This window comes from Pseudomonas sp. FEMGT703P (genome assembly GCF_002786345.1).
In the GTDB taxonomy this organism is placed as follows: domain Bacteria; phylum Pseudomonadota; class Gammaproteobacteria; order Pseudomonadales; family Pseudomonadaceae; genus Aquipseudomonas; species Aquipseudomonas peli.
This window is the reverse complement of the sequence record NZ_PGCM01000010.1, coordinates 451,042-566,384: the sequence shown is the minus strand read 5'-3', so window position 1 is coordinate 566,384 and position 115,343 is coordinate 451,042. Positions and strand designations below refer to the sequence as shown.

The following is a 115,343-nucleotide window of genomic DNA, read 5'->3' as shown; positions in this document are numbered from 1 at the left end:
TAGACGCTTCTTGTCGCCGGGCTGTGGGCCTTCTCGATACCAAGGGCTAACCAGGCCATTACTGAGGCCGTAGAGCACGCAGTCATGCTCTTCAAGCGCGGCTTCAGTGGTCGGCATGCCACGCCTGGACAGGTATTCGGGGGCGGCGCAGTAGATCAACCGCTCAGCACCCAGGTAGCGGTGGCCCAAGGTCGTCGGCCACACGTCTGAACCGCCGATGCGCACCAGCAGGTCGATGCCCTGATCAGCCGGTTCAACAAAGCTGTCGGTAAAGGAAATATGCGGCGTCAACAGTGGATATTGCTTCACGAAGTGCAGGATGACCGGCAGCACGTGCAAGCGTCCATAGGATGCCGGCAGATCGATGCGGATACTTCCGCGCGGTTCGAGGAACTCGGCATGCAGAGCCAGCTCCGATTCTTCAAGGTCTGAGAGCACGCGGGTGCAGGTTCTGTAGAAGGCTGTACCTGCGTCAGTCAGTGCCAATCGGCGCGTGGTGCGCTCAAACAGGCGTATATCGAGGCGACTTTCCAGCCGTGCAATGCCTTTACTCACCGCCGAGCTGGTCAGGCTCAGGCGCTCTGCCGCCGCAGTAAAGCTGCCCAGTTCGGCGACGCAGACGAAAACATCGATGCCTTTCAAACGCTCAGAGGAGAACACGTGGCGGCCTTATATCGCAGTTGAATGCTGAGCAGGTTAACTCAGCTGATCAGTGAAGACTGCTGGCAGCTTTCTGACATGACCTGTCAGCTTGCTCCGCCAAGCCATCGTCGTTGCTCTCTCTGCGCCGGGCATCCGAGCCGCGCACAGAGCCTACGGTAGTCATCCGTCCGCTGTTGGCGAGTCAAGCTGCAGTGCTAGCTTCAGGCGTTTGGGTAGTTTTCCGACCACCAGCTGATGGGAGCGCGTTAGCAGGGCTTGCAGTTCGCTATCGCTTAGCGGGTAGGGTGTGGCCATGCTTATCCAGCGGGCGCGGGCCAGATAAGGAGCAGGGCGGATGCCGGGGCGGTCGCAATAGCCAAGGAAGAGATCGTCATCCACCTTAAAGGCTAGGCCGTCATGGCTGCCCAAGTGAAACAGGGCGAACATCTTGCTCTCCGCCACTGAGAATACCCGCACGCCGCCCCATTTAATGTCCTCACGGACACCCGGCAGGTTCAGGCAAAAAGCAGCAACGTGTTCGGGCGTCATAGCAGATCACTCGCGGTAGAAAACCTGCACCAGATGGTAGCCAAACTGGCTTTTCACCGGACCGTGCACTTCACGTACCGGCTTTTTGAAAATGACTTGATCAATAGCGCGCACCATCTGCCCAGGGCGCACTTCACCCAGATCGCCGCCTTTCTTGCCGGAGGGGCAGGTTGAGTACTTGCGTGCCAGCACATCGAAGGCTTCACCAGCGGCGATGCGTTTTTTCAGCGCAGCGGCTTCTGCTTCGGTTTTCACCAGAATGTGGCGGGCCATTGCCTTAGCCATGACGGGCTCCTCGGAATTCAATCAACCTATTGTGCCAGTATTCTCAACCGCTTAGCGCCTGAACCAGGCACGCTCCGATTTTCTCAGGAGCGATGCGAAAACTTGGCCTAACGTAATACATCCAACTCACGGGATAGCTCGTTATGGACCTCAACGCCATGCTCAAAATCCTGTCCAGCCAGGACGGGTCCGACCTTTATCTTTCCACCGGGGCGCCGCCCTGCGCCAAGTTTAATGGCGTGCTCAAGGCACTCAGTGCTGAACCGCTAAAGGCCGGCGAGGTGGCGGCGATTGCCGATTCGGTGATGGATAGCGCGCAGCGTGAGGAGTTCGAGCGTGAGCTGGAAATGAACCTGGCGATCTCAATTGCCAGTGTTGGGCGCTTTCGCATCAATATTTTCAAACAGCGCAACGAAGTGTCGATCGTGGCGCGCAATATCAAGATGGATATCCCCAAGTTTGAAGACCTCAAACTGCCGGAAGTGCTGCTCAAGACGGTGATGGAAAAACGCGGGCTGGTGTTGTTCGTCGGTGGCACTGGATCGGGTAAGTCGACCTCGCTGGCGGCGCTGATCGACTACCGCAACCGCAACAGCGGCGGCCATATCATCACCATCGAAGACCCGGTGGAGTATGTGCACAAACACAAGAAGTCGATCATCAACCAGCGCGAAGTGGGCGTGGATACGCGCAGCTTTCATGCTGCGCTGAAGAACACCCTGCGTCAGGCCCCGGACGTTATTCTGATCGGCGAAATTCGCGACCGCGAGACCATGGAACATGCTCTGGCCTTTGCCGACACCGGCCATCTGGCAATCTCCACGCTGCACGCGAACAACGCCAACCAGGCGCTGGACCGTATCATCAACTTTTTCCCGGAAGACCGACGTCCGCAGCTACTCAATGACCTGGGTAACAACCTCAAGGCATTTGTTTCCCAGCGGCTGGTCAAGACCATCGACGGTAAGCGCCGGGCGGCGGTGGAAGTGCTGCTCGGCACGCCGACCATTCGTGACCTGATCAAACGCAACGAGTTTTCCGAGATCAAGGAGATCATGGAAAAGTCGAAAAACCTCGGCATGCAAACCTTCGATCAGGCGCTGATCGACCTGGTCAACGATGGCTCGATTGATGAAGAAGAAGCGGTGAAAAACGCCGATTCGGCGAATAACGTGCGCCTCAAGCTCAAACTCTATCGTGATAACCCCGGAGCCTCGGCGCCTGCCGCAGCCCCCGTTGCAGTGGCCGCCGCAGCAACACCCGTAGCGCCTTCGACACCCGCTGCCTCGGCGGGCGAGTGGGGGCTGGAGTTGAAGCTGGAGGATATCGAAGAGGAGCAGCTGCCTGAGGACCCCGGACGCAAAGGCATTTAAACACCCCTGGCGACACGGATGTTTGCTGTTAGCGCGCGGGTTGGTAGGCGTCCTGAATACGTTGGATCATGCCTTCGGCGCGTAGCGCGTCGACCGCCTTGCGCAGATTTTCCTGCAAGTCTGCGTCGCACGCTTTGGAGCAGGCCAGGTACAGATCGGTACTGGCCATCACGGGGCTCATCTGCAGCCGATTGTCGCTTTTCGGCCACAGGTACAACCCTTCCGGCACCCCGGTAAACCAGGCATCGACGCGACCGAGTTCGAGCATGCGTGCGGGGTTATCGCCAAGCTTGAGGCTGACAATCTGCTTATCGGTAAACCCTTCGCGCTTGAGTATTTCCATCTGTGCGGTGCCCAGACCGACGGCGATACGCTTGTAACGCTGGCGCGCTTCGGCAAAGTTGGCCACTGGAGTGTCGAGGCTGAAGAAGGCGCGCTCAAGCGGTGAGATCGGGGCGATCCAGGTGTACAGCGCTTCCCGTTCCGGCGTGCGCGAGAGCGGGATAATCAGCAGGTTGTTGCCACGGCTGACCCGCTGCTGGGCCCGAGCCCAGGGGGTTACATGGATATGGCTGAGATACCCCGCGCGGGCAATGGCGGCCAATGCCACATCGCCGACCATGCCGTAACCCCCCTGAAAGCTGACAAAGGTCAGCGGCGGCGCGTCCGGCATATGCAGCTCCAGCGGTTCCTGTGCTGTTGCGCTTAGGCTCAGCGAGGTTAGCAGTACAGCGAGACAGATCCAGCGCACAGCCACGGCAGCACTCCAACAACGACTGACTTGGAGTATAAGCACCGTGCGCTTGGCTCGGTTGGAGTTTTTGGTACTTTAGTCCCGTAGTTCTGCCAGGTCGCGGTACAACTCGAGCGCCTGCGGGTTGGCCAGGGCGTCGGTATTTTTCACCGGTTTGCCGTGCACCACATTGCGCACCGCCAGTTCGACGATTTTGCCGCTGATGGTGCGCGGGATATCCGCCACCGCAATGATCTTCGCTGGCACATGGCGCGGTGTAGTGTTGGCGCGGATTACCTGGCGGATCTGCGCTTGCAGCGCCTCGGTCAGTTCGATGCCCTCGCGCAGACGGACAAACAGCACCACACGCACGTCATCATCCCACTCCTGGCCGATGGCGATGGATTCCAGCACGGCTTCGACCTTTTCCACCTGGCGGTAGATCTCCGCGGTGCCGATCCGCACGCCGCCGGGATTGAGTACTGCATCACTGCGGCCGTGAATCACCAGGCCGCCATGGGCGGTGACTTCCGCGTAATCGCCGTGGGCCCAGATACCGGGGAAGGTCTCGAAGTAGGCTGCCTGAAACTTGCTACCGTCGTCATCTTTCCAGAAGCCCACCGGCATGCTGGGGAAATGCTGCGCGCAGACCAATTCGCCTTTTTCGCCTGTAACCGCTTGGCCAGCGTCGTTCCACACCTGCACGTCCATGCCCAAGCCCTTGCATTGCAGCTCGCCGCGCCACACCGGCAGCACCGGGTTGCCGAGAGCGAAGCAGGAGACGATATCGGTGCCGCCGGAGATCGACGATAAGCAGATATCGGCTTTGATCTCGCGGTAGACGTACTCGAAGCTCTCGTGAGACAGCGGCGAGCCGGTCGACAAAATCGCCTTAAGCCGTTGCAGTTTGTGCGTGCTGCCGGGCTTGGCCCCGGCTTTTTCCAGGGCAGCGAGAAACTTGGCGCTGGTGCCGAAGATGCTGATGTTCTCCGCATCGATCAGGTCGATCAGCCGCTCGGCACCGGGGTGGAAGGGCGAGCCGTCAAACAGCACCAGAGTCGCGCCCAGGGCCAGGCCGGAAACCAGCCAGTTCCACATCATCCAGCCGCAGGTGGTGTAGTAGAACAGCGTGTCGTCGGCATGCAGATCGGTGTGCAGGCCGAGTTCCTTGACGTGCTGCAACAGAGTGCCGCCAGTGCCGTGCACGATGCACTTGGGTACGCCCGTGGTGCCGCTGGAGTAGAGGATATACAGCGGGTGATCGAACGGTACCTGGGTGAATTCGGGCTCGCCGCCGGCCTGGTAGAAGTCCTGCCACAACGCAACTTTGGCCTCCGAATGGAAGTCGTCGGCTTTGGTCTGGGTGTTGGAGTAGGGCACCACAATCAACTGCTCAAGCGAGGGCAGGCGCTCGAGGATTTCGTTGAGCTTGGCGGTCAGATCCAGATTCTTGCCGGCGTAGCGATAGCCGGCGGCGGCGATCAGCACCTTGGGCTCGATCTGGCCGAAGCGGTCGATCACGCCCTGGGTGCCAAAGTCCGGCGAGCAGCTCGACCAGGTGGCGCCCAGGCTGCTGGCGGCAAGCATGCCGACCAGGGTTTGCCAGGTGTTGGGCATAAAAGCGGCAACGCGGTCGCCGATACCCACGCCGGCAGCGCGCAGGCTGCGTTGCAAACCAGCGACATGGGCGGCCAGTTCGGCATAGCTCAGTTGCTCGCGGGAACCGTCTTCACCGATAGCCACCAGGGCAGGGTGGTTATCGCGGCGGCGCAGCAGGTGTTCGGCAAAGTTCAGCGTTGCACCGGGAAACCAGTGAGCGCTGGGCATGGCGCTGCTTTCTTGCAGCACTGCCTCGGGCTGGGCGCTAAAGCGTATTTCAAAGAACTCGACAATCGCATGCCAGAATGCCTCGCGCTGCGCCACGCTCCAGGCGTGCAGGGCCGGATAGTCGGCCAGTTGCAGGCTGTGGTACTGATTGACGAAGCGGCGGAAGCTGTCCATCCGTGTAGCCGCAATACGTTCGGCAGAAGGCGTCCACAGGGGCTGTTGCATCGTGCTTCCTCATCATTCTTGTTATGCCGGCGCGGTTAGCCGGCTTATTGCTGCAAGCCTACTGGCTGGCGGAGGGCTTGCGTCGAGTTGTTGAGCGCTCGCGCTGATCGCTAGCAGCAGCTGCTGTAGTCGCTTTGCACCGCCATCAGGCAGCGGGCAGTAAGCCTGACGGCGCTGCTTTACAGTGCGTAAATAAAACCTTACGCACTACCTACAACTACGCGCTGGCCAGCTTGGCCCGCGCCACACGCGAGCCATTGGGCTTATCCAGTACCGCGCAAATACGCTGGCCGGCGGTGATCAGCCGGCCCATATCGATACCGGTTTCAATGCCCAGGCCCTCAAGCAGGTACAGCACATCTTCGGTCGCAACATTGCCGGTGGCGCCTTTGGCGTAAGGGCAGCCGCCCAGACCCGCAACCGAGCTGTCGAATACGCTGATGCCTTCGAGCAGACTGGCGTAGATATTGGCCAAAGCCTGGCCATAAGTGTCGTGGAAGTGTCCGGCCAACAAATTACGTGGCACCTCGCGGCCGACCACGTTGAACAGGTGACGGGTAGCTCCGGCAGTGCCGGCCCCTATGGTGTCGCCCAGGGAAACCTCATAGCAGCCCATGGCATACAGCTCACGGGCCACGCTGGCCACCTGTTCGGGTGGCACGCTGCCGTCGTAGGGGCAGCCCAGTACGCAGGACACATAGCCGCGCACGCGAATTCCATGCTGCTTGGCGGCGTCCATTACTGGGACAAAGCGCTCAAGGCTCTCGCTGATCGAGCAGTTGATATTCTTCTGCGAGAAGGCTTCCGAAGCCGCGGCAAACACCGCAACTTCCCTAACGCCCGCTTCCAGTGCGCCTTCAAAGCCTTTCAGATTGGGAGACAGCGCCGCGTAGGTAATACCTGGTAGTTGCTGGATCTGCGCAAACACCTCGGCGCTGCCAGCCATCTGCGGCACCCACTTGGGCGAGACAAAGCTGCCCACCTCGATATAGCCGAGGCCTGCGGCAGACAGGTCATCGACCAGGCGCACCTTGTCGGCCACGCTGATCGGCTGTTTCTCATTCTGCAAACCGTCGCGCGGGCCGACTTCGACCAGGCGGACTTGTTTGGGTAGGTTCATCGTTGCCTCGTTGTTCGTCTCGATGAGTATCGCGCTCAACGTCGTAGGAGGCGCTTTAGCGGCGAGCTTGGCTAAAGGCACTCCTACAAAAGGTTATGCGCTGATTTCTTCCAGCTCCACCAGTACCGCGCCTTCGCTAACCATCTCGCCTTCGCTGCAATACAGCGCCTTTACGGTTCCGGTATGCGGCGCGCGGATGCTGTGTTCCATCTTCATCGCTTCCAGCACCACCAGCGCAGCACCGGCTTCGACCTGCTGGCCGGCTTCCACCAGCACCCGCACGATACTGCCGTTCATCGGTGCCGTCAGGCCGCCGTGATGCTGATGGCCGGCTTCAACTTCAGCAATCGGGTCGACGCGTTGAATGCTGCGCAGTTCGCCGGCGTAGTGCAGATACAGGCTGTCGCCGCGGCGAATCGCCAGATGCTGCTGACGCAGGCCGTCGCGCTCCACCTGCAGGACTTCGCCTTGCAGCTGTACGGTGTAAACCGAAGCATGTCGCAGGCGAATTACCTGGCGTTCGCTCTGGCAGTTCAGATGTAGATCGGTTTCCGCTGGCAGGCCCAGGCGTAGGCCGTTATTACGTGACCAGGGAGAGTGGTAGTCGTCGGGCCGCTGCAGCGGCGCTTCGCTTTGCACAAAGGCTTCGGCAGCCAGTTGCCAGAACTCGACCGGTAACTCGGTTACCGGAGGCAGCAGCTGTGCTTCGTGACGTGGAATAAAGCCGGTATCCAACTCCGCATTGGCAAAGGCCGGGTGGGCCAGTACGCGGGTAAGGAAGGCCAGATTGGTTCTAACCCCGCCGACGCAGGTTTCCTTAAGCATGGCCAGCAGGCGCAGGCGCGCCTCCTCGCGGTTTTCGCCCCAGGCGATCAGTTTGCCGAGCATCGGGTCATAGAAGGGCGAGACTTCATCGCCTTCGCTAACGCCGCTGTCTACCCGGCGACCTGGGCCGGCATTGGCTTCGCGGTACAGCGCCAGGGTGCCGGTGGCAGGCAAAAAGTCGTTGTCCGGATCTTCCGCATACAGCCGCACTTCAATGGCGTGGCCAATCAGCGGCACTTGCTCCTGGGTGATCGGCAGCGCTTCACCACGGGCGACGCGGATCTGCCAGGCCACCAGATCCAGGCCGGTGATCAGCTCGGTAACCGGGTGCTCGACCTGCAGGCGGGTGTTCATTTCCATAAAAAAGAAGTCGCCGCGCTCATCCAGCAGAAATTCCACGGTGCCGGCGCCGACATAGCCGATGGCTTGCGCCGCCTTGACCGCAGCCTCGCCCATGGCGCGACGCAGTTCGGCTGACAGACCCGGGGCCGGTGCTTCTTCGACGACCTTCTGGTGGCGACGCTGGATCGAGCAGTCGCGCTCATTCAGGTACAGGCAATTGCCGTGCTGGTCGGCAAATACCTGGATTTCCACATGGCGCGGCTTGAGTACGTATTTTTCCACCAGCATGCGTGAGTCGCCGAACGACGATTGCGCCTCGCGCTGGGCGCTGGCCAGAGCCTCGGCCAGTTCGCTCTCAACCTCGACCACTTTCATACCCTTGCCGCCGCCACCGGCAGCAGCCTTGAGCAGTACCGGGTAGCCGATTGCGTTCGAGGCAGTGCGGAAGGTTTCCACATCCTGTGCTTCGCCGTGATAACCGGGCACCAACGGTACGCCGGCGGCTTCCATCAGCGCCTTGGCGGCCGATTTACTGCCCATGGCGTCGATAGCCGAGGAGGGCGGGCCGAGAAAGATCAAACCGGCGGTTTCGATGGCGCGGGCAAAGTCGGCGTTTTCCGAAAGAAAGCCATAACCGGGGTGAATCGCCTGGGCACCGCTGGCTTTGGCCGCAGCGATCAGCGCGTCGATACGCAGGTAACTGTCCGCCGGCTTGGCACCGCCGAGATTCACCGCCAGATCGGCTTCGCGCACATGGCGGGCGCTGGTGTCGATGGCGCTGTGTACCGCCACGGTCTGGATGCCCATGGCCTTGGCCGTACGCATCACCCGGCAAGCGATCTCGCCACGGTTGGCCACCAGTAGGGTGTCGATAGGCTTGAGACTCATGCTTGTGGCTCCTGCCAGGCGGGTTTGCGTTTATCCAGGAAGGCCCGCAGACCTTCCTGACCTTCGGGGCTGACGCGGATGCGGGCAATGGCGTTTTCTGTGTAACGGCGCAGCGCTGGGGTTAGCACGCCGCTGCCGACTTCACGCAGCAGATCCTTGCTCGCCAGCATGGCCTGCGGGCTATTAAGCAGCAGCGTGTTGATCCACTCGGCCACGGCCTGCTCCAGGGCATCGGCGGCATAGCATTCGGCAAATAACCCCAGTTCCTGGGCGCGTTGGCCGCTGAAACGCTCGGCAGTCAGGGCATAACGGCGAGCGGCGCGTTCGCCGATGGCCTGCACGACAAAGGGGCTGATCACCGCCGGCGCCAGGCCGATGCGTACCTCGGACAGGCACAGCTGGGCGTCAACGGTGCCAATGGCCATATCGCAGCAGCTGATCAAACCCAGCGCCCCGCCAAAGGCCGCGCCTTGCACCACGGCCAAGGTCGGGATCTTCAGCTGATACAGGTTGTGCATCAGCTCGGCCAGCTCACGCGAATCAGCCAGGTTGGCGTTATAGTCCAGGGTCGCGGCGTGCTGCATCCAGGCCAGGTCGGCACCGGCGGAGAAGTGTTTGCCGCGGCCGCGCAGCAGCAGGAAACGCAGGGTTTTGTCGGCCATCACCGCGTCGAGGGCAAGAATCAGCTCGCGGATCATCTCGGCGTTAAAGGCGTTGTTTTTGTCCGCACGATTAAGCCAGAGGGTGGCAAAGCCGCGTGGGTCTGTTTGCAGTTCGAGGGTGTTGAAGTCGGTCATGGTCTGTCGCTCTAGAATCCGGGGCAGGGCGCTGCCTTACATGCGGAACACGCCAAATGTGGTCGGCTCGATCGGCGCGTTAAGGCTGGCAGACAGCGCCAGGCCCAATATGTCGCGGGTTTGCGCCGGGTCGATAACCCCGTCATCCCACAAGCGCGCGCTGGAGTAGTACGGGTGGCCCTGGCGTTCGTACTGTTCGAGGATCGGCTGTTTGAGCTTGGCCTCATCCTCGGCGGAGAAGCTCTGCCCAGCACGGGCGGCTTGTTCGTGTTTGACCTGCCCCAGTACACCGGCGGCCTGCTCGGCACCCATCACGCCGATGCGCGCATTCGGCCACATCCACAGAAAACGTGGATCGTAGGCGCGGCCGCACATGCCGTAGTTACCGGCGCCGAAGCTGCCGCCGATGATCACGGTGAATTTCGGCACCTTGGCGCAGGCCACAGCGTTTACCAGCTTGGCGCCGTGTTTGGCGATGCCGCCGGCTTCGTACTTCTGCCCGACCATAAAGCCGGTGATGTTCTGCAGGAACAGCAGCGGAATGCCGCGCTGGCAGGCCAGCTCGATAAAGTGCGCGCCTTTTTGCGCCGATTCGGCAAACAGGATGCCGTTATTGGCGAGGATCGCCACTGGATAACCGTGGATATGCGCAAAACCACAAACCAAGGTTGCGCCAAACAGCGCCTTGAATTCATCAAATACACTGCCATCGACGGTGCGAGCGATCACTTCACGCACATCGAAGGGTTGCTTGGCGTCCGCCGGAATCACCCCGTACAGCTCTTCGCTGCTGTACAGCGGGTTGATCGGCTCGCGGTTATTCAGCACACCGAGCTTGCGCCAGTTCAGATTAGAAATGCTGCGCCGCGCCAGAGCCAGGGCGTGCTCATCGTTGTCTGCGTAATGGTCGGCCACGCCGCTGGTTTTGCAGTGCACATCGGCACCGCCGAGGTCTTCGGCGCTGACCACCTCACCGGTTGCGGCTTTTACCAGCGGCGGGCCGGCGAGAAAGATGGTGGCCTGGTTGCGCACCATGATCGCTTCATCGGCCATGGCAGGCACATAGGCGCCACCGGCGGTGCAGGAACCCATGACCACGGCGATCTGCGGGATGCCCATGGCCGACATATTGGCTTGGTTAAAGAAGATTCGGCCGAAGTGCTCGCGATCCGGGAACACCTCATCCTGACGCGGCAGGTTGGCGCCGCCGGAATCCACCAGGTAGATGCACGGCAGGCGATTCTGTTGGGCGATGGTCTGCGCGCGCAGGTGCTTTTTCACGGTCAGCGGGTAGTAGCTGCCGCCTTTTACCGTGGCGTCGTTGGCCACGATCATGCATTCGACACCTTCGACCCGACCGATACCGGCCACTACGCCAGCCGCCGGCACCTCTTCGCCATACACCTCATAGGCGGCCAGCTGGCCGATCTCAAGAAACGGTGAGCCGATATCCAGCAGGCGGTTGATTCGTTCACGTGGCAGCAACTTGCCGCGCGAGGTGTGACGCTCCTGAGCCTTGGCACCGCCGCCTTCATGGATGCGGGCGAGCAGGGCGCGCAGGTCGTTGACCTGGGTGAGCATCGCCGCACTGTTGGCGGCGAACTCCGGCGAACGGGTGTTGATCTGGGTGTGCAGAATGGCCATCTGGCGCGCTCCGTCAGGCTATTTGGTTTCGTTGAACAGTTCGCGGCCGATCAGCATCCGGCGGATTTCGCTGGTGCCGGCGCCAATCTCGTAGAGCTTGGCGTCACGCAGCAGGCGGCCGGCTGGATATTCGTTGGTGTAGCCGTTGCCACCGAGCAGCTGGATGGTGTCCAAGGCCATCTTGGTGGCCATCTCGGCGGTGTAGAGGATCACAGCGGCGGCGTCCTTGCGCGACTCCTCGCCGCGGTCACAGGCCTTAGCGACGTTGTAGAGGTAGGACTTGGAAGCGTTCATGCCGGCGTACATATCGGCCAGCTTGCCCTGCACCAGCTGGAATTCGCCGATGGACTGCTTGAACTGCTGGCGTTCGTGTACGTAGGGCAGCACCACGTCCATGCAAGCCGTCATGATCCCGGTCGGGCCGCCGGAGAGCACGGTGCGCTCGTAGTCCAGGCCGCTCATCAGCACGCGTACGCCGCCGCCTTCTGCGCCGAGGATGTTCTCTTCCGGTACTTCGCAGTCCTCGAACACCAGTTCGCAGGTGTTTGAGCCGCGCATGCCCAGCTTGTCCAGCTTCTGGTGGCGGGAGAAGCCCTTGTAGTCGCGCTCGACGATAAACGCGGTCATGCCGCGCGAGCCGGCGTTGAGGTCGGTCTTGGCGTAGATCACATAGGTGTGGGCGTCGGGGCCGTTGGTGATCCACATCTTGTTGCCGTTGAGCACATAGCGGTCACCGCGTTTCTCGGCGCGCAGCTTCATCGATACCACGTCAGAGCCTGCGTTTGGTTCGCTCATGGCCAGGGCGCCGACATGCTCACCGGAGCAAAGCTTGGGCAGGTACTTGGCCTTCTGCTCGTGGGTGCCGTTCTTACGAATCTGGTTCAGGCACAGGTTTGAGTGGGCGCCGTAGGACAGGCCGACCGAGGCCGAGGCGCGGCTGATCTCTTCCATGGCCACCACATGCGCCAGGTAGCCCATGTTGGTGCCGCCGTATTCCTCTTCCACGGTCATGCCGAGCAGGCCCATGTCGCCGAACTTGCGCCACATGTCCATGGGGAACTCGTTGTCGCGGTCGATCTGCGCGGCACGCGGGGCCAGTTCGGCTTGTGAGAACTGATACACCGAGTCGCGCAGCATATCGATGGTCTCGCCGAGACCGAAGTTGAGGGATGGGTAGCTCATGGTTCCACCTGTAATTGTTCGAATTAAGTTCAGGAGATAACGGTTTGTTTTTTATCAGTTTCAGCCAAGGCAGCTAGACAGCGCTCTTCGGCCGTATCCAGCTCAAGTTGCATCTGTTCGATGTCCAGCAGTTGCTGCTGCAGCTGGGCGCGGCGCTCGGCGATCTTGGCCATAAAGGTGTGCAGCTGCTTGTGATTGCCGTGCACCGGGTCGTATAGCTCGATCAGTTCCTTGCACTCGGCCAGCGAAAAGCCGATGCGTTTGCCGCGCAGGATCAGCTTGAGGGTGACCTTGTCCTTGGCCGTGTATATGCGCTCCTGGCCGCGACGTTCGGGGCTGAGCATCTGCTGTTCTTCATAGAAACGAATGGCGCGGGTGGTGATATCCAGCTCGCGGGCCAGTTCGGAAATGGAGTAGGTGGTGGCGGACATGCGGCAGCGCTCTTGTTTACCTTTACGTTAACGTAAGCCTGTGGGCGTCTGTAGTCAACCAGAGCGCGTGCTGCGTGATCGGGTTGATTAAACCTGATGCGGATTTATGAGCTGAAAACTTTTATCCGATAAAGGCTTACAGCGCTTATCTAGAAAGGTAGGGAGGTACGCGCTGTTGCAGGACATGCACCAGCGCGGGCTCCATATACGCGTAATCGTCGGGGATATTGAGGCTGTAGATGGGCTTGTTACCAAGCTGGTGGCGAAACTTTTCAGCCAGTTTGCGCCGATGGCGGCTTTCCATCACCAGGATCAACTCGGCCCACTCGAGCAGTTCGGGGCTGACGGGGTTGTCAGCATCGCGGTTAACCCCAGCCGAGGCGGTTTCTACCCCAGGCCAATTGGCGAAAACCTGTTCGGCGGTGGGGCTGCGCAGGCGGTTCTTGGCGCAGATAAACAGCACCCGCAGTGGCGTACGCGTGCTGGCCAATGGCATCAGGCCTGAGCCTTCTCGGCTTTTTTCTCCAAGGCAATGGCCTGCTGGGCAATTTCGATGATCTGCTCGCGCATCCAGCGATTGGCTGGGTCCTGGTCGGTGCTTTCGTGCCAGTACAGGTGGGTTTCCAGGGGCGTCATGTCCTTGATCGGCAACTCGACAAAATGCAGGTCATTGCGACGGGCAAAGCGCTCCGGCACGGTCATGGCCATGTCTGTGCTCTGCAGCACCGTGGTGGCCATCAGGTAATGCTGCGAGCGCAGGGCAATCTTGCGCTGGATGCCCATGCGGCCCAGAGCCAGGTCAACGTGCCCCAAGCCACTGCGCCGGCTGGAAATATGGATATGGGTCAGGCCCATGTATTCGTCGAGGCTGATCTTGTCTTTGGCCAGCGGATGGCCACGGCGTAGGGCACAGACGTAACGGTCTTCCATCAGCTTGACGTGGCGCACCTGCGGGTCCGTATTGAGCGGTGCGTCCACCGCAAAATCCAGGCGGCCAGCAGCCAGCTCCTTGGTGGTTTCGCGGCGCCGCGCGAGCATGCTTTCAATGTTTACGTTAGGTGCCATGCGGCGCAGGCGCTGGAACAGCGGCGGCAGGATAATGGCCTCGGTGAGGTCAGTCATGCTGATGCGGAAGGTTTTATTGGCCTGCGCTGGGTTGAAAATGCGGCTTTCCTGCACGGAGATACGCAACTGCTGCAGCGCGTTGCGCACCGGGCCGATGATGTTTTGCGCCATTGGCGTGGGCACCATACCCTGGGCGGTGCGTACAAACAGCGGGTCATTGAAGGTTTCCCGCAGGCGTGCCAGGGCGTTGGATACGGCGGGTTGGGTAATACCGACGATCTGTCCGGCGCGGGTTAGATTGGCCTCGGTGTAGATGGCATCGAAGACGACAAAGAGGTTGAGGTCGACCTTGTTCAGATTCATTACACGCTCGCTCCGCAGGATGTCGGTATCAGTGGATCATATATCGGTGATGAATGTTTATACACGGTGAGAATAGATTAGATAAATCCTAAGCCCTGTTCTAGCATCATTTCCACTTCACCGAATTCCCCAAAAATCAGCGTCAGAAGGTAGCCATCATGGATTTCGCCTACTCCCCCAAGGTTCAGCAGCTGCGTGAGCGCGTCACCGCGTTTATGGAGACCCATGTCTATCCAGCCGAAGCCGTGTTCGAGCAGCAGGTCAATGAAGGCGATCGCTGGCAGCCCACTGCGATCATGGAAGAGTTGAAAGCCAAGGCTAAAGCCGAAGGCCTGTGGAACCTGTTTCTGCCGGAGTCCGAGCTGGGTGCCGGCCTGACCAACACTGAATACGCGCCGCTGGCGGAAATCATGGGCAGCTCGTTGATCGGTGCCGAGCCGTTCAACTGCGCTGCGCCGGATACCGGCAACATGGAAGTGTTGGTGCGCTATGCCAACGAAGCGCAGAAAGAGCAGTGGCTCAAGCCGCTGCTGGACGGCACCATCCGTTCCGCGTTCGCCATGACCGAGCCCGGTGTAGCGTCCTCCGATGCCACCAATATGCAGGCCAGCGCAGTGCGCCAGGGTGATGAGTGGGTGATCAACGGCCGCAAATGGTGGACATCGGGTGCGTGCGACCCGCGCTGCAAAATCATGATCTTCATGGGCCTGACCAATCCGGATGGCCCGCGCCATGCACAGCACTCGATGATTCTGGTGCCGATGGACGCCCCGGGTGTGAAAGTGCTGCGTCCGCTGCCGGTGTTCGGTTACGACGATGCGCCGCACGGCCATGCCGAAGTACTGTTCGAAAATGTCCGTGTACCTTACGAAAACGTGCTGCTGGGTGAGGGCCGTGGCTTCGAAATTGCTCAGGGTCGCCTTGGCCCAGGCCGTATTCACCACTGCATGCGCTCCATCGGCATGGCCGAGCGCGCACTGAAGTTGATGTGCGAGCGCTCCATCAGCCGCACCGCCTTCGGCAAACCGCTGGCGCGTCTGGGCGGCAACATTGATCACATTGCCGACTCGCGCATGGAAATCAACATGGCACGTCTGCTGACGCTGAACGCGGCGTACATGATGGACACCGTGGGTAACAAGATCGCCGCCAGTGAGATCGCCCAGATCAAGGTGGTCGCACCGAACGTGGCGCTGAAAGTGATTGACCGCGCCATCCAGATTCACGGCGGCGCCGGGGTTAGCAACGACTTCCCGCTGGCCTACTGGTACGCCATGCAGCGCACCCTGCGTCTGGCTGACGGCCCGGACGAAGTGCATCGCGCGGCGATTGGCAAGTTCGAGATCGGCAAGTACGTGTCCAAGGATGTGATGAAAGCCAGCCGCTAAGGCGCTGGGCACGTCACTGAAAACGCACAAGGCCCGCAATTGCGGGCCTTGTGCGTTGTGGATAGTGCTGTTTTAGGCATGCTCTATCGTTGTTTGCCAGGCTATGTGGGAAGGCCTTTAGCCGCGATTGATCGTGAACGTGTCGCGGCTAAAGCCCTTAGCAAAGAAAGCACAGGCTATTCGTATGATTTGCCCGGCGGGGCAAACTCATCATCCGGGTTGGCATGCTCTTGCAGCCAGAGCAAACGCATATGCAGTTGCGCAGCGAAGGCACGGGCGGCCTGCTCATCATGGAAGATCAGGCTACGTCGACCCATGCGCACTTGCCAACGCAGCTTGCCGCGCTGCGCCAGCGGCTCGATAACGATGCTCGGTGAGCTCAAACGATCAATGCTCCTGAAAGGGCTGTGTATATCGGCAATCACCAACACAGACATGGCCTAAGCATTAGGCTCTCGCAGCAAACTTGGCAAGCACCTGAGCGGGCGATTTAGTTGCTGTATTGGTAGATGATTGGGGCAAAAATGCCCGTGTCATGGCCATTCTTCAGGCACTGATTGAACTGCTCGAGGAACCAGCCCATCTTCAGCGTTTTGGCGATGCCCATGTGCTTGCTGTCGCTCTTGAACGGCACCGGCAACGTTGTGAAGGCATCGGCCTGCAAGCCAGGCCAGCTCTGGGCGAGCCGGCTGATATCAACGCTGGAGCCGACCAGGATCGCATCAATGCGCCCGCGCTGCAGCATGCCCAGACCGCTGCGAGTGTCATTGAAGCCGACGATGGTCAGGGTGCCGTTAGCCACGGCTTCGTCATAGGCAGTGCCATAGCTGGTGCCGATAGTGGCGCCGATCAGCTTGTCTTTCAGGTCAGTGATGTTCTGGTAGGCAAACTCGTGGCCTTTCTGCACCACCAGCACGATATGTTCGGTGAAAATCGCTTCGGAAAAATCGAACAGGGCCAGGCGCTCATCACTGATCGACAAACCAATTACGCCGCCTTCGCTGCGTTCGGCCATGGTATAGGCGCGTTTCCATGGCAGCAGCTGGATCTGGTAGGGCACCTGCATCTGGTTCAGGCAGTGTTTACTGATGTCCACGACAATGCCCTTGGCCTCACCATCCTCCTGAAAGTATTTGGGGAAGCCATCGTGTGCGCCAAACACGCGGAACACCTCGGCCTGGACGGTTTGTACGACCAGCAGTGCCAGTAGCAGGATCAACCGCAGAGGTGTAGCGAGCATGGCAGAACCTCAAGTAGAGGCGAGAAAGTTTGTTCAGCTTAGCCACTCGGCGTTGTTAATCACTGCCTAATGCAGCAATACCTGCAAACAACGCCGGGGCTGAGCCAGGCTCAATAAACCCAGACTTCTACCCGGCGGTTCTTGATCCGCCCGTCATCACCGCTGTTGGCGGCGACTGGCAGCTCATCACCCAGGCCGATGATATCGCGGAAGATCACGCCACCTTTGTTCAATTCACGGCGCACTGCCATGGCGCGCAGTTTCGACAGCAGTTCAGCGCGGGCGGTGTCAGCCTTGGTATCGCCAAACCCAACCAGCACCACTTTATCGCGCAGCTTGTTCTGCTCGTTTAGGTAGGTCATCAGCCGGTTGAGATCACGCAGGGCTTTATTGTCGAGAGTGGCGCTGCCTTCCTGAAAACGAAAGTTTACCGACAGACGTTGCGCATGCTCGGCCAGCTCTTGGTAATTCGACGGCATCTGCGGGTTTACGGGGATTTTTACCGCTTGAACGGTCTGCGCAATAAATCCGCTCTGTTCAACGATCGCCTGTCCGCGCGGACTATGAGCAAACTGCACCAGAGCGCGTCCCCAAGGGTTGCTCAACTCTGGCTGGTTGTAGAAGAACAACCGTCGCGACAGCGGGTAATCCTCGGTGGCGATTAGGGTCAGGCTTGGCAGCATGGGTTGCGAATCACCCGCGGCAATCGCCAGCGCTTTGGCCTGGCGGATATACGGCAGGCCAATAAAGCCGATGCCATTAGGGTCCTGGCTGACCGCGTCGGAGAGTTTTTCACTCGACTCAAAGCGTTTGGCGCTGGCCGCCAAGGCTTTGCCATTGGCGCTCAGCACCAGCTCCTTGAACGTGTCGAAGGTACCGGACTTGTCATCCCGGGCGTACAGGGTGATGGCGCCAGCCGGGGCGCCGAGTTGCGACCAGTTGCTGATCTCGCCAGCGAATATCTGTGCCAGTTGTGCCGTGTTCAGCGCGCCCAGCGGGTTATTCGGGTGCAGGATAATAGCCAGGCCATCGAGGGCGATGATCTGCTCGGCGCTGGCGCTTTTCAGGTCGCCCAAGTTCAGCAGGCTAGTGGCTTCGCTGTCCTTGATCGGTCGGGACGAGGCCGCCAGTTCAGCACTGCCGTCGGCCAGTGAGGTAAACCCAGTGCCCGAACCATGGGCCGCTACCTCGATGCTCACACTGCGGCCATCGGTGGTTTTGCCGATGATTGTCTGCTCGTTTTCTGCATTGCCTGCTTCGATGCGGATTGCGCTCAGGCCTTGTTCCTCAAGCAGGCCTTTGACCAATGCCGGGCCCAGCCGCGCGCCAATGGTGTTGGAGCCCTGAATGCGCAGCACGCTGCTGTTGTCGCTTGGGACTGGCAGGGCGGCAAATACTGACCAGGGCAGGGCGTAGCAGATGGAGCCGAGCAGCAAAAAGCTGACGGTGCGAATCCAGGTGTCACGTTCGAAGGCAGAGGAGGCGCGCAGCATGCGGCAAACACCTTATATGGGTGAGTGAAAGTGCCGCGACGATAAGACAAAAAAGTGACTGCAATATGACAGTCACTTATCTATATGAAGGCTCTATTGCAGGCTTACTGAGCCAATTCAAGCCAGATGGGGGCATGGTCCGATGGCTTTTCCATGCCGCGCAGGTCGTAGTCGACGCCGGCGTCCTTGATCCGCGCCTGCAAAGCCTGAGAGGCGAGAATCACGTCGATGCGCAGGCCGCGCTTGGGTTCGTCTTCGAAGCCGCGGCTGCGGTAATCGAACCAGCTGAAACGGTCATTCACTGTGGGGTTGAGATGACGGAAGCTGTCAACCAGGCCCCAGTTCTTTAGGGTGGCCAGCCACTCGCGCTCTTCTGGCAGAAAGCTGCATTTACCGGTTTTCAGCCAGCGCAGACGATTGGGTTCACCAATGCCGATGTCGCAATCTTCCGGCGAAATATTGATATCACCCATCACCACCAGCGCCTGCTCGGGGCTGAACTGGCTCAGCAGCAGCTGTTGCAGATCGGCATAGAAACGCTGTTTTGCCGGGAACTTGGTCGGATGGTCGCGGCTTTCGCCTTGCGGAAAGTAGCCGTTCATCACCGTCACCGGGTTGCCTTGGGCATCGGCGAAGGTGCCGTAGATAAAACGTCGCTGCGCGTCTTCGGCGTCGCCGGGAAAGCCCTTGTGCAGGCTCAGTGGTTCCTGGCGCGAGAGTAGGGCGACACCGTAATGGCCTTTCTGGCCATGGTAGTGCACGTGATAGCCGAGCTCACGGATATCCGCCTCGGGGAACTGCTCGTCGGCAACTTTGGTTTCCTGCAGGCCGATCACATCCGGCTGGTGTTTCTCGATCAATGCTGCCAGTTGATGCGGGCGTGCACGCAGGCCATTGATATTGAAGGAGACGATCTTCATGGGCGGCAGTCCTGGCTGTGGCTCTGGAAAGCCCGCGATGCTAGCCGATTAGCGGCCCTGCCGGCCAGCCTGTGGCGGCGCAGGGTGCGCGGTGCTAACGTGGCTGCAGGCCCAGTAAATCAAGAACAACAGAGGTCAATTCGATGCCCAACAGTCTCGCCGAAGTACGTATGCTCGATAGTGGCTATGCCCGCGAAGCACGCTCGCTGCTGTATCACGCCTATCGTCACGACCCCACCTTTGCCTACCTGTTTGAAGCCGAGCGGCCAGGCTATGACCAGCGCGTACGCGCCACGGTACGTGAGCTGGTGCAGCAGCACTTTGCCGAAGACCTGCCGGCGATTGGCTTGCTGATCGACGATCGACTGATCGGCATGGCGTTGATCGCTCCGCCACAGCGGCGCATGGACATCACCGAAAGCTGGGGCTGGCGCATGCGCATGCTGCTGACCACCGGCTTCCGTTGCACCAAGCGCTATCTGGAATACCACGATGCAGTGATCGCCTGCCTGCCGCCGGGGCCCTACCACGTGTTGCCGCTGCTGGGCATTCATCCGGAATACCAGGGCAAAAACCTTGGCGAGCAACTGCTTGAAGCACTGCACAACTGGTGCGCCGAAGACGCCAGTTCCCAGGGCGTGGTGCTTGATACCGGAAATTCGCATTACCTGGATTTCTATAAGCGCCAGGGGTACGAAGAGATTGGGGAAGTGGCCATCGGCCCGATTATCGAGCACGTTTTCTTCCATCCAAGTCCGCAACTGGCAATCAAGGCCAGTGCTTGATAACGGCCTGCTCGGTGTGACTACAGACACATCGAGTCGCAACTATTTGCCCGCACTGGTGCTCTAAGTCGGCCCTGAGCTCGTGCTAGCATCGCCCTCATGCCTGTTTCTCTCCACCTTTTCACCGCGCTGTTTCTTCTGCTGCTGAGTGCTACGGCCCTGGCCGAAGCACAGTTGCGTGTGCGGGTTGAGCCTGCCAACAGCGCGCTGAAAAGCAATATCGAGGGCTACATCGGCAGCTTGGGTGAGCGTGACGCTGAAGCCTTGCAGCGCTTTCGTCGAGTCGCCGAAAACCAGGCAGAGAAAGCCGCCCAGGCGCTGGGCTTCTACCAGGCGCAGATCACGACTGAAGTCAGCGAGGGCGCAACACCGCGCCTGACCGTACGCATTCAGCCGGGTGAACCGGTGCGTTTGCGTGATGTGGTGGTGCGCGTCGAAGGCCCGGCGGCGCAACTGCGCGCCTTTCGTACGCCCAATGACCCGCAATTGCGTAGCGGGGCACAACTTAACCACGGTCAGTACGACGCAGCGAAGCGCGAAATTCAGAATCAGGCCTCGCGTTATGGCTTCTTCGCCGGGCGCTTTAGTCGTCAAAAACTCACAATCGACCCCGAAGCCGGGGTTGCCGATATCGAACTGATCTATCTCAGCGGCCCGCGCTATCAACTGGGCGCGGTGAGTTTTGTCGGCGATGCGCCCTTCGATGAGCAATTGCTGCAGCGCATGGTGCCGTTCCCGACCGATACGCCCTATGACTCGGCACTGATTGCCGAGCTGTATCAGGCGCTGCGCTCCAGTGGTTATTTCGAGTCGGTGCAGGTGGATGCCAACCCCAGTACTGCCAGTGGTGAACAGATCCCTGTGCAGGTTCAATTGCAGGCGCGCAAGCCACGCAGCATGGGCCTGGGCTTGGGTTTTTCCACCGACGTGGGGCCGCGTGGCCGGGCCAACTGGACACGGCACTGGGCCAATCCGCAAGGGCATAGCTATGGCGCAGAGTTCGAACTGTCGGCGCCGCGGCAGAATGTTGGCCTGTGGTATGACGTGCCGCTCGATCCGCCGCTGACCGATAAATTGCGTGTGGCCGGCGGCTATCAGGCCGAAGACCTGGCCAATACCGACAGCAGCAGCCGTCTGCTGACCTTTGGCCCGGAATGGCACAGCAAACTCGACAGCGGCTGGCAGCGCGTGTTGTCGCTGAAATGGCAGCACGAACAGTACGACCTGGGCGATGACGCGGGGACCAGCACGCTGCTGATGCCAGGCCTGAGTTATTCCTACCTGCAGAGTGATAACCAGATCGACCCCAACCACGGCTACCGCCTGCAGTTTGATCTGTCCGGTGCGGCCAAGGGGCTGTTGTCCGATGCCAATGTGCTGCACGGCAATATCCAACTCAAAGGTCTGACCACCGTATTCAAGCGCCATCGACTGCTGGGGCGGGTGCAGGTGGGCGGCACTGAATCCGATGGGTTTGCCAAGGTGCCGCCGTCCCTGCGCTTCTTCGCGGGTGGTGACCAGAGCGTGCGCGGTTATGACTACCAGAGCCTGTCGCCGGAAAACCGCGCCGGCGACAAGATCGGTGGGCGCTACCTCTTTACCAGCAGCCTGGAATACCAATACAGCCTGACTGAGCGCTGGCGCTTGGCGAGCTTCTTCGATCAGGGCAATACCTTTGACTCGCTGCAGCTTCCGTCGCTGAAAAGTGCCGTGGGTCTGGGCGTGCGTTGGGTATCACCACTCGGACCGTTGCGCCTGGATCTGGCGCATCCATTGGATGACCAGGGCGGCGTGCGCCTGCATTTTTCCATGGGGCCGGAACTGTGAAGCGCTGGTTACGTTGTGGGCTGTTCAGTCTGCTGAGCCTGCTGCTGGTGCTGGCCATCAGCCTGAGCTTGCTACTGGGCACCCAGGGCGGCAGCCGCTGGTTATTGGCGCAGGTGCCGGGCTTGCAGGTGGACGACTTCGATGGCCGCCTAGGCGGTAGCTGGAGCGCACAGCAGCTGCGCTGGCAGCAGGGCGAGAATAGCGTGCAGGTTATGGCACCTCGCCTGAATTGGTCGCCGGCCTGTCTGCTGCGTCTGACCCTATGTATCGAGCAACTGCACAGCGGGCCAATCAGCCTGGTTTTCCCTGGCGATGAGCAGCCAAGCAGCGAGCCGTTCAGTCTGCCGGACCTGAGCCTGCCGCTGGCGTTGCAACTGGGGCAGGTGCAGATCGACATCATGCTGCTTAATGGCGTCGAACAGTTGCAAGGCTTGCAGTTGGCTGCGCGCTGGACTGCAAAGGGTATTCAGATTGACAGCCTCAGCCTGGCTACCGCCGATCTTCAGGTGGCGTTGCAGGGCCAGGTGCAAACCTCCGGCAACTGGCCGCTGCAACTGAACGGACAGCTACGACTGCCTGCGCCCGAGCAGCAGGCCTGGCCGGTGGCACTGCAGCTCAACGGTGAGCTGCGCGAGCGGGTGCAACTGACAGCCAGCAGCAGCGGCTATCTGACCGGCGAACTGAGCGGTTGGGTAAAGCCTTTGGCTGAACACCTGCCGGCGCAACTGCGCTTTCAGGTCGCCAGCTTCAAAGCCAGCGCTGAGCTGCCCGACACCCTTAACCTTGAGCAGGTTGAGCTCAATGCCCAGGGCGATTTGCAGGCTGGCTATCAGATCATCGGCAGTGCCAGCCTGCCAGCAACTGAAGGGCCTATTGCTATGGCGCTGGCGGGGCTGCTCAAGGCTGACGGCGCGGCCATCAGCAACCTGAGCTTGACCGCCGAACCGGAGCAGCAGGTACAGCTCAGCGGCGAGCTGAACTGGCAGCAAGGTCTGAGCCTGGACAGCCGCTTCAACTGGCAGAGCTTCCCCTGGCAGCGCCTTTATCCGCTGGAGGAGCCAGCGCCTGTGGCGTTGCGGGTGCTTAATGGCGAGCTGGCTTATCAGGATGGCAACTACCTCGGGCATTTCGCTGCCGAGCTGGATGGCCCGGCCGGCGCCTTTAGCCTGCAAAGCCCGCTGAGTGGCGATCTACAGAAGCTGTATCTGCCAGAGCTGCGTATGCAGGCCGGCCAAGGCCGCGCCGAAGGCCAGGTCAGCTTGGGTTTTGCCGAGCAGCTGAGTTGGGATGTGCGTTTGCAGTTGAGTCAGCTTGATCCGGCTTACTGGTTGGCCGAGTTACCCGGCACGCTTGCTGGGCCGTTGAACAGCTCTGGCAGCTTGATCAATCAGCAGCTTAACCTTAACGCCGACATCGACCTCACCGGCCGCCTGCGTGGTCAGCCGGCCAAGCTGCTGGCGAAGTTTGCCGGTGGCCTGGAGCAGGGCGAGCTGAGTGCCCTGGATATCCGCCTGGGTGATAACCGCATCAGCGGTCAGGCCGCCTTGCAGCAACAGCTGAGCGGCCGTTTATTACTAGCGATGCCGCGATTGGGGCAGCTTTGGCCAGGCTTGCAGGGTCACCTTAATGGTCAGCTGGATCTGGCCGGCAACCTACAAGCCCCCCAGGGCCAGTTGCAGCTGCAAGGTCAGCGCCTGGCCTATGACGATCAACGTCTGCAACAGCTCAAGCTCGACGCCAGCCTGAACAGTGCCCAGCGTGGCCGAATCACCCTGGAGGCATTGGGTATTCAGCTGGGTGAAACCGAGTTGGGGCGTCTGGATGTCACTGCCGCCGGTGATCAGCAGCAACAAGGTCTTGAGCTGCACCTGCAAGGTCCCTCGTTGCAAAGCCAGCTGGCCCTGGCCGGCAAGCTGGACAAGGGTAACTGGCGCGGCAGCCTGAGTAGTGGCGAGGTGCAAAGCGGTGGCCAGGATTGGCGCCTGCAACAGCCGGCCACGCTGGTGCGGCTGGCCAATGGGCAGCTCAGCCTGGGCGCGCATTGCTGGCGTTCTGGCGAGGCCAGTCTGTGCGGCACGGAGCAGCGCCTGCTGCCGCAGCTCAAGCTCAACTACCAGCTGAGCAACTTCCCCATGGAGAGCTTGGCGGCGCTGTGGCCGAAGGATTTCAGCTGGCAGGGTGAGCTCAATGGTCGGCTGCAGCTCGATATGCCGGCCAGCGGTCCGAATGGCAGCCTGGAACTGGATGCCGGCAGCGGCATCTGGCGCATTCGTGATCAGCAGCAGTGGCTGGAGTTTGCCTACGACAGCCTGCGCCTGAGTACACAGTTGCGCCCGCAGCGCATCGATAGCCTGCTGGAGCTGCGTGGCCCAACCATTGGCGAGCTGTCGCTGCAGGCTCAACTGGATCCGCGTCCGGCGAGCAAGCCGTTGTCTGGCAGCTTCCGCCTCAATGGTCTGGACCTGGCCCTGGCGCGTCCATTTGTGCCGATGGTCGATCGTATCGCCGGGCAGCTGAATGGCGCGGGCACATTGTCGGGCGGGCTGTTGGCACCGCAGATCAACGGCAACCTGCGGGTGCTGAATGGCGAAATAAGCGGCGCTGAACTGCCGATGAACATCGAGCAGCTGCAACTGCAGGCGCAGATCGCAGGCGAGCGGTTGCTGCTGGAGGGCGATTGGCGCAGTGGCGAGCAAGGGCTGGGCAGCCTGAATGGCGAGCTGAATTGGGCGGCTGGATTGGTGGCGAATATGCAGCTGCAAGGCTGTCGTCTGCCGGTCACTGTCGAGCCCTATGCTTCGTTGGAGGTCGAACCGGATCTGCGTTTAAGCCTGCGTGATGAGCAGTTGTCGCTGGCCGGCAAGGTCCTGATCCCCAGCGGCAAGATTGAGGTGCGCGAGTTGCCGCCCTCAACGGTACAGGTGTCCAGTGACGCCCAGGTGGTAGGGCGCGACAGCCCGCAGCAGCAGGCGACGGCCATCGCCATGGATGTTGACGTTGAAGTGGGTCAACAGCGCCTCACCTTCAGCGGCTTTGGACTGGATGCCGAGCTGCTCGGCCGCGTACACATTGGCAATGACCTGGATACACGCGGTGAGCTGAGCCTGAACAAGGGCCGTTTCCGCGCCTACGGCCAGCGCCTGAATGTACGCCGCGCACGCCTGCTGTTCGCCGGGCCGATTGATCAGCCATTTCTTGATATCGAGGCTGTGCGCCAGGTCGATGGCGTGACGGCTGGTTTACGCCTCAGTGGTAATGCCGCGCAACCGACCAGTACGGTGTTTTCCGAACCGGCCATGAGTCAGGAACAGGCGTTGTCTTACCTGGTTATGGGGCGGCCACTGGGGCAGGGCGGTGGTGACAATACGATGCTGGCACAAGCTGCGCTGGCCCTGGGGATGGCCGGCAGTGCACCGTTGGTCAATAACCTGGCGCAGGGCTTGGGTATCAGTGACTTTCAGCTCGATACCCAGGGTTCTGGGGTAACCACCAGCGTGGTCGCCAGCGGCAATCTCTCGGAGCGGTTGAGCCTGCGCTACGGCGTGGGGGTGTTCGAACCGGCGAATACCATTGCGTTGCGCTATGAACTGAGCCGACGGCTCTACCTAGAGGCTGCCAGCGGGTTGGCGAGCTCTCTGGATTTGTTCTATCGGCGCGATTTCTAGGCCATGTTTCTGCGGGAGGACGCTGGATTAAGCCTGTTAATTCGCGTTTAAATTGCGCCCCTCGCTCAAAACGTCTGAGCGTTGAAATCTAAACAGTGAAAACCACTATCACAGTCTTCATATACTGACCGCCGCTGATACCTGGCAGTCGTTGTGCTGGCTGGTATAGCCCGATCCGCTGTTTGCAGGCGCGCCAACCCGGTTCGCGTTCTGTTCATCAGTTTGGCCTACCCGGCAATCGGACAAGCGAAGGCTACCCACCTCGCGTTCACTACAAGAATAAGGAAATGAGCATGGAATTCGTCAACACCCTGGTCAATCAACTCAATGGCGTGGTCTGGGGCCCGCCCATGCTGGTGCTGATTCTCGGCACCGGTCTGTTCCTCATGTTGCGTCTGAAATTCATGCCGCTGAGCAAGATTGGCGCGGGCTTCAAACTGATGTGGCAAGGCCGTCAGAAAGGCGATGCCGAGAGCGGTGAAATCAGCCCGTTCCAAGCCCTGATGACCTGCCTGGCCGCCACTGTCGGTACCGGCAATATCGCTGGTGTGGCCACCGCGATCTTCCTCGGCGGCCCCGGTGCGTTGTTCTGGATGTGGTGTACTGCACTGGTCGGTATGGCCACCAAGTACTGCGAAGTGGTGTTGGCGGTGCATTACCGCGAGAAGGATGAGCGCGGCGAGCACGTCGGCGGTCCGATGTATGCCATAAAGAATGGCCTGGGCAAGAAATGGCTGTGGTTGGGCACTGCGTTCGCCATCTTCGGCGGCTTTGCCGGTTTTGGCATCGGCAATATGGTGCAAGTCAACAGCATGGCCTCGGCCCTGCAAGCCAGCTTCAACATCCCGCTGTGGGTCACCGGTGTGGTAACCATGGTGATCACCGGTCTGGTGATTCTTGGCGGGATCAAGCGTATCGGTAAGGTGGCGGCGTCGCTGGTGCCGTTTATGTGCGTGGCTTACATCATTGCCTCGATCGTTGTGCTGGTGGTGCATGCTGACGCGATTCCCGGCGCATTCGAGCTGATCTTCACCCATGCCTTCAGCCCGGCAGCGGCCACTGGCGGTTTTGCTGGCGCGGCAGTTATGGCGGCGATTCGTTTCGGTGTAGCGCGCGGCATCTTCTCCAACGAGGCGGGCCTGGGTACTGCCGGTATCGCCCAGGCGGCCGGCACCACCAATAGCCCGGTGCGCTCGGGCATGATCGGCATGATCGGCACCTTTATTGACACCATTATCATCTGCTCGATGACGGGTCTGGCGATCATCTGCTCAGGCGTATGGACCAGCGGTGCCAGCGGGGCGGCGTTGTCGGCAGCGGCCTTCGAGTCGGCCATGCCTGGCGTCGGCGGTTATATCCTTACCATCGCCCTGGTGATCTTTGCCTATACCACCATCCTTGGCTGGAGCTATTACGGCGAGCGCTGCTGGGAATACCTGGTGGGCACCAAGGCAATTCTGCCGTTCCGTGTGCTCTGGGTGCTGGCCGTGCCGTTTGGTGCGATTGCCCAGCTGGACTTCGCCTGGCTGGTGGCCGATACCCTCAACGGTTTGATGGCGATTCCTAACCTGTTGTCGCTGCTGTTGCTCAGTCCGATCGTGGTCAAGCTGACCAAGGATCACTTCGCAAAAAATTGATGTGTCGCCTGGGCGCGCAGGGTAGTCTGACTCAACGGTCAGCTCTGCTTGCCCTCTTTGCAGGGGCGCGTGCTTGCCATTTGGCCGGTTCGCGCCCTTACTTGTTCACCGCCCCTCAAATCCACTGATAAGGATCGTTTCCAATGGCACAAGTCACCCTCAAAGGTTCCCCGGTTGAAGTTACCGGTCAACTGCCGCAGGTTGGTCAGCAAGCCCCGGCGTTTAGCCTGGTTGCCGGCGACCTGAGCGACGTGAGCCTGGCCAGCCTGGCCGGCAAGCGCAAAGTCCTGAACATTTTCCCAAGTGTTGATACCCCAACCTGCGCCACCTCCGTGCGTACGTTCAACGCCGGTGCCAGCAAACTGGCCAACACCGTGGTGCTGTGCATTTCCACTGACCTGCCATTTGCCCAGGCGCGTTTCTGCGGTGCTGAAGGCCTGGAAAACGTGATCAACCTTTCGACCATGCGTGGTGCTGACTTCCTGCAGAACTACGGTGTGGCCATCGCCAGCGGTCCGCTGGTGGGTGTAGCTGCCCGCGCAGTGGTGGTGCTGGATGAAAACGACAAGGTGCTGCACAGCGAGCTGGTTGGCGAAATTGCTGACGAGCCGAACTACGCCGCTGCGATGGCTGCGCTTCAGTAACAGCTGTTTACGTTGTGCCAACGGCCTGCTTTGCAGGCCGTTTTTATTTCTGCCTGCCATCACTTACGGGCCATCGCCGCGTAGCGTTTACTACTGTTCCGGCAATTTTCTATTCGGATCAGACATTTAGTTACGTAAGGAAAAGGTAAATAGGCGGTAAAGAGGCTTTGCAGGGTGGCTGATAGTGAATATCGTTCACGCTCCCCAAGGAAGTGATTGTCGCCATGCCTGATACACAGCTCACCACCCGTCCTCGTAACCTGTCGCGCCAATGGCTGGTCGGCTCGCTTGCGCTGGTAGTTCTGGCCTTACTGTTGTGGTGGTTCTGGCCCAGCCCGCCGGAGGCGCCCGCACGCGGTGGGCCGTGGCGCGATGGTGGGCCGGTGCCCGTGCGTGTTGCCAACGTGACGCAAGGTGATTTCCCGGTTGAGCTCAAGGCCCTGGGTACCGTCACCGCCTATAACACGGTGAATGTGCGCGGCCGGGTCGAAGGTGAGCTAGTCAAGCTGCTATTCAAGGACGGCCAACAGGTCAAAGCTGGCGACTTGCTGGCGGTTATCGACCCACGTCCCTATGAAATCGCCTTGCAACAGGCCCAGGGCGCCTTGCAGGAAAGCCAAGCGCAACTGCGCAATGCCGAGTTGGACCTGGCGCGTTACCGCGGTCTGTATGCCGAAGATTCGATTGCCAAACAGACCCTCGACACTCAGGAAGCCCTGGTCAACCAGTACCGGGGCGGGATCAAGAGCCTGCAAGCGGATGTCGCCACTGCGCGGCTTAACCTGGAGTTCACCCAGATTCGTGCACCGATTACCGGTCGCCTGGGTATCCGTCAGGCCGACGTGGGTAACTTGGTCAGTAGTGGCGATGCACTGCCGCTGGTGGTGATTACCCAGACGCTGCCAATCTCCGTGATGTTTACCCTGCCCGAAGCCGAATTACCGGCGGTAGTGCAGCAGCTGCGCGCAGGCGAAACTCTCGCGGTTGAGGCCTGGGACCGCAGTGAAAAACTCAAACTGGCCGAAGGCGAGCTGGAGAGCGTCGATAACCTGATCGATACCGCCACTGGCACGGTCAAGCTCAAGGCGCGTTTCGCCAATGCCGAAGAAATGCTCTTCCCCAACCAGTTCGTTAACGTGCGCCTGCGGGTGAAAACCCTGCAAAACGTCACCCTGATGCCGGCCGCCGCGCTGCAGTTCGGCGCCAGCGGCACCTTCGCCTATGTGGTGGACGCTGAAGACAAGGTGCAGCTGACGCCGATCAGCGTGGGCGCCAGTGACGGCCAGCTCAGCGTGGTCGAGCAGGGTCTCAAGGCCGGAGATCGCCTGGTGCTGGAAGGCACTGACCGTTTGCGCTCCGGCAATAAGGTCGAGGTGATTGGCGACACACCTGTCGCCGCCCAGAGCGCGCCGGCCACGCCTGAAGGCAAACGAGCACCGCGCGCCCAATGAACACCTCTCGCCTGTTTATCCTGCGCCCGGTCGCCACCACGCTGATCATGCTGGCGATCTTCCTGAGCGGCCTGATTGCCTACCGATTGCTGCCCGTCTCGGCGCTGCCGGAAGTGGATTACCCGACCATCCGGGTGATGACCCTCTATCCCGGCGCCAGCCCGGACGTGATGACCAGTGCAGTCACAGCGCCGCTGGAGCGTCAGTTCGGTCAGATGGCCGGACTGAAACAGATGTCCTCGACCAGCTCCGGCGGCGCCTCGGTGATTACCCTGCGTTTTAACCTGGAAGTGAAGCTGGATGTCGCCGAACAGGAAGTGCAGGCCGCGATCAATGGCGCAAGCAACCTGCTGCCCGACGATTTACCCGCGCCGCCGGTGTACAACAAGGTCAACCCGGCCGACACACCGATACTGACCCTGGCCATCCGCTCGAACACCTTGCCGCTGCCGCAGGTGTTTGACCTGGTCGATACCCGCCTGGCGCAAAAGCTCGCGCAAACCAGCGGTGTTGGCTTGGTCAGCTTGGCCGGTGGGCAACGCCCGGCCGTGCGATTGCGGGTTAACCCGGAAGCGCTGGCATCCTATGGCTTGAACCTCAGCGATGTGCGTACGCTGATCACCGCCAGCAACGTCAATCAGCCCAAGGGCAACTTCGACGGCCCGACCCGCGTGTCGCAACTGGATGCCAACGACCAGCTGAAATCCGTCGACGAATACCGCGAGTTGATCCTCGGGTACAAGGACGGCGCCACGCTGCGCCTTAAAGATGTCGCCGAGATTATCGACGGCGCGGAAAACCTGCGCCTGGCCGCCTGGGCCAACCGTAATGAGGCGGTGCTGGTCAACGTGCAACGCCAGCCCGGAGCCAACGTGATTGATGTGGTCGACCGCATCCAGATGCTTTTGCCCCATCTGACCCAGGGCCTGCCGGCCAGCGTGGAAGTCAGCGTACTGACCGACCGTACCGAAACCATCCGGGCAGCGGTCAAGGGTGTGCAGCATGAATTGCTGCTGGCCATTGCCCTGGTGGTGCTGGTGACCTTCCTGTTTTTGCGCAAGGTGTCGGCGACCATCATCCCGTCCATCGTCGTGCCACTTTCGTTGATCGGCACCTTTGGTGTGATGTACCTGGCCGGTTTCACCATCAACAACCTGACGCTAATGGCGCTGACCATCGCCACCGGCTTTGTGGTGGACGATGCCATCGTCATGCTGGAGAACATCGCCCGCCACCTGGAAGAGGGTGAAACGCCGCTAAATGCGGCGCTTAAAGGCGCCAGGCAGATCGGCTTTACCCTGGTGTCGCTGACCATTTCCTTGATTGCCGTGCTGATTCCGCTGCTGTTTATGGCCGATGTGGTGGGGCGCTTGTTCCGCGAATTTGCCATCACCCTGGCGGTGGCCATTCTGATTTCCCTGGTGGTGTCGCTGACCCTAACGCCGATGATGTGCGCGCGCCTGCTCAAGGCGGAAAAGCCCGCAGAAGAAGGGCGTTTCTACCGCGCCGCTGGAGCGGTTATCGACGGCATGATCGCCCGTTACGGCGTATGGCTGACTTGGGTGCTCAAGCATCAGCCGCTGACTCTGCTGGTAGCCATCGGCACGATGGCGCTGACCGTAGTGCTCTACCTCGTCGTGCCCAAGGGCTTTTTCCCGGTCCAGGACACCGGGGTGATCCAGGGCATTTCTGAGGCGCCGCAGTCGATTTCCTTCCGCGCCATGAGCGAGCGTCAGCAACGCCTGGCCGAAGTGATATTGCAGGACCCGGCCGTGGCCAGCCTGTCGTCCTACATCGGTGTGGACGGTGACAACCCGACACTCAATAGCGGCCGCCTGCTGATCAACCTGACGCCACGGGCCGAGCGCGATGTCAGCGCTAGCCAGATTATCGAGCGGTTGCGCCCGGAACTGGCGCGGATTCCTGGCATTGAGCTGTATCTGCAGCCGGTGCAGGACCTGTCCATTGAGGATCGGGTCAGCCGCACGCAGTTCCAGTTCAGCATGGAGTCGCCGGATATCAGCCTGCTGGAAGAGTGGGTGCCCAAGCTGGTCAGTGCGCTGCGCGAGCAACCGGAATTGACGGACGTGGCCAGCGACCTGCAGAACCGTGGGCTGCAGGTGTTTCTGCAGATTGACCGCGACATGGCCGGGCGGTTGGGCGTGAGCATTGCCGATATCGACAACGCACTCTACGACGCCTTCGGTCAGAGGCAGATCTCCACTATTTACACCCAGTCCAGCCAGTACCGCGTGGTGCTGGAGAGTGAGAACGCCGGCAGCATCGGCCCGGCGGCGTTGCGGCAGATTCACGTCAAGGCCGCCGACGGCCAGCAGGTCGCGCTGTCGACCTTAGCCCAAGTCGAGGAACTTGCCGCCAGCCTGTTGATCAACCATATCGGCCAATTCCCGGCCGCGACCCTGTCATTCAACCTGGCCAGCGGTGTATCGCTGGGCGAGGCGGTGGCAGTGATCGAGCGGGTCGAGCAGGAGATCGGCATTCCTCCGGCGGTGCAGACGCGCTTCCAGGGCGCGGCTGAAGCCTTCCGTGCGTCCTTGTCGAGCACCTTGCTGCTGATTCTCGCGGCCATCGTCACCATGTACATCGTGCTCGGCGTGCTTTACGAGAGCTACATCCACCCGATCACCATCCTCTCCACCTTGCCCTCGGCGGGGGTTGGCGCGCTGCTGGCGTTGCTGATCAGCGGCAACGAGCTGGGCCTGATTGCGATCATCGGCATTATTCTGCTGATCGGCATCGTCAAGAAGAACGCGATCATGATGATCGACTTCGCCCTCGACGCCGAACGCAACCAGGACATGCAGCCGGAAGCGGCGATCTACCAGGCAGCGCTGCTGCGCTTTCGCCCGATTCTGATGACCACCTTGGCCGCGCTGTTTGGCGCGATTCCACTGATGTTGGCCACCGGCTCCGGCGCTGAACTGCGTCAACCGCTGGGCCTGGTGATGGTAGGCGGTTTGCTGCTCAGCCAGATCCTCACGCTGTTCACCACACCGGTGATTTACCTGTACTTCGATCGCCTGTCGCGGCGCATTAGCGGCCGAAGCGCAGCCGGGCTAGTGGTCAGCCGATGAACCTCTCTGCGCCCTTTATCCGCCGGCCGGTGGCGACCTTGCTGCTGAGCCTGGCGATTCTGCTGCTCGGCGGCGTCAGCTTTGGTTTGCTGCCGGTCGCGCCGCTGCCGCAGATGGATTTCCCCACGATCACCGTGCAGGCGAGCCTGCCGGGGGCCAGCCCGCAGATCATGGCGTCGAGTGTGGCCACACCTTTGGAACGCTCACTCGGCACCATTGCTGGCATTAGCCAGATGAACAGCCGCAGCAGCCAGGGCAGCACGCGGATCATGATCCAGTTTGATTTGGATCGGGACATCAACGCCGCCGCCCGCGAAGTGCAAGCGGCCATCAATGCTTCACGCGAGTTGCTGCCCAGCGGCATGCGTAGCATGCCGACCTACGCCAAGATCAACCCGTCGCAAGCGCCGATCATGGTGCTGTCGCTGACCAGCGACGTACTCAACAAGGGCCAGCTGTACGACGTAGCCTCAACCATCCTCGCGCAGAAGCTTGCCCAGGTTACCGGTGTGGGTGAAGTGCAGATCGGCGGCAGTTCCTTGCCCGCCGTGCGCGTGGCGTTGGAACCACGCTTGCTCGATCAGTACGGCATCGCCCTGGATGACGTGCGTCAGAGCATCAGCGCGGCCAACGCCAAGCGGCCGAAAGGTGCGGTGGAAGATGCCGAGCGGCACTGGCAAGTACAGGCCAGCGATCAGCTGGAGAAAGCCGCCGATTACCTGCCGCTGATCATTCGCTACCAGGACGGCGCAGCCGTGCGACTGGGCGATGTCGCGAGCGTCACCGATGGCGTTGAGGACCGCTACAACAGCGGTTTCTTCAACGATGAGCAGGCAGTGCTGCTGGTCATCAACCGCCAGACCGGGGCCAATATCATTGAAACCATTGCTGGCATTCGCGAGCAGTTGCCGGCCTTGCGCGCGGTGATCCCCGCCAGTATCGAGTTGGAAGTGGCGATGGACCGTTCGCCGGTGATTCGCGCCACCCTGCATGAGGCCGAGCAAACCCTGCTGATCGCCGTGGTGTTGGTCATACTGGTGGTGTTCGCCTTCCTTGGCCGTTGGCGCGCAGCGCTGATTCCGGCCCTGGCCGTGCCGGTGTCGCTGGTCGGCACCTTTGCGGTGATGTACCTGTTGGATTTCTCCCTGAACAACCTGTCACTAATGGCGCTGATTATCGCCACCGGCCTGGTGGTGGACGACGCCATCGTCGTTTTGGAAAACATTTCGCGGCATATCGAGGCCGGCGAAACGCCGATGGCGGCGGCGTTCAAGGGCGCGCGCGAGGTGGGCTTCACCTTGCTGGCGATGAATCTGTCGCTGGTCGCGGTGTTTATCTCGATCCTGTTCATGGGCGGTATCGTCGAGCGGTTGTTCCGCGAGTTTTCCATCACCCTGGCCGTGGCCATCGTGATCTCGCTGCTGGTGTCGCTGACGCTGACGCCGATGCTCTGTGCGCGCTGGCTCAAGGCCGACACCGTTGAACGCCCGCCCAGCATCATGCAACGCTGGGGCGCGGCCGTGCAGACACGTGTGCTGGCGTTTTATGCACGGGGGCTGGACTGGGCTCTCAAGCATTCGCTGCTGATGTTGTTCAGCCTGCTGGCCACTATCGCGCTGAATATCTTCCTGTTTGTCAGCGTGCCGAAAACCTTTATGCCGCAGCAGGACACCGGCCAATTGATAGGCTTTATTCGCGGCGATGACGGTCTGTCATTCCAGGTCATGCAGCCGAAAATGGAGATTTATCGCCGTGCCGTGCTGGCCGATCCAGCAGTAGAAAGCGTGGCCGGGTTTATTGGCGGCAGTGGCGGCATCAACAACGCCTTTATGATCGTGCGCTTGAAGCCAGTTACTGAGCGCAAGGTCGACGCCCAGGCGGTAATCAACCGCCTGCGCCAGTCAGTGCCGAAAGTGCCGGGCGGGCGGATGTTCCTGATGCCGGATCAGGACCTGCAGATCGGCGGGCGAGAAGGGCGCAGCTCGGAAAACGAGTACATGCTGCTGTCAGGCGACCTCGATGCCCTGCGCACTTGGTTGCCCCCCGTACGTGAAGCGTTGCGAGCCTTGCCAGAGCTGACCGATATCGATGCCAAAGAGGCCGAAGGCACTCAGCAGATTCGTCTGGTGGTTGACCGCGATGTGGCCAAACGCCTGGGCGTGGACATGAACATGATTACCGCTGTGCTGAATAACGCCTTTAGCCAGCGCCAGGTGTCGACCATTTACGACAGCCTCAATCAATACAGCGTGGTCATGGAGATCAATCCAAAGTTCGCTGAGTACCCGGAAACCCTCGACCAGATTCAGCTGATTACCAGCGAGGGCGCGCGGGTGCCCTTGTCCAGCTTTGCCCGCTGGGAGCGCAGCCTGGAAGAAGACCGGGTAAGCCACCAAGGGCAGTTTGCCGTGGAAAATATCGGTTTTTCCCTGGCCGAAGGGGTCAGCTTGGATCAAGCCAGCCAGGCCATTGATCGGGCCATTGCGCGCATTGCGTTACCCACGGAAGTTCAAGGCATGCTGGGTGGTACCGGTGGTGCCTTCCAGCAGACGCAACAGAATCAGCCATGGATGATCCTGATGGCCCTGGTCGTGGTGTATATCGTCCTCGGCGTTCTCTATGAGAGCTATATCCACCCGCTGACCATTCTCTCCACCTTGCCCTCAGCCGGCGTCGGCGCATTGCTTGCGTTGGAGCTGATGAGCATCGAGTTCAGCCTTATTTCATTGTTGGGGCTGTTCCTGCTGATCGGCATCGTCAAAAAGAACGCGATTCTGATGATCGACCTGGCCCTGCAGCTTGAACGTCAGCAGCATATGAGCCCGCATGAGTCGATCCGCCAGGCATGCCTGCTGCGTTTCCGACCGATCATGATGACCACCCTGGCGGCGATTCTCGGCGCATTGCCGCTGATGCTGAGCAGCGCCGAAGGCTCGGAAATGCGCCAGCCGCTGGGCATCACCATTGTCGGTGGGCTGGTATTGAGCCAGTTGCTGACCCTCTACACCACACCGGTGATCTACCTGTATTTCGACCGCCTGCGCCACCGGGTCAACCGCTGGCGCGGAGTGCGCACTGACGCTGCCCTGGAAACCCCGCTATGAAAGCCCTCGCTGCCTATCGTTTACCCACCTTGCTGGCGTTGAGTCTGGCCCTGGGCGCCTGTGCCATCGGCCCGGATTATCAACGTCCGCCGCTGCAAACCCCGGCGCAGTTCAAACAAATTGAAGGCTGGACCCAGGCCAAGCCCGGCGATGCGCTGGAGCGTGGCAGCTGGTGGCAGTTGTATGGCGACAGCGAGCTGAATGCCCTGGTCGAGCGGCTGAATATCTCCAACCAGAATCTGACCGCCAGCGAGGCGCAATATCGCCAGGCCCGCGCCCTAGTGCGCGGCGCGCGCGCGGCGTTCTACCCGAGCCTGTCGAGCAGCGCCGGTGCTACCCGTAGCAGCCAGGGCAACGGTTCCAATACCAGTAGCGTCAGCACCACAAGCAGCGCGGGGGGAATCAGCAAGAGTTATGAACTTGGCCTGAATGCCGCCTGGGAGCTGGATATCTGGGGCAAGTTGCGCCGCTCGCTGGAGTCCAGCCGCGCCAGCTATGAGGCCAGCGCTGCCGACCTAGCGGCACTGAAGCTCAGCTTGCAGGCCGAGCTGGTGCAGAACTACCTGCAACTGCGCGTGCTGGATGATCAACAACGCCTACTTGATGCCACTGTGGCGGCCTATGAACGCTCGCTGAAGCTCACAGAAAACCAGTACAACGCCGGCATCGTGCCGAAATCCGATGTCAGCCAGGCGCTGACCCAGTTGAAAAGCACTCAGGCTCAGGCCATCGACCTGAAATGGCAGCGTGCGCAGCTGGAGCATGCGATTGCCGTACTGATCGGCGTGCCGCCTAGCGAGCTGAGCATTGCCGTACGCGAGCAATTGCCCGCGTTGCCAGCAATCCCCGTGGCTTTGCCGTCGCAACTGCTGGAACGCCGCCCGGATGTGGCTGCTGCGGAGCGCCGAGTGATCGCCGCCAACGCCGAAATCGGCGTCGCTGAAGCCGCCTGGTATCCAGATCTGACCATTTCCGCCAGCGGTGGCTACCGTGGCAGCAGCTTTGCCGACTGGATCGATCTGCCCAACCGTTTCTGGTCGCTCGGCCCGCAGTTGGCGCTGACCCTGTTCGATGGCGGCGCGCGCAGCGCCGAGCTGGAACGCAGCGAAGCGGCCTACGACCAGACCGTGGCGCAATACCGCCAATCGGTGCTCGACAGCTTCCGCGAGGTGGAGGATTACCTGGTGCAACTGCGTGTGCTGCAGCAGGAAGCCGTGATCCAGCAGGAAGCGCTAGACGCCGCCCGCGAATCCTTGCGCCTGATCGAAAACCAGTACCGCGCCGGCACGGTGGACTTCAACAGCGTGGTCAGTGTGCAGGCCACGGCGCTGAACAATGAACGCACCACTCTCAGCTTGCTGGGCAATCGTCTGACCGCCAGCGTGCAGCTGATCGCGGCCCTTGGGGGTGGTTGGCAGCAACAGCTGTTGTTGGAAGAGCAACCAGCTAGTGCTAGCGCGTCTGCTCCTGGCACAGCTGATACAACCGCTCCTTGAGGGCTGTACCAGCTGGCCCCAGGTTGGGCCGTGCATAGAGCGTCAGGTGCATACCCTCTACTGCCGGCAGGCTGTCGATCCGTTGATGATCCGCTTGCAGTACCCGTTTCGGCAGCAAGCTGATACCCAGCCCAGCAGCGACTGCGGCGCAGACGCTGGCCAGGCTGCTGCTGGAATAGCTGATGCGCCAAGCCTTAGCTTGTACCTCCAGGGTCTGGATCATTTCCTGGCGATACAGCCCTCCGGGAGCAAATACCACCAGCGGCACAGGATTGCGCTGCAGCGCCGGATGCTGCCGGCTGTCGAGCCAACAGAGTGGTTCCGGCCAGGCCGCCAGGCAATCGCTGCCGGGGTTCATCTGCTTGCTCAGTAGCACATCAAATTGGCCTTCACGGTACTGCCGCAGTAGCTCAGGGCTGAGCCCGCTGCTGACTTCCAAGCGCACGCTGGTTTGCCGGCCGGCAAAGTCGGCGAGCAGCGGCATCAAGCGTTCGGCGGCGAAGTCTTCGGGTACACCCAAACGCAGCACGCCTTCACTTTGTCGGTTACGCAGCACATCTTCAGCCTCATCGTGTAACGCGAGAATGCGTCGGGCATAGCTGCACAGTTGTTCGCCTTCTGCAGTCATCAACACCTGCCGCACACTGCGGTCGAACAGGCGATAGCCAAGGCTGTCCTCCAGGCGGCGGATCTGCTGGCTAACAGTTGACTGGGTAAGGTGCAGGCGCTCGGCCGCACGGGTGAAGTTGGCGCAGTCGGCCACGGCGACAAAACTGCGCAAAAGCAGGAGATCAAGCATTCGGGTATTCCTGAATCAACTGATTGGCATGCTTATATTTAATTTCAGCATACCTGTGCCGCTCAGGATAATCCTCGCCACGATTCCTCCGCTGGTGAGTACGCCGTGTGTAATGACCGCAACTTTCTTGAGCAGGCCATCGCCTTGGCTGCTGCCAACCTGGCGCAGGGCGGTCGGCCGTTTGGTGCGGTATTGGTCCGTGATGGCACGCTGATCAGCGCCGCCAGCAATCAGATGCACCTGAGCCACGACCCAACTGCGCATGCAGAACTGCAGTGCATCCGCCAGGCCAGTCAAGTGCTGGCCAGCAACCGCTTGGCCGGGTGTGTGATCTATGCCAGCGGGCAACCATGCCCCATGTGCCTGAGCGCGATGCACATGTGCGGCATCAGCCGGGTGGTGTTTGCCGCCGCCAACGCAGACGCTGAGCCTTTTGGTTTATCGACAACAGATGCGTATCAGCAACTGTGTTTGCCACTGGCAGAACAACGCATCTGCATTGAACACATGGCGCATCATGCTGTGCCAGCGCTCTATCAACGCTGGCATGCGCAACATGTTTAGCTGGGCTGAACGGCATGTCAGCCCCGGTTGGCGCACCGGTGCCTGGCTGTGTGTTGTGGTGATCGTGGCGCTCAACCTGCGCCCAAGTTTGACGTCCATCAGCCCTTTGCTGAATGACATTCGCAGCGGCGTCGGCCTGGGGTTCCAAATGGCGGGGATGCTCACCACGTTGCCAGTGGTGTGCATGGGGGTGTTGGCATTGTTCAGTGCCCAGGTAGAGACACGTCTGGGTGAGGGCAGGGGCATCGCGCTCGGTTTGTTGTGCATTCTGCTGGCCTGCGCGCTGCGCGGGATGGTTCACAGCAGCCTGGTGCTGCTGCTCACGGCGTTAATCAGTGGGGTGGGTATAGCGCTTATTCAGGTATTGATGCCTGGTTTGATTAAGCGCCGATTTGTAGGGCGCGTGGCACTGGCCATGGGCATTTACTCCGCTGCGTTAATGAGTGGCGGAGGGCTTGCAGCCTGGTTTAGCCCGCAACTCAGCAGCCATTTTGGCCATTGGCAAGTCGGCCTGGAGGTATGGGCGCTGCTGGCGCTCATCGGCTTGCTGTTATGGGTGCGAACGCCTTGGCGTGCTGCTCAGCTATTACCGGCAGAGCACCGTTTGAGCCGTTTTATACGCAACAAGCGAGCATGGACCTTGGCGGTGTATTTCGGTTTCAGCAATTGCGGCTACATGGCCGTGGTGGCCTGGCTCCCAGCGTACTACCAGCACTTGGGCTGGAGCAGCCAGAACAGTGGGCTGTTACTCGCGTGGATGACGCTATTTCAGGTGATAGCCGCCTTGGGCATGCCCGCGCTAGCCCAGCACATGCGCGAGCGCCGTGGTTTGCTGAGTATCAGCCTGATGGCGCAGCTATTGGGCTTTGCCGGGTTGTTACTGGCGCCGCAACAGCTGCCCGGTCTTTGGATCGCTTTTATCGGCTTTGGCCTGGGCGCCTGCTTTGCCCTCTGCCTGCTCCTCAGCCTGGATCATGTGCAGGAGCCGATTGCCGCTGGCCAATTGGCGGCTTTTGTACAGGGGGTTGGCTTCCTGATTAACGCATTAGCGCCCGCCGCTGGTGGCTGGCTGCGGGCATACACCGGTAGCTTTTCCGCAACCTGGCTGCTGATGCTCATCTGCATCATTGTGATGCTGGTACTGACACAGCGCTTGAGTCCAGGCAGTTACTGGCGGATTTCCAGCAACCGCCAGCAGCCTGGTGACGCGGCAAGGTGAGAGTAAGCGTCAGCCGCAGGGTCACTTGTGGCTGTTGCGGTTGACCGTTTGGGCAGCCTTCATCACGTCAGCCCCGATAACCCCTTCAAACTGTTGCCACACCGGCTGCATGGCTTTACGCCAGGCGTCGCGTTGCTCGTCGCTCAATGCGATCACCTGGGTACCGGTAGCCGCTGCGATACGGTCGCGATCAGCCTGGTTAGCGGCCTCGGCCTGGCGGTTCACCTCGTAGGTCACCTCATCGATGATGCCTTCAAGCTCCATGCGGATCTGGTGCGGAATGCCGTACCAGAAACGTGGGTTGCTCACCAGCATGTAGTCGAGTACGCCATGGTTGGTCTCAGTGATAAACGGCTGCACCGTGTGCAGTTGCTTGCTGTAAATGTTTGACCAGGGGTTTTCCGCCCCCTGCACTTTGCCGCTTTTCAGGGCGTCGAAGACTTCGGCAAACGGCATGGCCAGCGGCGTGGCACCGAGCTGGTTGAACTGCGCTTCCAGCACCGATGAAGGCTGGATACGGAACTTCAAACCGGCTGCGTCGCCCGGTACCAGCAGCGCTTTGGTTGCCGAAAGCTGCTTCATGCCGTTGTGCCAATAGGCCAGACCGACAATGTTGTGGTCTTCCATGGAGCGCAGCAACTGACGACCTTTCGCGCGCTTCTGAAAGCGGTTGACTGCGTCCAGGTCATCGAACAGGAAAGGCAGGTCGAACACCTGCAATTGCTTGGTGTATTTCTCGAACTTGGCCAGCGACGGCGCCAGCAGTTGCACCTCGTTTTTAGCCAATGCGTCGAGCTCGTTGGCATCGCCGTACAGGCTGGAGTTGGGGTAGACCTCAACTTTTACCTTGTCGCCCAGGCGCTCCTCGGCCAATTTCTTGAACAGCAATGCGCCTTGGCCTTTAGGGGTGTTGTCTGCAACCACATGGGCAAACTTGATCACGATTGGCCCCTTGTCGGTTGCTGCGTGCAGCGTGGTGGACGCCAGCAGCAGGCTGCCAGCGGCGAGGGCGCAGATCGACTTCAACATAGCGATGGTCCTGTTGTTCTTATGTTGTGGTGCTGACGGCGAGCCAGGATGGGGCTTAGCAGGCTGGCATTCGTGTCAGATTAATTCGGCGACACATTCAGTTGTTGTGCGCAGAGCACCGGCTATATCGCAATGCGTATGCCAGCGTAGCAGCAGGGCTGCAGGGCTGGTTCAACCACAAAACGTGCGTGATCAAACGCACAGTGAGTGGCGATAGTTCGCCATTTGTGGGCAAAAATCGGCAGAAAGCCGCTTATGAGAGAGCAGGTGGCGTTTTACCGCCACCTGCAAAATATCTGAACTAGAGGATCAGCGGCGCACTGCACGCCAGGCAGCAAGCAGGCACAGCGCCAAGAGCAAGGCAACAATGAGCAATGTCCAGTACGTAAACGACAGGCCGAGAATGCTGTAGTCGTTCTCCCCGCACACACCTGCACTCATAAACACGCTGGGCAACCAATCATGCAGCGGCAGGTAAAAGGCATAGAAGGGGAAGGGCGAGCAACTGGAGCTTTCCAGCACGCCAGTTTCGATCAGCACCAAGTGCGTGTTGTCATACACCGCCATGCCCGCCGCAGCCAGCAGCAACGGCCATAACGGCAAGGTCAGCCAGCGCAGGCCAAGGGCTTCTGCAACCAGAATCAGCAAGCTGAGAGCGCCCCCACAAAGCAGCCACAGGCGAATTTGAATGCACAAGGTGCACGGCTCCCAGCCTGCAAGGTGCTGCAGCAGCAAGGCGCCGCCGAGCATGGCAAAGCAGGCGAGGGCAATCAGGGCGAGTAAGGGCTTGAGTGAGGGGGGGCGGGACATCTGAATCTCCGGAAGGGGCGTTCGCATTTACTGACGCAGAAATTGGGCCGAGGCATCAGATACTCGGCGCGAATTTAAGTTGCAGGCCGGTGTGAACGATCCAGATACAGGGCCAGCAGTGCAAGGATTATTGCCAGCGTATAGGCAAGCAAGCCTAGGTTGATGCCCAAGATCATTTTTTCCGAACCATCGGACAACACCATCGAGCCGCCATAGCTGTCACGCAAGGCATAGGCCAGGAGAAACCCGCCGGTGACGAAGAAGGTCATCAGGCTGCTCAGCCGTAGGTTGGCTTTAAACCACACCAGCCAGAACGAGAACGCACCAATCGCGCAATTGGTCGCCAATTGCCAGACCTCATGTAAACGCGCATGCGGCTCCCAGCTGGGGTTAAACACGTGCGAGTCGTTCAACTCGAAAATCGGCACAACCACGGCATAAAACACGATGCCGAGGGTTACTAATAATTTGCCAAGCATGGCTAACACTCCCTGCAGAACCGGATTGGATCGCCGCGAGCATAACGGCGCATCCGACATTGAACAAAAGCCCTTAGATTTGAAAGTCAGAATTGCATCGCGAGCACCCCGTCGGCGGCCTAAGGTGTGTCGCACACCCCACTCAAGGAGTTGTTGCGATGACCTTACCCACTGATACCGCTCCCATTGCGTTACGCGTTCACGGCATAGCTCATGCCGAGGCCATGCATATTTGGCAAGGTGGGCTGGATGCTAATGGCCAGTTACCGGTGCAGCGCCCAGCTGAAGGCCTGGCTAATCCTTGCCGGCATTGTCTGAGCCTGATCACACCCGGTGCAACCAAGCTGGTGTTGGCTCACCGACCCTTTGCAGCTCTGCAACCCTATGCCGAAACCGGGCCGATCTTTCTGCATCAGCAACCTTGTGAACGGTATGAGCAGGCGACATTGCCTGCCTGGTTTGCGTTTCTGGAACCGGCGATTGTGCGCGGCTATGGCAGCGACGACTGGATTCGCTACGACACCGGTCAGGTGGTGCCCGGCAAATCATTAACAGCAGTTTGTCAGCAGATTCTCAGCGATCCCCGAGTGACTTACGTGCATATCCGCTCCAAGTTCAACTGCTTCCAGTGTCGGGTCGAGCGGGCAAGCGAGGGTTAAGTCAAACAGGGAGCTATTCGGCGTTGGCTGCCACTTAGCGTTTGAGCAAGGTGGAATCCAGCTGATTAAAACATTGCACGATGCGCTCATGGCTGACATCGGCAAATTCCTTTTGCGTCAGGCTCACCAATACGCTGGTTTTTACTCGGCCAGAGCGCAGTTGGCGCTGCATAAAAGCCAGCACGTCGGCGTCGCTGGCATCAGGTGTTTGGCGGGTCTCATCCACGAATCGACACTCAATAGGGGGGAAGTAAATGCGATCTATCAAGGCGCCAATAGGACGCCGATGGCCGTTACTTTATCAGCCGTTTTGCGGCATTGACTCTATAGTCACGGCGACATATACCCGGACTACTATAAAGGTCATACCCAAATCCTATTGGCTCGTTCGCAGTCCAGCTACCAAGCTGAGTCCACCCCGTTAGGTGAAAAACAACAGGAGAGAGACATGTCAAATGATGCGAAATGCCCATTCTCGGGTGCTACCGGAACCAACACTGTGGCGGGTGGCGCCCCAAAGAATGCCGACTGGTGGCCTAACCAACTCAGCCTGAAAATTCTTCATCAGCATTCCTCCAAGTCCGACCCCATGGGCGAAGGCTTCAATTACGCCGAGGAATTTAAGACGCTTGATCTGCATGCCGTTATTAAAGACCTCACTGCGTTGATGACCGATTCGCAAGACTGGTGGCCAGCCGACTGGGGGCATTACGGTGGTCTGATGATCCGTATGGCCTGGCACGCAGCCGGCACCTACCGCATCCACGATGGCCGTGGCGGTGCGAGCACCGGCAATCAGCGCTTTGCGCCGCTCAACAGTTGGCCGGATAACGGCAACCTGGACAAAGCCCGTCGCCTGCTGTGGCCAATCAAGCAGAAGTACGGCCGCAAACTGTCCTGGGCTGACCTGTTCGTTCTGGCTGGTAATGTTGCGCTGGAATCCATGGGCTTCAAAACCTTCGGCTTTGCCGGCGGCCGTCCGGACATCTGGGAGCCGGAAGAAGACACCTACTGGGGTTCGGAAACCGAGTGGCTGGCCACCAGCGACAAACCGCACAGCCGCTACACCGGTAATCGCGAGCTGGAAAACCCGTTGGCCGCCGTGCAGATGGGCTTGATCTACGTTAACCCGGAAGGTCCGGACGGTAATCCTGACCCACTGGCATCGGGCCGCGATGTGCGCGAAACCTTCGCCCGCATGGCGATGAACGACGAAGAAACCGTGGCGCTGGTAGCCGGTGGTCACACCTTCGGTAAAGCCCACGGCGCCGGTGATCCTTCCCTGGTTGGCCCTGAGCCGGAAGCCGCGCCGCTGGAAGAGCAAGGCCTGGGCTGGATCAACAAGCTCGGCACTGGCAAAGGCGTACACACCACCACCAGTGGTATCGAAGGGGCTTGGAAACCGAACCCCACCACTTGGGATAACGGCTATTTCGACATGCTCTTCGGTTACGAGTGGGAACTGACCAAGAGCCCGGCCGGTGCCCATCAGTGGACACCGAAAAACGTCAAACCCGAGCACTTGATCCCGGATGCCCACGACCCGGCGAAGAAACACCCGCCGATGATGACCACTGCGGATATGTCGCTGCGCATGGACCCGGCTTACGAGAAGATTTCTCGCCGTTTCCACCAGAACCCGCAGGAATTCGCTGATGCTTTTGCCCGCGCCTGGTTCAAACTGACCCACCGCGACATGGGCCCGCGTGCTCGTTACCTCGGCCCGCTGGTGCCGCAGGAAGAACTGATCTGGCAAGACCCGGTTCCGGCAGTCAATCATGCGCTGGTTGACGCGCAGGACATCGCTGGCCTCAAAGCCAAAGTCCTGGCGTCCGGCCTGTCGATTGCTCAGCTGGTCAATACGGCCTGGGCGTCAGCATCCACCTACCGTGGCAGCGACAAGCGTGGTGGTGCCAACGGCGCGCGCATTCGTCTTGCCCCGCAGAAGGACTGGGAAGTTAACCAGCCGGCTGAACTGGCCAAGGTGCTGGCAGCGTTGGAAACCATCCAAAAAGACTTCAACGCCTCGGCTGCTGGCGGTAAGAAAGTCTCCCTGGCGGATCTGATCGTTCTGGCCGGTTCTGCCGCGGTGGAAGCTGCTGCCAAGAAGGCCGGTGTGGATGCCGTGGTGCCTTTTGCCCCAGGCCGCACTGACGCCACGCAGGATCAGACCGATGTCGAGTCCTTCGCGGTACTGGAGCCCAAGGCCGACGGTTTCCGTAACTACGCCCGCAAGGGTTACGAAAACGTTGCGGCCGAGTTGCTGGTCGACAAGGCGCAGCTGCTGGAACTGACGTCGCCGGAGATGACCGTGCTGATTGGCGGTCTGCGCGCGCTCAATGCCAATGCCGGCAAAGCCCAGCACGGCGTGTTCACCAAGCGTCCGGAAACCCTGAGCAATGACTTCTTCGTCAACCTGCTCGACATGGGCACCAAGTGGCAGAAGTCTGCCAGCGAAGGTGTGCTGGAAGGCCGCGACCGTAAAACTGGCGACCTGAAATGGACCGCCACCCAGGTTGACCTGGTGTTCGGCTCCAACTCCCAGCTGCGTGCTCAAGCTGAGGTGTATGCCACCAGCGATGCACCCGCGAAGTTTGTGCAGGACTTCGTGGCTGCCTGGACCAAGGTGATGAACCTGGATCGTTTCGATCTCAAGTGATCCGCCTTGAGGTCTGAACGACCTCTGTGAAACCACTTCGCCCCGCCATGGTCATTCCTGGCGGGGCGAAGTTTTTATACGTGCCTGATTAAGTTTGAGTTCAGCCAGCGACGTTAATGTGGCGTCACTTTCTAAATGTTATTGGAGTCACCGTATGTCGAACCTCGCCTTCCTATCGTTCAAGCAGGTCCCGGCCGCCGTCGCACTCTGCACTGCACTGTTTGCTAGCGGCGCGATGGCCAGCCAGCCGCAAATCTATGGCTTGCACGAGAAGGTTTCTTTGCAGGAACTGGACCTGGAACTGCCCGCCAAGCTCGATACGGGCGCCGAAACGGCTTCGCTCAGTGCCAAGAATATCGAGGTGTTCAAGCGTGATGGCGGCGAGTGGGTGCGCTTTCAGCTTGGCCTGGAAGACGCTCCGCATGCAAAGGTCATCGAAAAACCACTGGCGCGCATGAGCTATATCAAACGCCGTGCCGATGACCGTCAGCCGGGTGACAAGCAGCTCTACACCGAGCGCCCGGTGGTTGAGATGGGCATCTGCGTGGGCGATGAACTGAAGAACATTGAGGTCAACCTGACCGACCGCAGTGCCTTTGAATACCCACTGCTGATCGGCTCGACTGCTCTCAAAGAATTCAACGCCGCCGTCAGCCCCGGCGTGCGCTACTCGGCTGGGCAGCCGAGTTGTGTGCAGGCTAGTTGAGCGTAAGAACACAAAAGATTTGGCCCGGGCAAGGGAGTGGGTTGGACCCACAGTCGCTGGCGAGGAGGGCAGCGGTCGGGCCAAAAGCGGCCGTTTGATTTGAAACACCCATAGAGCTTTAGTCTCTTGGCATGCTTCAGTGATTTGTCGTGTATCGAAGACGACTGGTTTCTAGGTCCGACTGTTCATATTCACATACTGAAAAGGTTCTCTGGATAGACGACAAGGAGCAATCGCCCGTATTCTCCTTGTCCCTTATTCGCATGGACTCCTTCGTGGACCCCGACCCCGCAACATACAGCCGCTTTACCTTTCCTGAATTTGGTCTTGCAGCCAAATGATCGAACCTATCCTTACCCTTCTTCTTGGCATTCTGGTCATCCTCGCGATCATCGCGGTTAATGGCTACTTTGTTGCACAAGAGTTTGCCTACATGGCGGTCGACCGCACACGGCTCGCCGCATTGGCTGCTGCCGGTGATACGTCGGCAAAACGTGCACTGGCCGTCACGAATCGCACAAGCTTTATGCTTTCGGGTGCCCAGCTAGGCATTACCGTCACTGGCCTGCTTGTGGGTTATGTCGCTGAGCCGCTCGTAGGCGAATCTTTAGGCGTCCTGCTCTCAGGAACCGCTATTCCGGTTGAAGCCAGAGTGGCAGTCGGCACCGGTATAGCGCTGGTAGCGGCGACGATTATCCAAATGATCGTGGGTGAGCTTTACCCAAAAAACCTGGCCATCGCCAACCCTGAGCCGCTGTCGCTCGGGCTGGCTCGCTCGACGCTTTTTTATATGTCGGCCTTCGGCTGGTTGATTAGCTTCTTCGACAAGTCGGCCAACCTGCTCCTGAAGCTACTGCGTATCGAGCCTATTCATGACCTCGACGTGAGCGCCTCTGCTGCCGATCTGCCGCACATCATTGCTGACTCTCGCGACAGCGGTGATCTGCCACTTGAGCTTTCGCTCATGATGGATCGCATCCTCGACTTCCCGCAGCGCAACGTCGAGCACGCAATGGTGCCCCGTTCCCAAGTTGACTGGGTCGAGCCCGATACGACGCTCGAAGAGCTGCGCGGCCTGATGGCGCGTGCCCACACCCGCTACCCGGTGATTGATGACGATGATGCTCCAGCGGGCGTTGTCCATCTCGCCGACGTGCTCGCGCGTCTCGATGCGGGCAACGGTCAGGAGACCGTTGCGTCGCTGATGCGGCCTGCCAAGGTACTGCCAACACTGATGCTCCTGCCGGACGCACTTGACCAGTTGGTGCAAACAACCAACCAGTTGGCCTGCGTTATCGATGAGTACGGCGGTTTCGCTGGAGTGCTCACCATCGAAGATCTCGCCATGGAAATCGTTGGTGAAATCACCGATGAGCATGATGCTGAAGTCGGCGATGCGATCGTCTCCGAGGGTAACGACACCTGGACTATGGAAGGCGACGTTCACCTCGACGAGGTCAGACGCATAATTGGCCATGACCTGCCGCGCGTTGATGTCGAGACGGTTGCTGGCATGCTCATCGCTGAGCTTGGCGCACTGCCAGCGGAAGGCGACACCGTTACCATTGATCTGCCAATCGACCCTAGCGAGTTGATCTCCGACGAGCCGGTGATGTATCGACTCGAAGTCGATGTCCTGCGCATTGAACGACACGTACCGACTGAAGTTCGCGTGCGACTGGTCAAGGTGCCTATGGCGGAGGAAGAGCAATGAATGATCCGCTGATAGTTACGATCGCGACAGTCGTACTGATCGCGCTGAGCGCCTTGTTCGTAGTCATTGAGTTCGCGTTGCTCGGCGCTCGCCGGCACCGACTTGAAGAGCTGGCAGTCAACAGTCTGTCCGCTCGAGCTGCGCTGCGCGGCATGAATGACCTGACCTTGATGCTTGCCGGTGCTCAGTTGGGTATCACCCTCTGCACCTTTGCCCTGGGTGCGGTGACAAAACCTGCGGTCGACCTTTGGCTCGGTCCTGTGTTTATCGCCTGGGGCTTTCCCGATTGGGCTGCTGCAGGCACAGCTTTTGGCCTTGCGCTGTTCCTGGTGACATTCCTGCACTTGGTGGTCGGTGAAATGGCGCCCAAGTCTTGGGCCATTGCTCACCCGGAAAGATCCGCCTTGGCAATTGGCATTATCTCGCGCATGTATATCTGGCCGCTGCGTCAGCTGTTGAGCTGGGTAAACCGAATCGCCAACCGTCTCGTCAAGGCTTCGGGTGTTGAGCCCGTCGAAAGCGCGGCAGTGGGCGGCCAGGATATTGAGACGATCCGCCAACTGGTTGAGCATTCGGCAAAGGTCGGGACGTTGATGCCGCAGATGCAGCAGCAGCTTTCAGGCTTGATCGACCTCGGCACTCTGCCCGTCGAAGCCTTGCTGGTCGAAGGGGAAGAGCTGGTTCACGTTACGCGGGATGCAACAGTCGCAGATGTTCGTGCCGCGGCTATCCAGTCTGGGCACTTGCGCATTCTTGTGCTTGGCGCCGAGGGTATTCAGCCGTCGGTGGTTCACGTCCGCGACACCTTGCTTGAGCCGGAAACTCGCGCGGCGCATGAGCTTGCGCGGGTAGCATTTGTGCTCGACGCAAAAACTCCCGTCTACGAAGCACTTGCGCAAATGCGAAAATCCAGCGTTCAGCTCGCTTTAGTCATGAACGCGAATAGCTTGCTTGGTGTTGTAACGCTGGCCGATATCCTCAAACGAGTGCTACCGACAGCCTCCAATACGTAACGAAAGCACTTAGAGTTATTCAGACTTTCCCCGATAAGGTGTCATGCCTTAGCAATGACATCTTATCGGGGACGACGCTTCCACGTTAAGCGTCGGTGGCTTTTCATGTGTGCTGGCCTGCGACGATGTTTTGAACTCTTCTGGTAACCCGCGGCTATTCAACGCATGTCATTGGACGTTTTGAACTCAACTGCCCCATCCAAAATTGAAATAACTTGCAACCCTTGAGTGATTGAGAAACTCCACGCGCCTGTCTACATTTGCGCCCGCAACGCCGGGCCCCTCTGACAGCTAACCGCTGCCATGTCGGAGTTGCAGTTTGTACAACTTCGACACTTAGAGGAGGGGCTCATGACTGCCCTAGAACCGTTCTTCCTAGCCGAGTTCCTCGGCACTGCCACCTGGTTGTGGCTCGTCTTTATCAGCATCGTCATCAGCCTGTTGGTCTTCGACCTCGGGGTGCTGCACCGTGAGCATCGAGAAATCGGCGTTCGCGAAAGCCTATTGTTGTCCGCTGGCTATATCACGGCTGGCTTGCTGTTTGGCCTTTGGGTCTGGCAGGTCAAGGGCGGTGACGCCGGGATGGATTTCTACACCGGCTTTCTGATCGAGAAATCGTTGTCGATGGACAACGTATTCCTCATGGCGATGATCTTCAGCTTCCTGGCCATCCCGCGTAAGTATCAGCACGAGGTGCTGTTCTGGGGCATCCTCGGGGTGATCGTGCTGCGCGCGATCATGATTGGCTTGGGTGCGGCGCTGATCGCCGAGTTCAGCTGGATTCTCTACGTGTTCGGCATTTTCCTGCTGTTGACCGGGGTGAAGATGCTGTTCAGCAAGGTCGATGCCCACCCTGACCTCAGCGAAAACCCACTGGTGAAGTTCTTGCGTAAGCACATGCGGGTGACCGATCGTCTGCATGAAGGGCGGTTCTTCGTCCGTCAGGCGGATGCCAATGGTAAATCCGTACTTTGGGCGACGCCGTTGTTCCTGGCCCTGGTGCTGATCGAGTGTGCCGACTTGGTGTTCGCGGTAGACAGCGTGCCGGCGATCTTCGCCATTACCCAGGATCCTTTCATCGTCTACACCTCGAACATCTTTGCCATCCTTGGTTTGCGTGCTTTGTACTTCGCCTTGGCGGCGATGATTCACCGGTTCGCTTACCTCAAGTACGCACTGGCGTTAGTGCTGGTGTTTATCGGCGGCAAGATCTTCCTGGTTGGCATCATCGGCAAAATTCCGGCTGTTATTTCCTTGAGCGTGACTCTGGGCTTATTGCTGGGCGGTGTGCTGCTTTCACTGTGGAAAACCCGTGGTCAGCCCCCAGCTAGCCCGCAGGGCTGAATCCATATAGGTGGCCGCTGTCAGTCGGCGGCCACCGATCTAATTCAATTGCAGGGCATTTTACAGACCCTAGCTGATCGCTCTTGGCCGAAAAAAACCTCCCCCAATAAAAAAGCCCCATGGCAAGGAGCAACTGCCATGGGGCGGGAAGGGGTTGGCTAGGCCAACCTGGGGGAGAGTCGTTGAGCAAGTCAGGCGTTAGGCTGCCACCCGCCGCCGAGAGCCTTGTAGATGGCGACAATGCCGCGATACAGCTCAACTTCCGCTTGGGCCTGGGCGTCTTCGGCGCTCAGGCGTTCGCGTTCGGCGTCGAGCAATACCAGAAAATCCACTTCACCCTCGCGGTAGCGCACGCGGGCTTGTTCGGCAGCGGCGCGGCTGGCGTCGGATTGGCGTAGCAGGGCGAGCAGGCGTTGTTGACGTTTGCCGTAGTCGCTAAAGGCGTTAGCCGATTCCTCCAGAGCCAGTAGCACCTGTTGTTCATAGTTGGCCAGCGCGCCATCGGCTTCGGCTTCAGCACCGCGCAGGCGTGCACGCACGCTGCCCAGATCAAACGCCGCCCAGCTGATGGTCGGTGCCAGGCCCCAGGCTTGCGCCGCCGATGAACCCAGCTGCGAACCCCGCCCGGCGGTAAAGCCGAGGAAGCCGGACATACTCACCCGAGGAAACAGGTCCGCAGTAGCCACACCGATATTGGCAGTGGCAGTGGCCAGTTGCCGTTCGGCTGCGCGGATATCTGGGCGGCGGCGTAACAACTCGCCGGGGTCGCCCACCGGTAGCGCCTTGGCAATGGCGGGCAGATCCTGAGCCGAGAGGTCCACGCTTAATTGATCAGGACGCTGACCGAGCAGGGTGGCGATGCGGTGTTTAGCGCGCTGCTGTTCGGCCTGCAGTTGCGGCAGGCTGGCTTCGATGCCAGCCAGGCGCGCGTCGCTGCGCAGGACATCCAGCTGGCTACCGACGCCAGCTTCACGCAGCTGCTCGGTAATGGCGCGGGATTCCTGCTGATTCTTCAGGTTGGCGCGGGCGATGCGTTCGCGCAGTTGCGCGCCGCGCAGGCTGCCGTAGGCATCCACCAGTTCGGCGATCAGGCTGACCTGCAGTTGCTGGTAATCCGCTTCGGCCACGTCCAGCTCGGCATCGCTGGCTTCCAGTTGGCGCTGGATACGGCCAAACAGATCCAGTTCCCAGAGCATGTCCAGACCCAGGTCATAACGCTCGCCGCGCACGCGCTGCTCGGTGACCCCGGGTTGCTGGGCTTTGCCGAATTCACCACTGGCGCGGCTGGTGACGGTCGGCAACTGATCGTTGCCAATATCATCACGGATGGCCTGGGCCGCCCGCAGGCGGGCAAAGGCCACACGCAGCTGACGGTTTTCCTCGAGCGATTGTTGCACCAGTTGGTTGAGCACCGGGTCGTCGAACTGCTGCCACCAACTGACTTCGAAACGCGAACGATCGAAGCTGCTGCTTTGCGCGCTGCTCAGCTGGGCATCTGCGGTTTGCGGGGACTGGTAATCCGGGCCGACGGCGCAGGCTGTCAGCGCCAGGGTCAACAGGCTTATGGCCAGCGGTTTGGCGTTAAAGCTGTTCATGCCTGCACCTCCTGCAAACGCGCGGCCTTCTGTGCTTCGCGTTTCTCCACGAAACCGCGAATCAACACATAAAACACCGGGGTCAGCAGCAGGCCGAAGAAGGTCACGCCGAGCATGCCGCTGAACACCGCCACGCCCATGGCATGACGCATTTCTGCGCCGGCGCCGGAAGACAGCACCAACGGCACCACACCCATGATGAAGGCGAAGCTGGTCATCAGAATCGGCCGCAGACGCAGGCGACAGGCTTCCAGCACCGCGCTGACGCGGTCCATGCCTTCTTCCTGTTTCTCCTTGGCAAACTCGACGATCAGGATGGCGTTCTTACAGGCCAATCCCACCAGTACGATCAAGCCGATCTGGGTGAAGATGTTGTTGTCGCCTCCCGCCAGGATTACCCCGGTGATGGCCGACAGTAGCGTCATAGGCACGATCAGGATCACCGCCAGCGGCAGGCTCCAGCTTTCGTACTGGGCCGCCAGCACCAGAAAGGCCAGCAGCACGCAGAGCGGGAAGACGAAGATCGCGCTGTTACCGGCGAGGATCTGCTGGTAGGTCAGATCAGTCCATTCGAAGCTCATGCCGTTGGGCAGTTCTTCCTTGAGCAGTTTGGCCATCGCCGCTTCGGCCTGGCCGGAGCTGTAACCGGGGGCTGCCGCGCCGTTGATTTCGGCGGTGAGGAAGCCGTTGTAATGCATCACCCGATCCGGCCCGGAACTGGCGCTGACTTTAAGGAACGCTGACAGCGGCACCATTTCGCCCCGGTTGTTGCGTACCTTGAGCTGGCCAATCTGCTCCGGCTCCAGGCGGAACTGCTGCTCGGCCTGCACGTTGACCTGGTAGGTCCGGCCAAAACGGTTGAAGTCGTTGGCGTACAGCGAGCCCAGGTAGATCTGCATGGTGTCGAAGATGTCGCTGATCGCCACACCGTGGGTCTTGGCCTTTTCGCGGTCAATGGCGGCATCGATCTGCGGCACATTCACCTGATAGCTGGTGAACACCGACATCGGGTCCAGTTCCGGCAGGGCGCGGGCCTTGGCGATGACGTTCTGGGTTTGCACATACAGCTCGTCATAACCCAGGTTGCCGCGATCCTGCACCTGCAGGCGGAAGCCACCGATGGTGCCCAGGCCCTGTACCGGCGGTGGCGGGAAGATGGCGATATAGGCGTCCTGAATCTCGCTGAACTGCGCGTTCAGCTCGGCCGCAATCGCCGTGGCGCTCATCGACGGATCACTGCGCTCATCGAACGGTTTCAGCGGGGTGAAGACGATGCCGCTGTTCGGGCTGTTGGTGAAGCCGTTGATCGACAGGCCGGGGAAGGCCACGGTGTTTTCCACACCGGGATGCTTGCCGGCGATTTCCGACATTTTCTTGATCACGTCTTCGGTACGGTCCAGGGTCGCGGCATCCGGCAGTTGGGCGAAGGCCACCAGGTACTGTTTGTCCTGCGCCGGGACGAAACCGCTTGGGGTGCTGGCAAAGCCCAGGTAGGTCAGGCCCATCAAGCCGGCGTAGACGAACAGAGCAATACCGCTGCCGCGCAAGACGCGCTTCACCGTGCCGACATAGCCATGGCTGGCGCGGTCAAACAGGCGGTTGAATGGGTTGAACAGCCAGCCGCCAAACAGTTTGTCGAGAACCTTGGAGAAGCGGTCCTTCGGCGCGTCGTGGCTTTTCAGCAGCACGGCCGCCAGGGCAGGGGACAGGGTCAGCGAGTTGAAGGCCGAGATCACCGTGGAGATGGCGATGGTCAGCGCGAACTGCTGGTAGAACTGTCCGGTAAGCCCGGAAATAAACGCCGTGGGAATAAACACCGCGCACAGCACCAAGGCCGTGGCCACGATCGGGCCGGTCACTTCTTTCATGGCCTGCTTGGTGGCCTCTACCGGGGTTTTGCCCAGGCCGATATTCCGTTCAACGTTTTCCACCACCACGATGGCGTCGTCCACCACGATACCGATGGCCAGCACCAGACCAAACAACGACAACGCGTTGAGCGAGAAGCCGAACATGTGCATTACGGCGAAGGTGCCGATCAACGACACCGGCACGGCGGCCAGCGGGATGATCGAAGCGCGCCAGGTTTGCAGGAATAGGATCACTACCAGCACCACCAGGATGATGGCCTCGAGCAGGGTATGCACCACCGCTTCAATGGAGCCACGCACGAAGATGGTCGGGTCATAGACGATTTCGTAGTCCACGCCCTGCGGGAAACTCTGCTTCAGCTGGGCCATGCGAGCGCGCACCGCATCGGAAATCTCGATGGCGTTGGAGCCGGGACGCTGGAACACCGGGATGGCAACCGCCGGCTTGTTGTTGAGCAAGGAGCGCAGGGCGTACTGACTGGAGCCCAGTTCAATGCGTGCGATGTCTTTCAAACGGGTGATTTCACCGTTTTCACCGGCGCGAATGATGATGTTCTCGAACTCTTCCTCGCTGACCAGACGGCCTTGGGTGTTGATCGACAGCTGGAAGCTGTTGCCTGCGTCAGAAGGTGGCGCACCGAGCGAGCCGGCAGCGACCTGGCGGTTCTGCTCGCGAATGGCATTGACCACGTCGCTGGCGGCCAGACCCCGTGAAGCGACCTTGTTCGGATCGAGCCACACGCGCAGCGAATAGTTACCCAGGCCAAACAGCTGTACATCACCCACGCCATCCAAACGCGCCAGCTCGTCCTTGACGTTGAGCGCGGCGTAGTTGGACAGATACAGCATGTCGTAGCGGTCGTCTGGCGAGGTCAGGTGCACGACCATGGTCAGGTCGGGCGAGGCCTTGTCGACCGTCACACCGAGACGCTGCACTTCGGTGGGCAGGGTCGGCATGGTCCGCGTCACGCGGTTCTGCACTTGCACCTGGGCTTTGTCCAGATCGGTGCCGAGGGCGAAGGTCAGGGTTAGGGTCATCTTGCCGTCGGCCGTGCCCTGGGACGACATATAGAGCATGCCTTCTACCCCAGTGATCGCCTGTTCCAGCGGTGAGGCAACGGTTTCACCGATCACCTTGGGGTTGGCACCGGGGAAGGTGGCGCGCACCACCACGGTGGGCGGCACGACTTCCGGGTATTCGCTGATCGGCAACTGGAACAGCGAGATGGCCCCGCCAATCAGGATCAACAGTGATAGCACAGCGGCGAAGATCGGCCGCTGAATAAAGAATTGCGAGAAGTTCATCAGAAAGTCCTCGGACGCCGGTGCGCCAGGCCCTAACGGCCACGCGCGCCCTACGAATCAGGTTGTCGGGTAGGGGACGCAGTGCGCCCCAGGCGTCATGTCAGCCGCGAGGCTTGCCGCTGTTGGTGTCCTGCTTGGCGACCCGTGGCGCAGCGCGCTCATCGACTGACTGACGCAAGCGCAGCAGTTGGGCGAGGGTGGCCTCGTCGGCCATCGGCACGCTCTGCGGATCAACCGTGGAACCGGGGAAGGCACGTTGCAGGCCGTTGACCACGATCTTCTCGCCCTTGCTCAGGCCGCTACGCACGATGCGCAGGCCTTCCAGCTTCGGCCCCAGCTCAATGGCGCGGTATTGCACGGCATTGTCCTTGTCGAGCACCAGGACGAACTTCTTGCCCAGGTCGGTGCCGACCGCTTCATCCTTGATCAGCGCGGCAGCGTACTGACCGCTGCCAACCAGCTTCAGGCGTGCGTACAGGCCTGGCGTAAAGCGGCCATCACGGTTATCGAACACCGCGCGACCACGGATGGTGCCGGTCTGCGGGTTAACCTGGTTGTCGAGGAAATCCAGCTCACCCAGGTGTGGGTGGCCGTCTTCGCTGGACAGGCCTAGGTAGACCGGGCTGGCATCGCGGGTTTGGCCGCCAGCCTGGCGCGCCAGCTCAACGTATTTGAGGAACACGCGCTCATCGGCATCAAAATAGGCGTACACCTTGTCAGTGCTGACCAGGGTGGTCAGCAGGCTTTGCCCGGCATTGACCAAGTTGCCTTCAGTGATTTCCGCCCGGCTGACGCGGCCGTCAATCGGCGCAGTAACCCGGGTAAAACTGAGATTTAGGCGAGCGTTATCCAGTTCCGCCTGGATACCGGCCACAGCCGCTTTCGCTTCGGCGGCGGCGCTAGCGCGGGCATCAGCCAGTTCGGCAGAGATGGCGTTACTTTGGCGCAGGCGTTCGCCGCGATTGGCTTCACTTTGCGTGCGCGCCTGGCTAGCACGGGCCTGTTGCAGCTGAGCTTCGAAGCGTTTGACTTCGGCCTGGAACGGCCGTGGATCGATCTGGAACAACAGATCGCCTTTCTTCACCAGGCTGCCTTCGGCAAAGGCAACGCGATCAACAAAACCGGATACCCGTGGGCGGATCTCGACCGACTCAGGTGCTTCCAGGCGCCCAGTGAATTCATCCCATTCGTTAATCGGTTGTTCGATGACTTCTGCCACGCTGACTTTTGCAGCAGGCATCTGCTGTGCAGTTTCCGGCGCTTTTCCGCATGCACTCAAAACCAGCACTGCGGCAAGGGCCAAGGGGAAATGCCAGCGATTGTTATTGGACTGTTCCATGTGTGTATCCGCCCGAGGGTGTTGTGATGGGGCGGAGTCTGCTGCGCGCTCTGGCGTGGAACGAATCGAATGCCGCGAAGGTGACTATCATCGTGAATGATGATGAAGGGGCTTCTATCGATTTCATCTATGTGAACACAGCGATGGTCGGCGCTGTGCTTGAAGGGTAGGGCTTACTCCAGACTGTCCGGATCACCGCAGAACATCTGGATGCGCGAGCGCAGCCAGCGCTCCGCCGGGTCGTTGTCCTGGGCGCCACGCCAGGCCATATGCAGTTCGAAGGTTTGCGTCGGCAGTGGCAGTTCTTCAGCGCGTACCCCACCTGCAGAGGTCAGGGCAGCTGCGGTGTAATCTGGCACGGTGGCCAGAATATCGGTGCCGGCGAGCAGGGTACCCAGGCCGTTGAACTGGGGCAGGGCGAGTACTACGCGACGCTTGCGCCCTAGTTTTTCCAGTTCGGTATCGATAAAACCACCCAGATCGCCGGCAAAGGACACCAGCGCGTGCGGCCTGGCGCAGAAATCATCCAGGCTCAGTGCACCAGGCGCGGTATCGGCACGTAACAGTTTCGGTTTACTACGGCGCAGTACCTTGCGCTTGGCATTGGCCGGCAATTCTTCGGTGTAGGCAACGCCCACGGAAATTTCACCGGAGGCCAGCAAGGCCGGCATCAGCAGATAGTTGGTGCGGCGAATCACCAGCACCACGCCGGGGGCTTCAGCGCGCAGGCGCTTGATCAACGGCGGTAATAGGCCGAACTCAACGTCATCCGACAACCCGATGCGAAACACCGCGGTACTGGTGGCTGGGTGGAAATCAGCCGCACGGCTGACCGCCGTGGAAATCGAATCCAGCGCCGGCGAGAGCAGGGCGGCAATCTCCATGGCGCGAGCGGTGGGCTCCATGCTGCGCCCCGTGCGCACGAACAGCGGGTCATCGAACAGGCTGCGCAGACGGGCGAGGGCAGCACTGATGGCCGGCTGGCCGAGAAACAGTTTTTCCGCCGCACGGGTGACGCTGCGTTCATGCATCAGCGTTTCAAAGACGATCAGCAGATTGAGATCGACGCGGCGAAGATCGTTACGGTTCATCCGGTGTCCATTCTGGAGTGGCTGCGGTTTTGCGCGCGAATCAGGCTAATGCCGAATGCTATTGCCAGGCAATATGCACGGCGAAATGATGTGTGCGTGACTCATCATCATCGACAAGCATGGTGAATATCAGCCCTGAGCGGTGGAATTGCTGGCAAAGCCCGGATAAAGTCCGTGGCCATAAGAGGTCGCCAGAGCTGTATCGCGCAGAAATGCTTAACAGCTGCCACGACCTGAATGGGTCAACCGAAGAGGTTTGCGATGTCCCGCATAGTGCGTTTCAACGAATTTGGTGAGGCCGATGTCCTCAAGATCGAAGAGCGTCAAGCACCGGCGCCCGCCGCAGGTGAAGTGCTGGTCGGTGTTGAAGCCATAGGTGTCAGCTGGTACGACGTGCTCTGGCGGCAGAATCTGGCCAATACCCCAACGCAATTGCCAGCAGGCCTGGGCCACGAACTGGCCGGCGTGGTGCTGGCCGTCGGCGATGGCGTGACTGATTTGGCTGTCGGTGATCGAGTCGCGAGCTTCCCGGGGCACAGCGCCAACCGTTATCCCAGTTACGCCGAGCACGTGGTATTGCCACGCAGCTCCTTAGCGCGTTACCCGGACAATCTGACCGCTCAGCAAGCTGCCGTACACTATCTACCATCGATGGTCGGCTGGTTCGGTTTCATTGAACTGGCGCGTTTGCAGCCCAGCGAAACCGTGCTGGTAACGGCCGCAAGCCGCTGCTGGGGCCCGTACATCGTGCAGATGGGCAAAGCTCTAGGCGCCACAGTCATTGCGGCAACAGCCTTTGCCGAGGACAGCGACTTTCTCAAGCAGCTGGGCGCAGATCACATCATCCTCACCGAGGAGCAGGATCTGGTCAGCCGCGTCAGCAAACTGACCGATGGCCGCGGCGTCAACGTGGTGATGGATGCACTGGGCGGCCCGCAGATGTGCCTGCTGGGCGACGCCATCGCGCCGCGCGGTCGACTGATTCTGTTCGATCTGCAGGGCGGCAATGAAACGCCATTCCCAGCTTGTGCGGCGTTCCAGAAGAACATTCAATTCTTCGTGCATTGCATCGGTAACTTCACCGGCAAGGAAGAGCTGAATATCCCGCAGGATGCAGTTGCCGTGGCCAAGGCCGTGCAAGGCATCAATCAGTTGACGGCAGACGGTTTGCTCAAGCCGTTGATCGACAAGGTTTACAGCTTCGATGACGTAGTCGAAGCGCATCGTTATATGGAAACCTGTCCAAGCCGTGGCCGTGTGTTGCTGGATATCGACGCGCGTTAAACATAACTTGCATTGTAAGAAGCCCGGATTAGGGCGAGAGCGGTGAATCCTAAGTGGTCTAGGTTCATCGCTCGGCGCACGAAGGTTCGTATAATGTATATTATGTTAAATAGCATACAGAGTGATACGCTACGAGTCCCTCAGGCGGCTGCCTGATCTGCTTGTTACTACGTCCGCCCGCTCATCAGGAATGATGAACTTTGCGCGACCTTTCTGCTTCGAATCCAAACGACTCTGTTTAATCAGGAGTCGATTTGTTTGTGGCATCCCCACATCCGCACACTTACATAACGTAGATAAGCGCCAATGAGCTTCAGTGCGTGGATGCTGGTGATGGGCACCCTGTTATTGATTCTCGGACTGGCCTCAACCTTTGTGCGGCTTTTGCCGGTTACAACGTCAACGCTTTATCTGGCATTCGGCCTAGCGATAGGCCCGCTCGGCTTAGGCATCTGGCAGCAGGATTTATTGGATATTTCCACCTGGTTGGAACACTTGGCGGAAATCGCTGTGCTGATTTCGTTGTTTATTGGCGGGCTAAAACTGCGTCTGCCGTTTCGCGCCCCTGAATGGCAAGCCGCTTGGTTGCTCGCAGGTCCGGTGCTCCTCGGCACCATTCTCAGCGTGACGTTAATTGCCCACTATCTATTCGGTCTGAGCTGGGGGCTATCACTGTTAATAGCGGCGATTCTCTCGCCTACCGATCCAGTGCTGGCCAGCCTGGTGCAGGTCAGTCACGCTGGGGACGAGGATCGCGTGCGTTATGCCATCTCGGGTGAAGCTGGACTGAACGACGGCATTGCCTTTCCTTTTGTAATCGCCGCGTTATTGGTTCTTCAGTTTAGTGCCCAGGCGCCCTTAAGCCCTCTGCGTGAGGCGTTCGACTGGTTTTTGATCTATGTCGTGTGGGCCGTTCCCTTGAGCTTGTTACTGGGCTATACGCTGGGACGTAACGTTGGCCGGCTGGTCATTCACCTACGTGCCCGCCAGACCGACACAACCATATCAGCCAATGATTTCCTCGCACTGGCCTTGATCGCCCTTTCCTATGTGGGTGCAGAAAGCATCGGAGGTTGGGGCTTTCTCGCGACTTTTGCCGCTGGGTTGGGCCTACGGCATGCCGAAGTGACTGCTAGCCAAGGGCATGAGCAGCCCGCAGAAAAGCGGACGAGCAATTCAATGACTCGTGAAGAAGGCCAGACGCACGGAGATATCGAGTTTGGCGAAGACAAGGATGAGCATCCCAAGGTGGCCGCTGGAGCCCTGATGATGGACATCTTGTCATTTGGCAGCTTGCTGGAGCGTATCCTGGAAGTGCTGATGGTGACCCTTCTCGGCGCCCTGCTCTATCAGCACTGGGACTGGCGCGCACTGCCACTGGGATTGGCACTATTTTGCGTGGCGCGTCCGGGCATGGTGTTACTGCTGATTGGTGGTCGGTTTATGCCACCGTCGCATCGACTGCTGATTGGATGGTTCGGCATTCGCGGCATTGGCAGTCTGTATTACCTGAGCTATGCGATCAATAAGGATCTGCCCGCGACAGTGGCGCAAACAGCCAGTGATCTGGTGCTGAGTGTGGTGGCCATGAGCATCGTATTGCACGGGCTAACCAGCCAGCCGTTGCTGGATTATTACGAACGCCTCAAGGCCCGAGCATGAGTGACGCTGTCTGAGCTGGGCAACTAATCGCGATCCAACAAGTGGAAGCTGGGCAACGCGACATGCCAGCGAATGGCAGCCAGACGAATCAGCAGCACCGTGAGCATGGCCACACCGGTATCCAGCCAATGTGGCGTATCGAGGGCGCGCATGCCGATAAACACCACTGCGCCGGCTATGCAGGCGGTGGCGTAGATTTCCTTCTGAAAGATCAGCGGGATCTCATTGCAGATCACATCGCGCATCACTCCGCCGGCGACACCGGTCATCACGCCCATGATTACAGCAGTGCTATGCGGCACGTTGTGCTGCATAGCGACCTCTGTGCCGATCACGGTAAACACTGCCAGCCCAAAAGCATCCGCCAGTAAGAGGCCTTTCTCGTGAATCGGCTGCGTCATGCGTACCCAGACGACCGTAGCCACGGCTGCCAGGGATGCGACAACGATATACAGGTCATTGCGAATCCAGCTGACTGGATGGTTGTCCAGAATCACATCACGCAGCGTACCGCCGCCCAGTGCTGTGACGATGGCGATCACCAGCACGCCGAACAGGTCCATGGACTTGCGCCCCGCCATCAGCGCGCCGGTAATGGCGAATACCGCCACGCCGAACAGATCAGCCAGATAGAACAGTTGAGCCATGCTGACCTCAGGACGACACGGGGGTACGCATGGTGACGAACTCTTCGGCAGCTGTAGGATGCACGCCAATGGTTTCATCAAACAATTGCTTGGTGGCTCCGGCCTTGAGTGCAACCGCCAGGCCCTGAACAATTTCGCCGGCGTCCGGCCCGACCATATGGCAGCCGAGCACACGGTCTGTGGCAGCGTCCACCACCAGTTTCATCAAGGTGCGTTCCTGGCTTTCGGTCATGGTCAGTTTCATCGGTCGGAAGCGGCTTTCGAAAACCTGGACGCTGTAGCCCTCCTCCTTTGCCTGCTCTTCGCTCAGCCCAACCGTGCCGATATTGGGCAGGCTGAATACCGCCGTTGGGATCATCCGGTAGTCGACCTTGCGGTATTCCTCTGGTTTGAACAGGCGCCTGGCAACCGCCATGCCTTCGGCTAACGCGACCGGTGTCAGCTGCACACGACCGATTACATCGCCGATGGCGAGAATCGAGGGTGTGCTGGTCTGGTATTGCTCGTCCACTTCGATAAAGCCGCGCTTATCCAGCTTCACATGAGTATTTTCCAGGCCCAGATTATCCAGCATCGGCCGACGGCCGGTGGCGTAAAAGATACAGTCGGCTTCCAGCACGCGACCGTCCTTGAGCGTGGCTAATAGACTGCCGTCGGCTTGTTTGTCGATACGGGCGATATCGCTGTTGAACTGCAGATCGACGCCGCGCTTGTTCAACTCATCCTGCAGGTGCAGACGCACGGCCTTGTCGAAACCACGTAGGAACAGATCGCCGCGATAGAGCAACGAGGTTTTTGTGCCAAGGCCGTTGAAGATCGAGGCAAACTCCACGGCGATATAACCACCGCCCACTACCAACACGCGCTTGGGCATTTGCTCAAGAAAGAAAGCTTCATTCGAGCCGATGGCATGTTCATGCCCCGGAACTTCCGGAATTTGCGGCCAGCCGCCGGTGGCAATCAGGATATGTTTGGCGCTGTAGCGTTTACCGCCCAGCTCGACAGTATGGTCATCGACAATCCGCGCGTGGCCTTCCAGCAAGGTCACGCCGCTGTTCATCAGCAGGTTGCGGTAGATGCCATTGAGTCGTTCGATTTCACGGTTCTTGTTGCTGATCAGGGTCGACCAGTCGAAGCGAGCCTCGCCCAGCGCCCAACCAAACCCCTGAGCCTGTTCAAAGTCATCGGCGAAATGCGCACCATAGACCAGTAGCTTTTTCGGTACACAGCCGACGTTGACGCAGGTGCCTCCCAGGTAACGGCTTTCAGCAACCGCCACGCGTGCGCCATAGCCGGCGGCAAATCGCGCAGCCCGCACACCGCCAGAACCGGCACCAATCACAAACATGTCAAAGTCGTAGGTCATTTCAGCCTCCAAAGCAGGCCACCAGCATACCCCAAGGCGCGCCAGGGCCTAAACTTGATGCATGCAGAACAGGAGAGCATTTATGCGCCCTACCCTTACTCATCTGGCCTTGCACGTGCCTGATCTCGATGCCTGTGTGAGCTTTTACGAGCAGTTCTGCGCGATGCAGGTGATTCACCAGCGCGCGGGCAAAGGCTCACGAATTGTCTGGATGGCCGAACAGGGTAAGGAACACCGCTTTATTTTTGTGATCATGCCGGGCGGACAGGATCGCCAATTGGCTGTGGATGACTACAGCCACTTTGGCTTTGCCCTGGAAAGTCGAGAACAGGTCGATAGCATCGCAGCGCGAGCGCGAGTAGCAGGCTGTCTGGTCTGGGAGCCGCGTGACGAACCCTTTCCCGTGGGCTACTACTGCGGGCTGCGTGACCCCGCAGGCAACTATGTGGAGTTCAGCTACGGGCAGCCGCTAGGGCCTGGTGCTGAGCAGATACCCTTGCCCTGAATGCACACAGCCACCCGAAGGTGGCTGTGTATTATCGCGCCAGGCGCCTAATTAATAGGCCTTGCCGGTTTTGTAGAGGTTTTCGAAGCAGAAGTTGGTGGCGTCGATATAGCCTTCAGCACCACCGCAATCAAAGCGTTTGCCTTTGAACTTGTAAGCCATCACGCAACCATTCTGCGCCTGCTTCATCAGCGCGTCGGTGATCTGAATTTCCCCGCCCTTACCTGGCTCGGTCTGTTCAATCAGATCGAAGATATCCGGGGTAAGAATGTAGCGACCGATGATCGCCAGATTCGACGGTGCATCTTCCGGCTTTGGTTTCTCGACCATGCTGTTAACCCGGTAGATATCGTCGCGAATCATCTCGCCGGAGATCACGCCATATTTGTGGGTTTCTTCTGGTGGTACTTCCTGGATAGCCACGATCGAGCAGCGGAATTGGTTATACAGCTTGACCATCTGGGTCAGTACCGCGTCACCATCCAGGTTCAGGCACAAGTCATCAGCGAGAATCACTGCAAAAGGCTCGTCACCGATCAATGGACGGCCGCAGAGAATGGCATGGCCGAGGCCTTTCATTTCAACTTGGCGGGTATAGGAAAAGGTGCATTCGTCGATCAAACGACGGATACCAACCAGATATTTCTCTTTATCCGTGTCGCGAATCTGGTGCTCAAGCTCGTAGCTGATGTCGAAGTGATCTTCCAGCGCGCGCTTACCGCGGCCAGTGATCATGGCTATTTCCGTCAACCCGGCTTCCAACGCCTCTTCAACGCCGTACTGGATGAGCGGCTTGTTCACGATCGGCAGCATTTCCTTGGGCATGGCCTTGGTGGCTGGCAGAAAGCGGGTGCCGTAACCGGCTGCTGGGAACAAGCATTTCTTGATCATGGGAAACCTTGGGTAGATGGGGTGAAAATTGCGTGCGCAGTTTATCAGGCTGCGCTGGCCTTACAATGCCCCTGCGCGGGCCGGCCAATGCCTCGGTAAAGGAACCCCTGCTCAGCCAACTGCAGGGCATCGTAGATATTGCGCCCATCAAACAGCACGGGCATGCGCATCAAACCACGAATGCGGGCGAAATCGGGCTGGCGAAACTGCTTCCACTCGGTGACGAGTACCAGCGCATCAGCACCTTCAACAACGCTATACGGCGAGGTGCTCAAACGCAGTTGACCGCTACCAATCGCCTGGCCGTAGCGCTCTGCCAGAGCCGTTGTAGCGACCGGATCACAGGCCTGAACGCTGACGCCAGCTGCCAGTAAGGCGTCCAGCAGAACCAGACTGGGGGCTTCACGCAGATCATCAGTACCTGGTTTAAAAGCCAGCCCCCAAAGTGCCACCACCCGCCCTTGCCAATAACCAGAAAAATGCTCACGCAGGGCCTGGAACAGCAACGTCTTCTGTAGCGCGTTACGAGCTTCGACTGCGCGCAGGATGCCAGGTTCAATGCCTTCCTGCTCTGCGCAGCGAATCAGCGCCCGCACATCCTTGGGAAAGCACGAGCCGCCATAGCCGCAACCGGCATAGATAAAGTGAGTACCAATGCGTTTGTCGCTGCCGATGCCACGGCGCACATCCTCGATGTCGACATCCAGGCGCGAGCAGAGGCTGGCCATTTCGTTGATAAAGGAAATTTTGGTGGCCAAAAAGGCGTTGGCGGCATATTTGCTGAACTCTGCCGCCCGCAGCCCCATGCAGAGTAAACGCTCGTGATTGCGCAGAAACGGCGCATACAGACGGCGTAACAGCGCATGGCCCTGCGGTTCATCACAGCCGACAATCACTCGATCCGGCCGCATAAAGTCGTCAATCGCCGAGCCTTCCTTGAGAAATTCCGGGTTACTTGCCAGCGTCACCGCAAAACGTTTGCCGCGTTTGCTCAATCGATTGTTGATGCGCTGGGCAACACGCTCTGCCGTGCCCACCGGCACCGTTGATTTATTCACCACCACGCAGTTTTGCTCAAGCAGATCGCCCAGCTCATCGGCCACGGCCAGTACATGGGACAAGTCTGCGGAGCCGTCCTCCCCGCTCGGCGTGCCTACCGCGATAAAGATGATCTCAGCCTGCGTGATGCCTTCATTGAGGTGCTGACTAAAACTCAGCTGACCGCTACTCAGGTGGGTCTGCAGCATGGCCTCCAGCCCAGGCTCGTAAATCGGCGACTGGCCATGGGCAAGCCGCGCCACACGTTGCGCATCGCGCTCAACGCAGATCACCCGATTGCCCATTTCGGCAAAACAGGCTGCCGATACCAGCCCCACGTATCCTGCGCCAATCACACAAATCCGCATCGCCCGCACTCCTCACTGAGTTACCGCGATTGCAGCTAAAGCAGATGGCAGACGTATGACATAAGTACAACAGTCGGGTGACAGCACTTGATAAGCCGTGCGCACAAATTTCAGGCACAAAAAAACCGGCCACGAAGGCCGGTTTAGTGGATTTCAAGTTCATGCAAGAACATCTGAAATCATGTACATGGTGCCCGAAGCCGGAATCGAACCGGCACGAGGTTACCCTCGAGGGATTTTAAGTCCCTTGCGTCTACCGATTTCGCCATTCGGGCGGTAGCGCTACGTTGTAAGGCTTGGACTATATACAGCCCTTCGATGCCTCGCAAGGTTTCAAACTAAAATGAAAAAGCCTCGTAAATCAGTGATCTACGAGGCTTTTCTAATTGGAGGCTGAGGTCGGAATCGAACCGGCGTTCACGGATTTGCAATCCGGTGCATAACCACTCTGCTACTCAGCCTTGAAACTAAACGGACCGTGTAAAACGGCCCGTTGAAAATGGAGCGGGAAACGAGACTCGAACTCGCGACCCCGACCTTGGCAAGGTCGTGCTCTACCAACTGAGCTATTCCCGCTTGTCGTGCTGACGGCCGCCATTCTATAGCTTCAGGACGGCCAGTCAACCCCTTGATTCAAAAAAGCTTATTTCTTTTCCGAGGTGATTCGCAGGTGTGGCCATGCAGCCAACAGGTACTGCGCCATCGACCACAGGGTGAGTACGGCAGCAATGATCAACAGGACGTAACCCAGTACAACCCAGGCAGTAAACGTTGGCGGATTGGCCAGCAAAATCACCAAAGCGACCATCTGAGCGGCTGTTTTCCATTTGGCCAGCTTTGAAACCGCGACATGCGCCCTGGCGCCCAATTCGGCCATCCACTCACGCAGTGCAGACACAACAATTTCACGGCCGATGATGATTGATGCTGACAGGGTCAACCAGAGGTTGGCGTGTTCGGCCACCAGTAATACCAGGGCCACCGCCACCATGAGTTTGTCAGCAACGGGATCAAGAAATGCACCGAAAGGTGTGCTCTGCTCCCAGCGACGGGCCAAATAACCATCCAGCCAGTCGGTTGCAGCCGCGATTGAAAACACTGCACTCGCCGCCCAGTAGCTCCAACTGAAGGGAAGGTAAAACAGCAGAATAAACACCGGTATCAGTAATACGCGGAGCACAGTAAGCAGGTTGGGGATATTCATCGACACAACTTGGCGGTAAAGAGAGTCGGCATTCTACTCACTGTGCAGGGCCGCATAAATCAACTCAGCGAGTTTTTTGCTGATTCCAGGTGCTTTGGCAATTTCTTCGATGCTGGCACGTGATAACTCTTGCAGCCCACCAAAATGATTAAGCAGCTCACGCCGGCGCTTAGGCCCTACGCCCGCGACGTCCTCCAGTGTTGAGGTGCGACGGGTTTTACCGCGACGGGCACGATGTCCGGTGATAGCAAACCGGTGCGATTCATCGCGGATTTGCTGTATCAGATGCAACGCTGGTGAATTCCCCGGCAAGGTGAACTCATGTGCGGCGTCATTCAGGTAGAGGGTTTCCAAACCCGGTTTGCGCGTGGTGCCTTTGGCGACGCCGAGCAGAATCAGGTCTGGCACTGACAGCTCTTCGAGTACTTCACGGGCCATCGCCAGCTGGCCTTTACCACCATCAACTAGGAGGATATCGGGCAGCTTGCCTTCGCCATCCTTGATCTTGCTGAAGCGCCGGGTGAGCGCTTGATGCATGGCGGCATAATCGTCACCCGGCGTCACGCCCTCAATGTTGTAGCGGCGGTAATCGGATTTCAGCGGCCCCTCGGGGCCGAATACCACACAGGAGGCCACGGTCGCCTCGCCGCTGGAATGACTGATATCAAAGCACTCCAGGCGTTGCGGCACTTCATCCATATCCAGCGCTTCGGCCAGTGCGTCAAAGCGCGCGGCAACGTGCTGTCGATTGGCAAGGCGCGCCGCCAGCGCCTGCTCCGCATTGGTCACAGCCAACTGCTGCCAGCGCGCGCGGGTACCGCGAACGCGGTAGCTGATGCTCAGTTCGCGGCCGCGCAGCTCATCAATGGCGGCGATCAATGTGGGGAAGTCTTCGTGCTGCGCATTGACGATAAGCTCGCTCGGCAGATCGCGTTCCTGACTGCTCAAGTAGTACTGCGCGAGGAAGGCCAGCAGTACGCCACTGCCCTCCTCCTCAATCGCCACCTGCGGGAAAAAGTTTTTACTGCCGAGCACTCGGCCACCGCGCACGCTGATCAAATGCACGCATGCGCCACCGGGATTGACCATCGCCGCGACCACGTCCACATCACCGGTTCCGCCTTCCATGCTCTGCTGGTCTTGAACCCGGCGCAGCAGCGATATCTGGTCGCGCAATCCGGCAGCCCGCTCAAAGTCGAGGGCCATGGCGGCAGCCTGCATGCCGCTGGACAGCTCATCGGTCAGGGCATTGCTGCGCCCCTCAAGAAACATCACCGAATGGCGTACGTCATCAGCATATTCAGCGGGCTCTACCAGGCCGACACAGGGGCCTTTGCAGCGTTTGATCTGGTACTGCAGGCAGGGCCTTGTGCGATTCTTGTAGAAACTGTCCTCGCACTGGCGCACCAGAAAAGTTTTTTGCAGCAGATTAAGGCTTTCGCGAATGGCACCTGCGCTGGGATACGGGCCGAAGTACCTGCCTTTCTGCTTTTTCGCGCCGCGGTGAATGCTCAGGCGCGGGAAGTCGCCGTCGGAAAGCAGCACATAGGGGTAGGACTTATCATCGCGCAGCAGAATATTGTAAGGCGGGCGCCATTCTTTGATCAGCGTCTGCTCAAGCAGCAGGGCTTCGGTTTCGTTGGCGGTGATGGTGGTTTCGATCTGAGCGATTCGGCCGACCAACGCGGCGGTCTTTGGCGCTAAGCCGCTCTGGCGGAAGTAGCTAGCCAGGCGCTTTTTCAGGTTTTTGGCTTTGCCGACATACAGCAGTTTGGTGTCCACATCGAACATGCGGTACACGCCAGGACGACCGCTGCAGGTGGAGAGGAAAGCGCTGGAGTCGAAAGCGGCAGGACTGTTATCAGGTGTTGGCATCAATCATGCCGTGGCGTACGGCCAGCAGGGCCAGTTCGACATCACTGGTAATCGAGAGCTTTTCAAAGATGCGATAGCGGTAGGTATTCACGGTTTTCGGCGACAGGCAAAGCTTATCGGAAATGGCCTGAACCTTTTGGCAACCTGCAATCATCAGAGCGATTTGAATTTCACGCTCGGACAGTAAGTCGAACGGTGAGTGACTGCTCTGTGGCTGAAATGACTTGAGTGCCAGCTGCTGGGCAATCTGCGGACTGATATAGCGTTGCCCGCTGAATACCATGCGAATCGCCTGAACCATTTCTTCCAGCGCAGCGCCTTTAGTGAGATAGCCAGCGGCACCAGCTTGCAGTAGGCGCGTGGGGAAAGGGTCTTCCTCACATACGGTTACGGCAACAACTTTAAGATCAGGATGGCTGCGAATCAGCTTACGGGTGGCTTCAAGACCACCGATACCCGGCATTTTGATGTCCATCAGAACAACGTCAGGTTTCAGCTCGCGGGCTTTTTTCAGTGACTCTTCGCCTGATTCGGCTTGGCCGACCACCTGTAAACCGTCGATATCGGCCAGCATACGAGTAATGCCGGTACGTACCAGGTCGTGGTCATCAACAACGAGAACTCTGATCAAGCGTCACCCCGGTCGACATCAACTGCGTTGAGCAGTTGCTGGGTTGAAAGTCTGGTGCCTGTAAGCCACCAGCTTGGCGCATAACCGTCAAAAGGCAAGCGCCAATAAGTGAGCGCTAAATGACGGCCAGAGAAAATATGGCGGAAGCGGTGAGATTCGAACTCACGGAAGAGTTTCCCCTTCGACGGTTTTCAAGACCGTTGCATTCAACCGCTCTGCCACGCTTCCGGCGTTTGCGGGCGGCAATCTTACCCGAACGCAACACGCTGTCAAACTCTGCGTGTTGGCTCTTTATTCGCCTCTGCTATGATCGGGCCTGACCTTGGTCACGGAACCATCAGCCATTTCAGGAGTGTCGCCATGAACGAACACAATTATGCACTTGACCATACGCAGGTTGAGCAGCAAGAAGTCAGCCGCGTCCTGCGCAACACGTATGGCCTGCTAGCCATCACCCTGGCCTTCAGCGGCTTGGTGGCGTACATCGCGCAGCGCGCCAATGTGCCTTACCCGAATATCTTTGTGGTGCTGATCGGCTTCTATGGCCTGTTCTTCCTCACCGCCAAACTGCGTAATTCGGCTTGGGGCCTGGTTTCGACCCTCGCCCTGACCGGCTTTATGGGCTACACCCTCGGCCCAATCCTCAATCGCTACATGGGTATGGCCAATGGTGCTGAAGTTGTCAGCTCGGCCTTCGCCATGACGGCCCTGGTGTTCTGCGGCTTGTCTGCTTACGTACTGACCACCCGCAAGGACATGAGCTTCCTCAGTGGCTTCATCACTGCGGGTTTCTTTGTCCTGCTGGGCGCGATGGTTGCTGGCTTCTTCTTCGAGATTAGCGGCCTGCAGCTGGCGATCAGCGCAGGTTTCGTGCTGTTCTCCTCGGCCTGCATCCTGTTCCAGACCAGCGCGATCATCCATGGCGGCGAGCGCAACTACATCATGGCGACCATCAGCCTGTATGTATCGATCTACAACCTGTTCGTCAGCCTGCTGCAGATTTTCGGCATCATGGGCAGCGACGACTGATTTAAGTTGCTGTGAAAAGCCCGCTTCGGCGGGCTTTTTTATGCTTGCCATCCATGGCTCGCCCCCTCCGGGCCGTCGCTAGCGACGTTAAAAATGACTCCCTGTCATTTTTTATGCCTGCCGCGCGCATCTTGGCGGCCCAAGCTTTATCATTCCGCCAAATTGGCTCGCCAGGTTTGCTATGAAGTTCGCCATCGCACTGTTCTCCCCTCCCCATGCGCCCTCCTCGCGCCGTGCGCTGCGTTTTGCGCAGGCTGCATTGGCGGGCGAGCATGAGATCGTGCGGCTGTTCTTTTATCAGGACGGCGTACACAGCGCCTCGAGCAATGTGGTTTGCGCGCAGGATGAGGTGGACCTACCCCGCGAATGGCGAGAATTTGTGCAAGCGCAGCAGCTGGATGGCGTGGTGTGTATCGCCGCCGCCTTACGCCGTGGCGTGTTGAATGACGATGAAGCCCAGCGCTACTCGCGCACGGCTGCCAACCTGGATGCGACCTGGGAGCTTTCTGGCCTGGGCCAGTTGCACGAAGCAGCGCAGCTGGCGGATCGTCTAGTGTGCTTTGGAGGGCCTTGAGATGAGTAAGTCGCTGTTGGTCATCAGCCGCCAAGCGCCTTGGTCCGGCCCCGGCGCGCGCGAAGCACTGGATATCGCGCTGGCCGGCGGCGCCTTCGATTTGCCGATTGGCCTGCTGTTTCTCGATGACGGTGTATTCCAGCTGAGCAGCGCGCAGCAACCGGCCACCCTGCAGCAGAAAGACCTCAGCGCCAACCTGCAGGCCTTGCCGATGTTCGGTGTCGAGGCGCTGTATGTCTCGCAGCGCAGCCTGGCCGAACGTGGCCTGCAGGATCAACCCAGCAGCCTCGCTGTCGAGCGCCTCGATGATTCCTCAATAAGCGCCTTGATTGACCGTTACGACCAGGTGATTACGCTCTGATGGCTACCTTGCACGTACTTTCGCACTCGCCCTTTACCGATAGCCGCCTGAGCAGTTGCCTGCGCATTCTCGGCAGCCAGGATGCCCTGCTGCTCTGCGGTGATGCCGTATACGCCTTGCAGGACGGCAGCGCGCAGCGTCAGGCGCTTGAATTGATGCCTGAAAGCATTGCGCTGTATGCGTTGGATGAAGACGTGCAGGCTCGCGGCCTTGTGTTCCCAGCCCGCCTCACACTGGTCGATTACCCTGGCTTCGTTGCGCTGAGCTGCCAATACGACAAGGTAAACACCTGGCTATGACCACGCTGAATGTTGAGGGTCGCAGCCTGGCGCTGGACAAAGACGGCTATCTGCTCGACCTGGCGGATTGGTCCGAAGCTACCGCGCAAGCCCTGGCGCAACGTGAAGGCATCAGCCTGAGTGCCGAACACTGGGAAATCCTTTGGCTGGTGCGCAGCTTTTACGACGAATTTCAGTTGTCCCCGGCCAACCGTCCGCTGATCAAATTTATAGCCGTGAAAATCGGCGCCGAGAAAGGCAATAGCCTGAACCTCAATCGCCTGTTCAATGGCGCTCCTGCCAAACTCGCCGCCAAGCTGGCGGGCCTGCCCAAACCGACCAATTGCCTATGAACCTTGTTACTCCGCCGGAACATCCTTTCGCTCAATTTGTACGCATTCTAGGTAAGGGCAAGCGCGGCGCACGTAACCTGACTCGCGAGGAAGCCCGAGACGCCATGGGCATGCTGCTTGAGGGGAAGGTTGAAGACACCCAGTTGGGTGCCTTTTTGATGCTATTGCGGCACAAGGAAGAAAGCGCCGAGGAAATGGCCGGCTTTGCCGAAGCCGTGCGCGCGCGCCTGCAGGCGCCAGCGATTCAGGTGGATCTGGATTGGCCTAGCTACGCTGGGAAGAAGCGCCACCTGCCTTGGTTCCTGCTAGCCGCCAAAGCACTGGCCAATAGCGGTATTCGCATCCTGCTGCATGGTGGCGGCCCACACACTGCCGGGCGGATGTACAGCGAACAGCTGCTCGAAACCCTGCACATCCCGCTGTGCCGCAACTGGGATAGCGTCGAGCAGGCATTGGCACACCAGCACCTGGCGTTTATCCCGCTGGGCGACTGGATGCCGCAACTGCAACGCATGATCGACCTGCGCAATATCCTCGGCCTGCGCTCACCGATTCATTCCCTGGCGCGCATTCTCAACCCGCTGGGCGCGCGTTGCGGCCTGCAGAGCATCTTTCATCCGGGTTATCAGGCGGTGCACCGCGAAGCCAGCCAGTTGCTCGGCGATAGCGCTGTGGTGATCAAGGGCGAAGGCGGCGAAATCGAGATCAACCCGGACGCCACCAGCCACCTGTATGGCACGGCTAATGGCGACAACTGGGATGAGGAATGGCCGGCGCTGTCGGCGCTGCGCCATGTCAAACCCGAATCATTGCAGCCCGCTCACCTGGCCGCGTTCTGGCGTGGTGAAGTGGCCGATGATTACGGCCAGCTTGCCGTAATCAGCACCATGGTTCTGGCCTTGCGCGCCCTCGGCGAACCGCGTGAACAAGCCCTGGAACGCGCCGCCCAGATGTGGGCGGCGCGCAATCAGACGCTCGCCTGAGACCCTTCGAACCAGGCCAGTTTCTCCCGCAGCTGCACCACTTCGCCGACTATGACCAACGTCGGCGCATGCACCTCATGCTCCGCCACCAGCTCCGCCAGATTGGCCAGGGTGCCAGTAAACACTCGCTGGTTCTGCGTTGTGCCCTGCTGGATCAATGCTGCCGGGGTTGTTGCGGCGCGACCATGGGCAATCAGCTGCTGACAAATAATCGGCAAACCCACCAGCCCCATATAAAACACCAGAGTCTGGCTGCTGGCGGTGAGTTCATTCCAGGGTAAATCACTGCTGCCATCTTTCAGGTGACCGGTAACAAAACGCACCGACTGCGCATGGTCTCGGTGGGTCAGCGGAATCCCAGCATAAGCGGCGCAGCCAGAGGCTGCGGTAATGCCAGGGACAACCTGAAAGGGGATGCCGTGGGCGGCCAGCTCTTCAATTTCCTCTCCGCCGCGGCCAAAGATGAACGGATCTCCGCCTTTAAGGCGTAGCACCCGCTTGCCTTCTTTGGCCAGATTGACCAACCGCTGGTTGATCTGCTCCTGCGGTACAGCATGCTCGGCACGCCGTTTGCCGACATAAATGCGCTCGGCATCACGGCGGCACAGTTCGATAATCGCAGGTGCCACTAAACGGTCGTAAAGCACTACATCGGCTTGCTGCATCAGGCGCAAGGCGCGGAAGGTCAGCAAATCAGGATCACCCGGCCCTGCGCCAACCAGATACACCTCGCCCAAGGTGCGCGGGGCAATGCCGGCAATTTTCTCTTCCAGCAGACGCTGACCTTCCTGCAGCTTACCGGCGAATACGCTTTCGGCCACCTGGCCCTGGAACACATCCTCCCAGAACACCCGGCGCTGCTGCACATCGGGGAACAGCCCTTTGACCTGGGCACGAAAACGTTTGGCCAGACCGGCCAACTGACCATAGGTTGCGGGAATCCAGGTCTCGATCTTGGCGCGAATCAGTCGCGCCAATACAGGAGCATCGCCGCCACTGGTAATCGCCACAATCAACGGCGAGCGATCAACAATGGCGGGGAAAATCACGCTGCACAGCTTCGGCGCATCCACCACATTGACCGGAATGCCCAGGGCCTGCGCCTCAGCTGATATTTGCGCATTCAGCGGTTCGTCATCGGTGGCCGCAATAATCAGCGCCACACCGTGAAGATCCGCCGACTGGTAATCACGCAGCAGCACCTCGCCTTGCCGAGCGCTGGCCATCTCACGCAGCTCATCGCGAATCTCCGGCGCAACCACACGCAAGGTGGCACCTGCATCACTGAGCAAGCGCGCCTTGCGCACGGCAACTTCGCCGCCACCGACCACCAGTACCAGGCGATCCTGCAGTTTGTGGAACAGGGGCAGAAAATCCATGACGCACGCTCTCGATCGGATAAACAAAACGGGGCGGCACTGGCCGCCCCGTCGCAGGTAACTGAAATTCGGATTAACCGATGATTTCGATACCGCCCATATAGGGCTTCAGCACGTCCGGCACGCGGATGCTGCCATCGGCCTGCTGGTAGTTCTCCAGCACGGCGACCAGTGTGCGACCTACTGCCAGGCCGGAGCCGTTGAGGGTGTGCACCAGCTCGGGTTTTCCGGTTTCTGGGTTGCGGTAGCGTGCTTGCATGCGACGCGCCTGGAAGTCGCCGCAGTTAGAGCACGAGGAAATCTCGCGGTACTTATCCTGGCTCGGCACCCAGACTTCCAGGTCATAGGTTTTCACCGCACCGAAGCCCATGTCACCGGTACACAGCGCCAATTTGCGGTATGGCAGCTCAAGCAGCTGCAGCACACGCTCAGCGTTGGCGGTCAGACTTTCCAGCGCTTCGAAAGATTTGCTCGGCTCGACGATCTGCACCATCTCAACCTTGTCGAACTGGTGCTGACGAATCATCCCGCGGGTATCACGACCCGATGCGCCGGCTTCGCTACGGAAGCACGGGGTGTGCGCAACCAGCTTGAGTGGCAGCTGCTTAGGGTCAAGGATCTCGCCCGCGACGATATTGGTCAGCGACACTTCAGCAGTCGGGATCAGGTAAAGATCGGCTTCGCCTTCGCGGCTGATCTTGAACAGGTCTTCCTCGAACTTCGGCAGCTGGCCGGTGCCTTGCAGCGCCGGCGCCTGCACCAGATAAGGCGTGTAGGCTTCTTCGTAGCCGTGCTCGCTGGTGTGCAGGTTGATCATAAATTGAGCTAGGGCGCGGTGCATGCGGGCGATGGGCCCGCGCAGCACGGCAAAGCGCGCGCCAGAAAGTTTGGCGGCGGTCTCGAAATCCAGCCAGCCGTGCTGCTCGCCGAGGGCAACGTGATCCTGAATCGGGAAGTCGAAGCTGCGCGGCGTGCCCCAGCGCGACACCTCAACGTTACCTTCTTCGTCTGCACCAACCGGCACCGACTCATGCGGTAGATTGGGGATATTCAGCAGCAGGTTGTCGAGCTCGGTCTGGATGCTGTCGAGGTCACGTTTACCCTGCTCCAGATCGCTGCCCATCTGGTCCACTTCCGCCAGCAGCGGCGCGATGTCTTCACCGCGCTGCTTGGCCTGGCCTATGGATTTGGAGCGGCTGTTGCGTTCGGCCTGTAGCTGCTCGGTGCGGGTCTGCAGTGTCTTGCGCTGGGCTTCTAACGCTTCAAAACGCGCAACATCGAGGACAAAGCCACGGGCGGCAAGACGCTCGGCCACTTCATGGAGCTGGGTACGAACGAGTTTGGAATCAAGCATGTTCTGGTCTCAACACTTCACAAGGGTTTGCATGGCTTTGGCCATGGCGCGCAATGCCGCGCAGTTTAAGGCTTTAGCGGGGGGAAGTGCCAATCGACAACGCCGTTACTGAAACAGGCGCGCCAAGCTAAGTCCCGCCCAGGTCGCTAGCAGGCTACCCAACACGCTGACTGCCGCATAGCCCAGGGCCAACGGTAGCTGACCGCTCTCCAGCAGGCGCACGGTGTCGAGGGAAAAAGATGAAAAGGTGGTCAGGCCGCCGAGAAAGCCAACAATCAGCCCCGCGCGCAACTCCAGCGGCAGCTCAGGGCGCAGCAGGAACAGGCCATACAGGTAGCCGATCAGCAGGCAACCGAGAATATTCACCGCCAGGGTCGCGCCGTAGAAGTGCTGCGGCCAGTTTGCGCTGACCCAGTTGGCCGTGGCGAAGCGCAACAGCGTGCCGAACATACCGCCCAGGGCTACGGCAACCACTACACCGATCATGGTTTTCTCCGTTGCCGAGGGCTGTTACGGTCCTGGTTTTTCAAGTGCTGCAGCTTGTCGCGAATCTTCAGTTCCAGGCCACGCGGCACTGGCTGGTAGTACTCGCGCGGCTCGAAGGTTTCCGGAAAGTAATCTTCCCCCGCCGCATAGGCATCAGGCTCATCGTGGGCGTAGCGATATTCATCGCCATACCCCAACTCTTTCATAAGTTTGGTCGGTGCATTACGCAGGTGCAGTGGGACTTCCTGCGAGCCATGCTCGGCAGCGTCACGCTTGGCGGCGTTGAAGGCGTTGTAGACCGCATTGCTTTTCGGCGCGCAGGCGAGGTAGACAATCGCCTGAGCCACTGCCAGCTCGCCCTCGGGACTGCCCAGGCGCTCTTGTACATCCCAGGCGTTTAGGCACAGGGTCAGCGCCCGAGGGTCGGCGTTGCCGATGTCTTCGCTGGCCATGCGCACCACGCGCCGGGCGATATACAGCGGATCACAGCCGCCATCGAGCATGCGCGCAAACCAGTACAGCGCGCCGTCGGGGCTGGAGCCGCGTACGGATTTGTGCAGCGCCGATATCTGGTCGTAGAAGGCTTCGCCGCCCTTGTCGAAGCGCCTACGAGTATCGCCAAGCAGATCGAGTAACAACTCACTGCCGATCTCGCTGCCGTCTTCGGCAAGGTCCGCAGCGTTCTCCAGAAAGTTGAGCAAACGCCGACCATCACCATCGGCGGCGGCTTGGAGAATCTTGAAGCTTTCTTCCGGCAGGCTAAGTTGGCGCTCGCCCAGGCCCTTTGGGTCGCTCAAGGCGCGATCGACCAGTTTGCGCAGCGCACTTTCATCCAGGCTTTTCAGCACGTATACGCGGGCGCGTGAAAGCAAGGCGTTGTTCAGCTCGAACGAGGGATTTTCCGTGGTGGCGCCGATAAAGATCAGCGTGCCGTCTTCCACGTAAGGCAAGAAGGCATCCTGCTGCGACTTGTTGAAGCGGTGCACTTCATCGACAAACAGGATGGTCTGACGGCCATATTGCGCGGCATGCTGCTGCGCGACTTCCACGGCCTGACGAATCTCCTTGACCCCGGAAAGCACCGCAGAAATCGTCTCGAAATGCGCATCAGAAACCTGCGCCAGCAGCCGCGCCAGGGTGGTCTTACCGACGCCTGGCGGACCCCAGAAGATCATCGAGTGCAGCGCGCCCTGCTCCAGCGTTTCACGCAAGGGTTTGCCACGGGCCAGCAAGTGCTCTTGGCCGACGTACTCATCCAGGCTGGCTGCACGCAAACGGGCAGCCAGGGGTTGAGCAACGGGAGCCTTGCGAAACAGATCCATGACTGCGGTTTAACGCCTCTGCTTTGAGCTTTCTACTCTTGAATCACGTCCGCGCCGGCCGGAATCTCGAAAGTGAACTGCGCATCGTCCTGTGGCTCATTCATTTTCACGTTGAGGAAAAGAATGTTGGTGCGCTGGCCGATGCTGTCGATCAGTTGCATGTCGTTGAGCACCTTGTTGCGGAACGACAGACGCAGGCTGTCGAACAGAGTGTCCTTGGATTTTGGCTTGAGAATAAAGTCGACCACGTTGCCACCCTCTTTGTGGCTGATCTCGAAGTTCTCACGGATCTTCGACACATCACCGGACAGCAGCAGCGCCGGGGTGTGGGTCAGGCGCTGATCGAGGGTCTGAATGGTCACCTGTTGCAGGTCCGGGTCATACAGCCAGACCTTCTCGCCGTTGGAAACCAGCAGCTGCTCCATCGGCGCATCGGTGTGCCAGCGGAACAGACCCGGACGTTTCAGCGCGAGCTGGCCAGCAGTTTCCTGCAGCTGGGTGCCGCTGCCGTCGAGGGTCAGCTGGGAAAAGCGTGCGTTGATGGTCTGCGCCTGGTTAAGCAGCTCGGTCAAACGCTGCACGGCAACTTCATCGTCGGCCATGGCGGCAACGCTGGTAAAACTCAGTACGGTCAGCAACAACATGCGAATCAGGCGCATGGGACTCCTTATCAGATCGGGCTAGGCGTTAATCGCGAACGGGGCTTGGTGCTATGACCTCGCGAGAGCCATTGGTGTTCATTGAGGTGACGACGCCGGCCATTTCCATGGCCTCGATCATCCGTGCGGCTCGGTTGTAGCCGATCTTCAGCTTGCGCTGCACCGCAGAAATAGAGGCGCGGCGACTTTCCAAAACGAAATTGACTGCTTCGTCGTAAAGCGGATCGGACTCGCTGCCTTCACTGCCTTCGCCGCTGCCACCCTCAAAGCCGCTACCGGACTCTTCAGCGCCGGCCAGGATGTCATCGATATAGTCAGGCGTGCCGCGCTGTTTCCAAGCCTCAACCACGCGGTGTACTTCCTCGTCGGAGACGAAAGCGCCGTGCACACGAATCGGTAAGCCGGTGCCCGGCGGCATATAGAGCATGTCACCGTGGCCCAGTAGCTGTTCGGCGCCGCCTTGGTCGAGGATGGTGCGCGAGTCGATCTTGCTCGATACCTGGAACGCCATACGGGTCGGGATGTTGGCCTTGATCAGACCGGTGATCACATCCACCGAGGGGCGCTGGGTCGCGAGAATCAGGTGAATCCCCGCGGCACGGGCTTTCTGCGCAATACGCGCAATCAGCTCTTCAACCTTCTTGCCGACGATCATCATCATGTCGGCGAACTCGTCGACCACCACCACGATGGTCGGCAGGGTTTTCAGCAGCGGCGCTTCGTCATGCATGCTTTCGCGCTTGTACAGCGGATCGCTCAGCGGCTCGCCCGCCTCTTCGGCGTCTTTGACCTTGCGGTTAAAGCCGGCCAGGTTGCGCACACCCATCTTCGACATCAGCTTGTAGCGACGCTCCATCTCGGCCACCGACCAGCGTAGGGCGTTGGCGGCTTCCTTCATGTCGGTCACCACCGGGCAAAGCAGGTGCGGAATGCCTTCGTAGATCGACAGTTCGAGCATTTTCGGGTCGATCATGATCAAACGCGCCTCTTCCGGCGTGGACTTGAACAGAATCGACAGGATCATTGCGTTGACCCCGACCGACTTACCCGAGCCGGTGGTGCCGGCTACCAGCAGGTGGGGCATCTTCGCTAGATCGGTGATCACCGGTTTGCCGCCGATGTCATGGCCTAGGGCCAGGGTAACCGGCGACTTGGCTTCGTCGTACTCGGGCGACGACAGCACTTCGGAGAAGCGCACGATCTGCCGGTCTTCGTTGGGGATTTCGATACCGACGGTGGTCTTACCCGGAATTACTTCCACCACGCGTACGCTGATGATCGCCATTGAACGCGCAAGGTCCTTGGCCAGGCCGGAAATGCGGCTGACCTTAACCCCTGCTGCAGGCTGGATCTCGAAACGGGTAATCACCGGGCCCGGATGAACCGACTCGACGATAACCTCGACGCCAAACTCCTTGAGCTTGATCTCAAGCAGGCGCGACATGGCTTCCAGGTATTCGGGTGAATATTTCTTCTGAACTTTCTCTGCCACATCGAGGATCGAAATCGGCGGCAGGCTGCCGGCCAGAGCGCTGTCTTCAAACAGGTTGACCTGTTTCTCTTTCAGCACGCGTTTGCTCGGCTCAGGCGCTTTCGGCGCGGCTGGCGGGGTGATCACCGGGGCTGGGCGGTTGACCCGTTCACTCATGTGTTTGTTCAGCGATTCTTCGCGCTCAATCAGGCGTTCTTTGACCTTGGCCTGTTCGCGGCGATCCAGCACGATCGGCGCGGAGACTTCACTGACGCGCTCATCGACCTCACGTAGCTGCGCCACCAGCTGCTTACGCTCAACCCGCGCACTCCACCAGCGGTTGGCCAGACTCTGGATCAGCTCGATCAGATCAAGAGTGATTTTGCCGGTCAGGTCCATCACCTTGAACCAGGACAGATCGGTAAACACCGTTAGACCGAAGAGAAACAGCGCAATCAGCAGCAGCGTACTGCCTTGCACATTCAGCGCATTGATCGCCAGCGCTCCGAGGCTTTCACCCAGCGCGCCACCTGCGGAGGCCGGCATGCTTGAGCTGGCGTGAAAATGGATATACGCCAGCGCGGCACCGGACAACACCAGAAAAACCAGGCCAATCAGCCGCCAGGAGAATAGCCAGCCACTCCACTGCCATGGCTGATGGCGGGCGCGGAACACCTGCAGGGTTTTTACTGCCAACAGCAGAGGGAATAGATAGGCGAAATAACCCAGCGCCATAAACAGAATGTCGGCAAACCATGCACCGGCACGGCCGGCGGCGTTCTGTACCTGCTCAACATTGCTGGTGTGGGTCCAGCCCGGATCGGCCGCATCGTAGGTCAGCAGAGCCATCCATAGATAAAGGCAGAGTGCGCCCAGGCCAATCAGCGCGCCTTCTTTGAGTCGATAAGGCAGCTGCTGACGCCAGAGAGGGGCTTGTGCGGTTGGGCTAGATTTCTTCAAAACGCATCTGTTCCTGCGCCAGAGGCGCCGAATAATTGGTTAACGGCAAAATATGCTGCGATTGTACGGGTTTAACCGCACGATACCAGACCGAGCTGTATGCATAAACAGTTACGGCGGTTGACTCCCGCTCTTCGCCCGCTTCGGTGTAGCATATCCGCCAATATCTTCCGTGCGGCTCAATTGGAGCATGCATTCTCTTTTGTGACAAAGGCTTATGAGGTGTTTTTATGAGCGAAGTCAAGCATTCACGCTTGATCATCCTGGGCTCCGGCCCTGCCGGTTATAGCGCTGCCGTTTACGCTGCCCGCGCCAACCTCAAGCCTGTGATCATTACTGGCATTCAGCCCGGCGGTCAGCTGACCACCACCACCGAAGTGGACAACTGGCCTGGTGATGTTGAAGGCCTGACCGGCCCAGCGCTGATGGAGCGCATGCAAAAGCATGCCGAGCGCTTTGAAACCGAGATCGTCTACGACCACATCCACACCGCCGAGTTGCAGTCGCGCCCTTTCACCTTGAAGGGCGACAGCGGCACCTACACCTGCGATGCGTTGATTATCGCCACGGGCGCATCGGCGCAGTACCTGGGCCTGCCGTCCGAAGAGGCGTTTTCCGGCAAGGGCGTATCGGCGTGCGCCACCTGCGATGGCTTCTTCTATCGCAATCAGGTGGTCGCGGTGATTGGCGGCGGCAATACCGCAGTCGAAGAAGCGCTGTACCTGTCGAATATCGCCAAGGAAGTGCACCTGGTGCATCGCCGCGACAAGCTGCGATCGGAGAAGATTCTTCAGGACAAGCTGTTCGAAAAAGCAGCCAACGGCAACGTGGTGCTGCACTGGAATCACGCTCTTGAAGAAGTGCTGGGTGACAACACGGGTGTTACCGGCGCGCGCCTGAAAGATACGCAGAGCGGCGTGAGCAAAGATCTGCCTCTAGCCGGCGTATTTATCGCCATCGGCCACAAGCCCAATACCGAGCTGTTCCACGGCCAGCTGGAGATGCGCGACGGCTATCTGCTGATCAAGGGTGGCAATGAAGGCAATGCCACCGCTACCAGCATTGACGGTGTGTTTGCGGCGGGCGACGTGGCTGACCACGTTTACCGCCAGGCCATTACTTCTGCCGGTGCTGGCTGCATGGCCGCGCTGGATGTCGAGAAATTCCTCGACGACAATTGATCCACTCAGGGCGGACGCACACTCCGCCCTGCCCTCCTCTGTCCAATTTCGGCCCTGCACATGCTGACGTGGCTGCAACGCGACTCACTGGATTTCCCGCCCCTCAATAAAGCCCTGCGCGAGCCCAACGGGCTGTTGGCGGCGGGTGGCGATCTGCGCCCCGCGCGTTTGATCCAGGCTTATCGCCACGGTTGCTTCCCTTGGTTTCAGGATGGCCAGCCGATTCTCTGGTGGTCGCCCGACCCGCGTACCGTGATGCTGCCTGACAAACTGCATGTCTCGCGCAGCCTCGCCAAGGTGCTGCGTCAGGGCCGTTATCGGGTGACCTTCGATCAGGCTTTCGCCGCCGTCATCCGCGCTTGCGCCGCACCGCGCAGCTATGCGGCTGAAACTTGGATCACCAGCCCTATGCAGGACGCCTACTTGGAACTGCACAGGCGCGGTATCGCTCATTCAGTTGAGGTCTGGCGCGATAGCGAGCTGGTTGGCGGGCTCTATGGCCTGGCTATGGGCCAGCTATTCTTTGGCGAGTCGATGTTCAGTCGCGCGGACAACGCCTCCAAAGTGGGCTTCGTCACGCTGGTTGAACACTTAAAGAACTGGGGCTTTGTGCTGATCGACTGCCAGATGCCAACCGAGCATCTGCTCAGTCTCGGCGCTCAGACGATTTCCCGTACCGAGTTTGCCGGCTACCTGAGCGACCATCTTGATCAATCCAGCCAGGCCGACTGGGTCGCCTAGGCGAGTTTGCCAGCCTGGCTTACACTTAATTCAAGACCGATCCCGAGAGTCGATCATGACTGAGCTGGCCCGCCTGAAGTTTTATGCCACTCAACCGCACCCCTGCAGCTATCTGCCCGATGAGCAGGCGACAACCCTGTTCCTCGACCCCAGCCAGCCCATGGATGCGGATGTTTATGCTGAGCTTTCGGAAATGGGCTTTCGTCGCAGCGGCGACCACCTCTATCGCCCGCACTGCCAACGCTGCACCGCCTGCGTCCCAGCGCGCATCCCTGCCGCGCAGTTCAGCCCGAATCGCCAGCAACGGCGCATTTTTAAGCGTAATCAGGACATTCAGGTTCGCCTGGTGCGCCCGGCATTTACCGAAGAGTATTACGCGCTGTACGTGCGCTACATTGAGCAGCGGCACGCCGACGGCGATATGTACCCGCCCAACCGCGAGCAATTTTCGACCTTTCTGGTGCGTGATCTGGTTTTTTCACGTTTCTATGAATTCCGCCATGACAACCGCCTACTGGCAATCGCCGTGACCGATGTACTGCCCAATGGGCTGTCGGCGGTTTACACCTTTTACGAGCCAGGCGAGGAACGGCGCAGCCTCGGGCGCTTTGCCATCCTCTGGCAAATTGCCGAAGCGGCGCGTTTGGGACTGCATGCGGTCTATCTGGGCTACTGGATCAAGAACTGCCGCAAGATGAGTTACAAGACCCAATACCGGCCGATTGAGCTGTTCGTCAATCAACGCTGGGTCAGTCTTAACTGAAGCCCTTGGCGCAAACCCCAAATTTCGGGCACAATGCACGCCGCTTTTGCCTGGCGCCAGTTGCACCGGGCCATTCATTGGATACCGAGGGCTTTACTGCATGTCGAAAGAAGACAGCTTCGAAATGGAAGGCACTGTCGTCGACACCCTGCCCAACACCATGTTCCGTGTGGAGTTGGAAAATGGGCACGTCGTTACTGCGCACATCTCCGGAAAGATGCGCAAAAATTACATCCGCATTCTGACTGGCGACAAAGTTCGCGTTGAACTTACGCCTTATGACTTGAGCAAAGGCCGCATTACTTACCGCGCCCGTTAACAGGCAAGCGAAAACTCAGTTTTCCGGCATCTGTTACACCAAGCTCCAGTAAAAAAGCCCGGCAAAGCCGGGCGTTTTTGTGCGCGCAAGAAAACTACGCCTAGGCCATTTCCGCCGTGGTTTCAAAATCGAAGGTCAACTCACCACCTTCAATGTCGATATGCACCACACCGCCGTGCTCAGACAACTCTCCAAACAGAATCTCTTCCGCCAGCGGACGCTTGATCTTGTCCTGGATCAGGCGCGCCATCGGCCGAGCGCCCATCTGCACGTCATAGCCACTTTCTGCCAGCCAGCTACGGGCTGCATCGCTGACCTCCAGCGTGACACGCTTGTCCTCAAGCTGCGCCTGCAGTTCGGTGAGGAACTTGTCGACGATGCTTTTGATCACTTCGTGGCTCAGGCGGCCGAACTGGATAATGGTATCCAGGCGGTTACGGAACTCCGGAGTGAAGCTCTTCTTGATCACTTCCATGGCATCAGACGAGTGGTCCTGATGGGTAAAGCCAATGGATGCCCGCGCTGCTGTTTCAGCACCGGCGTTAGTGGTCATGATCACGATCACGTTGCGGAAGTCCGCCTTGCGGCCGTTGTTATCGGTCAGGGTGCCGTGATCCATGACCTGCAGCAGCAGGTTAAAGACTTCCGGGTGAGCCTTTTCGATCTCATCGAGCAGCAATACGCAGTGCGGCGTTTTGGTGATAGCCTCGGTTAACAGACCGCCCTGATCAAAGCCGACATAGCCCGGCGGTGCACCGATCAGGCGCGACACAGTGTGGCGCTCCATGTACTCGGACATGTCGAAACGAACCAGCTCAACGCCCATGGCCTTGGCCAGCTGGCGAGCGGCTTCAGTTTTACCAACACCCGTAGGGCCGGCAAACAGGAAGGAGCCCACCGGTTTGTCAGGTGCCTTGAGTCCTGCACGCGACAGCTTGATCGCGGTCGACAGCGAGTCAATCGCAGCGTCCTGACCAAACACAGTGAGTTTCAGGTCGCGCTCAAGGTTGCGCAGCAGTTCTTTGTCCGAGCTGCTGACGTGTTTTGGCGGAATACGGGCAATTTTCGCCACGATATCTTCGACCTGCGCCACATCGATGCGGGTCAGGCGTTTTTCTAGCGGCTGCAAGCGCTGATAGGCCCCTGCCTCATCAATTACATCAATCGCCTTGTCCGGCATATGCCGATCATTGATATAGCGCGAGGCCAGCTCAGCAGCCGCACGCAGGGCCTCGTCGCTGTATTCGATGCTGTGGTGCTGCTCGAAGCGACCTTTCAGGCCACGCAAGATGCCAATGGTGTCTTCCACTGAGGGCTCAACCACATCGACTTTCTGGAAGCGCCGAGCGAGGGCGCGGTCTTTCTCAAAGATGCCGCGGAACTCCTGGAAAGTTGTGGAGCCGATGCAGCGAATCTCACCCGATGAAAGCATGGGTTTAAGCAGATTGGAGGCATCCATGACACCGCCTGATGCAGCGCCCGCACCAATGATGGTGTGGATTTCATCAATAAACAGAATTGCATGTGGGCGCTTGCGCAGCTCATTCAGCAGCGCCTTAAGGCGCTTCTCAAAATCACCACGGTACTTGGTGCCGGCCAGCAGTGCGCCAAGGTCCAGCGAGTAGACCACGCTGTCCGCAAGTAGATCGGGTACCTGATTATCGACGATGCGCTTGGCCAGGCCTTCGGCGATGGCAGTTTTACCCACGCCAGCCTCACCCACCAATAGCGGATTGTTCTTACGGCGACGCGCGAGAATCTGCGCCACACGCTCTACTTCTGACTCGCGACCGACAAGCGGATCAATGCGGCCCTGGCGAGCGAGTTCGTTCAGGTTACTGGCATAAGCATCCAGCGGATTGCTCGAGCTGGAGGACTCGCCGCCCTCGTCGTCCTGCATTTCCTGTTCGGTTTCAGAATGGCCACCATGGCCCGGTACCTTGGAGATGCCGTGGGCAATAAAGTTGACCACATCGATACGTGCGACGCTTTGCTGCTTAAGTAAAAATACCGCCTGACTTTCCTGCTCGCTGAAGATTGCTACCAGTACGTTGGCACCGGTCACTTCACGCTTGCCGGAACTCTGTACGTGGAACACCGCGCGCTGCAGAACGCGCTGGAAACCCAGCGTAGGCTGCGTTTCGCGCTCTTCATCGTGTTGTGGGATTAGCGGCGTGGTGGAGTCGATAAATTCCTGCAGATCATGCCGCAGCTTGTCCAGGTTGGCCCCACACGCGCGCAGCACGCTGGCAGCGGCCTCGTTATCCAGGAGGGCCAGCAGCAAGTGCTCAACCGTCATAAACTCATGACGCTTGGTACGAGCCTCCTTGAAAGCCAGATTGAGGGTGACTTCGAGCTCTCGATTTAACATAGCTTCACCTCATGCCCAAGTGGCCGGCGTTAACCGTCCTTCTCTATTTCACAGAGTAGCGGATGCTGGCTCTCTCTCGCATATTGATTCACCTGTGTCGCTTTGGTTTCAGCAATATCTCGGGTAAACACTCCACACACTGCCCGCCCCTCTGTATGGACGGTCAGCATGATTTTGGTCGCCATCTCTCGATTCAGGTTGAAAAACACCTCGAGAATCTCGACCACGAAATCCATGGGCGTGTAGTCGTCGTTAAACAAAATCACTTTATACATAGGAGGCGCCTGCAGGGCGGGCTTGGATTCCTGAACGGCTAAGCCGAAGGAATCGTCCTCATGCTCTGCGGGGCGATCCTGATTGAATGTTAGTCGAATCTGGCTACGTGCATGCATGCTGAATAGCTTCATTGATGGGCGAATAGTCTGTGCTAGACAGAGTTTGAACGGCTTCTCAGCCAGTTACAGCATTGCCTTGACTATCGGCAAAACGGTGTTACAAACAATGAATACCCACTGTGGGTATTAAGGGGTTTCACAGCTTTACTGGCTTACGTCAAGCAAAGCGTGGAATTGAAGTGGATGATACTCCAGTGATGGAGTCCTTTGCAGAGGGATATCAGCATGGTTAGCGGTAAGGTCAAGTGGTTCAACAACGCCAAAGGCTATGGGTTCATCCTGGCCGATGGTCGAGATGAGGACCTGTTCGCCCACTACTCGGCAATCCAGATGGACGGCTATAAAACGCTGAAGGCTGGCCAGCCGGTAAGCTTCGATATTATTCAAGGTCCAAAAGGACTCCACGCCGTAAACATCAGTGCGGCTACTGCCGCCAGTGAAGCGCCCGCCGCTGTCAAGCAACACCAGGGCTCAACGGTTGAAGTCTGATTAGAGTTATCTGGGCAGTTAATCGCCCACAAAAAAGGCCGGTCATATGACCGGCCTTTCTTTATGTGACTGATTTGCTTACATGTGCGAAATCAGTGCATCACCGAATGCCGAGCAGGACAGCAGCTTGGCACCGTCCATCAGGCGCTCGAAGTCGTAGGTCACGGTTTTGGCACCGATGGCGCCATTTGTACCCTTGATGATCAGATCAGCCGCTTCGGTCCAGCCCATGTGGCGAAGCATCATTTCGGCGGAGAGGATCAGTGAGCCTGGGTTCACCTGGTCCTTGCCCGCGTACTTCGGTGCAGTACCGTGAGTAGCTTCGAACATCGCAACGGTGTCGGACAGGTTGGCACCTGGAGCGATACCGATACCACCGACTTCAGCCGCCAACGCGTCGGACAGGTAGTCACCGTTAAGGTTGAGGGTGGCGATTACGTCGTACTCGGCCGGACGTAGCAGGATCTGCTGCAGCATGGCGTCGGCGATGGCGTCTTTGACAATGACATTCTTGCCGGTTTTCGGGTTCTTGAACTGCATCCAAGGACCGCCATCGAGCAGGGTTGCGCCGAATTCTTCAGCGGCAATTTCATAGGCCCACTCTTTGAAGGCACCTTCGGTGAACTTCATAATGTTGCCTTTGTGCACGATGGTCAGCGAGTCGCGGTCGTTATCGACGACGTACTGCAGCGCTTTACGTGCCAGACGCTTGGTACCTTCTTTGGAAACCGGCTTAACGCCGATACCGCAGTCTTGGTCGAAGCGAATCTTGGTTACACCCATTTCCTCTTTGAGGAACTTGATCACCTTAGTTGCTTCTGGCGAGCCAGCTTTCCACTCAATACCGGCGTAGATGTCTTCCGAGTTCTCGCGGAAGATGGTCATGTCGACGTCGCCAGGCTTCTTCACCGGGCTTGGCACGCCTTCGAACCAGCGTACTGGGCGAAGGCAGACGTACAGGTCAAGCTGCTGACGCAGCGCAACGTTGAGGGAGCGGATACCGCCACCGACTGGTGTGGTCAGCGGACCCTTGATGGAGACGACGTAGTCTTTGACTGCATCCAGGGTTTCCTGAGGCAACCAAGTGTCCTGGTCGTAAACCTGAGTGGCTTTCTCGCCTGCGTAAACTTCCATCCAGGAGATCTTGCGTTCACCGCCGTAGGCTTTCTGTACGGCAGCATCAACGACTTTGATCATCACCGGGCTGATATCGACACCGATGCCATCACCTTCGATAAAGGGGATGATTGGATTGTTCGGTACGTTCAGGGATGTATCGGCATTGACGGTGATTTTGTCACCGGTGGCAGGCACCTGGATCTTTTGGTATCCCATGCTGGACTCCGTCTTGTGGTTAAAACAGTCATATCGCCCCAGAGTAACCCACTTGAATCGGGCGAAACCATATGTTCGTTGGTCTTATGCGCCAAGGCATTCTGCGACGCGTTAGCGCGGTGGTATACTTTGCAGATGACTCACAGGTCATAAGGCGCGGATCGTTTAAACAGGTTGTCCGCCTCTTGAAACCGTCGAACTGCTACAGCGCTTCAACGGCTCGAAACGTTCAACACTCTACTGGTGCATCCAACATCACCGCGGCAAGTCCTCGACTTCTGGCTCATCCATTTGAGCCTCAGCGCTTACCTGCGCATATCGAGTGGCTATGCACGCTCAGCAAAGAAGAGAGTTCACTCAGAATGTCCACCCCCTCGAAGATCATCTACACCTTCACCGACGAAGCCCCAGCCCTTGCGACCTATTCGCTTCTGCCTATTGTAGAAGCCTTCGCAGCCTCTGCTGAGATTGCCGTCGAAACACGCGACATCTCTCTTGCAGGGCGCATCCTCGCAAGCTTTGCCGACCAGTTGGATGCTGACAAGCAAATCGCCGACGACCTCGCCAAGCTGGCTGTACTGGCCACCTCGCCAGATGCCAATATCATCAAATTACCGAACATCAGCGCCTCGGTGCCGCAGCTCAAAGGCGCAATCGCCGAGCTGCAAGCCCAGGGCTATAACGTCCCGAACTTCCCGGAAGACCCGCAAACTGACGCCGAGAAAGACGCCAGTGCCCGCTACAGCAAGGTACTTGGCAGCGCAGTAAACCCCGTGCTGCGTGAAGGCAACTCCGACCGCCGCGCACCTGCCGCAGTCAAAGCCTTCGTGCGTAAGCATCCGCACTCCATGGGCAAGTGGAGCATGGCCTCGCAATCCCATGCTGATTACATGCGCGGTGGCGATTTCTTCTCCAGCGAGCAGTCGATCACCATGGCTAAGGCCGGTGATGTACGCATCGAGTTTGTCAGCAAGAACGGTCAGGTCGTGGTCAAGAAGCAGCTCGCCCTGCAGGAAGGCGAAGTCTTCGACAGCATGTTTATGAGCTGCCGCAAATTGCGTGAGTTCTTCGAGAAGACCCTGCAGGACTGCAAGGAAACCGGCGTGATGTGGTCCCTGCACGTCAAAGCGACCATGATGAAGGTCTCCCACCCGATCGTCTTCGGCCACGCCGTCAGCGTCTACTACAAAGATGTATTCGACAAATACGGCGAGCTGTTCAAAGAGCTGGGCGTCAACCCGAACAACGGCATCAGCAGCGTCTACGACAAGATCAAATCCCTGCCCGCCTCGCGCCAGGAAGAAATTCTCGACGACATCCATGCTTGCTACAGCCATCGCCCGGAAATGGCCATGGTCGACTCGGTCAAGGGCGTCACCAACCTGCACATCCCGAGCGACGTAATCGTCGACGCCTCGATGCCAGCGATGATTCGCAGCTCCGGGCAGATGTGGGGCAAGGATGGCAAGCTCAAAGACACCAAAGCGGTGATGCCGGAAAGTACCTACGCACGCATCTACCAGGAAATGATCAACTTCTGCAAAACCAACGGCGCGTTCGACCCGACCACCATGGGCAGTGTGCCGAACGTCGGTCTGATGGCCCAGAAGGCCGAAGAATACGGCTCCCATGACAAGACCTTCGAATTGACCGAAGGCGGCATCATGCGTGTCGTAGCAGCCGACGGCACTGTGCTGATGCAGCATGAAGTCGAAGCCGGCGACATCTGGCGTGCCTGCCAGACCAAAGATGCGCCGATCCGCGACTGGGTCAAGCTGGCCGTGACACGCGCTCGCCAGTCCAACACCCCGGCAATCTTCTGGCTGGACCCGGAGCGCGCCCACGACCGCGAACTGCAGAAGAAGGTTGAAGCCTATCTGCAGGAACATGACCTGACCGGTCTAGACATCCGCGTTATGGACTACAACCAGGCCATTCGCGTCAGCATGGAGCGTTTGATTCGTGGCCAGGACACCATTTCGGTAACCGGCAACGTACTGCGCGACTACCTGACAGACCTGTTCCCGATCATGGAGCTGGGCACTTCGGCCAAAATGCTCTCCATCGTCCCACTGATGGCCGGTGGCGGCATGTACGAAACCGGTGCTGGCGGCTCCGCACCCAAGCACGTTCAGCAGCTGATCGAGGAAAACCACCTGCGCTGGGATTCGCTCGGTGAGTTCCTGGCTCTGGCGGTTTCCCTGGAAGAAACCGGAATCAAAACCAACAACCCGAAAGCCAAACTGCTGGGCAAAACCCTCGATGCAGCCACCGGCAAACTGCTGGACAACAACAAGTCTCCATCGCGCAAAACCGGCGAGCTGGACAACCGTGGCAGCCACTTCTACCTGGCGCTGTACTGGGCTCAGGAGCTGGCCGTACAGAATGATGATGCCGAGTTGAAAGCGCAGTTCGCGCCATTGGCCAAAAACCTGACCGAGAATGAAGCAACCATCGTTGCCGAACTCAGCGCCGTGCAGGGCAAACCCGTGGAAATCGGCGGCTACTACCGCTCCAACCCGCAACTGACCAGCCAGGTCATGCGCCCAAGCGCGACCTTCAATGCCGCACTCGCTGCGCTGAACTAAGACGTAGCCCCCTGCGCCCTCGGGCGCAGCAACACCACAAACCCCGGCCACGTGCTGGGGTTTGTGCATTCAGAGCAGAGAGAATCAGGATAAGATCGCTTTTTCCCATAAATAGGTAGCACGCTCATGCAGTGGCAGCCTCACATCACCGTGGCTACGGTCATCGAAGACCAAGGCCGTTTTCTGTTGGTCGAAGAAATTGCCGAAGGCCGCGCTGTATTCAACCAACCAGCCGGCCACTTGGAGGCCAACGAGAGCCTGTTACAGGCGGCGCTGCGCGAAACCCTTGAGGAAACCGGCTGGGATGTCGAGCTGACTGGCGTTACTGGCATTTACCTGTATACCGCCCCCAGTAACGGCATCACCTACCAGCGCGTGTGTTTTGCCGCCAAACCCTTGCAGCAGCGGCCCAATTATCCGCTGGATGACGGCATTATCGGCCCGCGCTGGCTAAGCCGTGACGAGCTGGCCGCGCAGCCCGAGCGCTGGCGCAGCGAGCTGGTATTGCGTTGCATTGATGACTACCTGGGCGGCCAGTGTTTTCCCTTGAGCCTGATCCGCGATTAACGGCCACAGCTCTACGCCTGCTAGAATCGCCCTCTTTTTAAGCCCGTGCCCAGTATCCCCATGTCAGATCCAACTACTCAGCGCGTAATCGTCGGTATGTCCGGCGGCGTCGACTCCTCGGTTTCAGCCCTGCTCCTGCTTGAACAGGGTTATCAGGTCGAAGGCCTGTTTATGAAGAACTGGGACGAAGACGACGGCACCGAATACTGCACCGCCATGGATGACCTGGCTGACGCCCAGGCCGTGTGCGAGAAGATTGGTATCAAGCTGCACACCGCCAACTTTGCTGCCGAATACTGGGACAACGTGTTCGAGCATTTCCTCGCCGAATACAAGGCTGGACGCACACCGAACCCAGACATCCTGTGTAACCGCGAAATTAAGTTCAAAGCCTTCCTCGACTACGCCCTGATGCTCGGCGCCGACCTGATCGCCACCGGCCACTACGTGCGCCGCCATGATATCGACGGGCGCACCGAGCTGCTCAAGGGCCTCGATCCGAATAAGGATCAGAGCTATTTCCTGCATGCGGTCGGTGGCGAGCAGATCGCCAAGACACTGTTCCCGGTCGGCGAGCTGGAAAAGCCAGCGGTGCGTGCCATCGCAGAGAAATATGCGCTGGCCACGGCGAAGAAGAAGGATTCCACCGGCATCTGCTTTATCGGCGAGCGTCGTTTCAGCGACTTCCTCAAACAGTATCTGCCAGCTCAGCCCGGCAATATCGAAACCACCGAAGGCGAAATTATCGGCCGTCATCACGGCCTGATGTACCACACCATCGGTCAGCGCCAGGGACTGGGCATTGGCGGTTTGAAAGACGCCAGTGACGAGCCCTGGTATGTCCTGCACAAGGACCTGACGCGCAATGTGCTGGTGGTTGGTCAGGGTAATGAACACCCATGGCTGTTCAGCCGCGCCCTGCTCGCCTCGGAAATTTACTGGGTCAACCCGATTGATCTGAGCACGCCGCGTGAGCTGACGGCCAAGGTGCGCTATCGCCAGAGCGATCAGACCTGCACGTTGGAGAAAACCGCCAGCGGCTACCGCGCTGTATTCAATGAACCGCAGCGCGCCGTGACCCCGGGCCAGTCCGTGGTGTTCTACGACGGTGAAATCTGCCTGGGTGGCGGCGTGATTGAAACCGCTGAACCCTGGACTGCGCGGGAGCAACGGGCATGAATCCAATCCGCGAGCAACTGATCGCCCTCGGCGCGGTATTCGAATCAGCCGTATTGGTCGACAAGCTGGCGCGTACCGGCCAGATCGGCGAGCCCGCCGTAGCCTGCATGATCAACAGCCTGCTAGTACGCGACCCGAAGGACACTCTGGACGTTTACGGCGGCGATGACCTCAACCTGCGTGATGGCTACCGCGCGCTGGTCAGCGCCCTGGAGCGCGACCCGGCCAGCCTGCAACGTGATCCATTGCGTTATGCCTTGGCCCTGCTCGCGCTGGAGCGTCAGCTGGATAAGCGCGGCGATATGCTGCAAGTCATGGGCAGCCGCCTTGATCAAGTACAGCAGCAGGTTGAGCACTTCGGCCCGACCCATGAAAACGTGATATCCAACTGCGCCAGCCTGTATCAGGACACCATCAGCACCTTCCGCCAGCGCATTCAGGTGCAAGGCGATATGCGCCACCTGCAACAGACCAACAATGCCGCGAAGATCCGTGCGCTACTGCTCGCCGGCATTCGCTCGGCGCGCCTGTGGCGCCAACTGGGCGGCCATCGCTGGCAGATGGTGTTCAGTCGTAGCAAGCTGCTCAAGGAACTTTACCCGCTGCTGCGGTCTTGAGCGCATGAGCACGCGCTCGGTCAAGCCGCTGCAGGGCGCTGCCTTGCTGGCACTTTCCGCTTTGCTGTTTTCCCTGATGGGCGTGGGCATTCGCGAAGTGTCGGTCAGCGTCAACAACGAGTCGGTGGTGTTCTTTCGCAACCTGGTCGGCGTGCTGTTCTTTATGCCGCTGGTCTTGCTCAAGGGGGTTGGCCCGCTCAAGACCACCCGCTTGAAGTCTCACCTGTGGCGCACCACCTATGGCCTGGCGGCGATGTACTGCTTCTTCTACGCCATTGCCCACCTGCCACTGGCCGACGCGATGCTGTTCACCTACTCGGCGCCGGTATTCACCCCGCTGATCGCCTGGTGGTGGCTAAAAGAGCCGCTCAGTAAACGCATGCTGCTAACCACTGGCATCGGCCTGGTTGGCGTACTGTTGGTGGCCAAACCCTCCGCTGCATTGCTCGACAGTCAGGCCCTGATCGGCCTTGCAGCCAGTGTGCTGGCCGCATTCGCCTTTGTCTCTATCCGCGAAATGAGCGACACCGAGCCGGCTTTTCGCATCGTCTTCTACTTTTCCCTGTTCAGTGCACTGATCTCGGCCATCCCGCTGACCTGGGCCTGGCAACCGATGACCCAGCATGAGCTGGTCTTGCTCCTAGTGATCGGCCTGCTGGCCACTGCCAGTCAGATCATCATGTCCAAAGCCTATGGCCTGGCACCACCAGGGCTGATTGGCCCCTTCGCCTACCTGGCGATTGTGTTTGCTGGGCTGATTGCCTGGCTGCGCTGGGGTGAAACCCCGGATTTGACCTCGCTGATCGGTGCGGCGTTGATTTTCAGCGCCAGCCTGCTGTCGATTGCTCGAAGTAAACGCGGCTGAACGGTCGCAGCCAATCGCGATTCAGCGGCCAATTTCATGTATGATACGCGCCCTTTTCAATGCCCGATTGTCCGAGAACGCCTCCCATGCAGCTTTCCTCGCTCACCGCGGTTTCCCCCGTCGATGGCCGCTACGCCGGCAAAACCAGCGCACTGCGCCCGATCTTCAGCGAATACGGTCTGATCCGTTTCCGCGTACTGGTTGAGGTCCGCTGGTTGCAGCGCCTGGCCGCCCACGAAGGCGTCGCCGAAGTCGCGCCCTTCTCCGCCGAAGCCAACGCCGTGCTCAATGAGCTGGCGGACAACTTCGCTGTCGAGCATGCCGAGCGCGTCAAGGAAATCGAGCGCACCACCAACCACGACGTCAAAGCCGTGGAATACCTGCTCAAGGAACAAGCGGCCAAACTGCCTGAGCTGGACAAGGTCAGCGAATTTATCCACTTCGCCTGCACCAGCGAGGACATCAACAACCTGTCCCACGCGCTGATGCTGCGCGCTGGTCGTGACGACGTTCTGCTGCCGCTGATGCGCCAGACAGCCGAAGCCATACGCGAACTGGCGATCAAATTCGCCGACGTGCCGATGCTCTCGCGCACCCACGGTCAGCCGGCGTCGCCGACTACCCTTGGCAAGGAACTGGCTAACGTGGTCTACCGCCTCGAGCGGCAGATCGCTCAGATCGCAGCCGTGCCATTGCTAGGCAAGATCAATGGCGCCGTGGGCAACTACAACGCCCACCTCTCGGCTTACCCGCAGATCGACTGGGAAGCCAACGCTCGCCAGTTCATCGAAGGTGACCTGGGCCTGCAGTTCAACCCCTACACCACGCAGATTGAGCCGCACGACTACATCGCCGAGCTGTTCGATGCGATTGCCCGCTTCAACACCATCCTGATCGACTTCGATCGCGATATCTGGGGCTATATCTCCCTGGGTTATTTCAAGCAGCGCACCATCGCTGGCGAAATCGGCTCCTCGACCATGCCGCACAAGGTCAACCCGATCGACTTCGAAAACTCCGAAGGCAACCTGGGTATCGCCAACGCGCTGTTCCAGCACCTGGCCAGCAAGCTGCCTATCTCGCGCTGGCAGCGCGACCTGACCGACTCCACCGTGCTGCGTAACCTCGGTGTCGGCTTCGCTCACAGCGTTATCGCTTACGAAGCCAGCCTCAAGGGCATCGGCAAGCTGGAGCTGAACGAAGCACGCATCGCCGCCGATTTGGACGCTTGCTGGGAAGTGCTTGCTGAGCCGATCCAGACCGTAATGCGCCGTTACGCTATCGAGAACCCCTACGAAAAGCTCAAGGAACTGACTCGCGGCAAGGGCATCAGCCCCGAAGCGCTGCAGACCTTTATCGATGGCCTGGACATGCCAGCAGAAGCCAAAGCCGAGCTCAAGCTCCTGACCCCTGCCAGCTACATCGGCAACGCGGTCGCTCAGGCCAAGCGCATCTAACCGGCAACAGCCTCCCAGACGCCCGGCTGCGCCGGGCGTTTTTATTTATGGGTATTTACTTACTTCAAGGGCTTAGCGATGAATCCTGATACTCCGCTGCAACTGTTGGGTGGCCTTACTGCTCGCGAGTTCATGCGTGACTACTGGCAGAAGAAACCCCTGCTGGTACGCCAGGCCATTCCCGGTTTTGAGAGCCCTATTTCCCCCGACGAGTTGGCCGGCCTGGCGCTGGAAGAAGAAGTCGAATCGCGCCTGGTCATCGAACATGGCGAGCGCCCCTGGGAGCTGCGCCGCGGCCCGTTCGCAGAAGACGCCTTTGCCGATCTGCCTGAGCGCGACTGGACCCTGCTGGTGCAGGCAGTCGACCAGTTCGTTCCGGAAGTGGCTGAACTGCTGGAAGAATTCAAATTTCTGCCCAAGTGGCGCATCGATGACGTAATGGTCAGCTTCGCCGTGCCAGGTGGCGGCGTGGGCCCGCACTTCGACAACTACGATGTGTTCCTCTTGCAGGGTTACGGCAAGCGCCGCTGGCAGGTCGGTCAGGTGTGCGATTCCGACAGCCCAATGCTGCAACACGCGGATCTGAAGATCCTCGCTGAATTCGTTAAAACTGAAGAATGGGTTCTGGAACCCGGCGACATGCTCTATCTGCCGCCGCTTCTGGCCCACTGTGGTACCGCTGAGGATGACTGTATGACGTACTCCGTAGGCTTCCGTGCGCCAAGCGCAGCTGAAGTTCTCACCCATTTCACCGACTTTCTCGGCCAGTTCCTGCCTGACGAAGAGCGCTACAGCGACGCTGACGCGCAGCCGACCAGCGACCCGACGCAGATCCAGCGAGACGCCCTGGATCGCCTCAAGGCCCTACTCACCGAACACATGAGCGATGAGCGGCTGCTGATGACCTGGTTCGGCCAGTTTATGACCGAACCCAAGTATCCAGAGCTGATTGCCGGCATCGAGATCGACGAAGAAGGCTTCCTCGGCAGCCTGGAAAATGGCGCAATCCTGATCCGCAATCCCAGCGCGCGCATGGCCTGGTCAGAAGTCGGTGACGACCTGGTGCTGTTCGCCAGTGGCCAGAGCCGCCTGCTGTCTGCCAGCCTGCGTGAACTGCTGAAGCTGGTGTGCGCGGCCGACGCCCTGCATATCGAAAACCTCGGCGCGTGGCTCGCCGATGACGAAGGGCGTAACCTGTTGGTTGAACTGGTCAAACAAGGCAGCCTGGAGTTTGCTGATGAGTGAGATACAGGTTCGTCTGGCGGACTGGCAGAAGGACAACGCTGACCTGCGGCGCATTCGCGAAACCGTGTTTATTGCGGAACAAGCAGTGCCGCCGGAGCTCGAATGGGATGCCGAAGACGCCGATGCCGTGCATTTTCTAGCGTTGGAAGGCGATTACCCGATCGGCACCGCACGGTTATTGCCTGATGGTCATATTGGTCGGGTGTCGGTGCTCAAGGACTGGCGCGGTCTGAACGTGGGCGTCGCGTTGATCCAGGCGGTGATCGCCGAAGCGGAAAAACGCGGCCTGACGCAACAAATGCTCAGCGCCCAGGTGCACGCTACTGCCTTCTATGAAAAGCTCGGGTTTGCCATCGTCAGCGGGGAATACCTCGACGCCGGCATCCCCCACGTGGACATGGTGCGTCATAGCGCCTAGAGGCCAAGATGAACGACGAAAACGCCCCGAGTGACCCTACCGAGCCGGTGGAGCCCATAGAGCTCCCTGCCATCGAGTTTCAGTCACCGGGGCGTTTTGCTGTGCACAATCCGGGCAGCCCCAGCCCGGATAGCCCACGAGCGGAGCCGGCGCCATTTACCCTCGGCGCACATACCACGCTGGAACGCTTCAGCCAGCCTGAACAAGCTCGCTCCCACGCACTGGCCCTGTTGCAACAAGCACAGCGCAGCCTGTGCATCTACAGTCACGACCTGGAGCCTTGGCTCTATCACCACAGCAGTGTGCAAGACGCCTGCACGCGTTTTCTGCTGGCCAGCCCGCGCAACCAACTGCGCATTCTGCTGCGCGACCCAAGCCGTGCAGTCAAGGAAGGCCACCGCCTGCTCAGCCTTTCGCGCCGGCTATCAAGCAACCTGCAGATCCGCAAGCTGCACCCGGACTACCCTAGTGAGGAGCTGGCGTTTCTGTTGGCCGATGATCGCGGCTTGCTGCTCTTGCCAGAAATTGGCCAGGCCAGCGGCTATGCCCTGTACCAAGACCCCGGCCGCAATCGCCAGCGCCGTGCACAATTTGATCAAGCCTGGGACACCAGCATCACCGACGCTGATTTACGGAGTTTTCTGCTATGAAGGTTCGCGCCCTGCTCGCCGCCGCGCTGTTGAGTTGTAGCCTGTCCCTAAGCGCCGCTACCGAAGTGATTCCGCTGAATTTCCGCACGGCTGATGAGGTACTCAGCGTGGTGCAATCGGTGCTCGGCCATGAGGGCAAGGTCAACGCCTATGGTAACCAGCTGATCGTCAATGCTGAACCGGCGAAGATTGCCGAAGTGCGCGCCCTGCTGCAGCAACTCGATACCGAGCCACGCCGCCTGCTGATCAGCGTCGACACCAATGAATCGGGCTTTCAATCCGATCGCGGCTACCGCGCCGATGGCACGATCAGCGCGGGCGATGCCGAGGTGCAGATCGGCCAGGGTGAAATCAATGGACGCGATCAGGTGCGCATCATTCGCCGCAGCACCGACAGCCGTAGCGGTGGAACTCAGCAGGTGCAGGCCACCGAGGGCTACCCTGCTTTAATTCAGGTTGGCCAGAGCGTCCCCCTGACCACCCGAGGCCGTGATGCCTACGGCCAGCCTTACAGCAACACCCAGTACCGCAATGTAACCCGTGGGTTTTACGTCACTGCCAGCCTCAGTGGCGAGTTGGTGCACATCAACATCAGCAGCAACCGTGACCGTCTCAGCCAGGCGCAGCCAGGCGCTATCGATGTGCAGAGCACCGATACGCGGGTCAGTGGCCGCGTAGGCGAGTGGATCAGCATTGGCGGCGTTAGTGAGCAGAGGCAGGGCGAGCAAGGCGACTTTATGCGACATCGCTCGACCCAGGGCCGCGAAGACATGAGCATGCGTGTCAAAGTCGACGTGGTGAACTAAATCTCGCAGCACCCTCGCACTGGGCCGCCCTGGCCCAGTGCCGATAACCGCTCATCGGTTGATCTTCGCCGCTGCCGCAAAGCAAATATCTCGCCGCCATTGCCCAACCCCGCAAGCCGCCGGATAGAGCCGTAAAGCTGACTTGTCAGTCGTTTTTGGATTTATGTAGTAGTCATACGAAAAGCACTACAAAATAATTGACGAACACTTTTGGCAGAGGCATGATGGCCCCGCTCCCGCTAATCAGAGGTGCTCAAAAGCCCTCCGAATCGCGCTCCAACTTACCGTCCGAGCCGATTTGCGTTGTAAAGCCCACAAGGCCGTTCGATGAGATTGCGACTGGAACGAAGTTGTCCTGAGGGACGGGGAAGCGTTTAGCCACAGTGCGCAGCAAGTTGAATGGTTTACGGGCTCACGTCCGATAAACACCAAATGACCCGCTCATTTGTAACAGCTGAAGCCGCGAACTGTTTAGCTCGTCACCCTCCTCCCGGATCAATTCCGTCTCAAGTCGATGTCTCGGCGTTCTGCAGTTGGCTACAACAACCTCCAGCAACACAGGTGTTCAGTGGGGAAGTCGGTGCTCAACCAAACACATACTTTGAAGGATTGACCATGTCAGCTTATCAAAACGACATCAAAGCCGTAGCCGCCCTTAAAGCCGCCGCAGGCAGCAGCTGGAGCGCTATTGACCCTGAGTCCGTGGCCCGCATGCGCGCCCAGAACCGCTTCAAAACCGGTCTGGAAATCGCTCAGTACACTGCCGACATCATGCGCAAAGACATGGCTGAGTACGATGCTGACTCCTCCGTCTACACCCAGTCCCTGGGCTGCTGGCATGGTTTCATCGGTCAGCAAAAGCTGATTTCGATCAAGAAGCACCTGAAAACTACCAACAAGCGCTACCTCTACCTGTCGGGCTGGATGGTTGCTGCTCTGCGTTCGGATTTCGGTCCGCTGCCGGATCAGTCCATGCACGAGAAAACCTCGGTTTCCGGCCTGATCGAAGAGCTCTATACCTTCCTGCGCCAGGCTGATGCCCGTGAACTGGACCTGCTGTTCAGCGCTCTGGATGCTGCCCGCGCTGCTGGCGACAATGCCAAAGCTGCTGACCTGCAGAACCAGATCGACAACTACGAAACTCACGTAGTACCAATCATCGCCGACATCGACGCTGGCTTCGGTAACCCGGAAGCTACCTACCTGCTGGCTAAGAAGATGATCGAAGCGGGTGCTTGCTGCATCCAGATCGAAAACCAGGTTTCCGACGAGAAGCAGTGCGGCCACCAGGACGGTAAAGTGACCGTTCCTCACGCCGACTTCCTGGCCAAGATCAACGCTGTTCGCTACGCATTCCTCGAGCTGGGCATCGACAACGGCGTGATCGTTGCGCGTACCGACTCCCTGGGTGCCGGCCTGACCAAGCAGATCGCTGTTACCAACCAGCCGGGCGACCTGGGCGACCAGTACAACTCCTTCCTGGATTGCGAAGAAGTCTCCCCTGCCGACCTGAAGAACGGCGACGTAGTTCTGAACCGCGAAGGCAAGCTGCTGCGTCCTAAGCGTCTGCCATCCAACCTGTTCCAGTTCCGTGCTGGTACCGGTGAAGCGCGCTGCGTGCTGGACAGCATCACCTCGCTGCAGAACGGCGCTGACATGCTGTGGATCGAAACCGAGAAGCCACACGTCGGCCAGATCAAAGGCATGGTTGATGAAATCCGTAAGGTCATCCCGAACGCCAAGCTGGTTTACAACAACAGCCCATCGTTCAACTGGACCCTGAACTTCCGTCAGCAGGCTTACGATGCATTCGTAGCCGAAGGCAAGGATGTTTCCGCCTACGACCGCGCCAAGCTGATGAGCGTCGAGTACGACGAAACCGAACTGGCTCAGGTTGCTGACGAGAAGATCCGTACCTTCCAGCGCGATGGTTCGGCCAACGCCGGCATCTTCCACCACCTGATCACTCTGCCGACCTACCACACCGCCGCGCTGTCGACCGACAACCTGGCCAAAGGTTACTTCGCAGACCAAGGCATGCTGGCCTACGTGAAAGGCGTTCAGCGTCAGGAAATCCGTCAAGGTATCGCCTGCGTTAAGCACCAGAACATGTCCGGTTCCGACATCGGCGACGCTCACAAAGAGTACTTCGCTGGTGAAGCGGCTCTGAAAGCCGGCGGCAAAGACAACACCATGAACCAGTTCAGCTAAGAACCGGCTCACTCAACCGAGGCCACGATCAAGGTTGAGGGTGTTAAGAAAATCCCAGCAGAAATGCTGGGATTTTTTTATGGCCTGCCATCCATGGCGGCCACCCTTCTGGCCGTCGCTGTACGACGTTAAAAAATGGCTCCCGGCCATTTTTTGCCCGCGATTCGCCCTTCTTCCGGTTTTGTGCGCTTTCGCACAGCCGCTGTCATGTTTACGTCAATTTCCTTGGATAGCGTCAGACACCCGTCGATTAATCCAAGGAGCCTGCATGAGCCACGATAATGACAACTCAGTGCTGTTCGGCAATGGCGATGAATTGCCCAGCAACGCATCCAACAACCCGCATATCAATCAGCTGATCGACGGCGTCGGTCGTCGACAGGTGCTTGCCGCCGGTGCAGCGCTCGGCACCCTGGCGTTTCTCGGCAGTGTTATGCCCGGCGCCGCGGTGGCAGCAGAGCCAGCCGCCAAAGGCCTGGAAAAACTGCACTTTAGACCGCGCAGCAAGCTGCCCTTCACGGCTATTGCGACCAACCGTTTAGACAGCATCAGCATACCAAATGGTTACCGCGCCACGACCTTTATCCCCTGGGGCACGCCGATCACCGGCAACTACCCGGCTTACCTGAACGATGGCAGCAACAGCGCCCAGGACCAGGCAGAGCAACTGGGGATGCACCATGACGGCATGCATTTCTTTCCGATTGATGCACAGCGCGGCGGCAAAAAAAGCGATCACGGCCTGCTGGTACTCAACCACGAATACATCGATGCACCCCTGCTGCACCCCAATGGCCCGACCCTGGTGGCCGGCAAACGCAGCAGCGCCGAAGAAGTGCGCAAGGAAATCAACGCCCACGGCGTTTCCGTGGTGGAAGTACGCCGCGGCCTGAATGGCGAGTGGGCTGTATTGCCGAGCGCCAGAAACCGCCGAATCACCGGCGCTACGCCCATGCAGATCAGCGGCCCGGCGCGCGGCCATGCGCTATTGAAAACCCGTTACAGCCCAAAAGGCACGGCAACGCGCGGCACTTTGAACAATTGCTCACACGGTTTTACCCCATGGGGCACCTACCTGACCTGCGAAGAGAACTGGGCCGGCTACTTTGCCAGCCGCGACACTGACTTGCCGCGCGAGCTGAGCCGCTATGGCCTGCGCAGCAGCAGCCGCTACGGTTGGGATCACCTCAAGGGTGATGAGTTCGAGCGTTTCGATGCCACGCGTACCACTACCACCGCCAGCGCGGACTATCGCAACGAACCCAACCACTTTGGCTGGATCGTCGAAATCGATCCGTTCGCACCGGAATCAGTCCCGGTCAAGCGCACGGCGCTCGGTCGCTTTGCCCACGAAGGCCTGGTGTTCGCCCCGGTGAAATCAGGCCGCCCTGTAGTGTGCTACTCCGGCGACGATTCACAGAACGAGTACATCTACAAATACGTCAGCCGCGACAAATACCGCCCAGGGCGCAGCAATGGCCGCTTGCTCGACGAAGGCACACTGTATGTCGCGCGCTTCGACGCCAGCGGCAAGGGTGAATGGCTGGCGCTGGATATCCACGACAAGAAATTCCAGCAAGCCTGCAAAACCGCCGGGGTGAGTTTTGCCGACCAGGGTGAAGTGTTGATCAATACCCGTCTGGCCGCTGACGTAGTGGGTGCCACCAAGATGGACCGCCCGGAATGGGGCGCGGTCAACCCGGACAACGGCGAGGTGTACTTCACCCTGACCAACAACAGTGCCCGGACCAGCGCCGATGCTGCCAACCCGCGCCCCGCTAACGCGTTCGGCCATATCATCCGCTGGCGTGAGCTGAGCAAGGATTACGCCGGCCGCCAGTTTGCCTGGAGCCTGTTTATGCTGGCCGGTCCGGAGACCGATAGCATCGGCCCGAACGGTAAACCGCTGACGGCAGATAACCGCCTGGCCAGCCCCGACGGGCTGTGGTTCGACGAGGAAGGCCGGCTGTGGATTCAAACCGACATGAGCGGCAGTCAATTAAGCAGTGGTCCATTCGGCAACAACCAGATGCTTGTGGCCGAGCCACGCACCGGTGAGCTGAAGCGTTTCCTGGTAGGTCCTGTCGGCGCCGAAGTAACAGGCATTACCGCGACCCCGGACTTCCGCACCCTGTTCGTCAATATCCAGCACCCGGGCGAAGGCTCAACGGCGACCAACCTGCTCAGCACCTGGCCCGATGGCCCCGGTCAGCGTCCGCGCTCGGCTACGGTGATCATCACCCGCGAAGACGGCCGTCGCTTGCTCTAATCGACTGGCAATAATGTGACCGGTCAGCCCTGGCCGGTCACATTTCGCTGTGACAGACTCATGCCCTTCCCTCTGCGCAAAGAGCATCAGCATGTCCAGCAACCGCTTGAGCCGTATCGTCGGCAAAATCCAGCAACTGCCCAGCGCTCTGCAATGCCCGGCGCTGTCGCTGCTATTTGGCTCCCAGGTGAAGTTCGCCGGTACCGCCAAGGTACGCGTGCATACGCTGACCCAACAGCAGGCGGTGATGAGCATCGCCAACAAACGCAAGGTGCAGAACCACATCAAAGGCGTGCATGCCGCCGCCATGGCGCTTCTGGCTGAATCCGCTACGGGTTTTCTGGTCGGCATGAACGTGCCGGATGACAAACTGCCGTTGATTAAAAGCCTCAAGGTCGACTACCTCAAGCGCGCTACCGGCAGCCTGCGCGCCGTGGCCAGCCTGACACCCGAGCAGATTCAAGCCATCCACACCCAGGAAAAAGGCGAAGTGTTGGTTGCCGTGACCGTGACCGATGAAGCCGGTATCCAGCCGATCCAGTGTGAAATGCTCTGGGCCTGGGTCAGCAAGAAGCGCTGAATGCAGACTGGTCTAAGCTGAAAACGCCGCACGGTGCGGCGTCATTCAGGAGATAGCCGGTGCAGGGAAAACCTCTTCTAGTGGGTGGTGGGCTGGTGCTGATAGCGGTGCTCGGCACCTTGTATTGGCGCCTGCACAGCGAGCCGCAGGTTGTTGCGCAGGCCACTCAGGCCGACAATTCCACCAGCGTGCTCTCGGGCGTTAGCCCAACAACGCCGATGCCCACCGAGGCGCAGTTGCACGAGCTGCTGCAAAACCCCGCCGTGAAAAACCAGGAGCAACGCCTGGCGTTCCATCAGGCTTACCGCAGCTTTGTCAGCGGCGCCGCCGAGCTGTCCCCCGCGCAACGTGAAAGCCAGGCGCAGGCCTTGCGTGAACAGATCGAAACTTACGAGCAACGCAGTGAACTGGCCATGAGTGAGTCGCTGTTACTGCAGCTGGGGCTGATTCAGCTCACCACTGGCGATGAACAAGCGCAGAAAGATCAGGCCGCCGCATTGGTCGCCCGCTACAAAGCGATTAGCGCCGAGCGCGAAGCCAAGGCTGCGACACCCAGCGCCGAGTTTCGTCGTTACAAGGCCGATGAGAAGCGCATCGTTGAGGAAGTCCTGAGCATGGACAGCTTTCCCGATGGTTTGAGCCGCGATGAGTACTTGCGCCAACGCCTGCAGCAGGCGCGCGAACAGCACTATCAATAACCCGACCTGAGCAGGCTGCTCAGGTCGGGCGATAGCATTACAGCAGTTGATCGAGCGCGTAGTACAGCAGGTTGAAGGGTTTGTTGCGGTCGGCGGTGTCACTCTGCTCAGAGGCATCGAGAACCGGGCCGCTGCCATTCATCACGTTATTGACGAAGTCATCCAGCTGCAGGTTCTGCTCCTGAATATCCGCGTTGGCAAACTCGATGATGCTGGTGCAGTGGCTTTCATTAACCGCACGGTACTGCGGGAAGTAACCGCCGACATTCGGCAGGTTGGCCAGCTCGTTACGCAGCCTGCCGGTGTCCACATCCCATTTGGCGTGGATCAGCGCCTCCTTGGCGGCCTGGTTCGGAGCATTGATGATTTCCGGGTAGAAACGCTCATAGGAATAGGACGAGTAATTCAGGTCCTTCCAGAAGTGCGTATGACCCATGCGATCAGCCGCCAGGTTGCTCGACAACGCCGGGTAAATGGTGCCCAGGTTGTTCAGGTTAAGCCCCGGCAAACGCGACTGCAGGTACGGCAACGGCCCAGCATCCAGCCCCCAGGCATTGCGGATAAAGCCCTGCAACGGCAAGGACGGATAAGCCTCGTTACCACCGCCACTGATGGCCGAGAACACCGGCCCGGAGTCATTGATCAGGAAGCTGCGCGTCGGTGAGATGTCCTGCCGGGTTGGTGCGTAGTTGGTCAGGCTGCCGGCACCGCCAGCGCTGCAACCGGTGGTCAGCATCTGCGTGGGGCGCGGCAGGTTGTCTTTCAACCAGCCCACCACCGCGCGCATGTTGCGTAGGCCATTGTGGTGCCAGATCAGCGGCGCCTGCTGGCTTTGCGGGTCTTCATAGACCGCGACCTTGTCGCCGGAGTAGATGTCGCCGGTGCAATACGGCACATAGACCATGTTCCAGTTCTGAGTTTTCACGCGCGTCCAGGGATGCAGACGCACCACAAAGGGGCTGACCAGACTGGCACCTGGGTTGAGCAGGCTCATGTAGTCATTGGGAATGCCGTCGGGGTTACGTGCCCCGCGAATGCCGCTTTGACCGGTGCAACTGGCGTAATCCCAGCAGGCCCCGCCGCCCTCCAGGTAGATGATGGTGTTGCGGGTATTGGGCACGCGGTTGACGAAGAATTTGTACGGCGAGCCGTTGCCACACACGGCGCCGGTTTGCGGGGCCATTTGCACGGTTTGCCAGGCGTAGTAGTTAGCCGGTTTGAAGCCGCTGTTAAAACCGCTCGGGTTGGCCAGCAGCGGATACGGCCCTAGCCGTTGCGCCGGAGTGACCTTGTTATCTGCCGCAGGTGCAGCCGCCAGGTTGCTCAGGGTTTGCCAGAAGTTGTAATCGCCCTGCTCGGCCTGCACCGGCATTGCCAGGGCCGAAACCATCAGCGGCGCGGCACAGCGCCGAAGTGTTATCGCTACAGACATGGTGAGTCCCTCATCTTGTTGTTATCGATGGGTCCACATACCCGAGCCGTTGTACGAATCCCCTCCAGCTGTCACCCGAAATCAGCCCATCACCCACTGGAGACTGCTCATACACCGCGCCGAAGCAGCAGTAACTGCGCGCACCCAAACGAGTCGCCGCTGCTCAAATTTCAAGCGGGCCCGGCGATTCATGCACGCTAGTACAAGAAACTCTGACTAACCACAGCCCTACATATTTATTGGATATAGCGCTGCTGGTTTTAAGCTGCGGCGGTTATCTGCGGTCTGCGCCGACAGAACACTGCTCATGACAATAAAAAAGGGAAGCCAAGCTTCCCTTTTTATATACCTGCCTCAGGTACTAGATGCGGAATTGACGCACCAATGCGCCCAGGCGTTCGCCCAGCCCAGCTAGATTGCGCGCGGTCTGCGCGCCCTGTTGGGTTTCGTCGGCCACGCTGTCAACCGCCACGGCAATCTTGTGCACGCTGCGGTTGATCTCTTCGGCCACAGCGGTTTGCTCTTCGGCGGCGCTGGCGATCTGCGCGTTCATCGCGTTGATGGTGGCGATCAATTGAGCGATGGCATCCAGCGAGGTGCCGGCGCGGTTAGCTTGCTCGCTGGTGACATCTCCAGCATCACTGGAGCGACGCATCGCCGTCACCGCATCCTGGGTGCCCTTCTGCAGGCGGTCGATCATCCCCTGAATTTCCTGGGTGCTCTGCTGCGTACGGCTGGCCAGCGCGCGCACCTCGTCGGCCACTACAGCAAAGCCTCGTCCCGCTTCACCCGCACGTGCCGCTTCGATGGCCGCGTTGAGGGCAAGCAGGTTGGTCTGCTCGGCGATGGAGCGAATCACATCGAGCACGCTGACAATCGACGACACGTCTTTTTGCAGCGTATCGAGCGACACGCCGCTGTCGCGGATATCCTGCACCAGGGTGTGGATGCGCTCGATGCTGCCATCGACCACCTGTTTCGCAGCCTGGCCTTCGGTGTCGGTTTTTTGCGCCGCTTCTGCTGCGCCCTGAGCACTTTGCGCGACTTCATGGGCGGCGGCGGACATTTCATTGATGGCCGTAGCCACCTGATCGGTTTCATGGCGCTGACGCTCCATGGCCTCTTCTGAACGCTGCGTCTGGGCCGAAACCTGGCCGACCAACTCAGTCAGCTGGCCGGTCATGTCGACGATCTGCCGAACCAGGCCGTGGATTTTTTCGACAAACCGGTTGAACGAGCCGGCCAGCTGGCCAAGCTCGTCGTCGCCATTGATCGGTAGGCGGCGCGTCAGGTCGCCTTCACCGGCGGCGATGTCATCGAGGTTGTCCTTGATCTGCTGCAGCGGGCGCAGGAAGGTGTTGCTCAGCACCACCCCGACAATGCCGAATATCACCAGCAGCACGGCGGCAATCACCATGATGCTGGTGATGATGGTGCTGATACGCTCGTCGATTTCACCTTGTACCTGAGCAATCTGCGCTTCGACGCCGTCGAGGTTGATTGCCGTGCCCAGGGCCATGTCCCATTTCGGCAGGTAGTAGCTGTAGGCCATTTTCGGCACCAGCACAGAGTCATCAGTTGGCAGTGGCGAGCTGTAATTGACGTAGTAGCTGTTGTTCTTGGCGACATTCACCAGTTCACGGTTGATGTATACGCCATTCGGGTCGCGGCGATCGGCCAGGCTCTTGCCGACGTCTACCGGACTATCGCCGCGGAACAGGCGCACCACGTTGGAGTCGTGGCCGAAGAAGTAGCCGTCCTTGCCGAACTTGATCTTCGACAGAATGACGATTGCCTGTTCTCGGCTGGCCATGTCGCCTTGCGCAGCACCGTCATACAGCGTTTGTACAGATCCCAGGGCGATCTGTACGTAGTGCTGCAACTCGTTGCGGCTTTCCTGCAGCAAGCGTTCGCGGGTTTCTTTGACTTCCTGAGCGGCCAGGTTCTGTAACACCTTGGCGGCAGCACCACTGAGCACCAGGGCAAACAGCACCACCGGGATCAGTGCCAACAGCACGACTTTTGATTTCAAGGTTAGGCGCATCGGCAGGTCCTTGGTTGGCAGTGGAGCGAAATAAAAACGGGGCTATCGATTTATCGGTAGCCCCGCTGAAAGGTTGAATCGCCTAAAGCAATAACGCTGCAGGCGAACAATGCCCCGGTTAAATCACCATAGCTGCTGCCCAACCGAATACCAGCAGCGGCAGGTTGTAGTGCAGGAAAGTTGGCACAACGCTGTCCCAGATGTGGTTGTGCTGGCCATCGACGTTAAGCCCGGCGGTTGGGCCGAGGGTCGAGTCGGAGGCTGGCGAGCCGGCATCACCCAGTGCGCCGGCGGTGCCGACGATGCACAGGATGGCCAGCGGACTGAAGCCGAGTTGCAGACCTAACGGTACGAAGATCGCCGCGATGATTGGCACGGTGGAGAACGACGAACCGATGCCCATGGTTACCAGCAGGCCAACCAGCAACATCAGCAGCGCACCCAGCGCCTTGTCATGGCCAATCAGTTCAGCAGAGCTGTCGACCAGGCTTTTCACTTCACCGGTGGCCTTCATCACTTCGGCAAAACCGGCGGCAGCGATCATGATAAAGCCGATCATGGCCATCATTTTCATACCTTCGGTAAACAGGCCATCGGCCTCTTTCCAACGCACCACACCAGACACCGAGAAGATGATAAAGCCGACCAGGGCACCGATGATCATCGAGTCCAGCCACAGCTGCACAACAAACGCGGCAGCAATCGCCACACCCGCCACCAGCAGGCTCAATGGGTTGTAGGCAACATCTACGCGCTCGGCCTGCTCAATCTTGCTCAGGTCGTAGACACGTTTTTTGCGGTAGCTGAAGAACACCGCCACCAGCAAGCCAAACAGCATACCCAGTGCGGGTATCGCCATGGCTTTGGTTACGTCCAGGCCGCTGGTATCGACGCCGCCACTGGCGACATTGGCCAGCAGGATGTCATTTAGAAAGATGCTGCCAAAACCCACGGGCAGAAACATATACGGGGTAATTAGACCGAAGGTCAGCACACAGGCGATCAAGCGACGGTCAAGCTGCAGCTTGCTCAATACATACAGCAGCGGCGGCACCAGCAGCGGAATAAAGGCGATATGAATCGGCAGGATGTTCTGCGAGGAAATCGCCACCGCCAACAGCAGCGCAATCAGAAGCCACTTGAGCAGACCGGCGCCTTTAGCGTCCTGCTTGTTGACCATCGCCAAGGCCTTGTCCGCCAGTGCGTGGGCCAGACCGGATTTGGCAATCGCCACGGCAAAGGCACCCAGCAAGGCATAGGACAACGCCACTGTCGCCCCGCCGCCCAGGCCCTTATTGAAAGCCGCCAGCGACCCCTCAACACCGAGGCCGCCAAGCAGGCCACCGGCCAAGGCGCCAACGATCAGAGCCACTACCACGTGTACACGGCACAAGCTGAGGATCAGCATGATTCCCACTGCCGCAACGACTGCGTTCATCGATTTACTCCCGCGATTTAAATAGGTCCACGAAGGTTTGACCCGTCGTGGATGCTGCGCCGGCTCGGCGAAGGGCGCGTACTCTGCCTAATGCTGACTGACCTGTCAAAACACCCGTAAATTATTCTATACACTGCGTTGCAGATTTCGATTACCCTGCGATTTACAGTGTTCACACTGGCCTGCTAATTGCTCTGCTTTACTTGACGTGACACTTAAAGAAAAGCGCCTAAGCGCCGATAGGCGTTCTAAGCCTCTGCCCTATAAAGGTCCTGAAAATGCTGTTCAGCCGACTTTCCATCCAGTTGAAAATCACCCTATTGGCAGGCCTGTGCTTGCTGGCCATTGTTGCGGTGCTGGTATCCGCCTCGGTCATTCAGGCCTCACGCAGTGCCAGCCTGGTCAAGCAGGCCAGCACCGCCATGCTGCAGGAGTCTGCACAGCTGCGGATGTCCGCACGCGGCGAATCCCAAGCGTTGCAGATTCAACGCTACTTTATGGACGCCTATCAATACGGGCGCGGCGCGGCGACGCAGGTGTTGTTTATTCGGGAACAGGCTGAGAAGCGCTTTCTAGATGCCTTTGACCTGCGTGAAGACCTGACTCGTCAGGTGCGCAGTGCGCTGGAAGCCAACCGCAGTTTGCTGGGTATTTATGTCGCATTCGAACCGAACGCGCTGGATGGCAAGGATGAGCTTTTTGCTGATCAAGGCAACCTGGGCAGCAATGACAAAGGTCGCTTTTCGGTCTATTGGTCACAGGGTGATAACGGTGAGCTGAGCTCCGAGGCCATGACAGAAGAAAGCCTCAATGACACCACCCCAGGAATCAGCGGCGCGCCCTACAACGCGTGGTACAGCTGCCCACTGCAGAAAAAAAAGGTGTGCTTGCTTGATCCCTATATTGATGAGGCTGACGGGGTAAAAACCCTGATGACGAGCATCGCCTTCCCCTTGATCCAAGGCGACAAGGTGATCGGCGTATTGGGGGTTGATATCAGCTTGGCCAGCCTGCAAGAGCTCAGCACCAATGCTCATCAAGGTCTATTCGACGGTGCCGGCCATGTGAGCATCATCAGCCCCGCCGGCTTGCTGGCTGGGCACAGCCGCGACAGCAGCCTGCTGGGCGGGAAACTGGAAAAAGCCTTTACCAATCAACACAACGAAATCCTCAGCCTGGTGGCAAGCAATCGTCAGGAAACTTTGCACCATGATGGCGCACTGCAAGTGCTGCAACCGCTGCTGCCAATCCCTGAGTCGCAGCCGTGGGGCGTGCTGATGGAGGCGCCTGAGAAGGTTTTGTTAGCGCCCGCTGCCCGTCTTGAAACGCAAATGGATGAAATGGGCACGCGCAGCACTGCGGTGTCCTTGGGTCTTGGCTTGGTTGCCGGGGTGGTAGGGATTCTGCTCATCTGGTTGACGGCGCTGGGCGTGACCCGGCCGATTCTCGGTGTTGCAGCGATGCTGAAGAACATCGCCAGCGGCGAAGGTGATCTGACCCGTCGCCTGGAGTACGCCAAGCAGGATGAACTGGGCGAACTGGCCAGCTGGTTCAACCGTTTCCTCGACAAACTGCAACCCATCATCGCTGACGTTAAACGCAGCGTGCAGGATGCGCGCAGCACAGCCGATCAGTCCGCCCTGATCGCCAGCCAGACCAGCGACGGCATGCAGCAGCAATACCGTGAAGTGGATCAGGTGGCTACAGCGTTCCAGGAAATGAGCGCCACAGCGCAGGATGTGGCGCACAACGCGGCTCAAGCCGCAGAAGCCGCGCGCACTGCCGACCAAGCCAGCCGTGAAGGCATGAGTGTGATCGGTAAAACCACTTCGACCATCGAACTGCTGGCCAACGAGATGAACGTGGCCATGCAGGAAGTCGAAGGCCTGGCCAATAGCAGCGAGAAGATCGGCTCAGTACTCGAAGTGATCCGCTCGATCGCTGAACAGACCAACCTTTTGGCCCTGAACGCTGCGATTGAAGCCGCCCGCGCCGGTGAAGCAGGCCGTGGTTTTGCCGTGGTGGCGGATGAAGTGCGCAACCTGGCGAAACGCACCCAGGACTCGGTGGAGGAAATTCGCCAAGTCATCGAAGGCTTGCAAAGCGGCACCAAGGAAGTGGTCAGCACCATGCACAGCAGCCATCGCCAGGCGCAGGGCAGCGTTGAGCAGGTTGAGCAGGCAGTGGCCGTGCTGCAACGCATCAGCCAAGCGGTCAGCGTGATCACCGACATGAACTTGCAGATCGCCAGCGCGGCTGAGGAGCAGAGTTCGGTGGCCGAAGAAATCAACCGAAACGTCGCTTCGATCCGGGATGTCACTGAATCGATTTCCGCCCAGGCAGACGAGTCAGCAAAAATCAGCCAAGGGCTGAACAAATTGGCCAACCACCAGCAAAGCCTGATGGACCAATTCCGCGTTTAGCGCAGATGGCATGATAGGACCGCCACTCTGGCGGCTGCTTCCTTGTGACGCAGGCTAACCATTGTTAGCCTGCGTTTTTTATTGATGCCGCAGAAATCGAGAGGTGAACGATGCTCAATATTGCCCTAGTGGCCGGTTCCAGCCGCAGTAACAGCCAATCGGGCAAGGTTGCCCGTTTTTTGCGCCAGCGTCTGATTCAGTTGGGCTACACCGATGATGCGCAAAGCAATGTGATCGACCTGGGCCTCGCCCCGCTGCCGCTGTGGCCTGCTGAAGACGCCGGCCCCTGGGGGCTGTACAGCAAGCAACTGGCCGCTGCCGATGCCGTGGTGATCATTTCTCCGGAGTGGAATGGCATGGCCTGCCCGGCCATCAAGAACTTCTTTATCTACGCCAGCAAAGCTGAGCTGGCGCACAAGCCAGGTTTGTTAGTGGGCGTATCGTCAGGGGTGGGTGGGGCTTATCCGATCAGCGAGCTGCGCGCCTCCAGCTACAAGAACTGCCGCCTCTGCTACTTGCCTGAGCACTTGATCGTACGCAGTGTCGAGAAGGTGCTAAACACGCCAGAACCGAGCCACGAAGAGGACCAGCGCCTGCACGCACGGATCGATTATGAGCTGGATATTCTGGTCAAGTATGCGCACGCCCTGCTTCCCGTTCGCGCCAGTATTGATATGAGCAACCCGGCATTTGCCAACGGCATGTAAAGATTGCACTGAACGCACCTGATGACCTCAGGTGCGTTTTAGCGGCAAGCTGACCGTGACGCGCAACCCATCCAGCGGGCTCTCTGCCAGCTGCAAACTTCCGCCCCACGCATCAACAATATCGCGAACGATACCCAGGCCCAGGCCATGACCGGCGACCTGTTCATCCAGACGACTACCACGGCTGAGCACTTCGTCCCGCAGCGCGGCGTCGATACCCGGGCCATCATCATCAATCGTAAGTTGGTAGCCCGCTGTCACTTTGCAGATATGCAGCTGTACCTGGCTATCCGCCCACTTGCAGGCGTTGTCCAGCAGGTTACCGAGCAGTTCCAGCAGGTCTTCACGGTCCCAGGGTAAGCGCAAACCAGGCTCGGCCTGCCACTCCAGTTGCAGGTGGTTGCCGTGGATCATTGTCAGGGTCGAGAACAGCTCCGGCAGCTCGCTGGCGCAGTCAAAATGCGCGCCGGGCAAGGCCTCCCCAGCTAAACGCGCACGCCCCAGTTCACGGGCGATGCGCTGCTCGATCTGTTGCAACTGACCGTTCAGGCTTTCGCGCAATTGCGGCAGCTGTTTGAGCTCTTCCCGCGTTGCCAGACTGACCAACACCGCAAGCGGTGTTTTCAATGCATGGCCGAGGTTACCCAACGCATTGCGCGACCGTTTGAGGGTGTCTTCGGTGTGCGCCAGCAGGTGGTTGATCTGCGCCACCAGCGGTTCCAGCTCAAGCGGCACCTGCTGATCCAGCTGGCTACGTTGGCCTTGCTGCAACTGCAAAAGCTGCCTGCGGACTTGTTCCAGCGGGCGCAATGCCCGACTGACGATCAGCCGTTGCAGCAACAAAATCAGCACCAGTGCACTGACTCCCAAGCCCAGAATAACTTTCTGCACCTGGCTGAAACTATCGAGTATCGGCCTGTAATCACGCGCCACATGAATCACGATGGGCTGGCCATAACGCTGATAATCAGCACGGTAGACCAGCCATTGCTGACCTTGAGGCCCGTCGCCGAGTGCGTCCTTCAAGCCTTCGGCTTCAACTGTGTGCAGCTCTCGGTCCCAAAGTGAGCGCGAGCGCCAGCTCTGCTCATTCAGGTCGATGCGAAAGTACAGGCCGGAGTATGGCCGCTTGTAGGCGGCACTCAGGCGACGTTCATCCAGCTGCAAGCCATTGGGCCCACGCACGACCGCGCCCAGTAACGTCTGGGTTTCATCCTGTAAGGTTGTTTGCAGGTAACCCCGTAGGCTGCGGTCAAACAGCCAAAGGCTGCTTTGCGCCAGCAGCAGGCCGACAATCAGCAATACGCTGACCAGGCCAAGGCTCAAACGCCGTTGAATCGACCTCAAGCAGTATCCCCGCTGAATCGATAGCCCTGCCCGCGGCGGGTTTCGATGATCTCGCGCCCCAGCTTGCGCCGCAGATGGTTAACGTGCACTTCGATGACATTCGAGTCGCGTTCGCTTTCACCGTCATACAGGTGCTCAGCCAGGTGGCTCTTGGACAGCAATTGCCCAGCATGCAGCATGAAATAGCGCAGCAGGCGGAATTCCGCGGCAGTCAGCTGCACTTCTTCGCCGTTGCGTTGTACCGATTGTCGCCCTTCATCCAGTTGCAAACCCGCCGCTTCCAGTTGCGGCTGGTTGGCCAGACCATGAGCACGGCGCAGCAAAGACTGGATTCGCAGGTGCAGCTCTTCCGGATGGAAGGGTTTGCTCATGTAGTCATCGGCGCCCGCCTTGAGCCCTTCAATCCGCTCAGCCCAGGAGCCGCGTGCGGTAAGGATCAAGACCGGTGTGGTGAGCCCACCAGAACGCCATTCCTGCAACACCTCAATCCCCGGTTTGCCAGGCAAGCCGAGGTCGAGAATGATCAAGTCATAGGGTTCAGTGGCCCCCTGATAAGCTGCATCGCGGCCGTCGGCCAACCAATCCACCGCATATCCTTGGCGGATCAAACCGGCCAGCAGCTCATCGGCCAGGGGAACATGGTCTTCAACCAGCAACAGGCGCATTCAGTCTTCCACCTCATCCTTGAGCACTTCGCCGGTGCTGGCATGTAATTCCAGTTCGCGCACAGTGCCGTCCTCAGTCACCAGTTCGACTTCGTAGACCAGTACGCCGTCCTCTTCTTCCAGCTCGACTTCCAATAGCACCGCGCCAGGATGGCGCTGCAAGGCCATCTGCAGCAATTGCTCAAGGGGCATGATCAACCCCTCGCGGCGCAGACGGAGTGCTTCATCCTGATCCAGGTCGCGCGCGCTGCTGCTGAGCGTCAGCGTCAGCAGCAGGAAGGCCAGGAGTGCGCGAGGCAGCCAAGCAGTGGTGTTCATTAATCGTCTCGTTGGTTCTTCAGCACTTGTGCATTAGTGGCATCCAGTTCGACATCCCACTGCACACCCTGGGCGTCGCGTACTTCAACCTGATAGATGTAGCGGCCGTACTCTTCTTCCAGCTCGGTGTCTTCGGTCTTGCTGCCTGGATGCAGCGCCAGAGCGGCAGCATTGAGTTTTTCGAAGGACTGAATGGTACCGGCGTCACGCAGTTTGAGTGCTTCATCCGGGCCCAGGTCACGGGCTTGAACGAGGCCGGCAGTCAAAGTCAGAGCAGCAGCGGCACATACAGCAGTTAGTGTTTTCATGTTCAGATTCCTTAATGGAGTTGGCTTTCGACGGAGTCCAAGTTACTGCACACGACTTAACTCAAGCTGAATTTGCTTAATACTTGGCGCAAGCACTGATTTATCTCAACCCACGCGCACATCATTCACGCGCTGAAGTCGCTTGGCCTGGCCATTCAGCGCCCTATAATCGCTGCCTTGCGCGATGGAGGCCAGCATGAGTGCGATATTAATCAAGTCCCCTGCCTTGACAATCAAGGCCGGCAAACGCGCCCTCGCGCGTATTCGCGAGCACGGCTTGCAACCAGCCGATGTCGGCATTCTGCCCGGCGCTGCGGGTGGGCCGAAAGCGTTAGGGATTCAGGGGTTGGATCTGGCGCTGTTCGGCGACTGGCTGCAACGCGCGCCGCGCGAGCGGTCGCTGATCGGAGCGTCCATCGGTTCTTGGCGTTTCGCCAGCGCCTGTTTGCCGGATGCTGCAGCAGGCCTGCGTCGCCTCGGCGAGCTGTATACCTCGCAGCGCTTTGCCAAAGGCGTGAGCATGGCGCAGGTGTCGAGTAGCTGCAGCCTGATGCTTGATCAACTGCTCGGCGACGACGACGCCAACATCCTCAGCAACCCGCATTACCGTTTGAATATCGTCGTGGTGAAAAGCCATGGCCTGCTCCAGCACGATCACCGCGGGGCACTCGGCCTGGGCCTGTCATCGGTGATTGGCAGCAATCTGCTGGGCCGTCCGCGACTGGCTAAGCACTTCGAGCGGGTGATTCTGCACGACGCCCGCCTTGCTCCGCCCTTAGGGACGCTCAGCGACTTCCCCTCGCGTTATCTGCAACTCGACAGCGGTAATCTGCGTCATGCATTGCTGGCCTCCGGTTCCATCCCGATGATCATGCAAGGGGTCCGCGATATCCCCGGCGCCGGCCCTGGCACCTACCGCGATGGTGGCCTGCTTGATTACCACCTCGACCTGCCGTACAGCGGCGACGATATCGTGCTCTACCCGCACTTCACCGATAAGGTCAT

At 59.3% G+C, this 115,343-nt stretch carries 99 protein-coding genes, 4 tRNA genes and 3 pseudogenes (2 of these 106 only partly in view); 51 read left to right on the top strand and 55 right to left on the bottom strand.

The window, feature by feature from the left end:
* The 3 genes from CUR33_RS16165 to CUR33_RS16155 all read right to left on the bottom strand — a co-directional run.
* Positions 1–660: the 5' portion of a LysR family transcriptional regulator gene (locus tag CUR33_RS16165; protein ID WP_289240306.1), read on the bottom strand. 282 nt of this gene lie to the left of the window's left edge; the window shows 660 of its 942 coding nt (coding positions 1–660); it begins with the start codon at positions 658–660; its stop codon lies beyond the left edge, outside the window.
* A 162-nt stretch (positions 661–822) separates the two neighbouring features.
* Positions 823–1,191 (bottom strand): MmcQ/YjbR family DNA-binding protein, encoded by a 369-nt coding sequence (locus CUR33_RS16160; RefSeq protein WP_289240305.1) that lies wholly within the window; start codon positions 1,189–1,191, stop codon positions 823–825.
* A gap of 6 nt (positions 1,192–1,197) precedes the next feature.
* Positions 1,198–1,476 (bottom strand): peptidylprolyl isomerase, encoded by a 279-nt coding sequence (locus CUR33_RS16155; protein WP_090253882.1) that lies wholly within the window; start codon positions 1,474–1,476, stop codon positions 1,198–1,200.
* Positions 1,477–1,619: 143 nt separating this feature from the next.
* On the opposite strand from CUR33_RS16155, the gene CUR33_RS16150 reads away from it, so the two are divergent.
* On the top strand, positions 1,620–2,849 hold the full coding sequence (locus tag CUR33_RS16150) for a PilT/PilU family type 4a pilus ATPase (protein ID WP_169852844.1): 1,230 nt from the start codon (positions 1,620–1,622) through the stop codon (positions 2,847–2,849).
* A 28-nt stretch (positions 2,850–2,877) separates the two neighbouring features.
* Here CUR33_RS16150 and CUR33_RS16145 read toward each other — a convergent pair whose 3' ends face one another.
* The 10 genes from CUR33_RS16145 to CUR33_RS16100 all read right to left on the bottom strand — a co-directional run bounded on the left by CUR33_RS16145 (position 2,878) and on the right by CUR33_RS16100 (position 14,291).
* The gene (locus CUR33_RS16145) at positions 2,878–3,606 is read right to left on the bottom strand and encodes a substrate-binding periplasmic protein (RefSeq protein ID WP_448703171.1); all 729 of its coding nucleotides are present in this window, start codon (positions 3,604–3,606) and stop codon (positions 2,878–2,880) included.
* A 72-nt stretch (positions 3,607–3,678) separates the two neighbouring features.
* Entirely contained in the window at positions 3,679–5,634 is a 1,956-nt protein-coding gene (locus CUR33_RS16140; protein WP_289240304.1) for an acetoacetate--CoA ligase, read from the bottom strand.
* Positions 5,635–5,851: 217 nt separating this feature from the next.
* A complete protein-coding gene (locus CUR33_RS16135; protein ID WP_289240303.1) occupies positions 5,852–6,754 on the bottom strand; it encodes a hydroxymethylglutaryl-CoA lyase in 903 nt (300 codons plus the stop codon).
* 93 nt (positions 6,755–6,847) lie between these two features.
* Positions 6,848–8,809, bottom strand: coding sequence for an acetyl/propionyl/methylcrotonyl-CoA carboxylase subunit alpha (locus tag CUR33_RS16130; protein WP_289240302.1), 1,962 nt, complete (start codon positions 8,807–8,809; stop codon positions 6,848–6,850).
* Complete coding sequence (locus tag CUR33_RS16125) at positions 8,806–9,606, bottom strand: gamma-carboxygeranoyl-CoA hydratase (protein WP_289240301.1); 801 nt, start codon at positions 9,604–9,606, stop codon at positions 8,806–8,808. The genes CUR33_RS16130 and CUR33_RS16125 overlap by 4 nt, the downstream gene beginning before the upstream one ends.
* A 36-nt stretch (positions 9,607–9,642) precedes the next feature.
* A complete protein-coding gene (locus CUR33_RS16120; protein WP_289240300.1) occupies positions 9,643–11,250 on the bottom strand; it encodes a carboxyl transferase domain-containing protein in 1,608 nt (535 codons plus the stop codon).
* Positions 11,251–11,268: 18 nt separating this feature from the next.
* Entirely contained in the window at positions 11,269–12,432 is a 1,164-nt protein-coding gene (locus tag CUR33_RS16115) for an isovaleryl-CoA dehydrogenase (protein ID WP_289240299.1), read from the bottom strand.
* A gap of 29 nt (positions 12,433–12,461) precedes the next feature.
* The gene (locus CUR33_RS16110; protein WP_090253868.1) at positions 12,462–12,863 is read right to left on the bottom strand and encodes a MerR family transcriptional regulator; all 402 of its coding nucleotides are present in this window, start codon (positions 12,861–12,863) and stop codon (positions 12,462–12,464) included.
* 145 nt (positions 12,864–13,008) lie between these two features.
* Entirely contained in the window at positions 13,009–13,359 is a 351-nt protein-coding gene (locus tag CUR33_RS16105) for a low molecular weight protein tyrosine phosphatase family protein (protein WP_289240298.1), read from the bottom strand.
* Positions 13,359–14,291: a LysR family transcriptional regulator gene (locus CUR33_RS16100; protein WP_090253866.1), complete on the bottom strand. Its 933-nt coding sequence runs from the start codon at positions 14,289–14,291 to the stop codon at positions 13,359–13,361. The genes CUR33_RS16105 and CUR33_RS16100 overlap by 1 nt, the downstream gene beginning before the upstream one ends.
* A 158-nt stretch (positions 14,292–14,449) precedes the next feature.
* On the opposite strand from CUR33_RS16100, the gene CUR33_RS16095 reads away from it, so the two are divergent.
* Positions 14,450–15,679 carry an acyl-CoA dehydrogenase gene (locus tag CUR33_RS16095; protein WP_090253864.1) on the top strand — a complete coding sequence of 410 codons (1,230 nt, stop codon included), beginning with the start codon at positions 14,450–14,452 and terminating at the stop codon, positions 15,677–15,679.
* A gap of 176 nt (positions 15,680–15,855) precedes the next feature.
* Here the strand turns inward: CUR33_RS16095 and CUR33_RS16090 are convergent, their stop codons facing one another.
* The 4 genes from CUR33_RS16090 to xthA form a co-directional block, all read right to left on the bottom strand.
* Positions 15,856–16,062 (bottom strand): hypothetical protein, encoded by a 207-nt coding sequence (locus CUR33_RS16090; RefSeq protein ID WP_289240297.1) that lies wholly within the window; start codon positions 16,060–16,062, stop codon positions 15,856–15,858.
* A 107-nt stretch (positions 16,063–16,169) separates the two neighbouring features.
* On the bottom strand, positions 16,170–16,919 hold the full coding sequence (locus CUR33_RS16085) for a substrate-binding periplasmic protein (RefSeq protein ID WP_289240296.1): 750 nt from the start codon (positions 16,917–16,919) through the stop codon (positions 16,170–16,172).
* A gap of 110 nt (positions 16,920–17,029) precedes the next feature.
* Entirely contained in the window at positions 17,030–18,412 is a 1,383-nt protein-coding gene (locus CUR33_RS16080; RefSeq protein WP_289240295.1) for a phosphate ABC transporter substrate-binding/OmpA family protein, read from the bottom strand.
* A 104-nt stretch (positions 18,413–18,516) separates the two neighbouring features.
* Positions 18,517–19,332: an exodeoxyribonuclease III gene (xthA, locus tag CUR33_RS16075; protein WP_160086845.1), complete on the bottom strand. Its 816-nt coding sequence runs from the start codon at positions 19,330–19,332 to the stop codon at positions 18,517–18,519.
* A gap of 143 nt (positions 19,333–19,475) precedes the next feature.
* Between xthA and CUR33_RS16070 the strand changes: the two genes are divergently transcribed.
* The 9 genes from CUR33_RS16070 (at position 19,476) to CUR33_RS16030 (ending at position 37,036) form a co-directional block, all read left to right on the top strand.
* Entirely contained in the window at positions 19,476–20,117 is a 642-nt protein-coding gene (locus CUR33_RS16070) for a GNAT family N-acetyltransferase (protein ID WP_090253854.1), read from the top strand.
* 99 nt (positions 20,118–20,216) lie between these two features.
* Positions 20,217–21,944, top strand: coding sequence for an autotransporter assembly complex protein TamA (locus tag CUR33_RS16065; protein WP_289240294.1), 1,728 nt, complete (start codon positions 20,217–20,219; stop codon positions 21,942–21,944).
* Entirely contained in the window at positions 21,941–25,609 is a 3,669-nt protein-coding gene (locus CUR33_RS16060) for a translocation/assembly module TamB domain-containing protein (RefSeq protein ID WP_289240293.1), read from the top strand. The genes CUR33_RS16065 and CUR33_RS16060 overlap by 4 nt, the downstream gene beginning before the upstream one ends.
* Positions 25,610–25,902: 293 nt before the next feature.
* A complete protein-coding gene (locus tag CUR33_RS16055) occupies positions 25,903–27,246 on the top strand; it encodes an alanine/glycine:cation symporter family protein (protein WP_289240292.1) in 1,344 nt (447 codons plus the stop codon).
* Positions 27,247–27,389: 143 nt separating this feature from the next.
* On the top strand, positions 27,390–27,890 hold the full coding sequence (gene tpx / locus CUR33_RS16050; protein WP_160086855.1) for a thiol peroxidase: 501 nt from the start codon (positions 27,390–27,392) through the stop codon (positions 27,888–27,890).
* A gap of 224 nt (positions 27,891–28,114) precedes the next feature.
* Positions 28,115–29,341 (top strand): MdtA/MuxA family multidrug efflux RND transporter periplasmic adaptor subunit, encoded by a 1,227-nt coding sequence (locus CUR33_RS16045; protein ID WP_289240291.1) that lies wholly within the window; start codon positions 28,115–28,117, stop codon positions 29,339–29,341.
* Entirely contained in the window at positions 29,338–32,436 is a 3,099-nt protein-coding gene (locus CUR33_RS16040) for an MdtB/MuxB family multidrug efflux RND transporter permease subunit (protein ID WP_289240290.1), read from the top strand. Before CUR33_RS16045 ends, CUR33_RS16040 begins: the two co-directional genes overlap by 4 nt.
* A complete protein-coding gene (locus tag CUR33_RS16035; protein WP_289240289.1) occupies positions 32,433–35,540 on the top strand; it encodes an efflux RND transporter permease subunit in 3,108 nt (1,035 codons plus the stop codon). Before CUR33_RS16040 ends, CUR33_RS16035 begins: the two co-directional genes overlap by 4 nt.
* Positions 35,537–37,036 (top strand): efflux transporter outer membrane subunit, encoded by a 1,500-nt coding sequence (locus CUR33_RS16030; protein ID WP_289240288.1) that lies wholly within the window; start codon positions 35,537–35,539, stop codon positions 37,034–37,036. The genes CUR33_RS16035 and CUR33_RS16030 overlap by 4 nt, the downstream gene beginning before the upstream one ends.
* On the opposite strand, the gene CUR33_RS16025 is transcribed toward CUR33_RS16030, so the two are convergent.
* Positions 36,993–37,835, bottom strand: coding sequence for a LysR family transcriptional regulator (locus tag CUR33_RS16025; protein WP_289240287.1), 843 nt, complete (start codon positions 37,833–37,835; stop codon positions 36,993–36,995). The two genes, CUR33_RS16030 and CUR33_RS16025, sit on opposite strands and share 44 nt — an antisense overlap.
* A 105-nt stretch (positions 37,836–37,940) precedes the next feature.
* Between CUR33_RS16025 and CUR33_RS16020 the strand changes: the two genes are divergently transcribed.
* Positions 37,941–38,399, top strand: coding sequence for a nucleoside deaminase (locus tag CUR33_RS16020; protein WP_289240286.1), 459 nt, complete (start codon positions 37,941–37,943; stop codon positions 38,397–38,399).
* Positions 38,392–39,618, top strand: a complete 1,227-nt coding sequence (locus CUR33_RS16015) for a CynX/NimT family MFS transporter (protein ID WP_289240285.1) — start codon at positions 38,392–38,394, stop codon at positions 39,616–39,618. Before CUR33_RS16020 ends, CUR33_RS16015 begins: the two co-directional genes overlap by 8 nt.
* A 21-nt stretch (positions 39,619–39,639) precedes the next feature.
* Here the strand turns inward: CUR33_RS16015 and CUR33_RS16010 are convergent, their stop codons facing one another.
* The 3 genes from CUR33_RS16010 to CUR33_RS16000 all read right to left on the bottom strand — a co-directional run bounded on the left by CUR33_RS16010 (position 39,640) and on the right by CUR33_RS16000 (position 41,936).
* Complete coding sequence (locus CUR33_RS16010; RefSeq protein ID WP_289240284.1) at positions 39,640–40,647, bottom strand: TRAP transporter substrate-binding protein; 1,008 nt, start codon at positions 40,645–40,647, stop codon at positions 39,640–39,642.
* Between the two features lie 309 nt (positions 40,648–40,956).
* Entirely contained in the window at positions 40,957–41,457 is a 501-nt protein-coding gene (locus CUR33_RS16005) for a disulfide bond formation protein B (protein ID WP_289240283.1), read from the bottom strand.
* A 74-nt stretch (positions 41,458–41,531) separates the two neighbouring features.
* Positions 41,532–41,936 (bottom strand): hypothetical protein, encoded by a 405-nt coding sequence (locus tag CUR33_RS16000; protein WP_289240282.1) that lies wholly within the window; start codon positions 41,934–41,936, stop codon positions 41,532–41,534.
* Positions 41,937–42,094: 158 nt separating this feature from the next.
* Between CUR33_RS16000 and CUR33_RS15995 the strand changes: the two genes are divergently transcribed.
* Complete coding sequence (locus CUR33_RS15995; protein WP_289240281.1) at positions 42,095–42,595, top strand: DUF1203 domain-containing protein; 501 nt, start codon at positions 42,095–42,097, stop codon at positions 42,593–42,595.
* A 34-nt stretch (positions 42,596–42,629) separates the two neighbouring features.
* Here CUR33_RS15995 and CUR33_RS15990 read toward each other — a convergent pair whose 3' ends face one another.
* Positions 42,630–42,821 carry a hypothetical protein gene (locus tag CUR33_RS15990; protein ID WP_160086875.1) on the bottom strand — a complete coding sequence of 64 codons (192 nt, stop codon included), beginning with the start codon at positions 42,819–42,821 and terminating at the stop codon, positions 42,630–42,632.
* Positions 42,822–43,043: 222 nt separating this feature from the next.
* Between CUR33_RS15990 and katG the strand changes: the two genes are divergently transcribed.
* The 5 genes from katG (at position 43,044) to CUR33_RS15965 (ending at position 50,031) form a co-directional block, all read left to right on the top strand.
* Positions 43,044–45,254 carry a catalase/peroxidase HPI gene (gene katG / locus CUR33_RS15985; protein ID WP_170049597.1) on the top strand — a complete coding sequence of 737 codons (2,211 nt, stop codon included), beginning with the start codon at positions 43,044–43,046 and terminating at the stop codon, positions 45,252–45,254.
* A 154-nt stretch (positions 45,255–45,408) separates the two neighbouring features.
* Entirely contained in the window at positions 45,409–45,960 is a 552-nt protein-coding gene (locus CUR33_RS15980) for an ATP-dependent zinc protease family protein (RefSeq protein ID WP_448703170.1), read from the top strand.
* A gap of 337 nt (positions 45,961–46,297) precedes the next feature.
* Positions 46,298–47,674: a hemolysin family protein gene (locus CUR33_RS15975; RefSeq protein ID WP_289240280.1), complete on the top strand. Its 1,377-nt coding sequence runs from the start codon at positions 46,298–46,300 to the stop codon at positions 47,672–47,674.
* Entirely contained in the window at positions 47,671–48,687 is a 1,017-nt protein-coding gene (locus CUR33_RS15970; RefSeq protein WP_289240279.1) for a CNNM domain-containing protein, read from the top strand. The genes CUR33_RS15975 and CUR33_RS15970 overlap by 4 nt, the downstream gene beginning before the upstream one ends.
* Positions 48,688–49,038: 351 nt before the next feature.
* Positions 49,039–50,031 carry a TerC family protein gene (locus tag CUR33_RS15965; RefSeq protein WP_289240278.1) on the top strand — a complete coding sequence of 331 codons (993 nt, stop codon included), beginning with the start codon at positions 49,039–49,041 and terminating at the stop codon, positions 50,029–50,031.
* 191 nt (positions 50,032–50,222) lie between these two features.
* Here CUR33_RS15965 and CUR33_RS15960 read toward each other — a convergent pair whose 3' ends face one another.
* The 4 genes from CUR33_RS15960 to CUR33_RS15945 form a co-directional block, all read right to left on the bottom strand.
* Complete coding sequence (locus CUR33_RS15960) at positions 50,223–51,626, bottom strand: efflux transporter outer membrane subunit (RefSeq protein WP_289240277.1); 1,404 nt, start codon at positions 51,624–51,626, stop codon at positions 50,223–50,225.
* A complete protein-coding gene (locus CUR33_RS15955; RefSeq protein WP_289240276.1) occupies positions 51,623–54,802 on the bottom strand; it encodes an efflux RND transporter permease subunit in 3,180 nt (1,059 codons plus the stop codon). The genes CUR33_RS15960 and CUR33_RS15955 overlap by 4 nt, the downstream gene beginning before the upstream one ends.
* Positions 54,803–54,902: 100 nt before the next feature.
* A complete protein-coding gene (gene mexE, locus CUR33_RS15950; RefSeq protein WP_289240275.1) occupies positions 54,903–56,141 on the bottom strand; it encodes a multidrug efflux RND transporter periplasmic adaptor subunit MexE in 1,239 nt (412 codons plus the stop codon).
* Positions 56,142–56,314: 173 nt separating this feature from the next.
* The gene (locus tag CUR33_RS15945; protein WP_090253805.1) at positions 56,315–57,232 is read right to left on the bottom strand and encodes a LysR family transcriptional regulator; all 918 of its coding nucleotides are present in this window, start codon (positions 57,230–57,232) and stop codon (positions 56,315–56,317) included.
* A 261-nt stretch (positions 57,233–57,493) separates the two neighbouring features.
* Between CUR33_RS15945 and CUR33_RS15940 the strand changes: the two genes are divergently transcribed.
* On the top strand, positions 57,494–58,516 hold the full coding sequence (locus tag CUR33_RS15940; RefSeq protein ID WP_289240274.1) for a zinc-dependent alcohol dehydrogenase family protein: 1,023 nt from the start codon (positions 57,494–57,496) through the stop codon (positions 58,514–58,516).
* A gap of 306 nt (positions 58,517–58,822) precedes the next feature.
* Positions 58,823–60,178 (top strand): cation:proton antiporter, encoded by a 1,356-nt coding sequence (locus CUR33_RS15935; RefSeq protein ID WP_289240273.1) that lies wholly within the window; start codon positions 58,823–58,825, stop codon positions 60,176–60,178.
* A gap of 23 nt (positions 60,179–60,201) precedes the next feature.
* On the opposite strand, the gene CUR33_RS15930 is transcribed toward CUR33_RS15935, so the two are convergent.
* Complete coding sequence (locus tag CUR33_RS15930; RefSeq protein WP_090253798.1) at positions 60,202–60,825, bottom strand: trimeric intracellular cation channel family protein; 624 nt, start codon at positions 60,823–60,825, stop codon at positions 60,202–60,204.
* A 7-nt stretch (positions 60,826–60,832) separates the two neighbouring features.
* Positions 60,833–62,191, bottom strand: coding sequence for a glutathione-disulfide reductase (gorA, locus tag CUR33_RS15925; protein WP_289240272.1), 1,359 nt, complete (start codon positions 62,189–62,191; stop codon positions 60,833–60,835).
* Positions 62,192–62,273: 82 nt separating this feature from the next.
* Between gorA and CUR33_RS15920 the strand changes: the two genes are divergently transcribed.
* Entirely contained in the window at positions 62,274–62,696 is a 423-nt protein-coding gene (locus CUR33_RS15920; RefSeq protein ID WP_160086923.1) for a VOC family protein, read from the top strand.
* Positions 62,697–62,747: 51 nt separating this feature from the next.
* Here the strand turns inward: CUR33_RS15920 and galU are convergent, their stop codons facing one another.
* From galU to CUR33_RS15875, 9 genes are all read right to left on the bottom strand, one after another.
* Complete coding sequence (galU, locus tag CUR33_RS15915; RefSeq protein ID WP_160086925.1) at positions 62,748–63,587, bottom strand: UTP--glucose-1-phosphate uridylyltransferase GalU; 840 nt, start codon at positions 63,585–63,587, stop codon at positions 62,748–62,750.
* Between the two features lie 44 nt (positions 63,588–63,631).
* A complete protein-coding gene (locus CUR33_RS15910; RefSeq protein WP_289240271.1) occupies positions 63,632–64,993 on the bottom strand; it encodes a UDP-glucose dehydrogenase family protein in 1,362 nt (453 codons plus the stop codon).
* Positions 64,994–65,181: 188 nt separating this feature from the next.
* Positions 65,182–65,268: transfer RNA gene (locus tag CUR33_RS15905), tRNA-Leu, on the bottom strand.
* Positions 65,269–65,380: 112 nt separating this feature from the next.
* Positions 65,381–65,454, bottom strand: a tRNA-Cys gene (locus CUR33_RS15900).
* A gap of 39 nt (positions 65,455–65,493) precedes the next feature.
* Positions 65,494–65,569, bottom strand: a tRNA-Gly gene (locus tag CUR33_RS15895).
* 67 nt (positions 65,570–65,636) lie between these two features.
* Positions 65,637–66,197 carry a CDP-diacylglycerol--glycerol-3-phosphate 3-phosphatidyltransferase gene (pgsA, locus tag CUR33_RS15890; protein ID WP_170049971.1) on the bottom strand — a complete coding sequence of 187 codons (561 nt, stop codon included), beginning with the start codon at positions 66,195–66,197 and terminating at the stop codon, positions 65,637–65,639.
* 33 nt (positions 66,198–66,230) lie between these two features.
* The gene (gene uvrC / locus CUR33_RS15885; protein WP_289240270.1) at positions 66,231–68,072 is read right to left on the bottom strand and encodes an excinuclease ABC subunit UvrC; all 1,842 of its coding nucleotides are present in this window, start codon (positions 68,070–68,072) and stop codon (positions 66,231–66,233) included.
* On the bottom strand, positions 68,059–68,703 hold the full coding sequence (gene gacA / locus CUR33_RS15880) for a response regulator transcription factor GacA (RefSeq protein WP_090253783.1): 645 nt from the start codon (positions 68,701–68,703) through the stop codon (positions 68,059–68,061). The genes uvrC and gacA overlap by 14 nt, the downstream gene beginning before the upstream one ends.
* 138 nt (positions 68,704–68,841) lie before the next feature.
* Positions 68,842–68,931, bottom strand: a tRNA-Ser gene (locus CUR33_RS15875).
* Between the two features lie 132 nt (positions 68,932–69,063).
* Between CUR33_RS15875 and CUR33_RS15870 the strand changes: the two genes are divergently transcribed.
* The 6 genes from CUR33_RS15870 (at position 69,064) to CUR33_RS15845 (ending at position 72,281) form a co-directional block, all read left to right on the top strand.
* Positions 69,064–69,732 (top strand): Bax inhibitor-1/YccA family protein, encoded by a 669-nt coding sequence (locus tag CUR33_RS15870; RefSeq protein WP_090253709.1) that lies wholly within the window; start codon positions 69,064–69,066, stop codon positions 69,730–69,732.
* A 181-nt stretch (positions 69,733–69,913) separates the two neighbouring features.
* Positions 69,914–70,306: a sulfurtransferase complex subunit TusD gene (gene tusD / locus CUR33_RS15865; RefSeq protein ID WP_289240269.1), complete on the top strand. Its 393-nt coding sequence runs from the start codon at positions 69,914–69,916 to the stop codon at positions 70,304–70,306.
* A 1-nt stretch (position 70,307) separates the two neighbouring features.
* Complete coding sequence (gene tusC, locus CUR33_RS15860; protein WP_090253705.1) at positions 70,308–70,667, top strand: sulfurtransferase complex subunit TusC; 360 nt, start codon at positions 70,308–70,310, stop codon at positions 70,665–70,667.
* Complete coding sequence (tusB, locus tag CUR33_RS15855; protein WP_090253703.1) at positions 70,667–70,966, top strand: sulfurtransferase complex subunit TusB; 300 nt, start codon at positions 70,667–70,669, stop codon at positions 70,964–70,966. Before tusC ends, tusB begins: the two co-directional genes overlap by 1 nt.
* On the top strand, positions 70,963–71,298 hold the full coding sequence (locus CUR33_RS15850; protein WP_090253701.1) for a TusE/DsrC/DsvC family sulfur relay protein: 336 nt from the start codon (positions 70,963–70,965) through the stop codon (positions 71,296–71,298). The genes tusB and CUR33_RS15850 overlap by 4 nt, the downstream gene beginning before the upstream one ends.
* Positions 71,295–72,281 carry a glycosyl transferase family protein gene (locus tag CUR33_RS15845; RefSeq protein ID WP_289240268.1) on the top strand — a complete coding sequence of 329 codons (987 nt, stop codon included), beginning with the start codon at positions 71,295–71,297 and terminating at the stop codon, positions 72,279–72,281. Before CUR33_RS15850 ends, CUR33_RS15845 begins: the two co-directional genes overlap by 4 nt.
* On the opposite strand, the gene cysG is transcribed toward CUR33_RS15845, so the two are convergent.
* From cysG to CUR33_RS15810, 7 genes are all read right to left on the bottom strand, one after another.
* Complete coding sequence (gene cysG, locus CUR33_RS15840) at positions 72,266–73,660, bottom strand: siroheme synthase CysG (RefSeq protein WP_170049963.1); 1,395 nt, start codon at positions 73,658–73,660, stop codon at positions 72,266–72,268. The two genes, CUR33_RS15845 and cysG, sit on opposite strands and share 16 nt — an antisense overlap.
* A 73-nt stretch (positions 73,661–73,733) precedes the next feature.
* Positions 73,734–75,014: a serine--tRNA ligase gene (serS, locus tag CUR33_RS15835; protein ID WP_282875998.1), complete on the bottom strand. Its 1,281-nt coding sequence runs from the start codon at positions 75,012–75,014 to the stop codon at positions 73,734–73,736.
* A 105-nt stretch (positions 75,015–75,119) separates the two neighbouring features.
* Positions 75,120–75,500 (bottom strand): fluoride efflux transporter CrcB, encoded by a 381-nt coding sequence (crcB, locus tag CUR33_RS15830; RefSeq protein WP_289240267.1) that lies wholly within the window; start codon positions 75,498–75,500, stop codon positions 75,120–75,122.
* Entirely contained in the window at positions 75,497–76,822 is a 1,326-nt protein-coding gene (locus CUR33_RS15825) for a replication-associated recombination protein A (protein WP_289240266.1), read from the bottom strand. Before CUR33_RS15825 ends, crcB begins: the two co-directional genes overlap by 4 nt.
* 32 nt (positions 76,823–76,854) lie before the next feature.
* Positions 76,855–77,481 (bottom strand): outer membrane lipoprotein chaperone LolA, encoded by a 627-nt coding sequence (lolA, locus tag CUR33_RS15820; protein ID WP_167144629.1) that lies wholly within the window; start codon positions 77,479–77,481, stop codon positions 76,855–76,857.
* 28 nt (positions 77,482–77,509) lie between these two features.
* On the bottom strand, positions 77,510–79,912 hold the full coding sequence (gene ftsK / locus CUR33_RS15815) for a DNA translocase FtsK (protein WP_090253686.1): 2,403 nt from the start codon (positions 79,910–79,912) through the stop codon (positions 77,510–77,512).
* Positions 79,899–80,174, bottom strand: coding sequence for a hypothetical protein (locus tag CUR33_RS15810; RefSeq protein WP_289240265.1), 276 nt, complete (start codon positions 80,172–80,174; stop codon positions 79,899–79,901). The genes ftsK and CUR33_RS15810 overlap by 14 nt, the downstream gene beginning before the upstream one ends.
* Here CUR33_RS15810 and trxB point away from each other — a divergent pair.
* From trxB to infA, 4 genes are all read left to right on the top strand, one after another.
* Positions 80,143–81,093, top strand: coding sequence for a thioredoxin-disulfide reductase (gene trxB, locus CUR33_RS15805; RefSeq protein WP_289240264.1), 951 nt, complete (start codon positions 80,143–80,145; stop codon positions 81,091–81,093). The two genes, CUR33_RS15810 and trxB, sit on opposite strands and share 32 nt — an antisense overlap.
* A 60-nt stretch (positions 81,094–81,153) precedes the next feature.
* Complete coding sequence (aat, locus tag CUR33_RS15800) at positions 81,154–81,834, top strand: leucyl/phenylalanyl-tRNA--protein transferase (protein ID WP_289240263.1); 681 nt, start codon at positions 81,154–81,156, stop codon at positions 81,832–81,834.
* A gap of 55 nt (positions 81,835–81,889) precedes the next feature.
* Complete coding sequence (locus CUR33_RS15795; protein WP_289240262.1) at positions 81,890–82,597, top strand: arginyltransferase; 708 nt, start codon at positions 81,890–81,892, stop codon at positions 82,595–82,597.
* Positions 82,598–82,697: 100 nt separating this feature from the next.
* Positions 82,698–82,916 carry a translation initiation factor IF-1 gene (gene infA, locus CUR33_RS15790; RefSeq protein WP_002553999.1) on the top strand — a complete coding sequence of 73 codons (219 nt, stop codon included), beginning with the start codon at positions 82,698–82,700 and terminating at the stop codon, positions 82,914–82,916.
* A gap of 100 nt (positions 82,917–83,016) precedes the next feature.
* Here infA and clpA read toward each other — a convergent pair whose 3' ends face one another.
* Together clpA and clpS are read right to left on the bottom strand one after the other, a co-directional pair.
* Complete coding sequence (gene clpA, locus CUR33_RS15785) at positions 83,017–85,287, bottom strand: ATP-dependent Clp protease ATP-binding subunit ClpA (RefSeq protein WP_289240261.1); 2,271 nt, start codon at positions 85,285–85,287, stop codon at positions 83,017–83,019.
* 29 nt (positions 85,288–85,316) lie between these two features.
* Entirely contained in the window at positions 85,317–85,679 is a 363-nt protein-coding gene (gene clpS / locus CUR33_RS15780; RefSeq protein ID WP_090253676.1) for an ATP-dependent Clp protease adapter ClpS, read from the bottom strand.
* 228 nt (positions 85,680–85,907) lie between these two features.
* Between clpS and cspD the strand changes: the two genes are divergently transcribed.
* Positions 85,908–86,171, top strand: coding sequence for a cold shock domain-containing protein CspD (cspD, locus tag CUR33_RS15775; RefSeq protein ID WP_090386463.1), 264 nt, complete (start codon positions 85,908–85,910; stop codon positions 86,169–86,171).
* 78 nt (positions 86,172–86,249) lie between these two features.
* Here the strand turns inward: cspD and icd are convergent, their stop codons facing one another.
* The gene (icd, locus tag CUR33_RS15770) at positions 86,250–87,506 is read right to left on the bottom strand and encodes an NADP-dependent isocitrate dehydrogenase (protein WP_090253672.1); all 1,257 of its coding nucleotides are present in this window, start codon (positions 87,504–87,506) and stop codon (positions 86,250–86,252) included.
* 362 nt (positions 87,507–87,868) lie between these two features.
* On the opposite strand from icd, the gene CUR33_RS15765 reads away from it, so the two are divergent.
* The 14 genes from CUR33_RS15765 to CUR33_RS15700 all read left to right on the top strand — a co-directional run bounded on the left by CUR33_RS15765 (position 87,869) and on the right by CUR33_RS15700 (position 103,656).
* Entirely contained in the window at positions 87,869–90,094 is a 2,226-nt protein-coding gene (locus CUR33_RS15765) for an NADP-dependent isocitrate dehydrogenase (protein ID WP_289240260.1), read from the top strand.
* 126 nt (positions 90,095–90,220) lie between these two features.
* Positions 90,221–90,661 carry an NUDIX hydrolase gene (locus tag CUR33_RS15760; protein WP_289240259.1) on the top strand — a complete coding sequence of 147 codons (441 nt, stop codon included), beginning with the start codon at positions 90,221–90,223 and terminating at the stop codon, positions 90,659–90,661.
* A gap of 60 nt (positions 90,662–90,721) precedes the next feature.
* Entirely contained in the window at positions 90,722–91,840 is a 1,119-nt protein-coding gene (gene mnmA / locus CUR33_RS15755) for a tRNA 2-thiouridine(34) synthase MnmA (protein WP_289240258.1), read from the top strand.
* Complete coding sequence (hflD, locus tag CUR33_RS15750) at positions 91,837–92,457, top strand: high frequency lysogenization protein HflD (RefSeq protein WP_090253665.1); 621 nt, start codon at positions 91,837–91,839, stop codon at positions 92,455–92,457. Before mnmA ends, hflD begins: the two co-directional genes overlap by 4 nt.
* A 4-nt stretch (positions 92,458–92,461) precedes the next feature.
* On the top strand, positions 92,462–93,322 hold the full coding sequence (locus CUR33_RS15745) for a DMT family transporter (RefSeq protein WP_289240257.1): 861 nt from the start codon (positions 92,462–92,464) through the stop codon (positions 93,320–93,322).
* An 86-nt stretch (positions 93,323–93,408) separates the two neighbouring features.
* Positions 93,409–94,779 carry an adenylosuccinate lyase gene (purB, locus tag CUR33_RS15740; protein WP_289240256.1) on the top strand — a complete coding sequence of 457 codons (1,371 nt, stop codon included), beginning with the start codon at positions 93,409–93,411 and terminating at the stop codon, positions 94,777–94,779.
* 78 nt (positions 94,780–94,857) lie between these two features.
* A complete protein-coding gene (locus tag CUR33_RS15735) occupies positions 94,858–96,024 on the top strand; it encodes a ribosomal protein uL16 3-hydroxylase (RefSeq protein ID WP_289240255.1) in 1,167 nt (388 codons plus the stop codon).
* A complete protein-coding gene (locus CUR33_RS15730) occupies positions 96,017–96,442 on the top strand; it encodes a GNAT family N-acetyltransferase (protein WP_090253657.1) in 426 nt (141 codons plus the stop codon). Before CUR33_RS15735 ends, CUR33_RS15730 begins: the two co-directional genes overlap by 8 nt.
* An 8-nt stretch (positions 96,443–96,450) precedes the next feature.
* Positions 96,451–97,092 (top strand): DUF7931 domain-containing protein, encoded by a 642-nt coding sequence (locus CUR33_RS15725; protein WP_090253655.1) that lies wholly within the window; start codon positions 96,451–96,453, stop codon positions 97,090–97,092.
* The gene (locus CUR33_RS15720; RefSeq protein WP_289240254.1) at positions 97,089–97,898 is read left to right on the top strand and encodes a secretin N-terminal domain-containing protein; all 810 of its coding nucleotides are present in this window, start codon (positions 97,089–97,091) and stop codon (positions 97,896–97,898) included. The genes CUR33_RS15725 and CUR33_RS15720 overlap by 4 nt, the downstream gene beginning before the upstream one ends.
* A gap of 615 nt (positions 97,899–98,513) precedes the next feature.
* Positions 98,514–100,109, top strand: a complete 1,596-nt coding sequence (locus CUR33_RS15715) for an isocitrate lyase (RefSeq protein WP_282876011.1) — start codon at positions 98,514–98,516, stop codon at positions 100,107–100,109.
* Positions 100,110–100,377: 268 nt separating this feature from the next.
* Positions 100,378–102,378: a PhoX family protein gene (locus CUR33_RS15710; RefSeq protein WP_289240253.1), complete on the top strand. Its 2,001-nt coding sequence runs from the start codon at positions 100,378–100,380 to the stop codon at positions 102,376–102,378.
* A 91-nt stretch (positions 102,379–102,469) separates the two neighbouring features.
* On the top strand, positions 102,470–102,958 hold the full coding sequence (locus tag CUR33_RS15705; protein ID WP_282876013.1) for a DUF4442 domain-containing protein: 489 nt from the start codon (positions 102,470–102,472) through the stop codon (positions 102,956–102,958).
* A 59-nt stretch (positions 102,959–103,017) separates the two neighbouring features.
* A complete protein-coding gene (locus CUR33_RS15700; RefSeq protein WP_289240252.1) occupies positions 103,018–103,656 on the top strand; it encodes a hypothetical protein in 639 nt (212 codons plus the stop codon).
* 37 nt (positions 103,657–103,693) lie between these two features.
* Here CUR33_RS15700 and CUR33_RS15695 read toward each other — a convergent pair whose 3' ends face one another.
* The 4 genes and pseudogenes from CUR33_RS15695 to CUR33_RS15685 all read right to left on the bottom strand — a co-directional run bounded on the left by CUR33_RS15695 (position 103,694) and on the right by CUR33_RS15685 (position 108,570).
* Positions 103,694–105,088 carry a pectin acetylesterase-family hydrolase gene (locus CUR33_RS15695; protein ID WP_289240251.1) on the bottom strand — a complete coding sequence of 465 codons (1,395 nt, stop codon included), beginning with the start codon at positions 105,086–105,088 and terminating at the stop codon, positions 103,694–103,696.
* A 361-nt stretch (positions 105,089–105,449) separates the two neighbouring features.
* Positions 105,450–106,466: pseudogene (locus tag CUR33_RS20810) on the bottom strand (methyl-accepting chemotaxis protein); the annotation flags it as partial.
* Positions 106,467–106,559: 93 nt separating this feature from the next.
* Positions 106,560–107,132 (bottom strand): annotated as a pseudogene (locus CUR33_RS20805) (cache domain-containing protein); the annotation flags it as partial.
* A 118-nt stretch (positions 107,133–107,250) separates the two neighbouring features.
* Positions 107,251–108,570: a Na+/H+ antiporter family protein gene (locus CUR33_RS15685; RefSeq protein ID WP_289240250.1), complete on the bottom strand. Its 1,320-nt coding sequence runs from the start codon at positions 108,568–108,570 to the stop codon at positions 107,251–107,253.
* A 278-nt stretch (positions 108,571–108,848) separates the two neighbouring features.
* Between CUR33_RS15685 and CUR33_RS20800 the strand changes: the two are divergent.
* The 3 genes and pseudogenes from CUR33_RS20800 to CUR33_RS15675 form a co-directional block, all read left to right on the top strand.
* Positions 108,849–110,135: pseudogene (locus CUR33_RS20800) on the top strand (PDC sensor domain-containing protein); the annotation flags it as partial.
* A gap of 102 nt (positions 110,136–110,237) precedes the next feature.
* Positions 110,238–110,993: a methyl-accepting chemotaxis protein gene (locus tag CUR33_RS20795; protein ID WP_420875471.1), complete on the top strand. Its 756-nt coding sequence runs from the start codon at positions 110,238–110,240 to the stop codon at positions 110,991–110,993.
* Between the two features lie 110 nt (positions 110,994–111,103).
* Positions 111,104–111,700: an NADPH-dependent FMN reductase gene (locus CUR33_RS15675; protein ID WP_170049936.1), complete on the top strand. Its 597-nt coding sequence runs from the start codon at positions 111,104–111,106 to the stop codon at positions 111,698–111,700.
* Positions 111,701–111,727: 27 nt separating this feature from the next.
* Here CUR33_RS15675 and CUR33_RS15670 read toward each other — a convergent pair whose 3' ends face one another.
* Genes CUR33_RS15670 through CUR33_RS15655 form a run of 4 tightly spaced genes read right to left on the bottom strand, consistent with a single transcriptional unit; the run spans position 111,728 to position 114,338 of the window.
* Positions 111,728–113,047 carry a sensor histidine kinase gene (locus tag CUR33_RS15670; protein ID WP_289240248.1) on the bottom strand — a complete coding sequence of 440 codons (1,320 nt, stop codon included), beginning with the start codon at positions 113,045–113,047 and terminating at the stop codon, positions 111,728–111,730.
* On the bottom strand, positions 113,044–113,712 hold the full coding sequence (locus tag CUR33_RS15665; protein ID WP_090253630.1) for a response regulator transcription factor: 669 nt from the start codon (positions 113,710–113,712) through the stop codon (positions 113,044–113,046). Before CUR33_RS15665 ends, CUR33_RS15670 begins: the two co-directional genes overlap by 4 nt.
* Complete coding sequence (locus CUR33_RS15660) at positions 113,713–114,030, bottom strand: PepSY domain-containing protein (protein WP_289240247.1); 318 nt, start codon at positions 114,028–114,030, stop codon at positions 113,713–113,715. It lies immediately after the preceding gene.
* On the bottom strand, positions 114,030–114,338 hold the full coding sequence (locus CUR33_RS15655) for a PepSY domain-containing protein (protein WP_160087008.1): 309 nt from the start codon (positions 114,336–114,338) through the stop codon (positions 114,030–114,032). The genes CUR33_RS15660 and CUR33_RS15655 overlap by 1 nt, the downstream gene beginning before the upstream one ends.
* Before the next feature lie 196 nt (positions 114,339–114,534).
* Between CUR33_RS15655 and CUR33_RS15650 the strand changes: the two genes are divergently transcribed.
* A protein-coding gene (locus CUR33_RS15650) for a patatin-like phospholipase family protein (protein ID WP_289240246.1) crosses the window boundary here: on the top strand, positions 114,535–115,343 show its 5' portion. Its footprint extends 271 nt past the window's final position; the window shows 809 of its 1,080 coding nt (coding positions 1–809); it begins with the start codon at positions 114,535–114,537; its stop codon lies off the right edge, out of view.

Coding starts and splice junctions, on each gene's coding strand:
- CUR33_RS16160 (WP_289240305.1), bottom strand. CDS start 1,191: ATGACGCCCGAACACGTTGCTGCTTTTTGCCTGAACCTGCCGGGTGTC.
- CUR33_RS16155 (WP_090253882.1), bottom strand. CDS start 1,476: ATGGCTAAGGCAATGGCCCGCCACATTCTGGTGAAAACCGAAGCAGAA.
- CUR33_RS16150 (WP_169852844.1), top strand. CDS start 1,620: ATGGACCTCAACGCCATGCTCAAAATCCTGTCCAGCCAGGACGGGTCC.
- CUR33_RS16140 (WP_289240304.1), bottom strand. CDS start 5,634: ATGCAACAGCCCCTGTGGACGCCTTCTGCCGAACGTATTGCGGCTACA.
- CUR33_RS16135 (WP_289240303.1), bottom strand. CDS start 6,754: ATGAACCTACCCAAACAAGTCCGCCTGGTCGAAGTCGGCCCGCGCGAC.
- CUR33_RS16130 (WP_289240302.1), bottom strand. CDS start 8,809: ATGAGTCTCAAGCCTATCGACACCCTACTGGTGGCCAACCGTGGCGAG.
- CUR33_RS16125 (WP_289240301.1), bottom strand. CDS start 9,606: ATGACCGACTTCAACACCCTCGAACTGCAAACAGACCCACGCGGCTTT.
- CUR33_RS16120 (WP_289240300.1), bottom strand. CDS start 11,250: ATGGCCATTCTGCACACCCAGATCAACACCCGTTCGCCGGAGTTCGCC.
- CUR33_RS16115 (WP_289240299.1), bottom strand. CDS start 12,432: ATGAGCTACCCATCCCTCAACTTCGGTCTCGGCGAGACCATCGATATG.
- CUR33_RS16110 (WP_090253868.1), bottom strand. CDS start 12,863: ATGTCCGCCACCACCTACTCCATTTCCGAACTGGCCCGCGAGCTGGAT.
- CUR33_RS16105 (WP_289240298.1), bottom strand. CDS start 13,359: ATGCCATTGGCCAGCACGCGTACGCCACTGCGGGTGCTGTTTATCTGC.
- CUR33_RS16100 (WP_090253866.1), bottom strand. CDS start 14,291: ATGAATCTGAACAAGGTCGACCTCAACCTCTTTGTCGTCTTCGATGCC.
- CUR33_RS16095 (WP_090253864.1), top strand. CDS start 14,450: ATGGATTTCGCCTACTCCCCCAAGGTTCAGCAGCTGCGTGAGCGCGTC.
- CUR33_RS16085 (WP_289240296.1), bottom strand. CDS start 16,919: ATGCTCGCTACACCTCTGCGGTTGATCCTGCTACTGGCACTGCTGGTC.
- CUR33_RS16080 (WP_289240295.1), bottom strand. CDS start 18,412: ATGCTGCGCGCCTCCTCTGCCTTCGAACGTGACACCTGGATTCGCACC.
- xthA (WP_160086845.1), bottom strand. CDS start 19,332: ATGAAGATCGTCTCCTTCAATATCAATGGCCTGCGTGCACGCCCGCAT.
- CUR33_RS16070 (WP_090253854.1), top strand. CDS start 19,476: ATGCCCAACAGTCTCGCCGAAGTACGTATGCTCGATAGTGGCTATGCC.
- CUR33_RS16065 (WP_289240294.1), top strand. CDS start 20,217: ATGCCTGTTTCTCTCCACCTTTTCACCGCGCTGTTTCTTCTGCTGCTG.
- CUR33_RS16055 (WP_289240292.1), top strand. CDS start 25,903: ATGGAATTCGTCAACACCCTGGTCAATCAACTCAATGGCGTGGTCTGG.
- tpx (WP_160086855.1), top strand. CDS start 27,390: ATGGCACAAGTCACCCTCAAAGGTTCCCCGGTTGAAGTTACCGGTCAA.
- CUR33_RS16045 (WP_289240291.1), top strand. CDS start 28,115: ATGCCTGATACACAGCTCACCACCCGTCCTCGTAACCTGTCGCGCCAA.
- CUR33_RS16040 (WP_289240290.1), top strand. CDS start 29,338: ATGAACACCTCTCGCCTGTTTATCCTGCGCCCGGTCGCCACCACGCTG.
- CUR33_RS16035 (WP_289240289.1), top strand. CDS start 32,433: ATGAACCTCTCTGCGCCCTTTATCCGCCGGCCGGTGGCGACCTTGCTG.
- CUR33_RS16030 (WP_289240288.1), top strand. CDS start 35,537: ATGAAAGCCCTCGCTGCCTATCGTTTACCCACCTTGCTGGCGTTGAGT.
- CUR33_RS16025 (WP_289240287.1), bottom strand. CDS start 37,835: ATGCTTGATCTCCTGCTTTTGCGCAGTTTTGTCGCCGTGGCCGACTGC.
- CUR33_RS16015 (WP_289240285.1), top strand. CDS start 38,392: ATGTTTAGCTGGGCTGAACGGCATGTCAGCCCCGGTTGGCGCACCGGT.
- CUR33_RS16010 (WP_289240284.1), bottom strand. CDS start 40,647: ATGTTGAAGTCGATCTGCGCCCTCGCCGCTGGCAGCCTGCTGCTGGCG.
- CUR33_RS16005 (WP_289240283.1), bottom strand. CDS start 41,457: ATGTCCCGCCCCCCCTCACTCAAGCCCTTACTCGCCCTGATTGCCCTC.
- CUR33_RS16000 (WP_289240282.1), bottom strand. CDS start 41,936: ATGCTTGGCAAATTATTAGTAACCCTCGGCATCGTGTTTTATGCCGTG.
- CUR33_RS15995 (WP_289240281.1), top strand. CDS start 42,095: ATGACCTTACCCACTGATACCGCTCCCATTGCGTTACGCGTTCACGGC.
- katG (WP_170049597.1), top strand. CDS start 43,044: ATGTCAAATGATGCGAAATGCCCATTCTCGGGTGCTACCGGAACCAAC.
- CUR33_RS15980 (WP_448703170.1), top strand. CDS start 45,409: ATGTCGAACCTCGCCTTCCTATCGTTCAAGCAGGTCCCGGCCGCCGTC.
- CUR33_RS15975 (WP_289240280.1), top strand. CDS start 46,298: ATGATCGAACCTATCCTTACCCTTCTTCTTGGCATTCTGGTCATCCTC.
- CUR33_RS15970 (WP_289240279.1), top strand. CDS start 47,671: ATGAATGATCCGCTGATAGTTACGATCGCGACAGTCGTACTGATCGCG.
- CUR33_RS15965 (WP_289240278.1), top strand. CDS start 49,039: ATGACTGCCCTAGAACCGTTCTTCCTAGCCGAGTTCCTCGGCACTGCC.
- CUR33_RS15960 (WP_289240277.1), bottom strand. CDS start 51,626: ATGAACAGCTTTAACGCCAAACCGCTGGCCATAAGCCTGTTGACCCTG.
- CUR33_RS15955 (WP_289240276.1), bottom strand. CDS start 54,802: ATGAACTTCTCGCAATTCTTTATTCAGCGGCCGATCTTCGCCGCTGTG.
- mexE (WP_289240275.1), bottom strand. CDS start 56,141: ATGGAACAGTCCAATAACAATCGCTGGCATTTCCCCTTGGCCCTTGCC.
- CUR33_RS15945 (WP_090253805.1), bottom strand. CDS start 57,232: ATGAACCGTAACGATCTTCGCCGCGTCGATCTCAATCTGCTGATCGTC.
- CUR33_RS15940 (WP_289240274.1), top strand. CDS start 57,494: ATGTCCCGCATAGTGCGTTTCAACGAATTTGGTGAGGCCGATGTCCTC.
- CUR33_RS15935 (WP_289240273.1), top strand. CDS start 58,823: ATGAGCTTCAGTGCGTGGATGCTGGTGATGGGCACCCTGTTATTGATT.
- CUR33_RS15930 (WP_090253798.1), bottom strand. CDS start 60,825: ATGGCTCAACTGTTCTATCTGGCTGATCTGTTCGGCGTGGCGGTATTC.
- gorA (WP_289240272.1), bottom strand. CDS start 62,191: ATGACCTACGACTTTGACATGTTTGTGATTGGTGCCGGTTCTGGCGGT.
- CUR33_RS15920 (WP_160086923.1), top strand. CDS start 62,274: ATGCGCCCTACCCTTACTCATCTGGCCTTGCACGTGCCTGATCTCGAT.
- galU (WP_160086925.1), bottom strand. CDS start 63,587: ATGATCAAGAAATGCTTGTTCCCAGCAGCCGGTTACGGCACCCGCTTT.
- CUR33_RS15910 (WP_289240271.1), bottom strand. CDS start 64,993: ATGCGGATTTGTGTGATTGGCGCAGGATACGTGGGGCTGGTATCGGCA.
- pgsA (WP_170049971.1), bottom strand. CDS start 66,197: ATGAATATCCCCAACCTGCTTACTGTGCTCCGCGTATTACTGATACCG.
- uvrC (WP_289240270.1), bottom strand. CDS start 68,072: ATGCCAACACCTGATAACAGTCCTGCCGCTTTCGACTCCAGCGCTTTC.
- CUR33_RS15870 (WP_090253709.1), top strand. CDS start 69,064: ATGAACGAACACAATTATGCACTTGACCATACGCAGGTTGAGCAGCAA.
- tusD (WP_289240269.1), top strand. CDS start 69,914: ATGAAGTTCGCCATCGCACTGTTCTCCCCTCCCCATGCGCCCTCCTCG.
- tusC (WP_090253705.1), top strand. CDS start 70,308: ATGAGTAAGTCGCTGTTGGTCATCAGCCGCCAAGCGCCTTGGTCCGGC.
- tusB (WP_090253703.1), top strand. CDS start 70,667: ATGGCTACCTTGCACGTACTTTCGCACTCGCCCTTTACCGATAGCCGC.
- CUR33_RS15850 (WP_090253701.1), top strand. CDS start 70,963: ATGACCACGCTGAATGTTGAGGGTCGCAGCCTGGCGCTGGACAAAGAC.
- CUR33_RS15845 (WP_289240268.1), top strand. CDS start 71,295: ATGAACCTTGTTACTCCGCCGGAACATCCTTTCGCTCAATTTGTACGC.
- cysG (WP_170049963.1), bottom strand. CDS start 73,660: ATGGATTTTCTGCCCCTGTTCCACAAACTGCAGGATCGCCTGGTACTG.
- serS (WP_282875998.1), bottom strand. CDS start 75,014: ATGCTTGATTCCAAACTCGTTCGTACCCAGCTCCATGAAGTGGCCGAG.
- crcB (WP_289240267.1), bottom strand. CDS start 75,500: ATGATCGGTGTAGTGGTTGCCGTAGCCCTGGGCGGTATGTTCGGCACG.
- CUR33_RS15825 (WP_289240266.1), bottom strand. CDS start 76,822: ATGGATCTGTTTCGCAAGGCTCCCGTTGCTCAACCCCTGGCTGCCCGT.
- lolA (WP_167144629.1), bottom strand. CDS start 77,481: ATGCGCCTGATTCGCATGTTGTTGCTGACCGTACTGAGTTTTACCAGC.
- trxB (WP_289240264.1), top strand. CDS start 80,143: ATGAGCGAAGTCAAGCATTCACGCTTGATCATCCTGGGCTCCGGCCCT.
- CUR33_RS15810 (WP_289240265.1), bottom strand. CDS start 80,174: ATGATCAAGCGTGAATGCTTGACTTCGCTCATAAAAACACCTCATAAG.
- aat (WP_289240263.1), top strand. CDS start 81,154: ATGCTGACGTGGCTGCAACGCGACTCACTGGATTTCCCGCCCCTCAAT.
- CUR33_RS15795 (WP_289240262.1), top strand. CDS start 81,890: ATGACTGAGCTGGCCCGCCTGAAGTTTTATGCCACTCAACCGCACCCC.
- infA (WP_002553999.1), top strand. CDS start 82,698: ATGTCGAAAGAAGACAGCTTCGAAATGGAAGGCACTGTCGTCGACACC.
- clpA (WP_289240261.1), bottom strand. CDS start 85,287: ATGTTAAATCGAGAGCTCGAAGTCACCCTCAATCTGGCTTTCAAGGAG.
- clpS (WP_090253676.1), bottom strand. CDS start 85,679: ATGCATGCACGTAGCCAGATTCGACTAACATTCAATCAGGATCGCCCC.
- cspD (WP_090386463.1), top strand. CDS start 85,908: ATGGTTAGCGGTAAGGTCAAGTGGTTCAACAACGCCAAAGGCTATGGG.
- icd (WP_090253672.1), bottom strand. CDS start 87,506: ATGGGATACCAAAAGATCCAGGTGCCTGCCACCGGTGACAAAATCACC.
- CUR33_RS15765 (WP_289240260.1), top strand. CDS start 87,869: ATGTCCACCCCCTCGAAGATCATCTACACCTTCACCGACGAAGCCCCA.
- CUR33_RS15760 (WP_289240259.1), top strand. CDS start 90,221: ATGCAGTGGCAGCCTCACATCACCGTGGCTACGGTCATCGAAGACCAA.
- mnmA (WP_289240258.1), top strand. CDS start 90,722: ATGTCAGATCCAACTACTCAGCGCGTAATCGTCGGTATGTCCGGCGGC.
- hflD (WP_090253665.1), top strand. CDS start 91,837: ATGAATCCAATCCGCGAGCAACTGATCGCCCTCGGCGCGGTATTCGAA.
- CUR33_RS15745 (WP_289240257.1), top strand. CDS start 92,462: ATGAGCACGCGCTCGGTCAAGCCGCTGCAGGGCGCTGCCTTGCTGGCA.
- purB (WP_289240256.1), top strand. CDS start 93,409: ATGCAGCTTTCCTCGCTCACCGCGGTTTCCCCCGTCGATGGCCGCTAC.
- CUR33_RS15735 (WP_289240255.1), top strand. CDS start 94,858: ATGAATCCTGATACTCCGCTGCAACTGTTGGGTGGCCTTACTGCTCGC.
- CUR33_RS15730 (WP_090253657.1), top strand. CDS start 96,017: ATGAGTGAGATACAGGTTCGTCTGGCGGACTGGCAGAAGGACAACGCT.
- CUR33_RS15725 (WP_090253655.1), top strand. CDS start 96,451: ATGAACGACGAAAACGCCCCGAGTGACCCTACCGAGCCGGTGGAGCCC.
- CUR33_RS15720 (WP_289240254.1), top strand. CDS start 97,089: ATGAAGGTTCGCGCCCTGCTCGCCGCCGCGCTGTTGAGTTGTAGCCTG.
- CUR33_RS15715 (WP_282876011.1), top strand. CDS start 98,514: ATGTCAGCTTATCAAAACGACATCAAAGCCGTAGCCGCCCTTAAAGCC.
- CUR33_RS15710 (WP_289240253.1), top strand. CDS start 100,378: ATGAGCCACGATAATGACAACTCAGTGCTGTTCGGCAATGGCGATGAA.
- CUR33_RS15705 (WP_282876013.1), top strand. CDS start 102,470: ATGTCCAGCAACCGCTTGAGCCGTATCGTCGGCAAAATCCAGCAACTG.
- CUR33_RS15695 (WP_289240251.1), bottom strand. CDS start 105,088: ATGTCTGTAGCGATAACACTTCGGCGCTGTGCCGCGCCGCTGATGGTT.
- CUR33_RS15685 (WP_289240250.1), bottom strand. CDS start 108,570: ATGAACGCAGTCGTTGCGGCAGTGGGAATCATGCTGATCCTCAGCTTG.
- CUR33_RS20795 (WP_420875471.1), top strand. CDS start 110,238: ATGCAGCAGCAATACCGTGAAGTGGATCAGGTGGCTACAGCGTTCCAG.
- CUR33_RS15675 (WP_170049936.1), top strand. CDS start 111,104: ATGCTCAATATTGCCCTAGTGGCCGGTTCCAGCCGCAGTAACAGCCAA.
- CUR33_RS15665 (WP_090253630.1), bottom strand. CDS start 113,712: ATGCGCCTGTTGCTGGTTGAAGACCATGTTCCCCTGGCCGATGAGCTG.
- CUR33_RS15660 (WP_289240247.1), bottom strand. CDS start 114,030: ATGAACACCACTGCTTGGCTGCCTCGCGCACTCCTGGCCTTCCTGCTG.
- CUR33_RS15655 (WP_160087008.1), bottom strand. CDS start 114,338: ATGAAAACACTAACTGCTGTATGTGCCGCTGCTGCTCTGACTTTGACT.